This window comes from Pseudomonas sp. B21-051, assembly GCF_024748795.1.
Taxonomy (GTDB): Bacteria; Pseudomonadota; Gammaproteobacteria; order Pseudomonadales; family Pseudomonadaceae; genus Aquipseudomonas; species Aquipseudomonas putida_A.
On the sequence record NZ_CP087166.1, the window covers coordinates 3,147,359 to 3,262,701 of the forward strand.

At 61.2% G+C, this 115,343-nt stretch carries 93 protein-coding genes and 3 pseudogenes (2 of these 96 running past the window's edge); 57 read left to right on the forward strand and 39 right to left on the reverse strand.

Features of this window, described 5'->3' with window-relative positions; translation table 11 throughout:
• Both LOY52_RS14010 and LOY52_RS14015 read left to right on the forward strand, forming a co-directional pair.
• A protein-coding gene (locus LOY52_RS14010) for a nucleobase:cation symporter-2 family protein (protein ID WP_258674427.1) crosses the window boundary here: on the forward strand, positions 1 to 1,180 show its 3' portion. The gene continues 287 nt to the left of window position 1, outside the view; 1,180 of the gene's 1,467 nt are visible here — the last part of the coding sequence; its start codon lies off the left edge, out of view; it ends in the stop codon at positions 1,178 to 1,180.
• 65 nt (positions 1,181 to 1,245) lie between these two features.
• Entirely contained in the window at positions 1,246 to 1,719 is a 474-nt protein-coding gene (locus LOY52_RS14015) for an LEA type 2 family protein (RefSeq protein WP_086791096.1), read from the forward strand.
• 133 nt (positions 1,720 to 1,852) lie between these two features.
• Here LOY52_RS14015 and LOY52_RS14020 read toward each other — a convergent pair whose 3' ends face one another.
• On the reverse strand, positions 1,853 to 2,776 hold the full coding sequence (locus LOY52_RS14020) for a carbon-nitrogen hydrolase family protein (RefSeq protein WP_258674429.1): 924 nt from the start codon (positions 2,774 to 2,776) through the stop codon (positions 1,853 to 1,855).
• Between the two features lie 84 nt (positions 2,777 to 2,860).
• Between LOY52_RS14020 and LOY52_RS14025 the strand changes: the two genes are divergently transcribed.
• On the forward strand, positions 2,861 to 3,775 hold the full coding sequence (locus tag LOY52_RS14025) for a LysR family transcriptional regulator (protein WP_258674431.1): 915 nt from the start codon (positions 2,861 to 2,863) through the stop codon (positions 3,773 to 3,775).
• A 7-nt stretch (positions 3,776 to 3,782) separates the two neighbouring features.
• On the opposite strand, the gene LOY52_RS14030 is transcribed toward LOY52_RS14025, so the two are convergent.
• Positions 3,783 to 4,037 (reverse strand): hypothetical protein, encoded by a 255-nt coding sequence (locus LOY52_RS14030; RefSeq protein ID WP_003224595.1) that lies wholly within the window; start codon positions 4,035 to 4,037, stop codon positions 3,783 to 3,785.
• 153 nt (positions 4,038 to 4,190) lie between these two features.
• On the opposite strand from LOY52_RS14030, the gene LOY52_RS14035 reads away from it, so the two are divergent.
• Positions 4,191 to 4,508 carry a YqjD family protein gene (locus LOY52_RS14035; protein ID WP_007961870.1) on the forward strand — a complete coding sequence of 106 codons (318 nt, stop codon included), beginning with the start codon at positions 4,191 to 4,193 and terminating at the stop codon, positions 4,506 to 4,508.
• Between the two features lie 166 nt (positions 4,509 to 4,674).
• Here the strand turns inward: LOY52_RS14035 and LOY52_RS14040 are convergent, their stop codons facing one another.
• Entirely contained in the window at positions 4,675 to 5,715 is a 1,041-nt protein-coding gene (locus LOY52_RS14040) for an Ldh family oxidoreductase (RefSeq protein WP_258674432.1), read from the reverse strand.
• Positions 5,716 to 5,948: 233 nt separating this feature from the next.
• Here LOY52_RS14040 and LOY52_RS14045 point away from each other — a divergent pair, with 233 nt between their 5' ends.
• Positions 5,949 to 10,775: a hypothetical protein gene (locus LOY52_RS14045; protein WP_408980399.1), complete on the forward strand. Its 4,827-nt coding sequence runs from the start codon at positions 5,949 to 5,951 to the stop codon at positions 10,773 to 10,775.
• Between the two features lie 54 nt (positions 10,776 to 10,829).
• Here the strand turns inward: LOY52_RS14045 and LOY52_RS14050 are convergent, their stop codons facing one another.
• A complete protein-coding gene (locus LOY52_RS14050) occupies positions 10,830 to 11,099 on the reverse strand; it encodes a PepSY domain-containing protein (protein WP_007961867.1) in 270 nt (89 codons plus the stop codon).
• Positions 11,100 to 11,251: 152 nt separating this feature from the next.
• Here LOY52_RS14050 and LOY52_RS14055 point away from each other — a divergent pair, with 152 nt between their 5' ends.
• Positions 11,252 to 12,253, forward strand: a complete 1,002-nt coding sequence (locus tag LOY52_RS14055) for a FecR family protein (protein ID WP_258674436.1) — start codon at positions 11,252 to 11,254, stop codon at positions 12,251 to 12,253.
• Positions 12,254 to 12,318: 65 nt separating this feature from the next.
• Here the strand turns inward: LOY52_RS14055 and LOY52_RS14060 are convergent, their stop codons facing one another.
• Entirely contained in the window at positions 12,319 to 14,664 is a 2,346-nt protein-coding gene (locus LOY52_RS14060) for an acylase (RefSeq protein WP_258674437.1), read from the reverse strand.
• Positions 14,665 to 14,941: 277 nt separating this feature from the next.
• Between LOY52_RS14060 and LOY52_RS14065 the strand changes: the two genes are divergently transcribed.
• Positions 14,942 to 15,319, forward strand: coding sequence for a fe2+ zn2+ uptake regulation protein (locus LOY52_RS14065; protein WP_027612026.1), 378 nt, complete (start codon positions 14,942 to 14,944; stop codon positions 15,317 to 15,319).
• An 18-nt stretch (positions 15,320 to 15,337) separates the two neighbouring features.
• Here the strand turns inward: LOY52_RS14065 and LOY52_RS14070 are convergent, their stop codons facing one another.
• The gene (locus LOY52_RS14070; RefSeq protein ID WP_007961862.1) at positions 15,338 to 15,526 is read right to left on the reverse strand and encodes a hypothetical protein; all 189 of its coding nucleotides are present in this window, start codon (positions 15,524 to 15,526) and stop codon (positions 15,338 to 15,340) included.
• Between the two features lie 158 nt (positions 15,527 to 15,684).
• On the opposite strand from LOY52_RS14070, the gene LOY52_RS14075 reads away from it, so the two are divergent.
• The 6 genes from LOY52_RS14075 (at position 15,685) to LOY52_RS14100 (ending at position 23,134) form a co-directional block, all read left to right on the forward strand.
• Positions 15,685 to 15,822: a hypothetical protein gene (locus LOY52_RS14075; protein WP_258674439.1), complete on the forward strand. Its 138-nt coding sequence runs from the start codon at positions 15,685 to 15,687 to the stop codon at positions 15,820 to 15,822.
• Between the two features lie 250 nt (positions 15,823 to 16,072).
• Positions 16,073 to 17,338, forward strand: a complete 1,266-nt coding sequence (locus LOY52_RS14080; protein ID WP_258674441.1) for an MFS transporter — start codon at positions 16,073 to 16,075, stop codon at positions 17,336 to 17,338.
• A complete protein-coding gene (locus LOY52_RS14085; protein WP_258674443.1) occupies positions 17,338 to 18,468 on the forward strand; it encodes an acyl-protein synthase in 1,131 nt (376 codons plus the stop codon). Before LOY52_RS14080 ends, LOY52_RS14085 begins: the two co-directional genes overlap by 1 nt.
• Position 18,469: 1 nt before the next feature.
• Positions 18,470 to 20,872: an acyl-CoA reductase gene (locus LOY52_RS14090; protein ID WP_258674445.1), complete on the forward strand. Its 2,403-nt coding sequence runs from the start codon at positions 18,470 to 18,472 to the stop codon at positions 20,870 to 20,872.
• A gap of 49 nt (positions 20,873 to 20,921) precedes the next feature.
• Positions 20,922 to 22,211, forward strand: a complete 1,290-nt coding sequence (locus tag LOY52_RS14095; protein ID WP_258674447.1) for a phenylacetate--CoA ligase family protein — start codon at positions 20,922 to 20,924, stop codon at positions 22,209 to 22,211.
• The gene (locus LOY52_RS14100; RefSeq protein WP_258674448.1) at positions 22,208 to 23,134 is read left to right on the forward strand and encodes a GNAT family N-acetyltransferase; all 927 of its coding nucleotides are present in this window, start codon (positions 22,208 to 22,210) and stop codon (positions 23,132 to 23,134) included. The genes LOY52_RS14095 and LOY52_RS14100 overlap by 4 nt, the downstream gene beginning before the upstream one ends.
• Before the next feature lie 44 nt (positions 23,135 to 23,178).
• On the opposite strand, the gene LOY52_RS14105 is transcribed toward LOY52_RS14100, so the two are convergent.
• Positions 23,179 to 23,706 carry a hypothetical protein gene (locus LOY52_RS14105; RefSeq protein ID WP_258674450.1) on the reverse strand — a complete coding sequence of 176 codons (528 nt, stop codon included), beginning with the start codon at positions 23,704 to 23,706 and terminating at the stop codon, positions 23,179 to 23,181.
• A gap of 379 nt (positions 23,707 to 24,085) precedes the next feature.
• On the opposite strand from LOY52_RS14105, the pseudogene LOY52_RS27430 reads away from it, so the two are divergent.
• The 17 genes and pseudogenes from LOY52_RS27430 to LOY52_RS14185 form a co-directional block, all read left to right on the forward strand.
• Positions 24,086 to 25,168, forward strand: a pseudogene (locus tag LOY52_RS27430) (cache domain-containing protein); the annotation flags it as partial.
• A 381-nt stretch (positions 25,169 to 25,549) separates the two neighbouring features.
• A pseudogene (locus LOY52_RS27435) lies at positions 25,550 to 26,077 on the forward strand (methyl-accepting chemotaxis protein); the annotation flags it as partial.
• 276 nt (positions 26,078 to 26,353) lie between these two features.
• On the forward strand, positions 26,354 to 26,800 hold the full coding sequence (locus LOY52_RS14115) for a DUF411 domain-containing protein (protein ID WP_258674453.1): 447 nt from the start codon (positions 26,354 to 26,356) through the stop codon (positions 26,798 to 26,800).
• Positions 26,800 to 27,234, forward strand: a complete 435-nt coding sequence (locus LOY52_RS14120; RefSeq protein ID WP_258674455.1) for a YqaA family protein — start codon at positions 26,800 to 26,802, stop codon at positions 27,232 to 27,234. Before LOY52_RS14115 ends, LOY52_RS14120 begins: the two co-directional genes overlap by 1 nt.
• 86 nt (positions 27,235 to 27,320) lie before the next feature.
• Positions 27,321 to 28,373, forward strand: coding sequence for an alpha/beta fold hydrolase (locus LOY52_RS14125; RefSeq protein WP_258674457.1), 1,053 nt, complete (start codon positions 27,321 to 27,323; stop codon positions 28,371 to 28,373).
• Positions 28,374 to 28,386: 13 nt separating this feature from the next.
• Positions 28,387 to 29,340 carry a D-2-hydroxyacid dehydrogenase family protein gene (locus LOY52_RS14130; RefSeq protein ID WP_258674458.1) on the forward strand — a complete coding sequence of 318 codons (954 nt, stop codon included), beginning with the start codon at positions 28,387 to 28,389 and terminating at the stop codon, positions 29,338 to 29,340.
• A gap of 579 nt (positions 29,341 to 29,919) precedes the next feature.
• Positions 29,920 to 31,506 carry a glycogen synthase GlgA gene (gene glgA, locus LOY52_RS14135; protein ID WP_258674460.1) on the forward strand — a complete coding sequence of 529 codons (1,587 nt, stop codon included), beginning with the start codon at positions 29,920 to 29,922 and terminating at the stop codon, positions 31,504 to 31,506.
• Positions 31,507 to 31,524: 18 nt separating this feature from the next.
• Positions 31,525 to 33,327 (forward strand): malto-oligosyltrehalose trehalohydrolase, encoded by a 1,803-nt coding sequence (treZ, locus tag LOY52_RS14140; protein ID WP_258674462.1) that lies wholly within the window; start codon positions 31,525 to 31,527, stop codon positions 33,325 to 33,327.
• Complete coding sequence (malQ, locus tag LOY52_RS14145; protein WP_258674464.1) at positions 33,324 to 35,402, forward strand: 4-alpha-glucanotransferase; 2,079 nt, start codon at positions 33,324 to 33,326, stop codon at positions 35,400 to 35,402. The genes treZ and malQ overlap by 4 nt, the downstream gene beginning before the upstream one ends.
• On the forward strand, positions 35,399 to 38,167 hold the full coding sequence (locus LOY52_RS14150) for a malto-oligosyltrehalose synthase (RefSeq protein ID WP_258674466.1): 2,769 nt from the start codon (positions 35,399 to 35,401) through the stop codon (positions 38,165 to 38,167). The genes malQ and LOY52_RS14150 overlap by 4 nt, the downstream gene beginning before the upstream one ends.
• 27 nt (positions 38,168 to 38,194) lie before the next feature.
• Complete coding sequence (locus tag LOY52_RS14155) at positions 38,195 to 38,530, forward strand: DUF2934 domain-containing protein (protein ID WP_258674467.1); 336 nt, start codon at positions 38,195 to 38,197, stop codon at positions 38,528 to 38,530.
• A gap of 254 nt (positions 38,531 to 38,784) precedes the next feature.
• Positions 38,785 to 40,944, forward strand: coding sequence for a glycogen debranching protein GlgX (glgX, locus tag LOY52_RS14160; RefSeq protein ID WP_258674469.1), 2,160 nt, complete (start codon positions 38,785 to 38,787; stop codon positions 40,942 to 40,944).
• A gap of 1 nt (position 40,945) precedes the next feature.
• Positions 40,946 to 41,944, forward strand: a complete 999-nt coding sequence (locus LOY52_RS14165) for an acyl-CoA dehydrogenase family protein (RefSeq protein WP_258674470.1) — start codon at positions 40,946 to 40,948, stop codon at positions 41,942 to 41,944.
• A complete protein-coding gene (locus LOY52_RS14170) occupies positions 41,941 to 42,714 on the forward strand; it encodes a PIG-L deacetylase family protein (protein WP_258674471.1) in 774 nt (257 codons plus the stop codon). Before LOY52_RS14165 ends, LOY52_RS14170 begins: the two co-directional genes overlap by 4 nt.
• Positions 42,711 to 43,310 (forward strand): nodulation S family protein, encoded by a 600-nt coding sequence (locus LOY52_RS14175; protein ID WP_258674472.1) that lies wholly within the window; start codon positions 42,711 to 42,713, stop codon positions 43,308 to 43,310. Before LOY52_RS14170 ends, LOY52_RS14175 begins: the two co-directional genes overlap by 4 nt.
• Complete coding sequence (locus LOY52_RS14180; protein WP_258674474.1) at positions 43,307 to 43,966, forward strand: glycosyltransferase family 2 protein; 660 nt, start codon at positions 43,307 to 43,309, stop codon at positions 43,964 to 43,966. Before LOY52_RS14175 ends, LOY52_RS14180 begins: the two co-directional genes overlap by 4 nt.
• A 184-nt stretch (positions 43,967 to 44,150) precedes the next feature.
• Positions 44,151 to 44,909, forward strand: a complete 759-nt coding sequence (locus tag LOY52_RS14185; protein ID WP_258674475.1) for a PIG-L deacetylase family protein — start codon at positions 44,151 to 44,153, stop codon at positions 44,907 to 44,909.
• Positions 44,910 to 45,086: 177 nt separating this feature from the next.
• Here the strand turns inward: LOY52_RS14185 and LOY52_RS14190 are convergent, their stop codons facing one another.
• Both LOY52_RS14190 and LOY52_RS14195 read right to left on the reverse strand, forming a co-directional pair.
• Positions 45,087 to 45,446, reverse strand: a complete 360-nt coding sequence (locus LOY52_RS14190; RefSeq protein ID WP_258674476.1) for a DUF6124 family protein — start codon at positions 45,444 to 45,446, stop codon at positions 45,087 to 45,089.
• Between the two features lie 140 nt (positions 45,447 to 45,586).
• Positions 45,587 to 45,958 (reverse strand): DUF6124 family protein, encoded by a 372-nt coding sequence (locus LOY52_RS14195; RefSeq protein WP_258674478.1) that lies wholly within the window; start codon positions 45,956 to 45,958, stop codon positions 45,587 to 45,589.
• A 541-nt stretch (positions 45,959 to 46,499) separates the two neighbouring features.
• On the opposite strand from LOY52_RS14195, the gene LOY52_RS14200 reads away from it, so the two are divergent.
• Together LOY52_RS14200 and LOY52_RS14205 are read left to right on the forward strand one after the other, a co-directional pair.
• Entirely contained in the window at positions 46,500 to 47,282 is a 783-nt protein-coding gene (locus tag LOY52_RS14200; RefSeq protein WP_258674479.1) for an endonuclease/exonuclease/phosphatase family protein, read from the forward strand.
• Positions 47,283 to 47,550: 268 nt separating this feature from the next.
• Positions 47,551 to 48,621, forward strand: a complete 1,071-nt coding sequence (locus LOY52_RS14205; RefSeq protein ID WP_258674480.1) for an autotransporter outer membrane beta-barrel domain-containing protein — start codon at positions 47,551 to 47,553, stop codon at positions 48,619 to 48,621.
• A gap of 60 nt (positions 48,622 to 48,681) precedes the next feature.
• Here LOY52_RS14205 and LOY52_RS14210 read toward each other — a convergent pair whose 3' ends face one another.
• The 4 genes from LOY52_RS14210 to LOY52_RS14225 all read right to left on the reverse strand — a co-directional run bounded on the left by LOY52_RS14210 (position 48,682) and on the right by LOY52_RS14225 (position 57,063).
• The gene (locus tag LOY52_RS14210; RefSeq protein ID WP_258674482.1) at positions 48,682 to 49,071 is read right to left on the reverse strand and encodes a hypothetical protein; all 390 of its coding nucleotides are present in this window, start codon (positions 49,069 to 49,071) and stop codon (positions 48,682 to 48,684) included.
• A 235-nt stretch (positions 49,072 to 49,306) separates the two neighbouring features.
• Positions 49,307 to 51,538 carry a 1,4-alpha-glucan branching protein GlgB gene (gene glgB / locus LOY52_RS14215; protein ID WP_258674484.1) on the reverse strand — a complete coding sequence of 744 codons (2,232 nt, stop codon included), beginning with the start codon at positions 51,536 to 51,538 and terminating at the stop codon, positions 49,307 to 49,309.
• A gap of 2 nt (positions 51,539 to 51,540) precedes the next feature.
• On the reverse strand, positions 51,541 to 54,882 hold the full coding sequence (treS, locus tag LOY52_RS14220) for a maltose alpha-D-glucosyltransferase (RefSeq protein ID WP_258674485.1): 3,342 nt from the start codon (positions 54,880 to 54,882) through the stop codon (positions 51,541 to 51,543).
• Positions 54,883 to 55,065: 183 nt separating this feature from the next.
• Positions 55,066 to 57,063, reverse strand: a complete 1,998-nt coding sequence (locus LOY52_RS14225; protein WP_258674486.1) for an alpha-1,4-glucan--maltose-1-phosphate maltosyltransferase — start codon at positions 57,061 to 57,063, stop codon at positions 55,066 to 55,068.
• Between the two features lie 217 nt (positions 57,064 to 57,280).
• On the opposite strand from LOY52_RS14225, the gene LOY52_RS14230 reads away from it, so the two are divergent.
• Positions 57,281 to 57,439 carry a hypothetical protein gene (locus tag LOY52_RS14230; protein WP_003224520.1) on the forward strand — a complete coding sequence of 53 codons (159 nt, stop codon included), beginning with the start codon at positions 57,281 to 57,283 and terminating at the stop codon, positions 57,437 to 57,439.
• Between the two features lie 114 nt (positions 57,440 to 57,553).
• Here the strand turns inward: LOY52_RS14230 and LOY52_RS14235 are convergent, their stop codons facing one another.
• Complete coding sequence (locus LOY52_RS14235) at positions 57,554 to 58,066, reverse strand: MgtC/SapB family protein (RefSeq protein ID WP_027613723.1); 513 nt, start codon at positions 58,064 to 58,066, stop codon at positions 57,554 to 57,556.
• Between the two features lie 122 nt (positions 58,067 to 58,188).
• Here LOY52_RS14235 and LOY52_RS14240 point away from each other — a divergent pair, with 122 nt between their 5' ends.
• The 3 genes from LOY52_RS14240 to mapR all read left to right on the forward strand — a co-directional run bounded on the left by LOY52_RS14240 (position 58,189) and on the right by mapR (position 61,641).
• Positions 58,189 to 58,437, forward strand: coding sequence for a DUF3203 family protein (locus LOY52_RS14240; RefSeq protein WP_258674489.1), 249 nt, complete (start codon positions 58,189 to 58,191; stop codon positions 58,435 to 58,437).
• Positions 58,438 to 58,632: 195 nt separating this feature from the next.
• Complete coding sequence (gene ccoG, locus LOY52_RS14245; RefSeq protein ID WP_258674490.1) at positions 58,633 to 60,063, forward strand: cytochrome c oxidase accessory protein CcoG; 1,431 nt, start codon at positions 58,633 to 58,635, stop codon at positions 60,061 to 60,063.
• 168 nt (positions 60,064 to 60,231) lie between these two features.
• Complete coding sequence (gene mapR / locus LOY52_RS14250) at positions 60,232 to 61,641, forward strand: GntR family transcriptional regulator MpaR (RefSeq protein WP_258674492.1); 1,410 nt, start codon at positions 60,232 to 60,234, stop codon at positions 61,639 to 61,641.
• Between the two features lie 152 nt (positions 61,642 to 61,793).
• On the opposite strand, the gene LOY52_RS14255 is transcribed toward mapR, so the two are convergent.
• From LOY52_RS14255 to tpx, 8 genes are all read right to left on the reverse strand, one after another.
• Positions 61,794 to 62,933, reverse strand: coding sequence for a kelch repeat-containing protein (locus tag LOY52_RS14255; protein WP_258674493.1), 1,140 nt, complete (start codon positions 62,931 to 62,933; stop codon positions 61,794 to 61,796).
• Positions 62,934 to 63,090: 157 nt separating this feature from the next.
• Complete coding sequence (locus tag LOY52_RS14260) at positions 63,091 to 63,837, reverse strand: SDR family oxidoreductase (RefSeq protein WP_258674495.1); 747 nt, start codon at positions 63,835 to 63,837, stop codon at positions 63,091 to 63,093.
• A 237-nt stretch (positions 63,838 to 64,074) separates the two neighbouring features.
• Positions 64,075 to 66,156: a bifunctional diguanylate cyclase/phosphodiesterase gene (locus tag LOY52_RS14265; RefSeq protein WP_258674496.1), complete on the reverse strand. Its 2,082-nt coding sequence runs from the start codon at positions 66,154 to 66,156 to the stop codon at positions 64,075 to 64,077.
• Positions 66,157 to 66,409: 253 nt separating this feature from the next.
• Positions 66,410 to 67,870 (reverse strand): efflux transporter outer membrane subunit, encoded by a 1,461-nt coding sequence (locus LOY52_RS14270; protein ID WP_258674498.1) that lies wholly within the window; start codon positions 67,868 to 67,870, stop codon positions 66,410 to 66,412.
• Positions 67,867 to 70,974, reverse strand: coding sequence for an efflux RND transporter permease subunit (locus tag LOY52_RS14275; RefSeq protein ID WP_258674499.1), 3,108 nt, complete (start codon positions 70,972 to 70,974; stop codon positions 67,867 to 67,869). Before LOY52_RS14275 ends, LOY52_RS14270 begins: the two co-directional genes overlap by 4 nt.
• 142 nt (positions 70,975 to 71,116) lie before the next feature.
• Complete coding sequence (locus tag LOY52_RS14280) at positions 71,117 to 74,218, reverse strand: MdtB/MuxB family multidrug efflux RND transporter permease subunit (protein ID WP_258674500.1); 3,102 nt, start codon at positions 74,216 to 74,218, stop codon at positions 71,117 to 71,119.
• Positions 74,215 to 75,522: an MdtA/MuxA family multidrug efflux RND transporter periplasmic adaptor subunit gene (locus LOY52_RS14285; RefSeq protein WP_115989888.1), complete on the reverse strand. Its 1,308-nt coding sequence runs from the start codon at positions 75,520 to 75,522 to the stop codon at positions 74,215 to 74,217. Before LOY52_RS14285 ends, LOY52_RS14280 begins: the two co-directional genes overlap by 4 nt.
• A gap of 175 nt (positions 75,523 to 75,697) precedes the next feature.
• Positions 75,698 to 76,198, reverse strand: a complete 501-nt coding sequence (tpx, locus tag LOY52_RS14290) for a thiol peroxidase (RefSeq protein ID WP_007968505.1) — start codon at positions 76,196 to 76,198, stop codon at positions 75,698 to 75,700.
• Between the two features lie 350 nt (positions 76,199 to 76,548).
• On the opposite strand from tpx, the gene LOY52_RS14295 reads away from it, so the two are divergent.
• On the forward strand, positions 76,549 to 76,974 hold the full coding sequence (locus tag LOY52_RS14295) for a YciI family protein (RefSeq protein WP_225138847.1): 426 nt from the start codon (positions 76,549 to 76,551) through the stop codon (positions 76,972 to 76,974).
• Positions 76,975 to 77,032: 58 nt separating this feature from the next.
• Here the strand turns inward: LOY52_RS14295 and LOY52_RS14300 are convergent, their stop codons facing one another.
• The gene (locus tag LOY52_RS14300; protein ID WP_258679871.1) at positions 77,033 to 77,239 is read right to left on the reverse strand and encodes a cold-shock protein; all 207 of its coding nucleotides are present in this window, start codon (positions 77,237 to 77,239) and stop codon (positions 77,033 to 77,035) included.
• A gap of 324 nt (positions 77,240 to 77,563) precedes the next feature.
• On the opposite strand from LOY52_RS14300, the gene LOY52_RS14305 reads away from it, so the two are divergent.
• From LOY52_RS14305 to LOY52_RS14365, 13 genes are all read left to right on the forward strand, one after another.
• The gene (locus tag LOY52_RS14305; protein ID WP_258674507.1) at positions 77,564 to 78,355 is read left to right on the forward strand and encodes a hypothetical protein; all 792 of its coding nucleotides are present in this window, start codon (positions 77,564 to 77,566) and stop codon (positions 78,353 to 78,355) included.
• Positions 78,356 to 78,365: 10 nt separating this feature from the next.
• Complete coding sequence (locus LOY52_RS14310; protein ID WP_258674509.1) at positions 78,366 to 79,817, forward strand: DUF1254 domain-containing protein; 1,452 nt, start codon at positions 78,366 to 78,368, stop codon at positions 79,815 to 79,817.
• Positions 79,818 to 79,830: 13 nt separating this feature from the next.
• On the forward strand, positions 79,831 to 81,234 hold the full coding sequence (locus LOY52_RS14315; protein WP_258674511.1) for a DUF1254 domain-containing protein: 1,404 nt from the start codon (positions 79,831 to 79,833) through the stop codon (positions 81,232 to 81,234).
• A gap of 12 nt (positions 81,235 to 81,246) precedes the next feature.
• Entirely contained in the window at positions 81,247 to 82,197 is a 951-nt protein-coding gene (locus LOY52_RS14320) for a transporter (protein ID WP_258674513.1), read from the forward strand.
• Positions 82,198 to 82,219: 22 nt separating this feature from the next.
• Positions 82,220 to 83,200 (forward strand): MoxR family ATPase, encoded by a 981-nt coding sequence (locus LOY52_RS14325; protein WP_258674515.1) that lies wholly within the window; start codon positions 82,220 to 82,222, stop codon positions 83,198 to 83,200.
• Positions 83,197 to 84,132 carry a DUF58 domain-containing protein gene (locus LOY52_RS14330; RefSeq protein WP_258674517.1) on the forward strand — a complete coding sequence of 312 codons (936 nt, stop codon included), beginning with the start codon at positions 83,197 to 83,199 and terminating at the stop codon, positions 84,130 to 84,132. Before LOY52_RS14325 ends, LOY52_RS14330 begins: the two co-directional genes overlap by 4 nt.
• Positions 84,129 to 84,707, forward strand: coding sequence for a DUF4381 domain-containing protein (locus tag LOY52_RS14335; protein WP_258674519.1), 579 nt, complete (start codon positions 84,129 to 84,131; stop codon positions 84,705 to 84,707). The genes LOY52_RS14330 and LOY52_RS14335 overlap by 4 nt, the downstream gene beginning before the upstream one ends.
• Complete coding sequence (locus LOY52_RS14340) at positions 84,694 to 85,686, forward strand: VWA domain-containing protein (protein ID WP_258674520.1); 993 nt, start codon at positions 84,694 to 84,696, stop codon at positions 85,684 to 85,686. The genes LOY52_RS14335 and LOY52_RS14340 overlap by 14 nt, the downstream gene beginning before the upstream one ends.
• A 1-nt stretch (position 85,687) precedes the next feature.
• A complete protein-coding gene (locus tag LOY52_RS14345; RefSeq protein WP_258674521.1) occupies positions 85,688 to 87,268 on the forward strand; it encodes a VWA domain-containing protein in 1,581 nt (526 codons plus the stop codon).
• A complete protein-coding gene (locus LOY52_RS14350) occupies positions 87,265 to 88,698 on the forward strand; it encodes a BatD family protein (RefSeq protein ID WP_258674523.1) in 1,434 nt (477 codons plus the stop codon). The genes LOY52_RS14345 and LOY52_RS14350 overlap by 4 nt, the downstream gene beginning before the upstream one ends.
• The gene (locus LOY52_RS14355; protein ID WP_258674524.1) at positions 88,695 to 89,717 is read left to right on the forward strand and encodes an HAD family phosphatase; all 1,023 of its coding nucleotides are present in this window, start codon (positions 88,695 to 88,697) and stop codon (positions 89,715 to 89,717) included. Before LOY52_RS14350 ends, LOY52_RS14355 begins: the two co-directional genes overlap by 4 nt.
• A gap of 71 nt (positions 89,718 to 89,788) precedes the next feature.
• Positions 89,789 to 91,378, forward strand: coding sequence for an arylsulfatase (locus tag LOY52_RS14360; RefSeq protein ID WP_123587961.1), 1,590 nt, complete (start codon positions 89,789 to 89,791; stop codon positions 91,376 to 91,378).
• A 209-nt stretch (positions 91,379 to 91,587) separates the two neighbouring features.
• Positions 91,588 to 94,092: a fused MFS/spermidine synthase gene (locus tag LOY52_RS14365; protein ID WP_258674528.1), complete on the forward strand. Its 2,505-nt coding sequence runs from the start codon at positions 91,588 to 91,590 to the stop codon at positions 94,090 to 94,092.
• Between the two features lie 106 nt (positions 94,093 to 94,198).
• On the opposite strand, the gene LOY52_RS14370 is transcribed toward LOY52_RS14365, so the two are convergent.
• A complete protein-coding gene (locus LOY52_RS14370) occupies positions 94,199 to 94,873 on the reverse strand; it encodes a DUF3313 domain-containing protein (RefSeq protein ID WP_258674530.1) in 675 nt (224 codons plus the stop codon).
• 215 nt (positions 94,874 to 95,088) lie between these two features.
• Here LOY52_RS14370 and LOY52_RS14375 point away from each other — a divergent pair, with 215 nt between their 5' ends.
• Positions 95,089 to 97,449, forward strand: a complete 2,361-nt coding sequence (locus LOY52_RS14375) for a tetratricopeptide repeat protein (RefSeq protein ID WP_258674531.1) — start codon at positions 95,089 to 95,091, stop codon at positions 97,447 to 97,449.
• Positions 97,450 to 97,562: 113 nt separating this feature from the next.
• Here the strand turns inward: LOY52_RS14375 and LOY52_RS14380 are convergent, their stop codons facing one another.
• The 3 genes from LOY52_RS14380 to LOY52_RS14390 all read right to left on the reverse strand — a co-directional run bounded on the left by LOY52_RS14380 (position 97,563) and on the right by LOY52_RS14390 (position 100,971).
• The gene (locus LOY52_RS14380) at positions 97,563 to 98,537 is read right to left on the reverse strand and encodes a hypothetical protein (RefSeq protein WP_258674533.1); all 975 of its coding nucleotides are present in this window, start codon (positions 98,535 to 98,537) and stop codon (positions 97,563 to 97,565) included.
• Positions 98,538 to 98,821: 284 nt separating this feature from the next.
• Positions 98,822 to 99,301: a DUF934 domain-containing protein gene (locus tag LOY52_RS14385; protein WP_258674536.1), complete on the reverse strand. Its 480-nt coding sequence runs from the start codon at positions 99,299 to 99,301 to the stop codon at positions 98,822 to 98,824.
• On the reverse strand, positions 99,298 to 100,971 hold the full coding sequence (locus tag LOY52_RS14390; RefSeq protein WP_258674538.1) for a nitrite/sulfite reductase: 1,674 nt from the start codon (positions 100,969 to 100,971) through the stop codon (positions 99,298 to 99,300). Before LOY52_RS14390 ends, LOY52_RS14385 begins: the two co-directional genes overlap by 4 nt.
• A gap of 343 nt (positions 100,972 to 101,314) precedes the next feature.
• Here LOY52_RS14390 and ccoN point away from each other — a divergent pair, with 343 nt between their 5' ends.
• Positions 101,315 to 102,742, forward strand: a complete 1,428-nt coding sequence (gene ccoN, locus LOY52_RS14395) for a cytochrome-c oxidase, cbb3-type subunit I (RefSeq protein WP_003224481.1) — start codon at positions 101,315 to 101,317, stop codon at positions 102,740 to 102,742.
• An 18-nt stretch (positions 102,743 to 102,760) separates the two neighbouring features.
• Entirely contained in the window at positions 102,761 to 102,979 is a 219-nt protein-coding gene (locus LOY52_RS14400; RefSeq protein WP_258674539.1) for a cbb3-type cytochrome c oxidase subunit 3, read from the forward strand.
• A 118-nt stretch (positions 102,980 to 103,097) separates the two neighbouring features.
• Here the strand turns inward: LOY52_RS14400 and LOY52_RS14405 are convergent, their stop codons facing one another.
• Positions 103,098 to 103,589 (reverse strand): hypothetical protein, encoded by a 492-nt coding sequence (locus LOY52_RS14405; RefSeq protein ID WP_258674541.1) that lies wholly within the window; start codon positions 103,587 to 103,589, stop codon positions 103,098 to 103,100.
• Positions 103,590 to 103,705: 116 nt separating this feature from the next.
• Positions 103,706 to 103,864: a hypothetical protein gene (locus tag LOY52_RS14410; protein ID WP_408980400.1), complete on the reverse strand. Its 159-nt coding sequence runs from the start codon at positions 103,862 to 103,864 to the stop codon at positions 103,706 to 103,708.
• A gap of 154 nt (positions 103,865 to 104,018) precedes the next feature.
• On the opposite strand from LOY52_RS14410, the gene LOY52_RS14415 reads away from it, so the two are divergent.
• The 3 genes from LOY52_RS14415 (at position 104,019) to LOY52_RS14420 (ending at position 106,631) form a co-directional block, all read left to right on the forward strand.
• Positions 104,019 to 105,395, forward strand: coding sequence for a hypothetical protein (locus tag LOY52_RS14415; RefSeq protein WP_258674543.1), 1,377 nt, complete (start codon positions 104,019 to 104,021; stop codon positions 105,393 to 105,395).
• 136 nt (positions 105,396 to 105,531) lie between these two features.
• Positions 105,532 to 105,651 (forward strand): DUF2599 domain-containing protein, encoded by a 120-nt coding sequence (locus LOY52_RS27440; RefSeq protein WP_408980439.1) that lies wholly within the window; start codon positions 105,532 to 105,534, stop codon positions 105,649 to 105,651.
• 20 nt (positions 105,652 to 105,671) lie between these two features.
• Complete coding sequence (locus tag LOY52_RS14420) at positions 105,672 to 106,631, forward strand: halovibrin HvnC (protein ID WP_258674544.1); 960 nt, start codon at positions 105,672 to 105,674, stop codon at positions 106,629 to 106,631.
• Here the strand turns inward: LOY52_RS14420 and LOY52_RS14425 are convergent.
• Positions 106,621 to 106,887: pseudogene (locus LOY52_RS14425) on the reverse strand (GNAT family N-acetyltransferase); the annotation flags it as partial. The gene LOY52_RS14420 and the pseudogene LOY52_RS14425 overlap by 11 nt on opposite strands.
• A 146-nt stretch (positions 106,888 to 107,033) precedes the next feature.
• Here LOY52_RS14425 and LOY52_RS14430 point away from each other — a divergent pair.
• Positions 107,034 to 107,726 (forward strand): aspartate/glutamate racemase family protein, encoded by a 693-nt coding sequence (locus tag LOY52_RS14430; protein WP_258674546.1) that lies wholly within the window; start codon positions 107,034 to 107,036, stop codon positions 107,724 to 107,726.
• A gap of 21 nt (positions 107,727 to 107,747) precedes the next feature.
• Here LOY52_RS14430 and LOY52_RS14435 read toward each other — a convergent pair whose 3' ends face one another.
• From LOY52_RS14435 to LOY52_RS14475, 9 genes are all read right to left on the reverse strand, one after another.
• Complete coding sequence (locus tag LOY52_RS14435; protein WP_258674547.1) at positions 107,748 to 108,257, reverse strand: GNAT family N-acetyltransferase; 510 nt, start codon at positions 108,255 to 108,257, stop codon at positions 107,748 to 107,750.
• A gap of 176 nt (positions 108,258 to 108,433) precedes the next feature.
• The gene (locus tag LOY52_RS14440; protein ID WP_258674549.1) at positions 108,434 to 109,414 is read right to left on the reverse strand and encodes a LysR family transcriptional regulator; all 981 of its coding nucleotides are present in this window, start codon (positions 109,412 to 109,414) and stop codon (positions 108,434 to 108,436) included.
• Between the two features lie 146 nt (positions 109,415 to 109,560).
• Positions 109,561 to 110,508 carry a peptidylprolyl isomerase gene (locus tag LOY52_RS14445; protein ID WP_258674551.1) on the reverse strand — a complete coding sequence of 316 codons (948 nt, stop codon included), beginning with the start codon at positions 110,506 to 110,508 and terminating at the stop codon, positions 109,561 to 109,563.
• On the reverse strand, positions 110,505 to 110,975 hold the full coding sequence (locus LOY52_RS14450; protein WP_027613758.1) for a YbjN domain-containing protein: 471 nt from the start codon (positions 110,973 to 110,975) through the stop codon (positions 110,505 to 110,507). The genes LOY52_RS14445 and LOY52_RS14450 overlap by 4 nt, the downstream gene beginning before the upstream one ends.
• A 17-nt stretch (positions 110,976 to 110,992) precedes the next feature.
• Positions 110,993 to 111,622, reverse strand: coding sequence for a DNA repair protein (locus LOY52_RS14455; RefSeq protein ID WP_258674553.1), 630 nt, complete (start codon positions 111,620 to 111,622; stop codon positions 110,993 to 110,995).
• An 18-nt stretch (positions 111,623 to 111,640) separates the two neighbouring features.
• Entirely contained in the window at positions 111,641 to 113,338 is a 1,698-nt protein-coding gene (locus LOY52_RS14460; RefSeq protein ID WP_258674555.1) for a putative porin, read from the reverse strand.
• 39 nt (positions 113,339 to 113,377) lie between these two features.
• On the reverse strand, positions 113,378 to 114,082 hold the full coding sequence (locus LOY52_RS14465; RefSeq protein WP_258674556.1) for an energy transducer TonB: 705 nt from the start codon (positions 114,080 to 114,082) through the stop codon (positions 113,378 to 113,380).
• 3 nt (positions 114,083 to 114,085) lie between these two features.
• Positions 114,086 to 114,511, reverse strand: a complete 426-nt coding sequence (locus LOY52_RS14470; RefSeq protein WP_003224462.1) for a biopolymer transporter ExbD — start codon at positions 114,509 to 114,511, stop codon at positions 114,086 to 114,088.
• Between the two features lie 11 nt (positions 114,512 to 114,522).
• Positions 114,523 to 115,343, reverse strand: the 3' portion of a protein-coding gene (locus tag LOY52_RS14475) for a DUF2341 domain-containing protein (protein ID WP_258674559.1). Its footprint extends 979 nt past the window's final position; the window shows 821 of its 1,800 coding nt (coding positions 980–1,800); the start codon falls outside the window, past its right edge — the gene reads right to left on this strand; it ends in the stop codon at positions 114,523 to 114,525.

Here is a 115,343-nt window from a genome sequence, read left to right on the forward strand (position 1 = left end):
CTTTATCAGCGTGATTCTCAGCGCCGGGTTCATGGTCAAGGCCCGGGGCGGCGGTACCGATGAAATTCTCTCGACGATTTTCGGCGTGTGTTTTTTCGCCGCCTTCATCGAAGTGGTGCTGAGCCAGTTCATCGGCAAACTGCGAATGCTGATCACCCCGGTGGTCACCGGCACCATCATCACCCTGATGGGCCTGTCGTTGATCAAAGTGGCGATGACCGACATTGCCGGCGGCTTCGGCGCGCCCGATCTGGGCGCCGCCAGCCATGTGTTTCTGGCCGCGTTGGTGATCGGCACTATCGTTGTGCTGAACCGCGTCGACGTACCGTTTCTGCGCCTGGGCGCGATCGTCATCGGCCTGACCCTCGGCTACGTGGTCGCCTGGCTGATGGGCACGGTGGATTTCGCCTCGATGCCCGAAGTGCCGCTGGTCAGCGTGCCGGTGCCGTTCAAGTACGGCTTCAATTTCGACTGGGTGGCGTTCGTACCGGTGGCGGTGATCTTCCTGGTTTCGCCGCTGGAAGCGGCCGGTGACCTGACGGCCAATTCGATGATCTCGCGGCAACCGGTCAAAGGCCCGCTGTATATCCGCCGGATCAAGTCCGGTCTGCTCGCCGATGGCCTCAATTCAGCGATGGCGGCAGTGTTCAACAGCATGCCGATGGTCACGTTCGCGCAGAACAACGGCGTGATCCAGTTGACTGGCGTGGCCAGCCGCTACGTGGCGTTCTTCATCGCCGGCCTGCTGGTGCTGCTGGGGCTGTTCCCGATGATCGGCGCGGTGCTGCAACTGATGCCCAAACCGGTGCTCGGCGGCGCGGAACTGGTGATGTTCGGCACCGTGGCCGTGGCCGGGATCAAGATCCTCGCCGAGGCTGGCCTGCATCGGCGCAACATGTTGATCGTGGCGATCTCCGTGGGCATGGGCCTGGGCATTGCCGCCGTGCCGGAAGTGCTGCGCGAGTTGCCGCAAGCGCTGCGTAACATCTTCGAATCGCCGATCACCGTCGGTGCGTTGTGCGCTATCTTGCTGAATATCTTCCTGCCGGAAGAATTCATTGAGCTGGAAGAAGACGATTTCGATCCGGAAGCGTCGATTCTGCAGGTCATGGAAAACCCCGATCTGCCGGCCAAAGCTGAACCTGCATCTGCAGCGGCGGTCGCACAGTTGAACCGCTGACGCGACGCCATGAAAAAAGGGCTGAGCCGGCAACGGTTCAGCCCTTTTTCGTTGAGAGACTGTTTATGCGCCGCGTCCACGCCGTCATCCTGTCCCTGCTGCTGTTGTCCCTGAGCGCCTGCGCGCTGTTTCCCAACCGCGATCCAGTGAACATCAACGTGGTCGGCCTCGAACCGTTGCCGAGCCAGGATCTGGAAGTGCGCTTCGCGATCAAGTTGCGAGTGCAGAATCCCAATGAAACGGCCATCGATTACAACGGTATCGCCCTGGATCTGGAGGTCAATGGCCGTCCACTGGCCTCGGGCGTCAGTGATCAGACCGGCTCGATCCCGCGCTTCTCGGAAACCGTGGTCAGCGTGCCGGTCAGCGTTTCCGCGTTCTCGGTACTGCGCCAGACTCTGGGTTTGAGCCAGACACAAACCCTCGACAACCTGCCCTACGTACTGCGCGGCAAACTCGCGGGCGGGGTGTTCGGCACCATGCGTTTTGTCGACAGTGGCAAGCTGAGTTTGCCAAAGGCCACTGCTGCGACCTGGTAATCAACTGCACATACTTCTCCCCTGTGGGAGCGAGCTTGCTCGCGAATGCGGAGTGACATTCAACGATGATGTTGGCTGATCCGACGCTTTCGCGAGCAAGCTCGCTCCCACAGGGTATGTGTCAGTCCTGAGGTTATGCGGTGAAGCGCACCCCCGGTTTGGCGCGCTCATCGACACTCAGCTCAAACACATCCGGCCGCGCATAGTGGCCGACCACGTCGTAGTCATAGCGCGCCCGAATCAGTTCATCGGTGTCAATCTCAGCCGTGAGCAACCCCGCCTCGCCACGCAACGGCCCGGCCAGCACATCGCCCATCGGCCCGACGATCACGCTGCCGCCGGCAATCAACGGCCGATCCGCCGGCCAGTTGGCAATGTCCACGCCCAGTTCGTTCGGCGAAGCCTGTACCTGACAGGCACTGACCACAAAGCAGCGACCCTCGTGGGCGATGTGACGCATGCTGACCTGCCACATCTCGCGCTCGTCCACGGTCGGCGCGCACCAGACTTCAATGCCCTTGGCGTACATCGCCGTGCGCAGCAGCGGCATCATGTTTTCCCAGCACACCACCGCACCGAGTTTACCCACCTGAGTGTCTAGCACCGGCAGCGTCGAGCCGTCGCCCTTGCCCCAAATCAATCGTTCGGTGCCGGTCGGCATCAGTTTGCGATGCTTGGCCACCAGCCCTGCCTGCGGATCGAAATACAGCGCCGTGCAATACAACGTGCTGCCGGCACGCTCGATCACGCCGATCACCAGATTGGCCCCGGTGCGCGCCGACAAACCGGCCAGTGCCTCGGTTTCTGCCCCTGGCACGTCAATGGCGTTGGCGAAGTAGCGGGCGTAGGCCTCGCGGCCCTCGGGCAAGCGATAGCCCAACTGCGTGCCGAAGCCCTCACCTTTCGGATAGCCCCCGAGCAACGCTTCAGGCATCACCACCAGTGCCGCGCCGGACTCGCTGATCGCGGCTTCCCAGCTGAGGATCTGTTCCAGGGTTTCACCCTTGCCACCGGGCAAGGCGCCGATCTGCAGGGCGGCGACGATTGATTTGGGCATTACATTCACTCCATCGGGTTCCAGTGTTGCCGATTCTGCGGCGGCGCGGGATCATGAATAAAGACCGACTCACTGCTGAATGATATGAGCCAAATGAATATCGCAACCGTCGACCTCAACCTGCTGAAAGTCTTCGAAGCCCTGCATGAGGAGTCCAGCGCCAGCCGTGCGGCGCTGCGCCTGGGCGTGACGCAATCGGCGGTCAGCGCGGCGTTGCGCCGGTTACGCGAGGTGTATGGCGATCAATTGTTCGTGCGCACCGGTCGCGGATTGGCGCCGACGCTCAAGGCCAATCAACTGAAACCGGTGGTCAGCGAGGCGCTGAACAAATGTCGGCAGAGCCTGGCGATGGTCGATCCGGCGGCCCACCACTATGACGGCCGATCAGTCACCGTCGGCCTGTCGGATGATTTCGAAATCGCTTATGGCCGGCGCCTGATCGAAGCCATCGCTCGCAGCGCGCCCAAGCTGCGGCTGATCTTCCGCCAGACCCACAGCCAGATCGTTGCCCGCGCCCTGATGGAGCGCAGCATCGACCTGGCGATCACCGCCGGTGGGTTCGCCGAGCGTCTGCTCAGTCGTCAGGTGTTGGGTGAAGGGGATTATGCGTGTCTGGTCGATCCGGGCAGTCTGGCGCCCGGCCAACAGAACATCGATTTGCCGGAGTTCGTCGCCCGCGAGCACATTCTGGTGTCCTCGGGCGGCTTTATCGGCATCACCGACGAAGGCCTGGCGGCGCTGGGCCTGAGCCGGCGGGTCTGCGCCTCGACCACGCACTTTGCGGCGCTGCCGCATCTGCTCAAGGGCAGCGGCGCGGTGGCAACCATCCCCCGCCATGCCGCCCAGGCCATTGCCGAGCTCAGCGGGCTGGTGCTGCTGCCCTGCCCGCTGGCGCTGCCGCGTTACCCGATCGAACTGGGCTGGCGCACCAGCACGCAGATCGATCCGGTGGTGATCAAGGTGCGTGAGGCGATTGTCGGATGTTTCAACACCGACTGAGGCGCTATTACTTGTTGGCTGCCATCAGTCGATTGACCTCACTGCGCACCATGTTGGCGAATTCCGGCGGGGACATGCCATCCAGCTCGGCGCGCACCCACTCGGCCCATTTGCCCTTGCGCTTGGAGCGTTCGCCGAACAACCGCGCGGCTTCGCCTTTGGCTTTGCCCAGATTGTTCTGCCAGAGTTCGAACAGACGGGATTTCTCGTCTTCCAGCGCAGCGCGCTCGGCGAGGGATTTGTCGGCCAGATTGAAACTCATGGGGAAATACCTGCTGCGTAAAATGGCGACATCTTACACGCTCGGCGGAAATCTCCCGCGCAGGTTTTTCTTTCGCACCTAAAATCAGTGCAACTTTTCAGTCAGCGCCACACTCCATTGATCACTGTTCATCCATCTGCAAGGAGTCACCCAATGGCCCGCAAATCCCGCGTGCAAGCCGTCGAAGACCAAATCAAGGATCAAGCCTTCAGCGAACTCCAGGCTTTGATCGAAGAGTCCGACAAACTGCTCAAAAGCAGCGCCTCACTGGTAGGCGAAGAAGCCGAGACCCTGCGCGGACAAATCGCCCTGAAGCTTCAACAGGCACTGGATTCTGTGTCGAGCGTGCGTGAGCGCACCAAACCGGCAGTCGAGGCCACCGAGAGCTACATTGGCGGCCATCCATGGCAGACCGTGGCGATTTCCGCCGGTTTCGGTCTGGTGGTGGGCTTGTTGCTCGGTCGTCGTTAAGTGACATTTGCCTGATCCCATTCTGTGGGATCAGGCAGTAAACCTGTGGCGAGGGAGCTTGCTCCCGCTGGACTGCGCAGCAGTCCCCTATTCTCAAGCAGATAAAAGGGGATCGCTTCGCCACCCGGCGGGAGCAAGCTCCCTCGCCACATTTACGTTCTAACAGTTATTCCCCGGCCAATTCGCGCAACTGCGCCAGCGTCTGCTCCTCCAGCACAATCCCCTCGGCCAGCGATCTGGCCCGCTGCAAATGCCGACGATCACCCGGCAAGCGCTTCAATCCCACGCCATGCATCTGCCGCACCAGTTCTTCGCTGCGCTGGGCAAAACTTTGCCCGGCGGATTTGCTTGGGTCGATGACGATCAGCAACTGCCCGGTCCACGGGGTCTTGGCCCCGGGATGGTTCGACCAGTCGAACTCGAAGGAAAAATTCCCCCCGGTCAACGCCGCCGCCAGCAGCTCGACCATCATCGATAGCGCCGAGCCTTTATGCCCGCCAAACGGCAACAGTGCGCCGCCTTCAAGAATGGCTTTCGGATCCTGCGTCGCCTGCCCAAGACCGTCCACACCCATTCCGGCAGGCAGACGTTCACCCTTGCGCGCCGCAATCTGCACATCACCGTGAGCAATGGCGCTGGTCGCCAGATCGAAGACAATCGGCGCACCGTGGGCCCGCGGCGCGGCAAAGGCAATCGGGTTGGTGCCGAACAGCGGCCGATCAGCGCCATGCGGCACTACGCAGGTCATGCTGTTGACCACACTGAGCGCTACCAAACCTTCCTCGGCGAACGGTTCGACGTCCGGCCACAGCGCCGCAAAGTGATGCGAATTGCGAATTGCCAACACCGCGATCCCGGCGTTGCGCGCCTTTTCCACCAGCAACGACCGAGCAGCGGCCAGCGCGGGCTGGGCGAAACCGTTGCCGGCATCGACTCGCACGAAACCCGAGGCTACGTCCTCGACTTGCGGCACAGCCTGTCCATTGACCCAACCGCTATTGAGTGTCGAGACATAACCGGGGATACGGAACACGCCATGACTGTGCGCACCGTCGCGTTCGGCACCGGCGCAGTTGGCAGCCAGGGTTTGGGCGACGGACGCCGACGTACCGTGGCGCAGGAAAACCTTTTCAAGCAATTGCGTCAGCGCTTCGAGCGAGAGTGTGGACGCAACGGGGGAAGACACGGAATCGTGTGGCGCAGACATCTGAAGCTCCAGACTAATTATTGGAGGGAACAACAGCGTACGAACAGCTTGCCCAGCGATTAACCACGCCCGGTACGGGTGCTGTCAACCGTTGTGGTGCCGGCTTGTCGCTGCTAGCACATTGCGTTGCCGCTTGTGCGGTAACTATGTACCACCCGTGCTATCTGCCCGGTCTTTAGTCTCGTGTCTCAATTTACCGGTGCACCGGCCGGTGCCCTGAACGAGACCCGATGATGCCTGCTCCCATTCCTCCCCTGCTGTTCCAGCCCATCCTCAACTCCCCCGGATCGTGGCGCGAACTCGGCAATCTCCATCACTTGTCCGTCGCTGACTTCCAATGGCTGAGTCACGTGCAACTGGCGACCCATGCCCTGCGCAGTCAGCAGACCCCGCCCATGCTTGCCCAGCGCATCCTGCTCAATACCGCAGGTGCGCCAGCGGTGCCTCTAGCCGGCAGTTTCATCCTCAGTGCCACCCCCGATGATCGCGGCATCCTGTTGTACACACCGTTCGCCGGGCTGAAAAAACACGCCAGCCTCGCCAGCCTGACTGCGCATCTGGAACAGCATCTGAACAGCGCCAGCGAGGACGACCGGCTGCTGGCCCTGCTCGCCCTTTCCCAACGCAAACGGCTGGCAGAACGGCACGGCATCAGCGTGACCTATCAGCTTGTCGAAGGCGATATCTTCGAGGATCAACGCGCCGCCATCGAGCATTGCCAGCAGCTCAACGCGCAGGCGATGCTTGATGAATTGATGCAACTGCCCGAACTTGGCAGCCTGCTTCAGACCATTACCGACGAACTTCTGACGCCAACGATGCGCGGCGTCGACCAGACACGCACGCGCGTGAACCTGTACGCAACCGCAACTGCAACCAGCGCGGCATCGACTGACCTTCCTTCACGACGCGAGCTTGAAGCGCTGTCACTTGGCGATGCGTTGCTGTTGCACTATCGCCACAACGGATGGCCGGTTGGCCAGACCCATGAATTTTCGCACCCCGACCGGACTTTCCAGGCCAGTGACCAGCAACATTGGGAGACAGCCATCACCACGGCCTCAGGCAAACTGATGGTGTTGCTGTACCAGCAAATGGAGCGCTATTGGAATGGCCCAAGCGCTGACGGGGCCTCGCGGCGCGACGTATTTGCGCAGATCATTCGGCAGCAGGCGCTGGCGGACTTTTTGCTCAAACGTGAGGCTGGCATCATTGATCAGCGTCAATTCGACAGCCTGCTGACGTCGCTGGGTTTCAGTGAAAATCTGGCACCTCGCGCGGCCGTGGAAACCGTGCGTTTATGGGAACACCAGGCAAACTTCGTGGAACTGGCCGGTGCGCTGATGATCGGCCATTCCGAAAGCTGCCTGTATACCCCGACACACGGCTTGCAGGTGCTCAGGGACTACGCAGATCTAAAATCCATGCTTCTCGGCAAATTCGCCAGCCCCGGGCACGAAGACGAACTCTATGGTCTGTTGAGTCTCGACGAGCGCCAGCGCTTCCTCGGTTTCGACCGGCCGCAGGTTTCCGGCAAATCGATTGCCGGAGACGTGTTCAGCGTTCTGCTCGAATTGATCATCACCAAGCAACGACAGAACATCGGCTATGGCTTGCAGTTGTACCGGCACAGCGACGGCGTGGTGGATATCCGCGCACTGTTCGACAAGGCCCTGGACATCCGTTCGATGCTCCACGAGCGCCTTGTGACCCTGGATGCCCGCGGGCGCTGGAGCACCCGGCCGATGTTCACCGGTAACCCATTGCCCTCAAGTGTGCTGGCGGACACCGCCGCGGCCGAAGTGCGCAAGTTTGCCAGCATCACGCCGACCATCGCCGCAGACTTTGCCGCCCAGCCCCTGACCGTTACGGCACTGCAGCGCACCTACCTGCTGGGTATTGCCGCGAAGCTGGCACACGCCCTGTCTGTCGGCATCAATGGCGAAGCACGGTTGAGAGTCCTGAATGGAACCATGAGCCGTCATCAGCAAGCCCTGGTCGACACCGTGTTCGATCCGGATCACCCGGATCGCAGCCGACGCAAGGCACTCAACGGGTTTCGGCCGGACGCCTGGTCATTGACGTTACAGATCGCCGGACAGAGCGAAATGCTGCCGCTGGCCAACTGCGTCCTGCTCACGGAACGCGGTGGCCTCGATACGCAGCACTCCGGACGCGCGATCTTGTGGACCCCGGCTCTGGGCCTGGAAGTCCTCCGCTCGATCGAGCACGCCAGACAGGTTTTGAACCAGCGGCTGCTGGATCCGCAAAAACGCCTGGTGCTGCTGGAAAATCTTCCACCCCTGCACCAGAGGTTCCATCAACACTACACGCTGGGACGGTTACGGCTGATCAGCGGCAATGTCCTGCAGGATCGCATCGAATCAGCGATCGAACACTTTCTCCAGCGCTGTGAACAGGTACGGGGCCGCCAATGGCCAAAGCCGCGCGAAACCCAGATTCTCAAAACGTTGAGTGAGCAAGTCGTTGAGACCAATCTGCAACGTCCCACCGCTCTGGCACAGGCACTGGGCAAGCAGCATTCACTGCCTGCCTGGCTGGGGATGGCCACGCTTGAAGAGCAGCAGTTGCATCTGGAACTGCTGGAACAGTGGCGCCTCAGCGTCATTGACGACCAGGATTATCTCCACGCGCTGCCAACCTTGCGTGACTACATCAGGCGGACCCTGGAAACGCTACTCAACAGCCGCTTGCAGAGGCAGGATCTCGACCCCGAGCAGATCACCGTTACCCCGGCACAGACCCTGATCGGGCCGGCGATGAGTCTGACCGATTTCGCCTTGAACCATGCGCCTATTGCACAGGACACTGCATTCACCCTCAGCTCGAGCACCGGCCGGGCGCTGCCGACAGGACTCGACCAGCAAACGGTCAGAGGCCTGCTGTTGTCCTTGAACGTTGCGACAACATTTGCCAATACAATCACCACGGCGTTGTCCGCAAGTGACGTCGACGCCGAACAACGCAAACAGCGCTTCCTCCGCCAATTACCCTGGCAACTGCTGCAGCATGCCCATCAGCTACAACTGCAACAACGCTTGTCGCCGAAGGCCTTCGGCTTGATTTCACAGTTGCTCGACATGCCCGATGCCGTCGCTCGTGCGACCGTGCAAGGGGCCGATGCGATTGTCCGGCCGTTGGCGCTGATCAAGACTGCCGGAGCCTCAGCGATCAAGGCGCTGGGGCTGTACTTGATCGGCCCTGCGGGACAACCCGGCCCTCAAGTACTTTATGCGCCGTACCATGGAGAGCACGCATTCAGTGAGTTCGAGAACGAGGCGGCAGTGATCGCCGCGCTGAACACGCCGGGTTCACTGCAGGACTTGCTGCTGCGCCGCTTGCCGGAAAGTCAACGTTCGATCTTCAGCGCGTTGTTCAAGGCGAGCAGCGGCCGGACGAGCGAGATGACCCTGGCCGCCACCCCGGTCGACGGCAACTTGCTGCTGCAGCTGTTCGACGACAATCTGGCCTTGTTGCCACACTTGCTGAGCAGCCATTCGCTGCCATCGGCGCAGGCGGATTGGGACGCCGCGAAGGATCTGTTCAGTTCAGGCATCCAGCAGATCCGGGGCCTGCTGCCGGGCAAACTCGCCTATGTGCAGTTTCTCTGGCAAAGCTACCGGGATTTTCTGGACTCGGCCGAAGCGCTGCAGGATCACCACTGGAAACGTGCGCTGCAAACCTTTGTCGCCGGCGCAGCGGAGATGATCACCCTCGGGCGACTGGCACTGGAATCACGTCTGGAATCTCAAGCCGTGGCATCGCCGCAAGCATCGCAGCCAACCACGCTGAGCGCCCCCGTCCTTGCGCAGACAAAGCCGACCGATCCGCTGCGCACCTCGCTGCAGACCTTTGAAGCTTCGACGGTCGCGCTGAAGGATCTGAATCACAATGCAGCCGAGGGCACGTATCAGGACCTGAAAACCAAAGCGACCTACGCCCCCATTGCCGGCAAAGTCTATCCCGTGGAGCGGCCGGGAGCTGTCTGGCAAATCAAGGGCGCCGAGCAGCCAGGTCCGGTGTTGCAACACACCGCTTCGCGGCAACTGGTGCTGGACCCGGATCGCCATACCGTGCATTTCGGCAAGGCCATGTCGACGATGTTCAACCATTACGCCACCCATCGCCAGGCTCGCTACATGCTGAATATCGAAGCGCAAGGCATGGAAGAAATCCGCGCCCGCCATCCGGAAAAAGCCCGCATGTTGATCGAGGCAATTGATCTGGCCCGGCATTACGCGTTCAACAGCCTGCACAATCTTGCGCAGCTGAGAAACTATGTGCCGGGCACCCGCCTCGATACTTTTCTCAAGTCTTTTTTTGACGTGCAACGGATTGATGCCGACATTCTCGACAAGCTGAAGCAGGCCATCGTGCCGATCTGTGATGCCTTGGTCGATCCATCAGAAGACCTGTTGAACAGCAGCCGCTTTGTGGTCGGCTCGAACAGACACAGCAGCTCGGGTGTAATAGCCTTTGTACTGGGTGGCGATTTACGCAAGAAAGTCCACTTCACCGAAAAGTTTTTCAATCAAGGGCTGGAATGGTATGAAACGGGCCTGACCGAACCTTTCAATGTTGACGGGCATGCGCGGGCAGCGACGCTGATCCACGAGTTTTCCCATCAATTCAGCAAGACCGTCGACATTGCCTCCCTGGAAGCGCGCCGCCCGTTTGCTGATCTGATTGCTACCGTGACCGGTTACGGAGCTGCGCGCAAACAGGTACAGACAAGATTTCAGCGCGAAGCACTGTCACTGTCCACGCCCCACGTTGAGCTGTTTTCCCGCTGGAGCAATGACGCTCAGGAGTGGCTGGATATCGACGAGATCGAGGGCATGGAACATGTGCGCAGGGAAGTTCTCAAGACCACGGGGACGAGGAATCTTGAGGACGCGCGAACGGCGTTTCTCAGCCCGACCAACCCGCATCCGCGCATCGACACGATATTGCGCAATGCCGATTCGATCGCCTTTCTGATTTGCGAAATGGGCCGTCAGCTCGATCCGGTAACCCAACCTCACGGAGGTCTCAACTGAGGCAAAAAAAATGCGCAGGCGGTTGGCCTGCGCATGGTTTATCGGTGGGTGAACTCAGTCTTTCTGGTCACGCAATACATTGCCCGAGGCGCCGTCAATGCGGAATTCATACACCGAACCGTCGGCCTTGCGGCCCTCGCCTTTCCAGTAGCCGTCATTGTCGGCCTCGATTTCATAGACTTCGACGTAACCGGCCTTGGTTTTCACGATCTCGATAGCCTTTTCGATGGTGACCCAGCCCGCACCGGGACGATCAGCCATGGCGGCACCGGCGCTGAACAAGGCGGCGGTAGCGATTGCAGCGGCTAAGGTTTTTTTGATCATTTTTTCACTCCATTTGTGGATGATGTTCCTCGGATGTCCTGTTTTTGGGCGTCTGACGGAAAAATAAGTTCCACTTTGATGGGCAATTGCCATGACGGATGTTCTCGGCGCAACGCCCGCAAGGTTAGAATGCAGCAAATCAGGACGAGTCAATGACCCAAGAATCCCTCTCGGAAGCCGAATACGATGCGATCACCGATGCCGCCGCGCACTGGTGCATGCGTCTGCACGCCGTAGACTGCTCCGCCGAGGAGCGACTGTCTTTCGAGCAATGGCGCGATGCGCATCCGCTGCATGCGTTCGAATATGAAGCGATGCTGGAAATCTGGGACGTTGCCGAACATTTGCCACGTGCGCAGACGCCGCCGAGTGTGCCGCTGAATAAACCGCTGCCCGCCTGGCGGCGCTACGCAATTGCCGCGAGCGTCTGCGCGCTGGCCTTGCCACTGGCGGCGTACAGTGGCTGGAATCTGGGCTGGTTGCCCAACAGCTATCAGCACTTCGAAGCCACCGACAATGTCCGTCAGGTCACCTTGAAGGACGGCAGTCAGGTCGAGCTCAACCTCAATACCGAGTTGACCTTCAGCAATTACAAGGACGAGCGGCGGGTCACCCTGAAAAAAGGCGAGGCGTTTTTCGAAGTCAGCCATGACCTCTCCCACCCGTTCGTGGTCAGGGCCGGCGAAGGCAAGATCCGCGTGACCGGCACCCGCTTCAATGTCTGGCTCTACGAAAATCAGGTGCGGGTCAATCTGATCGAAGGCTCAGTGCTGGTGACCAGCAACGCCGCCCTGCCCGGCGACGGTCTGCGCCTGGGCCCGGCCATGCAGGCGCAGTACCGGCATGGCGACTACACACCACAGATCAGCCAGACCTACGCCAACGACAACGCCCTGGCCTGGCGCAGCGGCAAACTGGTGCTCGACAACCTGGCGCTGAACGACGCCTTGCCGCTGATCAATCGCTACCTGAGCAAACCGCTGAAACTGGCTGACGCCAACACCGGTGCGATCCGCGTTGGCGGCGTCTACAACATCAAAGAACTCGGCGGCCTCGTCAACACCCTGCCCAAGGTGCTGCCGGTCTACCTGACGCGTAACACCGAAGGTGATCCGGTGATCAATTCGATGCCGCGGCAGCCGCCGAAGAGTTGAGACACACGAACAAAAAAAGCCGCTGTCCCCGTTCAGGGAGCAGCGGCTTTTTCGTTCAGGCTGACTTACTGCGCAACCACCTCGGCGCTCTTGCCCGCCACCTCGCGAACGGTTTGCAGCTGATACTGCGGATCTGCGGCGATCTGCTGCTCAGTGAACGGCAGCACACTCCACTGTTTTTTTGAAAACGCCTCGGTCTGATCCCGGGAATATTTCGACTCAGGGTCGCTCGACAGCGAGAACGCCAGCAGCCCTTGAGCGTGCGGGCCCTTGTCGTCGAAGGTCACCACTTGCAGGTAGCTGGTGCCGCTGACCACTTCGAGTTTGCCGTCTTCACGCGGCACGCTCTGGATCGCGTTGTAGATCCCCAGCGTTCCCGGCCCGCCGTGAATCGCGGTTTGTTGAGCACCACTGCTCACCACCTGAATATCACCCCAGCGGGTTTCAGCCTTGAGACCCATTTTCTGTGCAGTGGCGGCCGACGCCAGCAGCGCTTCACGCAGTGCCTTGTTCACGGTCGGTTGCTCGATCGTCAGACCGCGTGGCGTGTGTTGCGGGTCTTTTGGATCGAACGGCACACGCCAGACATCCGGCGACGCTTGCAGCGCCTGCATGATGTTCTGGAAGTGCACCAGACCAATACCCGAATCCAGATTCGCCCGGCCGTCCCAACCCTTGAGACTCGCGCAAACCGGCTTCAACGCGGCCGCGTCCGCACCCAGATCCGCAGCGCAAAACTTCAACAGATCGGGCAGCACCTGAGTCGCCAGATAGACGTTGTCGTCCATCACCATCTGCTGTAGATCCTTGACCGCCAGCGGACCTTTTTTTCCGAGAGAGCTCAGGCGTTCCAGCGCAAAGCGCGCACGCAGGCCCAGTGGCTGGCCGTCCTGACTGATCAGCGGCGAGAATCCGGTCAGCGGTTGTGCCGGGTTCGCCAGCCACGCCGAATCGTTGGAGTGCTGGACGAAGTCCTTGCGCAACAGTTGCGGCAGCTGACTGGCGGCATAAATGCCCTTTTGCGCAGCATGCGGATCGATATCCCAGGCGCAAGCACTGTTGGAACCGTCCAGCACGATCATCTGCAAACCGATGCGCGGGTCGCTGCACTTGGCCAGTTTGTCGGCGCTGACGTTCGGCACCACCGACAGGTTCATGTACAGCGTCTGTCCCTTGTCATCCACAGCCAAGGTGTTGACCCAGGGGATGCCCTGAATCTTGTGCACCGAATCCTGCAGATCCTTGAGGCTTGACGCCTGGTTCATCGCGTACCACTGCGTCAACACGCGATCATTGTCCAGGTTGGCGTCGCGCAGGCTGTAGGCGTACTGGTGATCCCAGTCGAGTTTGCCCGGCCATTGCACGATCGGGCCGAACTGCGAGCTGTAGACATCGCGCGAGACCGGCACCACCTGACCGTCCGCCTGTTTGACCTGCACCGTGACGGTCTGCTTGTTCAGCGGCAGCGATTTGCCGTCGAGCAGGTAGCGGGTCGGGTCTTTCGGATCGAGTTGCAGGCGATACAGGGTGAAGTGTTTGGATGAATCCACGGTGTGGGTCCAGGCCAGATGCTGGTTGAAACCGATGTTGATCATCGGCAACCCCGGCAAGGCTGCGCCCATGACGTCGAGTTTGCCCGGAATGGTCAGGTGCATCTGGTAAAAGCGCATGCCGCCAACCCATGGAAAATGCGGGTTGGCCAGCAGCATGCCGCGCCCGTTGAACGAGCGTTCGCTGCCCACCGCCACGGCGTTGCTGCCGCGATCCAGAGCGAAGCGCTGCAGGCGCGCGTCCGCCAACTGATAGGCCCGGGCATCGCTGCCGAGCTGCGCCGTGGCCTGCGGAGGCGTCGCGCCAGCCAGAGCTTCGGCGAACTGCCCGACCCCGCCCTCGACCAGCAGGCGCCGAGTGAGTTTGACCAGATCTTCGGCGCTGATATCACGCACCCACTCACCCTGGCACTGTTGCGGCAGACCCTGCTGGCGGCGCTCGGCGAGATAACGGTTGTAGCCCGCGGCATAACCTTCCACCAGGTCGTGCACCTGCGCCGGTTGCGCGTCCCAGAAGGCTTTCACCGCTGCGGGAGTGTTGAGCCAGGTGAAGAACAGGTCGCTGACGCGATTCTCGCGTTGTTCGACGGTGAACTGCTCCGGTCCGAAATAGCGCGAGCGCTGGCCATTGACCGTGACGATCTCGTTGGCCAGCAGGCACAGGTTGTCCTGCGCGTAGGCGTAACCGATGCCGAAACCCAGTCCGCGCTCATTTTCCGCGCGGATGTGCGGCACACCAAAGGAAGTGCGGCGGATATCGGCACTGGCTTGTGCAGCGGGACTGAACGCATGGGCGGACAGACTGAGTCCGAGAAACGCACCGGCGAGGGCCAGTCCGGTTAACTGTCGGGAAATAATCACACTCGCTCCTGAACGACAAGACAAGGATCGGCGCTTGCGCCGGATCCGCTCTGAAATTGATTCATGCGCCTGGGCGCAAGACGGCTGTTCAGGAAACGAATGCGGGAAAAAAAATTTAGCCCGATTGACGAGGGTGAAATTCACTGATTACGGGAAAACAACGAATAACCGACAAAATTTCTACATATTTCCTTTCATGATTTGTCGTGCTGAAACGTCTTGTTTACTGAGAGCAGTCAAAACGTTTCCTGATCGGGCTCTGAAAAGGAGTAACCCCATGTACAACTCGCAACTACCAATGGACGGTAGCCAGGCGTCACAAGGAGCTTCCATGAGTTCCCGCGCGAGCAGCTTCGCCCCCAGCCCCGAGCGTCAGGGCAATGAGCGTATTCGTCTGTTGCTGAAAAGCTTCGGCCTGCGCACCAGCCTGATTCGTCTGAAAGTCATCGACGCCCTGCTGGTCGCCGCACAAAGCGATCGACGCCTGGGCGTGCGCGGCGTGCACAGTCAACTGCTGGACCTGGATATTCCGTTATCCTTTCTCAGCGTGCGCGAAGTGTTGAAGCGTCTATGCGCCGAAGGGGTGGTCACCTTCAACCCGGACAAGAGTTACAGCCTGCATCCACAGGCTGCTGCAGTGCTCAATCACGATTGAAGCGTCCCGCGATCGCCGTCAGGGTTTGACCTTGCGGCGCATCACCCCGTTGATCACCACCACGACCACCGCCACACCCATGGCGATGTACTGGAACATCTTCTGACTGATCATTCCGGCATTTTGCAGCCAGGACAGGCCGAGCATGATCGCCAGCACCGACAGGGCGATCAGGATCGAGTATTTCAAACGTTGCTTCTGGGTCATTAACAGGTTCCTGAAACTTTCAAATGTATCCGGTTTGTATCCGATTGCATGCCATGCACATACCGTGTTGCGGGGATGGGCCTGGCCGGACGCGGTCTCATGTTACAGCCGATGAAGAGTTTTGGCTTCATGCCGGCGTAACCATGAGGATTTCTGAAATGTTCCGTCGAATCACCTGGCTGATTCCTTTCCTTGCCGTACTGAACTTGAGCGGCTGCATCATTTTCCCCCACGGCGGCTGGCATGACGGCCACCATCGTTATCAGGATGGCCCCGGTTATTACCAACATCGATAGGTGATGGCTCTCCAGGAAAACGTTACAAATCGTGTTCCCCCATAATGACTGCGCCTACTGAAAAGTAGGCGCTTTCTGTAGGTCATCTGGTCTGTGCGTGTAGGACATTAATCACGCGTTTGTAGGCCCCTCTCCCACGCAACATTTTGCGTATTTTTGATATCTCTCGTCATACCTGTCTGGTGTGAATCTCCCTCTCCACCCCCCTACCCTCTGCGCTTCTGATGCCGAACCACGAGCTCATCCGCGCATGCAAAGAACACTTATCGATATCAACCCCGGACAGGCCCTTGGCTTCTGTCTGGCCATAACCCTGTTTGAACTGCTGACCTACATGGCCAGCGACCTGATCATGCCAGCAATGCTGAGCGTTACCTCCGAGTTCGAAGCAGACGCCCGGCATGTTCCTTATGCATTCAATCTGTACCTGATCGGTGGAGTCTGCCTGCAATGGTTGATTGGTCCACTCTCCGACCGCTTTGGCCGGCGGCGCCTGCTGTTGAGCGGATGCCTGCTGTTCGCCGCAGCCTGTGGCGCAACCTTTATCACCAGCAGCATCGAGGCGTTCAACCTGCTGCGGCTGATACAGGGGATGGGCCTGGGCTTCGTCGTGGCCGTCAGTTATCCGGCCCTGCAGGAAGTGTTCCGTGAAGCGGATGCCGTGCGCCTGATGGCACTGTTGGGCAATGTGGCATTGCTCTCGCCGTTGCTCGGACCATTGCTCGGCAGCCTGCTGCTCGAATGGCTGAGCTGGCGAACACTGTTTCTCGGCTTGGGCCTGGCGGCGGCTGTTGCCTGGCTGGGCCTGTATGTCTGCATGCCCGAGACCATCGGCGTCATGCGCAACGACGGTCAGCAACAGCAGCCGGTTGCGTTCAACGGACGGCAGATTGGACAGCGCTATCTGACTTTGCTCGGCAACCGCAACTTTCTCCACGCCAGCCTTGCACTGGGTTTGATGAGCCTGCCACTGATCGCCTGGATCGGACTGTCGCCGCTGCTGCTGATGCAGTTGCTAGGCCTGTCCTCGCGCGAATACGGGCTGTGGCAGATCCCGGTCTTCTGCGCCGTGATTGCCGGCAATCTGATCCTTGATCGCCTGCTCGTCAGCCACTCGCTGCCCCGGGTCATTCGCGTTGCGCTGTGGCCATTGTGCCTGGGCCTGATCGCATTGATCGGCACCGCCTTGTCGAGCGCTGCGCTGGCGCTGCTGATTGCCAGCCTGTCGCTGTATGCCATCGGACTGGGCATGAGCAACGCGGCGCTGTACCGGCTGGCACTGTTCGCCAGCGATGACAGCAAGGGCCTGGTTTCCGCGACCATCGGCATGCTCTCGATTGTCGTGATGGGCGCAGGCGGTTCGCTGATAGCCGCCGTCGGCGGTGCCGAAAGCCTCGAGAGTTTCGCCCTGTGGGCGGCGCTCGGTGGCTTGCTGTGCCTGCCTCTCATCCAGCGTTTTCTGCACCTGTCCGTGCAATCCCCCCTTCCACCGGTTACATCAAAGGATGACCACTAATGCACTCTTTCCCTCACAGCGATGCACTCTGTGCGTCAACGGCTGCCTACTGTCCGGACTCGGTGGCGCCCGGTCTGTTTGATCGGGCCATGCTCGAAATCACTCGTTTTCACATCGAACAGACCCCGGGTTATGAGCATTGGCTGAACGCCAATGGCGTGGAAGCCAAAGACCTCGAAACCTTTGATGACTGGTCGCATCTGCCTCCGATTTTTGCCAACTTCTTCAAACAGCATTTGCTGCTCAGTCCCACTGGCGAGGACGCGCTGGAGCTGACTTCCTCAGGCACCAGCGGGCAGAAGAGCCGCATGCGTTATGACGCGCGCAGCCTCGGCGCAGCCCAGTACATGGTCAAACGGATATTCGCGCAGTACGGCTGGATCACACCGCATACGCCCTGCAATTACCTGTTGCTGAGTTACGAACCCCAGACGCAGATCACCCTGGGCACATCGTTCACCGATCAGTTCCTGTGTGGCTTTGCCCCGGTCAATCGGGTGGTGTATGCGCTGCGGGCTGACGGCGACAGTCACCGGTTCGATCTGTTCGGCGTGATAGCAGCTCTGCAAGCCTTTGCCGAAGAAGGTCTGCCGGTGCGCATCTTCGGTTTCCCCGCCTTTCTCTGGGAGACCCTGCAACGCATGCGCGCCACCGGCGTGACGGATCTGCAACTGCCGGCCGGATCGTTGGCGTTTTTTGGCGGTGGCTGGAAAACCCGTGCCGCCGAAGAAGTCCCGAAACAACAGCTGTACGCACGGATCCAGCAGCAGTTGGGCATCGATACCAAAGACTGTCGCGATGGCTACGGCGCCGTCGAGCACGCGGTGCCTTACATCGAGTGTGCCCACCACCATTTTCACGTGCCGGTCTATTCCAAAGTGTACGTGCGCAGCCCCGTGGACTTTTCGGTCCTGCCCTATGGACAGTGCGGCCTGCTCAGCCTGGTCTCGCCTTACATTTCATCAAGTCCCGCCCATGCGGTGGTGATGAGTGACCTGGCCACGCTGTATCCCGCTGCGAGTTGCGGCTGTGGGCTGAAGAGCGACTGGTTCCAACTGCATGGCCGCGCCGGCACCGCCGCCGCGAGGAGCTGTGCCATGGCGGCTTCCGAATTGCTGGGGAGACACTGATATGTATTTGATCAATGGAAAACTGCACGCCGACTGCGATCTCGACAGTGCGTTGCAACAACTTTATCTGCAACTGCCCCATCAGCTGCAGACGCCCCTTGAGACCTCCACATTACTAAGCGCTGCGCAGGCGTTTGCCGAACGCCTGCAGCATCAGCCTCTGGAGCTGGCACTCGACACCGACCAGCGCCAGGCCCTGATCGACTTCTGCCAGCCGGCCACGCTGCAGGCAAAGCTTGATCGTGAGCTGGGGCTGCAACCCGATTCACTGCGGCGCATCGACTATCGGCAGTCGCGTTTCGAGCGCTGGAGCCCCCTGGGCCTGGTGGTTCATATCACCCCGGCCAATGCGCCGCTGCTGGCATTCTGTGCGGTACTGGAGGGTTTGTTGAGCGGCAACGTCAACTGGCTGCGCCCCAGCAGCAGCGACGACGGATTCACTGCGCGCCTGCTGCAGGTGTTGCTGGAATGTGACTCGAGCGGGCAACTCGGTGGTTACGTCGCGGTACTGCCGACAACGACCGGACAAATCGGTCAGTTGTGCAGACACGCCAACGGTGTTTCCGCCTGGGGTGGCGAAACGGCCTTGCAAGCCATTCGGTTGCAGATTCCGCCGGGATGTCGCTGGATCGACTGGGGGCACCGCATCAGCTTCGCTTATCTGACCCCGGACGCAGCGTCACCGGCAGTCCTGGATGCGCTGGTGGATGAAGTCTGCCGCCTCGATCAGCAAGCCTGCTCCAGCCCGCAATGGCTCCTGGTAGACAGTGACGACGAGGCCGTTCTGAACGACATTGGTACAGAACTGGCCGCCGCGTTCGAGCGTCGCACCGGGCAATGGCCGGCCCTCACCCCGACGCTTGAAGAGGCCTCGCAAATCACCACCAGTACGGCAATGGTGCGGCTGGCCCAGAGTTTTGCCGGACAGACCGGCCGGGTCTGGAGTACGCCGCACTGGCGAGTGATCTGGAGTCATGACCGTCAACTCGAACCTTCTGCGCTGTTTCGCAGCCTGCTGCTCAAACCCCTGCCCCGCGAGCTGCTCGGCGCTACGCTGTTGCCGTGGCGCAACGTGCTGCAGAGCTGTGCCTTGCTGTGTCATGAGGCGCAAATCGCCGAACTGGCGCAGTCGCTGATAGCCGCCGGGGTGACCCGCATCGCCCCGATCGGAGCCATCCATGACGGTTACGACGGCGAGCCTCATGACGGTGTCTATGCCCTTCAGCGCCTGAGCCGCCGCGTGTCGGTCACCTTGACGCCGGACTCGCTGGCGGGTCACGCCACGCTTGACCGCCAGTCTCCTCCACCCGCGCTGGCGGGGGTTGCAATCATGGATAAGACGAGGTTTATCAGTCAGTCACCGAACGACAGGGCGCAACTGTACTTTCGTTCTGGCGGCAGCAGTGGCACGCCCACCCTTTCCGGTTTCAGTTACCACGATTTCCAGCGCCAGATGCGTGCGACCGCCGACGGCCTGCTGGCGGCCGGCCTGGATCCGGCGCGAGACAAAATCATGAACCTGTTCTTCAGCGGTGGGCTGTACGGCGGGTTTTCCAGTTTTACCAAGGTGCTGGAACAACTGGAGGCCCGACACTGGCCGATGGGCGCTCCGGCGGATGACGATTACCGCGAGATCGCGCAGCTGATTGTGCAACAACGGATCACCGTGCTGATCGGCATGCCCAGCACCGTGCACCGGTTGTTTCTCAACGAACGGCAAACGCTGCAGCGCTACGGCGCCATCGACAAGGTTTTTCTCGGTGGCGAGCATGTGAGTGAGCCCACCCGCGAGTTGTTGCAAAGCTGTGGTGTCAGACTGATCCGTTCGGCGATTTACGGCAGTGTCGATGCCGGCCCCCTGGGCCATGCCTGCCAGGCCACGGCAGACGGTGTGTTCCATCTGATGAGCGACATCCAGCACCTGGAAATCGTCAATTTCGATCAGGACATGCCGGTCAATCACGGTGAGTCGGGCCGTCTGCTGGTGACCTCCCGGGCGCGTCAGGGCCAGTCCGTGCTGCGCTATGACATCGGTGACAGCGGACGCTGGCTACCCGACCCCTGCCCCTGCGGTCTGACCTCACCGCGCTTCGAACTGTTGCAACGGCACGGCAAGTTGTTGCGCATCGGCACCGACTTCATTTCGCTGGCAACGCTGGAGCAACGCCTGCAAGTGCCGTTTCAACTGGCCCTCGACCATGGCCCTGACGGCCGGGAGCGCATGCGACTGCGCAGCCCTCTGGCACCGGAACAGGCCCAACGTCAACTGCAGGGCTATCAGACGCTGAGCACGCTGGTACAGACCGGACTGCTCATTGTGGAGATCGAGCAATGTGCTGTTGAGCAATTCGTTCGCAACAGACACAGCGGCAAGACACCGCCAGTGATTGATTCACGCCACTGAAGACGGGCGCCAGCTGGCGCCCCACCGCTCCTTTTAATAAGAAAACGCCATGAACACCACCGTAGATTTGAATGCCCTGCTCGGCTTTGCTCGCCGACATTCGACTTATTATCGCGAACACTTCAAGGACGTCGCAGAACCCATCAACGGCTTGAACGGGTTGCCTTTGATCGACCCCAGACTGTACTGGCACGGCAGCCAGAAGCCGCAACAGTGGCCGCTATTGACCGGCCCGACGGCGGACGCGCTGGTCTTCAAGACCGGGGGCACCACCGGTTCAGGCAAACTGTCGCTGTTCACCCGCGCAGAATGGCAAACCCTGGTGCGCGATTTCGGCAGCCACCTCACCGCGCAACTGAACGCCGGCGATCGAGTCGCCAATCTGTTCTTTGTCGGCGACCTGTATGCCAGCTTCATTTTCGTCCACGATGCCTTGGCCCATGTCGAAACGCCGGTCAGCGAGTTTCCTTTCACCGGGACCGTCGATAGCGCCGTACTGGCCGAATCGATCGTTGCGTACCAGATCAATGTGCTGGCCGGATTGCCGGCGCAGCTGCTGAAATTCGCCGCCTGGCTTGAACGCCACTCTCGGATTCTGGAAGGTGTCGAAACCCTGCTCTACGGCGGCGAGAGTCTGTTCAGCGCACAGCTGCAAGCGCTGCGCCGGGTATTCCCGAACGCGCGTGTTGCCTCCATCGGTTACGCCAGCGTTGATGCCGGACTGATCGGCGTCAGCGCCCGCGATTGCGCGCTGGGCGAACACCGGATGCTGGAGCGCCACAGCATGCTGGAGATCATTGATGAAGTGAGTGGCGCGGTCATCGAAGAATGCGACCGCAATGGCAGGCTGGTCATGACCAATCTGACCCGTCGCCTGATGCCCGTCATCCGCTATCCCGTCGGCGATCTGGCGTGTTGGCGCGAACCGGCCGGCACGCCCATGCGCAAATTCGCGCTGATGGGACGCAGCATGAGCAGCCAGCGAGTACGGGTGGGCGTGTTGAGTCTGGACATCAGTGACATTGGCGACCTGGTCCATCGCTGCGCCAGCAGCACCGACTGGCAACTGGTCATCGAGCAGCAGGGAAAAAAAGACCTGCTGAGCCTCAGATGGGTACCCGATACGCAAATGCCTGATATTGCCAAGGCAAACGCAAGCCTGCGCAGCGCGCTGATCGAACAATATCCGTTGATCGAGAAGCTGCAGGGTGATCAGTTGCTCGATCTGCATGTGATCGCCTGCGCCAGCGATGAGCTGACGTGCCATCCGCGTTCCGGCAAGCATCAGCCGGTCGTGGACCGCCGCGACTATCAGACCCTGTGCGAGCCGCAAGCATGAAGGACAAGACAACCCTGCGACGTTATCGCATCACCGACGCACCGGCCGTCAGTGGCCTGTTCGGGGCAATTTACGGCACTCATTATCCGCAACCGCATGTATATCTGCCGTGCATGATCAGCCAGAACCACAACGACGGTCGCTGGCACTCGCTGGTGGCGGTGCTGAACGAACAGATTCGCGGGCATGCCACCCTGTTTCGCCAGTCTGGCAGATCCTCACTGGCAGAACTGGCATTGACGGTGGTGCACCCTGATACCCGCGGGCAAAACATCGCCACACAGTTGGGCCGACAGTTGCTGATTCACGCCCAGGCCCTGGATTGCCGGGGCGTCACCATCAAACAGGTCACGCACCATCTGTACACTCAGCGTATGGCCGCCAGTCTCGGCTTTTACAGCTGCGGTCTGTTGCCGGATTACGCACCCTCGCCCTTCGACGGACAGGGCCGAGAGACGATCGTTGTCGGCCTTTACAACATCGATGGCTTTCGACGTCCGCTGCCCGCACTGGCCTGGCCGACGGATTGCGGCGAATTGGTGTCGCATCTGGAGAGGGCTTTTGGTACCACCGACAAAGCCGTGCCCTGGAGAGGCCCGAAGGTCCATGTCGAACACGACTCGGGGCGCTATGACATCGTGCTCAAGGAGCTCGATGACAACCTGCTCAGGCAACTTGAGCGACTGCCGGTGCATTGGCTGGTTTCGATCAGGCTCAGACTCGCCAAAGGTTTTCCCGCCGCAATAGGCAAACTTGCCGAGGTGGGTTTCGCTTTCACCGGGATCGTTCCCGATGAGCGTAGCGATGGCTGGCTGGGGCTGTTTCATCGCGGCTACCAGCCATCAACGCTGACATTGCACTGCCCGCACATGCAACGCTTGCAGGATCAGGCCAGACAGGCCGGGGAACTTTATCGAGGCTAAAAAAAACGGCCCACCCACAGAATGGGCGGGCCGTTTTTCAAGACTCAGGCCTTGGCTTTGACGCCCTGATCCACCGGTTTCGGCGCGTTGCCTTCACCGTAGGTTTTCAGGTTCTGCAGCACGTAGATCGCCTTTTTGAATTCGGGGATCAGGTTCTTGCCGTAAGCGTTGCCATTGAGGCCATTGTTCTGGATCGCGTCGAGCTGGGTCGCAAAATACTCCAGCGCATTGAATTTGGCATCAACGTCTTTGGTTACGCCGAACCGGTCGAACTTGTCGCCGGCATTGAGCAAGGTAAACGAAGTGATCTCGGAGATCAGCCCGCGGCTGCGCAGGAAAACGCTCAGATTGCCCAGTTGTTTTACCGAAGTGTTCGACGGGTCGAAGCCCTTGATGTTCTTGCGCAGGCCCTGCTTGTCCATTTCCGCAGTGTTCAGCGCGTTAGGATCGTTGCCGACCATGGTCAGCATCTGCTGCACCTTGACGCTCTGCGCCACCTGCTTTTTCGCGCCTGTATTGCGAACCAGCACCCCTGCCTTACTCTCCCAGCCGCCGACAATGCCGATCGTCATGAGAAGACTCCCTGTGAAATAACCATGAAATGTCCTTGCTGGACTACTCGAATGCCGGGAAGTATCTACCGGCGAATTGGTGGCACCAACCCTTTTAGTGAAGTCGCTTACAATTTCTGTACATTCTCGATACAAACCCTCAGAAGCTTACTGTCTCGCGGTTTCATGGCAGTTTGACGTTGGCTGGCGATGCTTTTTTTGCGCGGCTGACGAGGTGGTCCATTCATTTGTATCGGGGTCGATACACCCTTCTGTCAGGCCGACGCTTTCTTGCACGAAAGTACCTAAAGCTTCGCCGTTCGCCGACGATACGCTGGGGTGACCCCGCCGTTTTTCCCTAGACCCCACAATAAGAATCGCAGCTCAAGGACCGGTATCCATGCCCGCATTCCGCACCATTCAGGCTCGCTACACCCTGTTTCTGGTTCTGTTCATCCTGTTGCTGTCGGTACTGACCGTGGTCGGTATCAGCCAATTGGTCGCGCCCAAGCTGCGGCATACCGAAGAACAGGTGGTGCTCAACCGGATTGCCGAAGTCGCCGAACAGATTCAGGGCGAACTGAACAAAGTCCAGGCGCAGCAGCGCAGCATCACCCAGACCATTCCCCTGCTCGACAGCGCGGCCATCGACACGGTATTGCCGGGGTTGGTGGATCAGTACGGCGAGCTGAAAGTCTTCGGTGGGGGGATCTGGCCACTGCCGGGTCAGCGTGAGGCCGGGCGCAACAAGTTCAGCACCTTCTGGCACCGCGATGCCTCGGGCAAACTGGCGGTGAACACCTTCTGGAACAGCGACGCGGCGCCCAACTACTACGATCAGAGCTGGTACAAGGGCGGTATGCAGACCCCGCGCGGCCAGTGCGCCTGGGCCGCCGCCTATAAAGACGACGCGAGTGCCGAGCCGCGCACCAACTGCGCGATGGCGATCCAGAAAAACGGTGCGGCCTGGGGCGTGTCGACCATCGACGTGACCCTAGGCTTCTTCAACGATCTGGTGGCGCGCAAGGAAAAAGACCTCAACGCCGAAATGCTGATCGTCGAAGCCGACGGCAAGATCATCAGCAACAGCTCGCGCATCAGCGGCCCGATCGTGCTGAAGAACATCAGCGAACTGGCCGCCGGCTCGACCTTCGCCAGTCAGGTCAAGGCCGGCCTGCAGAATCGTGATCAGGCGCAACGCATCGAGTTCGACAACAACGGCGAAGCCAGCACTTTCTTCATGCGCCCGATCGAAGGCACACCGTGGTTTCTCGCCACCGCCCTGCCAACGAAAATGCTCACCGCTCAGCGTGACGACGTCCTCAGCAGCCTGAGCCTGCTGCAAATTCCGCTGGTGATCCTGCTGGTGTTGTTGCAGGTGTATGCGATCCGCCAACTGGTGTCGCGCATGAAAGCGCTGAAAGCCAACATCGACTTGCTGTCCAGCGGCGATGCCGACCTGACCCGGCGCATCACCATCCGTGCCGAAGACGAACTGGGCGCCATCGGCCACTCGGTCAACACCTTTATTGCCTACCTGCAAAACATGATCGGTGAGGTCACCCAGGCCACCGGCGCCATGGCTTCGAGCCTTGATGACCTGCAGCGCACGTCGGCCAACACCAGCCAGATTCTACTGCGCCATGCTTCGGAAACCGATCAGACCGTTACCGCCATCACCGAAATGAGCTCGACAGCCGAAAGCGTTGCGCAGAACGCCGCTGAAACCGCAGCGTTCACCCAGCGCGCCAACGAAAATGCCGACCGCTCGCGGGTCGTGGTCGGTGAAGCGACCAACAGCGTCGTGGCCTTGATCGATGAAGTGGCCAGCGCCACCCAGAAAGTCGAGAACATGCAGCAGGACGCACAGCGCATCACCGAGATTCTCGGGGTGATCGGCGCAATTGCCGGGCAGACCAACCTGCTGGCGCTCAACGCCGCCATCGAAGCCGCCCGGGCCGGTGAACAGGGTCGCGGCTTTGCCGTGGTTGCCGATGAAGTCCGCGCCCTCGCCGCTCGCACCCAGGCCAGCACTTCGGAAATCAACGAAATGTTGACTCGCCTGACGCAAGGCGTGAGCTCGTCGGTCAGCGCCATGGAAAACACCCAGGCCAGTTGCCAGTCCGCCGCCGACGCCACGGCGCGGGTCAACTCGGGTCTGGACGAAATGGCCGGTTCGGTCAGCCACATCAACAGCCTCAGCACGCAAATCGCCACCGCTGCCGAACAGCAAAGTGCGGTGACCGAAGAGATCAACCGCAGCATGGTGCAGATCCGCCACATGGTCGAAGAACTGGTGCACAGCGGCCAGGCCAGCGAGCGCAACACCCACCAGTTGCTGGAGGCCAACAACCGGGTGAGCGCGATCATGGGGCGGTTCAAGGTTCGGTGATTCCCCGTTCCCCTGTAGGAGCTGCGGCACGCTGCGATCTTTTGATCCTGGTTTATAAAATCAAAGTCAAAAGATCGCAGCGTGCCGTAGCTCCTACAGGGGGGCGTGTTTTATCTGACGGATTTGTAATCTCCCGCTCAGCAGGCTGTCAGGCTTGATCCATGATCATCCTGCCAGCCTGCCTTGTATCAACTTGAAACACTCCGTTGATGCCCGGCAGGATAATCCGGTCAAAATACTTTCCTTTTTGACCGTCATCCTTGTCGAGAGCCCACCATGCGAACCACCCTGCGACTGGCCGCCCTCAGCGCCCTGCTCCTTTCCTCCCTGGCCCAGGCCGCCGAGCTGATCCCGATCGAAGTGCATCGCGACGCAAATTGCGGCTGCTGCAAGAAATGGATCAGCCATCTCGAAGCCAATGGCTTCAAAGTCGAAGATCATGTCGAAAGCGACATGAGCAGTTTCAAGCAGCAACACGGCGTGCCAGCGCGCCTGGGCTCGTGCCATACCGCGCTGATCAACGGCAAGTTCGTCGAAGGCCATGTGCCGGCTGAACAAGTGCTGGCCCTGAGCAAACGCGACGATCTGCTGGGTATCGCCGCACCGGGTATGCCCATGGGATCGCCGGGCATGGAAATGGACGGCATGAGCGATGCCTATCAAGTGATCGGCCTGAAGAAGGACGGCACAGATGTGGTGGTGGCGGACTACCCGGCGCACTGATGGCTGCCGGTTACATCGGGCTGTTCGCGGCGGCGTTCGGCGCTGCGACGCTGTTGCCGCTGCAATCCGAAGCGCTGCTGGTCGGGCTGATCGCCGGCGACCGTTACTGGCTCTGGGGCCTGCTGGGCGTGGCGACGCTGGGCAATGTTCTCGGTTCGCTGGTCAACTGGTGGCTGGGGCGCGGCCTCGAACGCTTTCAGGATCGACGCTGGTTTCCCGTCAGCGCGAAACACATGGTCATCGCGCGCAGACACTACGAGCGCTATGGTCACTGGTCGCTGCTACTGAGTTGGCTGCCGGTGATCGGTGATCCGCTGACCCTGATCGCCGGCGTCATGCGCGAGCCGCTCGGGCGCTTTCTGCTGATCGTCACGCTGGCCAAAGCTGCGCGTTACGTCGCGGTGGCAATGCTGACCCTGGGCTGGCTCGGTTGAACATTCGGGCCATGGCGTTGCCTGTGGTTAACGTCGCCCTAATCCGGGCGTTCCAGCATCGGCCGATTTCCATGGAGTTTGCCCTTATGTCCGTCACATTATCCCGCTGGCTGCCCGGCCTGGTCCTGACTGCTGCGCTGCCGCTATTCGCCGACGCTGCAGCGCCCACTGAAACTGCACCCGCCGATGGCCAGACCTATGGCCCGGAGCTGCAAGGTTTCCAATATCCCTACACGCTCAAGCACTTTGCCTTTCAGTCCCAGGGTAAATCCCTGCAGATGGGCTACATGGACGTCGCCGCCCACGGCAAGGCCAACGGGCGCACCGTGGTGCTGATGCACGGCAAGAACTTTTGCGCCGCCACCTGGGACAGTTCGATCAAGGCCTTGAGCGAGGCCGGTTACCGTGTCGTCGCGCCGGATCAGATCGGCTTCTGCACCTCCAGCAAACCCGATCATTACCAATACAGTTTCCAGCAACTGGCGACCAACACCCAACAGTTGCTCAAGGCCCTGGGCATCCAGAAAGCCACCCTGCTCGGCCATTCCACCGGCGGCATGCTCGCCACTCGCTACGCGCTGCTGTTCCCGGATCAGGTCGAACAGCTGGCGCTGGTCAATCCGATCGGCCTGGAAGACTGGAAAGCCCTCGGCGTGCCGTATCGCACCGTGGATCAGTGGTATCAGCGTGAACTGAAAGTCACCGCCCAAGGCATTCGCGACTACGAGCGCAACACCTATTACGACGGGCGCTGGAAACCCGAATTCGACCGCTGGGTCGACATGCTCGCCGGCCTGAGCAACGGTCCGGGCAAAACCCAGGTGGCGTGGAACTCGGCACTGATCTACGACATGATCTTCACCCAGCCGGTGTACTACGAGTTCAAGGACCTGAAGATGCCGACCCTGCTGTTGATCGGCACGTCCGACACCACGGCCATCGGCAAGGATCTCGCGTCCCCCGAGGTCAAGGCGAAAATCGGCCATTATGAAGTGCTCGGCAAGCAGGTCGCCAAGCTGATTCCACAGTCGACGCTGGTGGAATTCCCCGGCATGGGCCACGCGCCGCAGATGGAAGAACCGGCGAAATTTCACCAGGCCTTGCTCGGCTGGCTGAACAACACCAATCCCGTTCGTTGATGAGGTAAGGCTGATGGCGGTGCAGATTGCAGTGATCGATGACTGGCAGGACGTGGCACGGGACGTGGTCGACTGGTCGGTGCTCGACAGCATCGGCGAAGTGACGTTTGTGCATGACTACCCGGCAGACAACGCCACGCTGGCCGAACGACTGGGCCGGTACCAGGTGATCTGCGTGATGCGCGAGCGCACGCGTTTCGACCAGGACCTGCTGCAGCGCCTGCCCAACCTCAAGCTGCTGGTCACCGGCGGCATGCGTAACGCCGCGCTGGACATGCAGGCCGCCGCCAGCCTCGGGATCAAGGTCTGCGGCACCGACAGCTACAAACACGCGGCGCCGGAACTGACCTGGGCGCTGATCATGGCCGCCACGCGCAATCTGGTGAATGAAGCCAATTCCCTGCGCGCCGGCGGCTGGCAGCAAGGGCTGGGCGGTGATTTGCACGGCAAGACCCTGGGCATTCTCGGTCTGGGCAGCATCGGCCAGAAGGTCGCGCAATTCGCTCAGGTGTTCGGCATGCGCGTGATTGCCTGGAGCGAAAACCTCACCGCCGAACGCGCACAGCAGGCCGGCGTGACCTGGGTCGGCAAGCAGCAACTGTTCGAACAGGCTGACGTGCTATCGGTGCATCTGGTGCTCAGCGAACGTAGCCGCGGGCTGGTCGACGCACAAGCGCTGGACTGGATGAAGCCCACCGCGCTGCTGGTCAACACCGCCCGCGGGCCGATCGTCGACGAAGCGGCGCTGATCAAGGCGTTGCAGAAACAGAAGATCGCCGGCGCGGCGCTGGATGTGTTCGATCAGGAGCCACTGCCTGAATTGCATCCGTTCCGCACCCTGGACAATGTGCTGGCCACGCCGCACGTGGGGTATGTGAGTCGGCAGAACTATGCGCAGTTCTTTGCGCAGATGATCGAGGATATCCAGCGTTGGGCGGCAGATAACCCAATCCGAATCCTCAACTGATCCCATGTAGGAGCTGCCGGAGGCTGCGATCTTTTGATCTTGTTTTTAAGATCAAGATCAAAAGATCGCAGCCTCCGGCAGCTCCTACAGGTACACCAGCGTTCAGCAAAGCAACAAACTGCCCGCACCACAACAGTGCGCCCACCCTCCCCGCTAGCACAAAATCGTGACCACCCAGTCACCGTTTTGGCCCCTCCACAGAAAAAAACCTGCACTTCGTCGGTGCGTTCAGCCCTGCACACCACGTCTTTCGCCGCCTGCAAACCGATTGTCGAACAATTTACCTATTTGCCCCGGCCCGCTCTAGGATCTGGCCTAGACTGATTTTCTCGGGGTCAGACCAGTCGGTCACCGCACGCAAAAAAAGTCGAAACTTTTGCGTGAAGCGACGGGTCATCAGAAAGGCAGGGGCAACGCGACTGGTGTAATCCTTGCAACGGCCACTTCACCCATTCTGCTTGCGCGTGTTGGGTAGCGTTTGCTCACCGATGCGTGGCGCGTTTGCGCCCGGCCACAGGATTTGGCCATGGATATGGCTTGTTCCAGACAAGAAACAGATCAACGACACGGGAGATTCACATGATCAGTGCGGCATTGGATATTCAGGGAGAGCGTGCTCAGCAGTCAGTAGGCGAAGCGAGCACATTGAGTCTTCCCGGCAGCCGGTCGATCAACGTCCCGGGCACCAAAACGCTGACGCCGGTCGCCAGCCAGAATCCCAACAAGAAGAAAGTGTTGTTCGTGACCTCGGAAATCGCCGACCTGGTGAAGACCGGCGGCCTGGGCGACGTTTCCGCCGCCCTGCCCCGCGCCATGGCGCACCTGCACGATGTGCGGGTGTTGATCCCCGGTTACCCGCAGGTGATGCACAGCGAGAACCCGATCCATATCATCGGCGAACTCGGCGGCCATGCCGCGCTGCCTCCATGCAAGATCGGCCGTATGGACATGCCGGACGGGCTGGTGATCTACGTGCTGATCTGCCCCGAGCTGTATGAGCGTGAAGGCTCGCCGTACGGTGCCAACAACGGCCGCGACTGGCCGGACAACCATATTCGTTTCGCCCGCCTGGGCCTGGCCGCTGCCGACATCGCCGCCAACCTCGCACAAATTCACTGGTGCCCGGATCTGGTGCACGCCCACGACTGGCCCGCCGGTCTCGCCCCGGCCTATATGCACTGGCGCGGGCAGCGCACGCCGACCCTGTTCACCATTCACAACCTCGCCTACCAAGGCGTGACCAGCCTCGGCTCGTGCCCGGAACTCGGCATCCCGACCCATGCCCTGCAACAGGAAGGCATGGAGTTCTACGGCAAAATGTCGTTCCTCAAGGCCGGCATGGCCTATTCGAGCCATATCACCACGGTCAGCGCGACGTACGCGCAGGAAATCACCACCCCGGATTTCGGCTGCGGTCTCGACGGTTTTCTCGCCGCCAAGACCCAGCAAGGCTTGCTCAGCGGCATTCCCAACGGCATCGACGAGAGCTGGGACGCCGCCACCGATCCACACCTGTTCGCACCATTCGCCATCGGCGACTGGGAAGGCAAAGCGGTCAACGCCGACCATGTGCGTGAACTGTTTGGCTTGAAAGATTCCAGCGGCCCGCTGTTCGCCGTGGTCTCGCGCCTGGTTTATCAGAAAGGTCTGGATCTGACTGAAGCCGTCTCCGAATACATCGTGCAGAACGGTGGCCAGATCGCAATCATCGGTCGTGGCGAGCCGGAAGAAGAACAGGCCATGCGTGAACTGGCGCTGCGCTTCCCCGGGCAGATTGGCGTACGCATCGGCTTCAATGAAACCGACGCCCGGCGCATGTTCGCCGGCAGCGATTTCCTGCTGATGCCGTCGCGCTATGAACCTTGCGGCCTGAGCCAGATGTACGCGCAGCGCTTCGGCTCGTTGCCAGTGGCGCGCAATACCGGCGGCCTGGCCGACACCATCGAAAACGGTGTCACCGGTTTCCTCTTCGACGAGTCCACTGTCGAGAGCTACCGCGAAGCCCTGAGCCGCGCGTTCAAGGTATTCGCCTTCCCCGACCTGCTCAACGCCATGCGCTGCAGAGCGATGGCCGCGCCGTTCAACTGGTGCAAAGCGGTCGAACCGTATGCCGAACTCTACGAACAACTGGTCGCCAAGGCGCTGGGTAAAGCCGGCCACAAATAACTCAGGGAGCTTTGCACAATGCCGTTACGGACCCAAGAAAACTGGCCCCACGGCGCGATCATGCAGGACGCCGAACACACTCAGTTTGCGCTGTGGGCACCGGATGCGTTTTACGTCAGTGTCGAACTTGAAGACGGTCAGTCCTTGCCGATGTTACCGCAGGCCGATGGCTGGTTCGTGATCAAGACCCGGTGCCCGGCGGGCACCCGCTACCGCTTCAACATCGATGGCGAACTGGAAGTGCCCGACCCGGCCTCCCGTGCCCAGGACGGCGACCTCGATCGCCACAGCGTGGTGGTCGATCCGCTGGCCTATCAGTGGCGACATACCACCTGGCACGGCCGGCCGTGGAGCGAAGCGGTGATCTACGAGCTGCATGTCGGCGCATTCGGCGGCTTTGCCGAAGTCGAGCAGCACTTGGCGCGCCTCGCCGAACTGGGCATCACCGCCATCGAACTGATGCCGATCGCGCAATTCCCCGGCACGCGCAACTGGGGCTACGACGGCGTACTGCCCTACGCCCCGCAAGCCTCCTATGGCCCCCCGGAACAACTCAAGCATCTGATCGACAGCGCCCACGGCCATGGTCTGGCGGTGATTCTCGACGTGGTCTACAACCACTTCGGCCCTGACGGCAATTACCTCGGGCGCTATGCCAAAGGCTTCTTTCGCGAAGACAAGCACACGCCCTGGGGCGCCGCGATCGACTTCCGTCGTCGTGAAGTGCGGGACTTCTTCATCGACAACGCGCTGATGTGGCTGCTCGAATACCGCTTCGACGGGCTGCGCCTGGACGCGGTTCACGCGATTGAGAGTCCGGACTTCCTGCCCGAACTGGCACAACGCATTCGTCAGCAGATCGATCCGACGCGCCATGTCTGGCTAACCGTGGAGAACGAGCTCAACCAGTCGAGCCTGCTTGAAGAGGATTACGACGCGCAGTGGAACGATGACGGCCACAACGCCCTGCACGTGCTGCTGACCGGCGAAACCGACGCCTACTACGCTGACTATGCGCTGCAACCCACCGAGCAACTGGTGCGGTGTTTGAGTCAGGGCTTCGTGTTTCAAGGCCACATCACCCGCCACGGCGAACCGCGCGGCGAGCCCAGCGAACACCTGCCCTCGACCGCTTTCATCCTGTTCCTGCAGAACCACGACCAGATCGGCAACCGGGCCTTCGGCGAACGTTTGCATCACCTGGCCGATCCACGCGCCGTGCAGGCCGCCACCGTGCTGTTGTTGCTGTCGCCGATGATTCCGCTGATGTTCATGGGCGATGAGTACGCGGCCGAGCAGCCGTTTCTGTTTTTCACCAGCCACCACGGTGAACTCGCGGATCTGGTGCGCGAAGGTCGGCGCAATGAATTCGCCGGGTTCAGCGCCTTCGCCGATCCGCACAAACGCGAAAAAATTCCCGATCCGAATGCCGAGCAGACCTTCCACGCCTCGCAGCCTCGCCTGGTCGGCAGCGGCAGCGCAAAGCAGCAGGAAACCCTCGCGCTGTACCGGCAACTGCTGCAATTGCGCCACCGCTACATCATTCCCAATCTGTCCGGCACCCAGGCGCTCGGCGCGCATATGCTCGGTTTCGGTGCGGTCAGTGCGCGCTGGCGCCTGGGCGATGGCAGCGAGCTGCGAATTGACCTGAACCTCAGCGATACGCCAGTGGTCAACCCTGCACAGACCGACGCCGTGTGGCTGTTTCAGCAGCCGCCCGCCGTTGCCCTGTCGGAACCGGGCGTACTGCCCGCGTATTGCGCGCTTGTCAGCCTCACGGCCGCAACCCCCTTGCAACCTCTGGATGGAGAGCGCCTATGAGCGATGCGCAACTGGAAATACTCGCAAGCCGCGCCGGCCTCGCCGTCGACTGGATCGACGCCAATGGCCGCCCGCAGAAAGTCGCCCCGGCGGTGCTGCGCAATGTTCTCACCGGCCTGGGTCATCCGGCCAATACCGCGCAGGAAATCGACGCCAGCCTGCTGCAACTGCAACAGGTGCAACAGGATCGCCACCTGCCGCCGCTGTTGACCGCCGATGTCGGGGTCAGCGTTGATCTGGCCCGCTATTTCGAACCGGAAACGCCTTGCGAAATCCAGCTTGAAGACGGTTCACGGCTCAACCTCAAGCTCGATGCCGAAGCGAAACTGCCGGGGTTGATCCCGGTCGGCTATCAACAAGTACACATCGCCGATCAGTCTTTCACCCTCGCCGTGGCGCCGGAGCGCTGCTACAGCGTCGGCGATGCGGTAGATAACCCGATCCCCCGCGTCTGGGGCCTGAGCGCGCAACTGTACAGTCTGCGCCGCCCCGGCGATGGCGGTTTTGGTGACACCCAGGCACTGGAAGAGCTGGCCCGAGTGGCCGGCGAACGCGGCGCCGAGGCGCTGGCGATCAGTCCTTTGCATGCGATGTTCAGCGCCGACACCGGACGCTACAGCCCGTATTCACCGTCCAGCCGGCTGTTCCTCAATTCGCTGTATGCCGCTCCAGGCGCAATCCTTGGCGAACGGGCCTTGCGCGATGCGATCGACGCCAGCGGTCTGGCCGAGCAATTCAAGCAACTGGAAGACCTCAAACTGATCGATTGGCCCAGCGCCGCCGAGGCCAAGCACAAACTGCTGCAAGCCCTGTACGACGGCTTCGTCGCCGGCGAACATCCGTTGCACGCCGACTTCGCCAGTTTCCGCCATGCCGGTGGCGAAGCCTTGGAAAATCACTGCCGCTTCGAAGCCATTCAGGAAATGCGCGCCGCCCGGGGCGAAAGCCTCGACTGGCGGCACTGGCCGGAACACTGGCACGAGCCGCGTGGCGCCGCCCTCGAAGCGTTTGCCGAGGAATACGCCGAGCGCATCGGCTACTTCGCCTTTTGCCAGTGGCTGATCCACCGTTGCCTGGAGCGTGCGCAAGCGGCTGCACGCGGTGCTGGCATGGGCATCGGCCTGATCGCTGACCTTGCGGTCGGTGCCGACGGCGCCGGCAGCCAGGCCTGGAGCTTTCAGGACGAACTGCTCGCCTCGCTCACCGTGGGTGCGCCGCCAGACATTCTCAACCGCACCGGGCAGGGCTGGGGGATTTCCGCGTTTTCCCCCGAAGGCCTGATCCGCAACGGCTTTCGCGCTTTCATCGACATGCTGCGCGCCAACTTTGCCCATGCGGGCGGCTTGCGCATCGACCATGTAATGGGCCTGCAACGCCTGTGGGTGATCCCCAACGGCGCGGCGCCGGCCGACGGTGCGTACCTGTATTACCCGGTGGACGATCTGCTGCGGCTGCTGACCCTCGAATCCCATCGGCACCAGACCATCGTCCTCGGCGAAGACCTTGGCACCGTGCCTGACGGCCTGCGCGAAAAACTCAGCGCGCGGGCGATCCTTGGCATGCGCGTGCTGCTGTTCGAACAGGACAACACCCGTTTCAAACCGATTCTCGACTGGCCGGACAACGCGCTGGCGACCACCACCACCCACGACCTGCCGACGCTCAATGGCTGGTGGCATGGCCGCGACATCGACTGGAATGCGCGCCTGGACTTTGTCGATGCCAACGGTGAAATCGAATGGCGCCGACATCGCCAGCGTGAACGCCAAGGCCTGCGCGATGCGCTGAGTCAGGACCCGCAAAACTTCCGCGAAGAGTCCCACGAAGCCGATCAAGTGGTCGATGCCAGTGTGCGTTTCCTCGGTCACACCCGCGCGCCGCTGGTGCTGTTGCCACTGGAAGACGCGCTGGGCATCGACGAGCAAGCCAACCTGCCGGGTACCATCGACAGCCATCCGAATTGGTCGCGGCGCCTGCCCGGCAACAGCGAAGCCTTGCTCGATGGCGCCGATGCCGCGCGCCGCCTGGAACTACTGGCCTGTGCCCGCCTGCAAGCTGCCGAGCGTGACCAATGAATTCATCGTTCAACCAACCGTTGCGCGCCACCCTGCGCCTGCAATTTCACAAGGGTTTCACTCTGGAACAGGCGGTGCCGCTGGTGCCGTACTTTGCCCGTCTCGGCATCAGCCACATTTATGCCTCACCGCTGCTCGCGGCCCGCGCCGGTTCGATGCACGGCTACGACGTGGTCGACCCGACGCAAGTCAATCCGGAACTCGGCGGCGAACCGGCGCTGCGGCGTCTGGTAAGCGCTCTGCGCGAACACGGCATGGGCCTGATCCTCGACATCGTCTCCAACCACATGGCCGTCGGTGGCGGTGACAATCCGTGGTGGCTCGATCTGCTGGAATGGGGCCGCCTGAGCCCTTACGGCGAGTTCTTCGACATTCAGTGGCACTCGCCGGACCCGTTGATGGAAGGCCAATTGCTGCTACCGTTTCTCGGCAGCGATTACGGTGTCGCGCTGCAGGAAGGCACGCTGAAACTGCGCTTCGATGCGCAGCAAGGTCGCTTCCACGTCGAGCATTACGAGCACCACTTCCCGATCTGCCCGAATGACTACGGCGAGTTGCTCAAACCGCTCGAAGCGCTGAAATCCCTGGCCGATCGTTTCAGCACCCTCAGCTACCAGACTGACGCCCATGCGCTGGCGATGCCGCTCAAGGAAGAACTGAAAGAGCTGGCGAGCGATCCGCAGGTCCTCGCCGCGATCACGGAAAGTCTCGCGCATTACGACTCCACGACTGCAGAAGGCTTCGACAAGCTGCACCAGTTACTCGAACGCCAGAGCTACCGTCTGGCCAGTTGGCGCACCGCAGCAGACGACATCAACTGGCGGCGCTTTTTCGACATCAACGAACTCGGCGGTCTGCGCGTTGAGCGTCCGGCCGTGTTCGAAGCGACTCACGGCAAGATCTTTCAGTTGATCGCCGAAGGCCTGGTCGACGGTTTGCGCATCGACCACATCGACGGTCTCGCCGACCCGCGTGGCTATTGCCGCAAACTGCGGCGGCGCCTCGACTTGCTTGCGCCGGATCGGCACTTGCCGATCTACGTCGAAAAGATTCTCGGTGCCGGCGAAACCCTGCGCACCGACTGGGCGGTGGATGGCAGCACCGGTTACGAGTTCATGAATCAACTGTCGCTGCTGCAACACGACCCGGATGGCGAACACGTTCTCGGCGACCTGTGGCAACGCCGCACCGAGCGTCCGGCGGCGTTCATCGAAGAAGCGCAACTGGCACGCCAGCAGATCCTCAACGGCTCGCTGGCCAGTGACTTCGAAAGCGTCGCCCAGGCACTACTGCAAGTGGCGCGCGACGACCTGATGACCCGTGACCTGACCCTCGGCGCGATCCGCCGGGTGTTGCAGGCGCTGATCGTGCATTTCCCGGTGTATCGCACTTACATCAATGCGCTGGGTCGCGCGGCGCAGGATGAACAGTTCTTCCAGCAGGCCATGGACGGCGCGCGGCAGACGCTGGGCGAAGGCGACTGGCCGGTGCTTGACTGTGTGGCTGCCTGGCTCGGTGGCACGCCATGGCGGCACAAACCACGCGGGCGCTCGCGCAAGATCCTCAAGCACGCCTGCGTACGTTTCCAGCAACTGACGTCGCCGGCAGCGGCCAAAGCCGTGGAAGACACCGCGTTGTATCGCTCGGCAGTCCTGCTGTCGCGCAATGACGTCGGCTACAACACCGAGCTGTTCAGCGCACCGGTCAGCGACTTCCATGCGGTCAATCAGCAACGCCTGGACGCGTTCCCCGACAACTTGCTGGCCACCGCCACCCACGACCACAAACGCGGCGAAGACACCCGCGCGCGACTGGCGGTGCTCAGCGAACGCAGCCACTGGTACGCCGAGCAGGTCGAGTTGTGGCGCGCCCTCGCCCGGCCATTGCGCGACGATGATCAAGTGCCGTCGTCCGGTGATGAACTGATCCTTTATCAGGCGCTGCTCGGCAGTTGGCCGCTGCAATTGCGTGATAACGATCAGGCAGGTTTCAGCGACTACGCCGAACGCATCTGGCAGTGGCAACAGAAAGCCCTGCGCGAAGCCAAGCTGCAAAGCAGCTGGAGCGCGCCGAATGAAACCTACGAAAACGCTGCGCAGACGTTCACCCAACGCCTGCTCACCGGTGATGAAGGTGAGCTGCTGCGCGCCGCGCTGAGCAAGACCGTCAACAGCATCGCGCCGGCCGGCGCCCTCAACAGTCTGGCGCAAACCTTGCTGCGCATGACCGTGCCGGGGGTGCCGGATCTGTATCAAGGCAACGAGTTCTGGGACTTCAGCCTGGTCGATCCGGACAACCGCCGGCCGGTGGATTACGCCGCTCGCGCGCAGGCCCTGGACGGACACGCGCCGCTGCCGGAGCTGCTGGCGAACTGGCGTGACGGGCGCATCAAGCAAGCGTTGATCGCCCAGGTGTTGAACCTGCGCGCCGAACACGCCGAGCTGTTTCGCCGGGGCACGTATCAGGCTCTGGAGGTGCTGGGTGAGCAGGCGCACAACGTGCTCGCGTTCGCTCGTGAGCACGAGGGCCGCTACGCCATCGTGATCGTGCCGATCCGCTGCGCGACGTTGCTGGAAAACAGTGCCGAGCCACAGGTGGATGCGCTGCGCTGGGGCGATACGCGAGTGGTTTTACCGTTCGCCGCCTCTGACTCAAACCTGAAGGGACTTTTTCACAGCAGCGCAGTCACAAAAAACAGGGAGCTGAACGTCAGCGCCGCGCTGGGGGATTTCCCGGTCAATCTGTTTATCCAACTCTTTACGTAACGACGAGTTCAGTTCAGGAGCATTGCGATGAGTACCGACGATAAACGCATCCGCGAGTTTGCCTATCAGATCTGGGAATCGGAGGGCAAACCTGAAGGTCATGAAGCGCGTCATTGGGAAATGGCGCGCAAACTGGCCGAAGCCGAGGCCCTGGCGCCGAAGAAGTCGCCCAAGGCTGCGGGCAGCAAAACCGCCGGCAAGACTGCGAACGGCAAAGCCAGCGAAAGCAAGACCCCGGCGGCCAAGCCCAAGGCGCCTGCGGACGCCAAAGCCAAGCCCTCCAGCGCCGCCAAAGTGATTCCACCGGGCGAAAAAGCCGCCGAGAAAAAGCCGCGCGCCCCGCGCAAACCCCCGGCCAACTGACCCACCCGGGATTATTGAACTGAATGACCGTGTGGCGGGTTTGCTCGCCACCGAGGACTCACTCGTCCTAAAAAAAACACCTTACTCCCCTGTCTGGAGAGCATTTGTGGTGAGGGGATTTATCCCCGATGGGTCGCGCAGCGGCCCCGAGTTTGCGACTGCTTCGCAGCCGATCGGGGATAAATCCCCTCACCACAGATTCGGTTCCCACAGCTGATCCGTTATTCGAACCAACCCGTTTTGCAGGAGCAATCATGTCCAGTCCAAAAAAAGCCGAGCCCGCAGCGCACGCTGAGCCGGCCAGAATCCGTGAAGGTCTGCCCCTCCCGCTCGGCGCCACCTGGGATGGTCTGGGGGTGAACTTTGCGCTGTTTTCCGCCAATGCCACCAAGGTTGAGCTGTGCATCTTCGACGATGCCGGCGAAGTCGAACTCGAACGCATCGAACTGCCGGAATACACCGACGAGATCTACCACGGCTATCTGCCCGACGCCCACCCGGGGCTGATCTACGGCTACCGCGTCTATGGTCCGTATGACCCGGCGAACGGCCATCGCTTCAACCACAACAAACTGTTGATCGACCCCTACGCCAAACAGCTGGTCGGCGAGTTGAAATGGTCCGAGGCGCTGTTCGGCTACACCATCGGCCACCCCGATGCCGACCTCAGTTTCGATGAACGCGACAGCGCGCCGTTCGTGCCCAAGTGCAAGGTCATCGACCCGGCGCACACCTGGGGCAACGACCACCGCGTCAGCGTGCCGTGGGACAAAACCATCATTTATGAAACCCACGTTCGCGGCATCAGCATGCGTCACCCTTCGGTGCCGGAGAACGTGCGCGGTACGTTTGCCGGTCTGATGGTCGACGACGTGCTCGAACACATCCGCAAACTCGGCGTGTCTAGCGTGGAGTTGCTGCCGATTCACGCCTTCGTCAACGACCAGCACCTGTTGCACAAGGGCATGACCAACTACTGGGGCTACAACAGCATCGCCTTCTTCGCCCCGGACCCGCGTTATCTGGCCAGCGGCAAGATCGCCGAGTTCAAGGAGATGGTCGCGCACCTGCACGAGGCCAATCTGGAAGTGATCCTCGACGTGGTCTACAACCACACCGCCGAGGGCAACGAACAAGGCCCGACCCTGTCGATGCGCGGCATCGACAACGCGTCCTACTACCGCCTGATGCCGGACGACAAGCGCTATTACATCAACGATTCCGGCACCGGCAACACCCTCGACCTCAGTCACCCGTGCGTGCTGCAGATGGTCACCGATTCGCTGCGCTACTGGGCCAGCGAGATGCACGTCGACGGTTTCCGCTTCGACCTGGCTACCATTCTCGGGCGCTATCACGACGGTTTCGACGAGCGTCACAGCTTCCTCGTCGCCTGCCGTCAGGACCCGGTGCTGCGTCAGGTAAAAATGATCGCCGAGCCTTGGGACTGTGGCCCCGGTGGCTATCAGGTCGGCCACTTCCCGCCGGGCTGGGTCGAGTGGAACGACAAATTCCGCGACACCGTGCGCGCGTTCTGGAAAGGTGACGACGGTCAGGTTGCTGACTTCGCCAGCCGTATGACCGCGTCCGGCGAGATGTTCAACCAGCGCGGGCGGCGGCCGTATTCGTCGGTGAACTTCATCACCGCCCACGACGGTTTCACCCTCAACGATCTGGTGTCGTACAACGACAAGCACAACGAAGCCAACGACGAGAACAACCAGGACGGCAGCAACAACAACCTGTCGTGGAACCACGGCGTCGAAGGCCCGACCGACGATCCCGAGATCAATGCGCTGCGCCATCGGCAGATGCGCAACTTCTTCGCCACGCTGCTGCTGTCGCAGGGCACGCCGATGATTGTTGCCGGTGACGAATTCGCCCGCACGCAGGACGGCAACAACAACGCCTATTGCCAGGACAGCGAGATCGGCTGGGTCAACTGGGACCTGAGCGAGGACGGCAAGGCGCTGCTCAAGTTCGTCAAACGCCTGATCAAGTTGCGTTTGGCTTATCCGATCCTGCGTCGCGGGCGCTTCCTGGTCGGCGAATACAACGAGGACATCGGCGTCAAGGACGTCACCTGGCTGGCGCCGGACGGCACCGAGATGACCACCGAACACTGGCATGACGCGCATAACCGCTGCCTGGGCATGCTCCTTGATGGTCGCGCGCAGGAAACCGGGATCCGCCGCAAGGGTGCCGACGCGACGCTGCTGCTGGTGGTCAACGCCCATCACGACATCGTCAACTTCAGCCTGCCGGAAGTGCCGGAAGGCAGTTTCTGGACCTGCATGATCGACACCAATCAGCCGTCGATTCGCGGTCAGGAACGCTTCGATTTCGGCCATGAATACTCGGTGACCGGCCGTTCGCTGCTGCTGTTCGAACTGCAACGCGAAGAAGAAGACTGATATGGACCTGCACAGTTATCTGGCGCGCCGCCCGCCCGACTATCGCGACACCGCAGCGCTCGGCCATTGCCTGCGGGCGCTGGTCGAGGCCGGTCTGGATCAGTTGCCGTTACCGGGCAGCGGCCGCACGCTGGAGCGTTTTCAGCGTCTGGCTGAAGTCGGCGGACATGATCTGGGATTGTGCAAACTCTATGAAGGCCACACCGACGCACTGGCGATCATCGAACAGCTCGGTGGCTCGCCCACCCCGGGCAGCACTTGGGGCATGTGGGCGGCTGAACCACCGCAGGCTCGGGTGCAGGTGCGACCGGCCGGGCACATGGTGCGCCTCGACGGGCGCAAGGCATGGTGCTCGGGGGCGGCGGTGCTCAGCCATGCGCTGCTCACCGCGTGGGATGCCGAGGATCGCCAGCAACTGGTCGCGGTGGCGCTGGATCAACCGGGCGTGACCATCACCGATCAGGGCTGGCAAGCGGTCGGCATGGGCGCCACCGGCAGCGTCGAAGTGTTGTTCGACGGCGCCGAAGCCCAGGCCATCGGCGAACCCGGTGACTACCTGAATCGTCCGGGTTTCTGGCAAGGTGGGATCGGCATCGCCGCGTGCTGGTACGGCGCGGCAAGGAAGATCGCCGAGGCGCTGCGTAAACACTGCGCGCAACGTCAGGAGCCGCATGCCCTCGCCCATCTCGGCGCGGTCGATACGGCGTTGTACGCGGCAGCCAATGTGCTGCGCTTCAGTGCGCTGCACATCGATGCACACCCCGAAGCCGGAGCCGAGCTGTTGGCCCGGCGCGCCCGTGCTGTGGTCGAACAGTCAGCCGAACAAGTGATGCGCGAGACCGGTCGGGCGCTGGGTGCCGGGCCGTTCTGCAAGGATCGGCACTTCGCCCGGTTGATTGCTGATCTGCCGGTGTTCCTGCGCCAGAGCCATGCCGAGCGTGATCTCGCCGCGCTTGGCCAATCGCTGGCCGAACATCCCGAGGAGGTGTGGACGCTATGAATGCCGCCAACAAACCTGACCCGATCATCGGCCACCAGGGCACTTCGCTGCTGCAATGGCAACATTCCCGGCACCTGGCGGCGCTGGACAGCGTCGATGTCCTCAGTCTGGTGCCACCGGGCGCGCGGGCGGTGGTCGTCGCCCCGCACCCGGACGACGAAGTGCTCGGCTGCGGCGGGATGCTGCAGTTGCTGGCCGCCGCCGGGCGTCAGTTGCAACTGATCTCGGTCACCGATGGCAGCGCCAGTCATCCTGGCTCCGAGCGCTGGCCGGTCGAACGTCTGAGCGTAGTGCGGCCGCAGGAATCGGCCGAAGCTCTGCGTCGCCTCGGCGTGCCGTTGCACCGGATGAAATGGCTGCGCGGGGGTTTCAGCGATAGCCAGGTCGCCGCGGATGAGCCGTCGCTGGTCGCCTTCATCGAGCGTCACCTGCGCCCCGGCGACGTGGTGTTCAGCACCTGGTGCGAGGACGGCCACTGCGATCACGAAGCCGCCGGCCGCGCCAGTATCGAAGCTGCGCGGCGGGTGGGCGCCACCTGCCACGAATTGCCGGTATGGACCTGGCATTGGGCCTCCCCCGAAGACGCCTCGGTGCCATGGCAGCGCGCGCGCAAGATTCTGTTGTCGCCGGAGCAAGTGGCGCGCAAACGCCATGCGGTGCATGCGTTCGCCAGCCAACTGGAAGGCGACCCGCAAGCCGGTCTGCAACCGGTATTGGCGCCGTACGTGCTGGATCGTCTGCTGCAACCGTTTGAAGTGGTGTTCCTATGAGTGTCGATGATCGCTACTTCGACGGATTGTTCAGCGCCAACGACGATCCCTGGGCGTTCCGCGAGCGCTGGTACGAACAGCGCAAACGCGCGATCACCCTCGCCGCCCTGCCCCGCGCACATTATCGGGCGATCTTCGAACCCGGTTGCGCCAATGGCGAACTCAGCGCCGAACTCGCCGAACGCTGCGACCGTCTGCTGTGTTGCGACACCGCCAGTGCCGCGGTGAACCTGGCGCGTACCCGATTGAGCCTTTTTGACCATGCCGAGGTGCGCCAAAGTCGGCTGCCCGACGACTGGCCGAAAGAAAAATTCGACCTGATTGTATTTAGCGAAATCGGCTACTACCTCGATGCCCAGGATCTGACAGAAGTGATCCGGGGCATCAGTGAATCCCTGACGGCTGACGGACAATTGCTGGCCTGCCACTGGCGCCCGCCCATCGATGGCTGCCCGCTCAACGCGCGGCAGGTGCACGACCTGATTCATGAGCAATTACCGCTGCCGCGTCTGGCGCTGCATCAGGAAGCCGACTTCATTCTTGAAGTCTGGAGCCGCGAGCCGCGCTCGGTAGCCGCACTGGAGGGCCTACGATGATCGGCATTCTGATTCCGGCGCATAACGAGGAAGACCTGCTCGAGCAATGCCTCAGCGCGGCATTGCGCGCCAGTAAACATGGGCTGTTGGCCGGCGAACCGGTCGAAGTGCTGGTGGTGCTCGACAGTTGCACCGACCGCTCGGCTCAGATCGTCAGCGGTTTTCCGGTGCTGAGCCTGCACATCGACGCACGCAACGTCGGCCAGGCCCGGGCCGCCGGCGCGCAGGTTCTGCTGGAGCGCGGCGCCCGCTGGATTTCCTGCTCGGACGCCGACAGCCGGGTGGCCGATGACTGGCTGGTGGCGCAGCTGGGGCTGGGCGCCGACGCGGTATGCGGCACGGTGACCGTCGAACACTGGGATCAGTCGTTCGACGAAGCCGCGCAGATTCGCTACCACAGTCACTACCAGGCCCGTGACGGGCATCGCCACATCCACGGCGCCAACCTCGGGGTCAGTGCCGACGTTTACCGCTGGGCCGGTGGTTTCCCGCCGCTGGCCTGCGACGAAGATGTGCAACTGGTGCGGCGACTGGAACAGTGCGGGGCCGATATCGCGTGGAGCCATCGCCCGCAGGTACGCACCAGTGCCCGACTGGACAGCCGGGCGCGGGGTGGATTCGGTGACTATCTGCGAAATCTGGCACAGCTTGGTTAAAAAAAAGCGGATCAGATTGATCTGTGACGCGACGAATCAACTTTCATGAGCAATACTCTGCTGCGCGGCAATCCAGGGTTCGGAGCGTCGCACGGCAATTCATCCGCCTTCACGGGTCGCGCGCACCTGATTTTTCACGGTGTCTGCACGATTGAGGGCCAGAGACAACAAGGACGTAATACCCATGAAACCGTTATCCCTCAGCGATAATCCGCTGCCGGCGCAAATATGGAACAGCGCCCGGCAACTGGACAACATCCCCGTCATCAATACCCACAGTCTGGTGCCACCCGGCGCCCGAGCCGTCGTTGTCGCCCCGCATCCGGGCGATGAAGTGGTGACCTGTGGCGGGCTCCTGCAACTGCTCTCCAGCCTCGGCCATCCGCTGCAACTGCTGTCAATCACTGACGGCAGCGCCAGCCATCCCGGTTCACGGCAATGGTCGGAAAAACGCCTGAGCGTGTTCCGGCCTCAAGAAAGTGTCGAAGCCCTGCGCCGTCTCGGCTTGCCGATGCACAGCCTGAAATGGGTGCGTGGCGGGTTCACCGACAACGCGCTGCTCGACCGCGAGGCCGACCTCACCGAATTCATCGCTCGCTACCTGCGCCCCGGCGACGTGGTGTTCAGCACTTGGCGCGACGATCGTACTGACGATCACGAAGCAGTCGGCCAAGCCAGTGCCAAAGCGGCAGCGCAAGTCGGCGCAACGTTCCATGACGTGCCGGTCTGGGCCTGGCACTGGCCGGAACGCGATCAGAACCTCATCCCCTGGGAACGTGCGCGCAAACTGCGACTCGACACCTGGACCGTGGCGCGCAAGAGCCACGCCACCCATGCCTACGCCAGCCAGCTCATGGGCGAACCGGCGATCGGCATTGCGCCGCTGTTGCCACGGGTGATCCTCGAGCGCATGCGCTTGCCGTACGAAATCGTCTTCATCTGAAACACATTCCCCCTGTGGGAGCGAGCTTGCTCGCGAATAGGCGTTGTCGGCACTTAAAGTGCTGGCTGACACACCGCATTCGCGAGCAGGCTCGCTCCCACATTGGTATGCGGCGAGCCAATGGCTATGGCAACACCCGATTAGACCTGCTCGCGAAGGGGCCATTACTGTTGGCGCCTATTCCTTGGGCACCACGTTATCCAGTGCCTGATTCACCGCCAACTCCCCGAGCATCACCACCTGGGCAATGCCTAACACCGTATTACGACTCGGCCCCTCCAGCGTCCCGGCGAAATCCCCGAGCATGACCGTGGCCGAGGCCAGGGATTCGCAGGCGTTTGCCAGCAGCGATTCAGTGTCGGTTTGTGGATTGACGAGGAACATGCTGCTGGGGGTGTAAGGCGTCGCCATGATGTGCGCGGGCGCAAGGTAGTGATCGAGGGCGCGTTCGGCGGCTTCGTGGAGTTTTCTGGAGTTGAGGGATTCGTAGGGTGATACCGGGTCTGTAATTGGCGGATTGGGTGGGGTTTCGGGCATCAGCTGGAACTCCGATCAAGGTACTTTGGAAGAATGACTCCCTGTAGGAGCTGCCGAAGGCTGCGATCTTTTGATCTTGTTTTTAGAAGCAAAATCAAAAGATCGCAGCCTTCGGCAGCTCCTACACGGGGACCGGGCAGTTAGTTCGGCACGCGGCGGCCGTCGAGTACCCGGTTGACCATCAGCTCACTGAGCATGATTACCTGATGCAGCATCAGCATGGCCCGGCGCTGCGAGTGGTCGACGGTGTCGCCGATATCTCGGGCCATGTCACTGGCCGCGGCTAAGGATTCGCAGGCTTCGACGAGCAAGGTTTCTTCGTCCACGGTGGGGTCGATGAGGAAGATTCTGTTCGCCTTGCATGACGTGGTTGAAGGGATCGAGATCTTCAGGGCGCCGGGGTTGAGGTAGAAGTTGATGGCGCGGTCGGTTGCCGCTTTTATCTTCTGCGGGTCGAGGGCTGGATCGTACGGGATCGAGGTGTCTGGGGGGTTGGGTGTGGCTTTGAACATGGATGAAACTCCGTATCGAGAAATAGGAGCCATCACCCTCGCTACCAAACGATGGGTGGCGGCCATGCGCGGGTTGGTAGACCGGTCGATACGGAACCCGGCGCTCACGAATGAGCCCCACGCATGTCCACCATAAAACTGAGCCCCCAAAAGAGGCTACATAAGGTGACGCCATACGACCGTACCGAAATGGGCTACCAAACCCGATCACTGTTTTCCAGTGACAGGGAAACGATAAAGCCCAACGCATAGCCGTGTAAGCCGGCGGATTCTGGCGTACGCGTAGGTAACGGCGCAAGGCGTTGTAGCCGTTATGGCGTAACGGTTCGTGTATTTTAAACGCGCTTGCCGATTCACGTTTATGTCCGAGGCTGCTCGGTTTTTTGATGTTGTCTGGTCGAGCGCTTTCGCGAGCAGGCTCGCTCCCACAGGTTTTCTGGCGGCTCAGGTGATTTGTATTACGGCATGGGGCATCTGGAAGGAACTGCCCGCTCACAGACCAGTCGCATGAACAGGAAGCCGTTTTTTCAGAGGAGTGAACGTGTCCAGCGATCCCAAGCGTCACGCCGTCGACGCACCCGTCATCCATCGCCTGCGCGTGCTGACGGTCAACACTCACAAGGGTTTTACCGCCCTCAACCGGCGCTTCATCCTGCCGGAACTGCGCGAAGCGGTGCGCAGCACCTCGGCCGATCTGGTGTTTCTGCAGGAGGTGGTGGGTGAACACGAGCGACATTCCAATCGCTACAACGAATGGCCGCAAACCTCGCAATACGAATTTCTCGCCGACAGCATGTGGAGCGACTTTGCCTACGGGCGCAACGCGGTGTACCCCGATGGCCACCATGGCAATGCCCTGCTGTCGAAATACCCGATCCGCGAATACCGCAACCTCGACGTGTCGATCACCGGCCCTGAGCGCAGAGGCCTGCTGCACTGCGTGCTGGACGTACCGGGCCACGCCGAAGTCCACGCGATCTGCGTTCACCTGAGTCTGCTGGAAAGCCACCGCCAATTGCAGTTGCAGCTGCTTTGCCAGTTGCTCGAATCATTGCCCGACGATGCACCGGTGATCATTGCCGGCGACTTCAATGACTGGCAGTTGCAGGGCAATGCCGCCCTCGCCCGCCGCGATTACCTGCACGAAGCCTTCGAACGCCACCACGGCCGCCCGGCCAAGACCTACCCGGCGCGTTTTCCGTTGCTGCGCCTGGACCGCATCTACCTGCGCAATGCCAGCAGCCACGACCCGCAGATACTTGGCAACAAGCCGTGGACGCACTTGTCAGATCATTTGCCGCTGGCGGTGGAAGTGCATTTGTGAGCACAGACAAACACTTGGATATGTGCAGAAAAACAAACGCTTGCAGCGCCTGATTTAGCCTTACCGCTCATCGTGCAGTTTCTTGACGCATGGGCATCACTCTTCTTATCTCTACCTTACTACCCCCGGAATCACTAACCGGGGCGACCCTTCCGGCACTCGCGAAATCGAGCGCTGCGGTTCGCCCCGCTCCATTCGGTCGCCCCTCGTTCGGGGTAGGAGAGACGCCAGAAAAGAGATCCCGCATGCGCTTGCAAGGTAGACCTCCATGAAAAGCTCATTCACCCCACAAGAGATCAAAGTGACGTTTTGCACAGTGTCGAGTTCGATTCTGCTGTGCTCATCCATGGAGGCGCAGGCCGGACCTGCGGCGGATGAAACCACTCCCTGGTATCGCCAGGACATGCCCGTTCTGACCCTGCCGGCGACCGTTGTCACCCCCGAGCCACAACGCCTGAGCCCGCGTCCCGATTTGCAAGGCGCCGACCTCGTCACCGAGGATCTGACGCCGGCGGCCTGGGACCGGCTGTACGGGCAAAGCGCTCGGCAAGCGCAAACCGACGTGCTGTCGTCAGTTTTTGCCCCGCCCGGCAACGGCGACTTCAAAGGCCCGCCAGTAATGACCATACAAAGCGCCGGCGGTCACACCCAGACAATCGGCCTGATTGGCGGACAAAATCAGATCATGGCCAACAGCGGCGGCCTGATCAGCAGTCGCGCCCTCGCCAATCCGACCACCGACACCTTGAATCTGCAAGGCCAAAGCCTCGGCGCCTATTACCGCCTGACTGGTGCGCAGGGTTGGCATGTCGACCTGTCCGCCAGTGGTGGTCGGGTCAGTGGTTTCAGTCGCAACGAACAAGGCGCGCGCCAGGCCACCGAAGGCAGTGCGATGACCTTCTCGGTCGAAGGTGGGTATCCGATCGGCCTGGGCGGCAACTGGGTGGTTGAACCCCAAGCGCAACTGATCAACCAGCGCATCACCCTCGACACGCCGTACGCGGGTTCCGGCAATGCTTCGTCAACGGATCTGTCGGCGTGGAGCGGCCGCGTCGGCGCCCGCCTAAAAGGCAGTTACGATGTGAACGGTCTGCCGGTGGAGCCCTACGTGCGTACCAACCTCTGGCACACGGTCTATACCGGCAACACGGTGACCCTCGATCAGGTCGACAAGATCAGCAGCAGCCGCAAGTCATCGACGGTCGAATTGGGATTGGGGTTGGTGGCGCGGGTGACGCCGGCGGTCAGCCTGTATGTCAGCGCCGATTACAGCAGTGACGTGGATGACAATGATCTGAACGGGTTGATTGGCAGTCTGGGGGTTCGGATGCGTTGGTAATACGACTCGAGCGGTTCGTTCCCGGTCATACCGGGAACGATTTCACAAGAGCATCGCTATTCATTCATGCACAATCTTGTATGTGCCAAGGTCCGACACACCGATCTCAACGCTGTTCTGGAAAACCTTGTACCAGATACGGATCTCTGTCGAATTACGGAACAAGCTCGCTGGCATTCGCCATTCAACATCTGCATTGACATCTACGACGAGATAATCGGATGAGCCATCGGGACCGTCAATATTGTCTAGTTGACGAGCAACAAGCTGCCCCACGGAAATCCCCTCATAAGGTTTGAAAACATAATACAAATTCTGCGTTGCCGCTGTCATCGTTACGACATTCCCGACGGCATCCTTTATAAAAGGCGCAGGATAAATACCTTTTGCCTCAAAAGGTGCAGTACCAATATCGGCATCGTCGCCCCATTTTCCTTCAGCTATCGTCATGTCCTTCACCCTCTATCGACCGGTTATAAAACAGGATGCGGTAGATGGGACTGCGCAGCTCCACCAGTACGCCAGTGCAGTAAGCCGCCCAGAGAGACCTGCGTCTACTGTCACCTATGACAGTGGACATGATCACTTTTCAGGAGTACGAGATCGCGAGCAGGCTCGCTCCCACAGAAGATGCATTTCAATGTGGGAGCGAGCCTGCTCGCGAAGGCAGCGACGCGGTCGCGGATCAACCTTCAGGTTTGAGGATCAACACCGCCAGCGGCGGCAGGTTCAGCTCCAGCGACAGCGACTGCCCATGGCTCGGCACCTCTTCGGTAAACGCCCCGCCGCCATTGCCATAATTGGATCCGGCGTAGGTGTCGGCATCACTGTTGAGCAACTCCGCCCAGCGCCCGGCAAACGGCACGCCGACCCGATACGACTGGCGCGGCACCGGGGTGAAGTTGGCGACCACCAGCACCGGTTTGCCGTCCTTGCTCCAGCGCAGCCACGCGTACACGCTGTTGATCGCGTCATCGCCAATCAACCACTGGAAACCCTGCGGGGCATCGTCCTGGTCGTGCAGCGCCGGTTCCTCGCGGTACAGCCGATTAAGATCGCCAACCAGTTTCTGCACGCCTTTGTGTTCCGAGTATTGCAGCAGGTACCAGTCCAGTTGCTGATCGTGATTCCACTCGCGCCACTGGCCGAATTCGCAGCCCATGAACAACAGCTTCTTGCCCGGATGGGTCCACATGAAGCTCAGATAAGCGCGCAGGTTGGCAAATTTCTGCCAGCGGTCGCCGGGCATCTTGTCGATCAGCGAGTGCTTGCCGTGCACCACTTCGTCGTGGGAGATCGGCAGGATGAAGCGCTCGGACCAGGCGTAAACCAGGCCGAAACTCAATTCGTTGTGGTGATGCGCGCGGTACACCGGATCCTGCTGGATGTAGTGCAGCGAGTCGTGCATCCAGCCCATGTTCCATTTGTAGGCGAAACCGAGACCACCCTGCTGGGTGCTCTGGCTGACGCCCGGCCATGCGGTGGACTCCTCGGCGATCACCAGCGCCCCCGGGGCTTCCAGTTCGACCACGTCATTCAAGTGCCGGAGGAAATCGATCGCTTCCAGATTCTCGCGCCCGCCGTGGCGGTTCGGCACCCATTCACCGGCCTTGCGCGAATAGTCGCGATACAGCATCGAGGCCACCGCATCCACACGCAGACCGTCGATGTGGAAATGCTTCAACCAGTGCAACGCCGACGCCAGCATGTAGCCGTGCACTTCGGTGCGCCCCAGGTTGTAGATCAGCGTGTCCCAGTCCTGGTGAAAGCCTTCCAGCGGGTTGCCATATTCGTACAACGCCGTGCCGTCGAACTGCGCCAGGCCATGGGTATCGGTAGGAAAATGCGCTGGCACCCAGTCGAGGATCACGCCGATGTCGGCACGGTGGCAGGCATCGACGAACTCGCCGAATTGCTCCGGCGTGCCGTATCGGGCGCTCGGGGCGAATTGCGAGAGCAACTGATAACCCCATGAGCCGCCAAACGGGTGCTCCATGATTGGCATCAGTTCGATGTGGGTGAAGCCCAGCTCCTTGACGTAAGGAATCAGCCGCTCGGCCAGCTCCGGCCAGGTGTACTGGCGGGCGACTTCGCCCAGATCGTCCAGTTCGCACTGCCACGATCCGGCATGCAATTCGTAGATCGACAGCGGCGCTGAATGCTTCTGCCGCTCGCGGCGGCCGTTCATCCAGTCCTGATCCTGCCAGTTGATCTGCAGCGGCGCGGCGACTTTCGAAGCGGTGTCCGGCGGCAGACTGGTGGCCAAGGCCATCGGGTCAGCCTTCAGCGGCAGGATGCCCTGGGCGCCAAGAATCTCGTATTTGTACAACTCCCCCGCTTGCAGGCGCGGAATGAACAACTCCCAGACCCCGGATGGATGGCGCAGGCGCATCGGATGGCGGCGACCGTCCCACACGTTGAAATCGCCGACCACCGACACTCGGCGAGCATTCGGCGCCCACACGGCGAAACGCACACCGTCGACGCCATCGACCGTGGTCAGTTGTGCGCCGAGGCAGCTGCTGAGGTCGCGATGATTGCCTTCGGCGAACAGATACAAATCCATTTCGCCGAGCAATTGACCAAAGCTGTAGGGATCTTCAGTGACCTGTTCGCCACCGGCCCAGCGCGTGCGCAGCAGGTACGGCCGCGCCTGATCGAAGTGCCCGACAAACAATCCCGGCGTTTCGGTGGCTTGCAGCTCGCCGCGTTCTTCACCGCTGTCCTTGTCCAGCACTTCGACTTTCAATGCACCCGGCAGATAAGCGCGGATGAATTGCCCGCCGGCACCATCGCCGTGCGGGCCGAGAATGGAAAAAGGGTCTCGATGTTCGGCGCGCACCAGCGCGTCGATGTCCTGCGCCGCCGGCAATAACGCTTCTTTAGCGTGACCCTGTTCCTTGTTCGAGAAACTCATGACTACTCTCCACCAAGATCGGAAAAGGGTTTAAGCCCTGTCAATAACCCATACAAACCGTGCAACGGCACGGGCAGCCACGTGGGGCGATTTTCGGCTTCATAGGCCACTTCATAGGCCGCCTTCTCCAGGCCGAACAGCGCAAGCGCAGCGTCGGCACCCGCAGGATCCTGCCAGGCATGATCAAGACTAGCTGCCGCTTGGCGATACGCCTGAACAAATGCCTCGCGCGCCTCACGCAGGTAGCGCTCGGCAACCCGATGCCGGGCCGCTTCGGACTCTGGACTGTGATCGACGTTGTGCACGTTGATCGTCATTGCCGCCGCGTAATCGAAGGAGCGCAGCACGCCGCTGACGTCCTTGTACGGACTGTGTTTGCCGCGCCGTTCGTGCAGCGGCCGCGCCGGTTCACCCTCGAAATCGATCAGATAAGCATCGCCCTTGATCACCAGCACCTGACCCAGATGCAAGTCGCCGTGGACGCGAATCCGCAAGCCGCCCACAGCTTTCTGCGCGAGTTCCTGCACATGGCCGAGGATGACTTTTTTGTTGTCCAGCAGCCGCGCGACCATTTTCTGATCCGCCGCGCTCAAGTGACTCTGATGCTGCTTGAGCAGCTTCAAGGCATGCTCGACCTGCGCCGCAACGTCCTTGCCAGTGGCTTGGGCGTCCTTGGCGCTGGTGGTTTGCGGGGCGAAGTCGGGGTTGTCGCTCGGCGCCGCCAGCACCTGGTGCATTTCACCCAGACGCTGGCCGAGCATGCCGGCAAAGTCCTTCAGTTCGCCGAGGGCGTTGTAATGCTGTTCCTGCTCGGACATCGCGTCGGCCAGCTCGTCACGCAACGCCCGTTCGAGGTTGTTCTGCGTCCATTCCCAGGCATCGCCCTGATTGCTCAGATAGCCTTGGGCGATCATCAGCAGATTGTCTTCGCCAGCGCCATCGCGGCGGATCACCGAGCCGAGCAGCGGCGAGATGTTGGCGAAACCGGCCTCGGTCAGGTACGCGCTCATTTCCAGTTCCGGGTGTACACCCGAAGCGACCTTGCGAATCAGCTTCAGCACCAGACTGTTGCCGATCACCACCGAACTGTTCGATTGCTCGGCCGACAGATAACGCACCTCGGATTCGGCACCGAGGCCGAGTTTTTCCAGTTGCGCGGTCGGCGCGAAACGAATTTCGCCCTGTTCGGAGTTGAGCACGGTGTTGCTCTGCATGCCTTGCAGCACCGCGTGGACAAACGTTTCAAGGCTGAAGGCATCCGTGATCAAACCCACCTGACGTCCGCGACGAACACGGGACAATGCCAGTTGCTGCGGCAACGCCGGCCCGACCTGATCTTCGGCGATGAAGCCGAACGGCAATTGATAGCGACTGGTCTGCCCGGCGCTGGTGACTTCGATCTCGCTGAGCAACACCGGATGTTGCGCGTCGCCGAAGCGCACGCCATAGGCCAGATTGACCTGCTCGATGGCTGCGTCCTTGCCGGCGAACCAGCGGCGGTTCTGCAGCCAGCTCGGCAGGATGCTCTGCTCCAGGGTGTTGCGGGTCGGCGTTTCGAGCAGTTCTTCCATGCGTTTTTTCAGCACTAGGGTGGTGAAGTCCGGCAGGCTCTGCGCCGGTTCCACGTGCCAGCTCGGCATCTGGTTTTCCGTGGCCAGGGCGAACCAGTAGAAACCGTACGGCGCCAGGGTCAGGAGGAAATTCAACTGGCCGATCGGCGGGAACGCGTTACCGCCGAGCATCTCCACCGGGACCATGCCGACGTAGGCCGACAGATCGAGTTCCGCCGCCTGCGCGCTGCGCGAGACGTTGGCCACGCAAAGAATGATTTCGTGCTTGCCATCGGCGTCGGTGAATTCCCGGGTATAGGCCAGAATCCGTCGGTTGCTCGGCGAAAGCATCTTCAGCGTGCCGCGACCGAACGCCTTGGACTGCTTGCGCACAGCGAGCATGCGCCGCGTCCAGTTGAGCAGCGAATGCGGGTCGCCGGCCTGGGTTTCGACGTTGACCGACAGATAACCGTACTGCGGATCCATGATCGGCGGCAGCACCAGACTGGCCGGATCGGCGCGGGAGAAACCGCCGTTGCGGTCGATCGACCATTGCATCGGCGTACGCACGCCATCACGGTCGCCGAGGTAGATGTTGTCGCCCATGCCGATTTCGTCGCCGTAATACAGGGTCGGCGTGCCGGGCATCGACAGCAGCAGGCTGTTGAGCAGCTCGACGCGGCGGCGGTCACGCTCCATCAACGGCGCCAGACGCCGACGAATGCCGAGGTTGATCCGCGCGCGGCGGTCAGCGGCGTAATAGTTCCACAGGTAGTCGCGCTCCTTGTCGGTGACCATCTCCAGCGTCAGCTCATCATGGTTGCGCAGGAAGATCGCCCACTGGCAGTTGGCCGGAATCTCGGGGGTTTGCCGCAGAATGTCGGTGATCGGGAAGCGATCTTCCTGGGCCAGTGCCATGTACATGCGCGGCATCAGCGGAAAGTGAAAGGCCATGTGGCATTCGTCGCCATTGACGCCCTCGGCATCGGTGTCGCCGAAATACAATTGGGTGTCTTCCGGCCATTGGTTGGCCTCGGCCAGCAGCATGCGGTCGGGGTAATTGGCGTCGATCTCGGCACGGATCTGCTTGAGGACGTCGTGGGTCTCGGGCAGGTTTTCGTTGTTGGTGCCGTCGCGTTCAATCAGGTACGGAATGGCGTCGAGGCGCAGGCCGTCGATGCCCATGTCCAGCCAGTAACGCATCACCGACAGCACCGCTTTCATCACTTGCGGATTGTCGAAGTTGAGGTCGGGCTGGTGCGAATAGAAACGGTGCCAGAAGTACTGGCCGGCGACCGGGTCCCAGGTCCAGTTGGACTTCTCGGTGTCGAGGAAGATGATCCGCGTGCCGTCGTATTTCTGGTCGTCATCCGACCACACATAGAAGTCGCGCGCCGCCGAGCCAGGCTTGGCCTTGCGCGCCCGCTGGAACCACGGGTGCTGATCGGAGGTGTGGTTGATGACCAACTCGGTGATCACCCGCAAACCACGCTTGTGCGCCTCGGCGATAAAGCGCTTGGCATCGGCCATGGTCCCGTAGTCGCTGTGCACCCCGCGGTATTCGGCGATGTCATAGCCGTCATCGCGGCGTGGCGAGGGATAGAACGGCAGCAGCCAGATGGTGTTGACGCCGAGTTCGGCGATGTAATCGAGTTTGGCAATCAGGCCGGGAAAGTCGCCGATCCCGTCATTGTTGGAGTCGAAAAACGATTTGACGTGTACTTGATAGATCACCGCGTCCTTGTACCAGAGCGGGTCTTTGATAAAGGTGGCTGCCTTGGGTTTCTTCGCCATGTGAAACTCCTGCTGAATTCTGGAAAGCCACGCGGCTAATACCTGTGGCGAGGGAGCTTGCTCCCGCTGGGTTGCGAAGCAGCCCCATTGCATTTGTTCTGATGCACCGCGTTCACTTGGGTTACGACTGCTGCGCAGCCGAGCGGGAGCAAGCTCCCTCGCCACAAGGTTCTGTGCACGACCTTAAGCGGCAGTAATCCGCCAAATCCCGAACGGCTGGTACGCTGGGTCAATCCGCATGAACTGGTATTTGCCATGCCAGTCCCAGCGATGCCCGTTCATCAAGTCCTCACCGTGGGTGGTTGCGTCGTCGGGCAGGCCCATCTCCCACAGCGGCAGTTCGAAATTGGCTTCCTGCACGTTGTGCGGATCGAGGCTCACCGCCACCAGAATGAAATTGCTGCCGTCGAAGCTGCGCTTGCCGAAGTACAGAATGTTGTCGTTCCAGGCGTTGTAGACCTTCAGCCCCAGGTGCGTGTGCAGCGCCGGGTTCTGCCGGCGGATGCGGTTGAGCTGGGCGATTTCGGCAATGATGTTGCCCGGCGCGTTGAAGTCGCGGACACGGATCTCGTACTTCTCCGAATCGAGGTATTCCTCCTTGCCCGGCACCGGCGCCGCTTCGCACAGCTCATAACCGGAATACATGCCCCACAGGCCCGAGCCCATGGTCGCCAGCGCCGCACGAATGAGAAAACCCGGACGCCCCGACTCATGCAGGAACGCCGGGTTGATGTCCGGCGTGTTGACGAAGAAGTTCGGCCGGTAGCATTCGCGCCACGGCGACTCGTTGAGTTCGGTGAAGTAGGTCGCCAGCTCCGACTTGGTGTTGCGCCAGGTGAAATAGGTATAGCTCTGTGAATAACCGACCTTGCCCAGCCGCGCCATCATCGCCGGGGTGGTGAACGCTTCGGCGAGGAAGATCACTTCCGGATGCAGCGCCCGAACATCGGCGATCAGCCATTGCCAGAACGGCAGCGGCTTGGTGTGCGGATTGTCGACGCGGAAGATCTTCACGCCTTCGTTGACCCAGCCGACGACGATATCGCGCAGCTCGACCCACAGGCTGGGGATCGCGTCCGGCGCATAGAAGTCGACGTTGACGATGTCCTGGTATTTCTTCGGCGGGTTTTCCGCATATTTGATCGTGCCGTCCGGGCGCCAGTTGAACCAGCCCGGATGCTGCTTGAGCCACGGGTGATCCTGCGAACACTGAATGGCGAAATCGAGGGCGATTTCCAGGCCATGCTCAGCGGCGGCGGCCACCAGCCGGCGGAAGTCTTCGCGAGTACCGAGCTGCGAGTGAATCGCCTCGTGCCCGCCCTCCTCGCTGCCAATTGCGTACGGACTGCCCGGATCATCGGGGCCGGCGGTCAGGGAATTGTTGCGGCCCTTGCGGTGGGCGCGGCCGATCGGGTGGATCGGCGTGAAGTACAGCACGTCGAAACCCATGTCCTGAATCATCGGCAGACGCGAGTGCACGTCGTTGAAAGTACCGTGCCGGTTGGGATCGTCGGTGATCGAGCGCGGAAACAATTCGTACCAACTGGCAAACTCGGCCAGTTCCCGTTCGACATCCACCGGGAATTCGGCGCTCAGGCTTAGGTAGGCACGGTGATCGGCCTGCGCCATCAATTGCGCACTGCGCGAGTGCAAAAACAGCGCCACCTGCTCGGTTTCGAGCAGGCCGGACAATTCATGGTGCAAGGCGGCGAGTTGCTCGCTGAGCTGACCTTCGCTGCGCTCGGCGGCCTGCTGTACCATGCTGCGGCCTTCCTGCAGTTCGAGCGACACCGGGACGGCGGCGTTGTGCTTCTTCTCCAACTCGTACTGGAAACTGGCGAAATGGTCGATCCACGCTTCGATGCAATACAGGTAGCGACCCTGGCGTTCAGGACGAAACTGCCCCTGCCAACTGTTATTGCCCAGCTCGTTCATCACCTCGCTATGCCAGGTCTCTTCGCCCTCCGCGCGCCAGCGGATGCGCACGGCCAGCTTGTCGTGGCCGTCGGCAAAGACCTTGCTGGTGACGATCACGTCACGCTCGACGATCGACTTCACGGCAAACTGGCCTCCATCGAGGGTCGGCATGGTGTTTTCGATCACGATGCGCGGCAGCAGCAACGCCTGCGACAGCGGCATGTGCGGGTTGTAGCTCTGCTCTGAAGGTTTTTCAGCAGACATCGAGCATCTCTCCTTAACGCCCCAAGGACGCTCTTGTGCCGGAACAGTGTTCACAATGAGGCACCGGCCCCGACTTGAACTGACTTAGGTTCCGAGCGACCGGCGCGGGGAAAAGTTCACAGGGATTTGTCTGGACAAAAAAGCGGATCGAATTCATCACACGGTGGTCAATCCACTTAAGCACTTCTCACGCCATGTGCCACACGGAGGTCTACAGATGAACATCCCGATCCCGGCCGAAACGCCTGATCCGAACATCGACAAACCCACCCTGCCGGAGACCGAGCCACAGCCGATTCCCGAGCAGGAACCACCGGGCACCACGCCACCGCCGAAGGAAGAACCACCGACGACGATGCCACCCGTCATCGTCTGAGCAGCGCGCCCCCCTGTAGGAGCTGCCGAAGGCTGCGATCTTTTGATCTTGTTTTTAAGAGCAAAATCAAAAGATCGCAGCCTTCGGCAGCTCCTACAAGTTGTGTGCGGTGTGTTACAGATGCTGGTTTTTCTCGCCGTCTTTCTCGAACATCCTGACCACCCGTGGCATCACGCTGAAAATCCCCAGCGCCAGCAAAGTGCTGAGCAGCGCCGTCGCTTCCCTGCCCAACCCGGCTGCTACGCCGATCGCCGCCGTCATCCACAACCCGGCTGCCGTGGTCAGCCCTTTCACGTGCCCTTCGTCACCTTCCTGATTCTTCAGAATTGTCCCGGCACCGAGAAAGCCGATCCCGGCGATCACCCCCTGCAACACCCGGCTCATCGCATCGGATTCAGCCCCTGAGGTCTGCGGCACCAGCACAAACAGCGCCGCCCCCAACGCCACCAGCATGTGCGTACGCACCCCGGCGGCCTTGCCCTTGTGCTCCCGTTCGAAACCGAGAATTCCGCCCAGCACCGCCGCCATCAACAGGCGCACGGTAATGCGCGTCAGTTGCGAGGCATCGCCGACATCGGCGAACTCCGCTTGCAGCGTCACCCACACTTCATGCCACCAGGCGTTCATCGCTCCATCCTTCTTATTTGTCGTTAGGGGATGGACAGCGGCGACCATTAATCAGTTGCGCAGAACGATCAGCAAAGCGCGCGCCCTAACCTTTCAGGTACCCATGAAAAAAGGACAGCCTCATGCCCGTTCGAATCGATGAATCCAATCCCGAATCCAAAGTGTGTTTTTTCACCGTGGAAAATGGCGAAGAAATTCGCATCTGCGACACCCTGGAAGTCAAAACCGACAGTGAAAAAGCCATGTCGTTTGTGGAGATTGAAGGTCGGCGCGTTTACATCACCGAAGCCGAGGCAGACGCATTGACCGTCGCCGGCGCCAGGGACGGTCGCAAGCACCTGAAGGCTGACGAGAGTGATTCGGTGATTTGACTGACCCTGATCAACACTCGGTGCAGACGCCTGCGATAGGCGTTTGCGCCTGCGTCTGCGGGCTGCTTCAAGTTGTCGCAGGATGTGTGCGAAACGCCATCTGATACGCTTTTTATTCAAATAGCTGAGTCTGTTATGCAAACAGATCGGCGCTCATAGTTCATCCGCCTGATGGAGGCTGATGAGCGAACGACCATGAGCGAACAAATCCCCGTCCGAACCGTAGAAGTAAGCCCCACCATAAAAAATGTGCCTGGTCGCCCAATGAAGGCGAAGGCCGGCTCCACCGACAATCACATCCACACTCGCAGTTTCACCGGCCTGTTCCGCACCTTGCGCATCAGCGGCGCGGGCTTTCTGTTCCTGCTGTTCTTCGGCACCGTGTGGCTGAACTGGGGCGGTCGTCAGGCGGTGCTGTGGGACTTGGCCGAAAGCAAATTCCACATCTTCGGCGCGACCTTCTGGCCACAGGATTTCATCCTGCTCTCGGCGCTGCTGATTATTGCCGCGTTCGGCCTGTTTGCCATCACCGTGTTCGCCGGCCGGGTCTGGTGTGGTTACACCTGCCCGCAGAGCTCGTGGACGTGGATCTTCATGTGGTGCGAGAAAGTCACCGAAGGCGAACGCAACCAGCGGATCAAACTGCAAGCGGCGCCCTGGGGCCTGAACAAACTGGCGCGGCGCGCGGCCAAGCACACTCTCTGGCTGGCAATCAGCGTGATGACCGGGCTGACTTTTGTCGGCTACTTCACGCCGATTCGCCCGCTGGCCGAAGAGCTGTTCACCCTGCAAATCGGCGGGGTCAGCCTGTTCTGGGTGCTGTTCTTCACCGCCGCCACTTACATCAACGCCGGTTGGCTGCGCGAAGCGGTGTGCATGCACATGTGCCCGTATGCGCGGTTCCAGAGCGTGATGTTCGACAAGGACACTCTGGCGATTTCCTACGACGTCGCCCGTGGCGAAAACCGTGGCCCGCGCAAGCGTGACGTGAAACCCGCCGAAGCCGGCCTCGGTGATTGCATCGATTGCCAGTTGTGCGTGCAAGTCTGCCCGACCGGCATCGACATCCGCGACGGCCTGCAAATGGAATGCATCGGCTGCGCGGCGTGCATCGACGCCTGCGATTCGATCATGGACAAGATGAACTACCCGCGCGGCCTGATCCGCTACAGTTCCGAGCGCGAGTTGCAGGGCGGCAAGACCCACCTGCTGCGCCCACGGCTGATCGGTTATGTCGCGGTGCTGCTGGTGATGATCGGCGCGCTGGCGCTGGCCTTGGTCGAACGGCCCATGGTCTCGCTGGACGTGACCAAGGATCGCGGGCTGTTCCGCGAGAACGGTCAGGGCCAGATCGAGAACATCTACACCCTCAAGGTCATCAACAAGACCCAGCAGCGCCAGGACTACCACCTGAGCCTGGTGGATGGCGACGGCTTCCAGTTGCAGGGCAAGACCGAACTGAGCCTGGCGCCGGGGGAGATTGTCGATGTGCCGGTGTCGGTGGCGATGACCACCGAGCGCCCGGCCAGCAGCTCGCAGACCTTGAGCTTCAAGATCGCCGACAGCAACCAGCCGCAGATTTACAGCGTGGCGAAAAGCAGGTTTGTGGCGCCGATGAATCGTTGATCCCTTAAGATGCAGCTCTCTTTTGACACTGCGATACCTGTGGCGAGGGAGCTTGCTCCCGCTTGAGTGCGTAGCACTCACAAGCTTTTGGGGCCGCTGCGCAGCCCAGCGGGAGCAAGCTCCCTCGCCACAAAAAGCAATCCGAATTCAGTCCATCGCGGGATACCGATGAAACGCTACGAAAAATTCGCCGACGACATCGCTGAACTGATCCGCTCCGGCGTGCTCGGCCCCGGGCAACGGGTGCCCTCGGTGCGCTACGCCAGCCAGACTTACGGGGTCAGCCCGTCCACGGTGTTCCAGGCCTATTACCTGCTCGAACGTCGCGGGCTGATCCGCGCGCGGCCGCGCTCCGGTTACTTCGTCAACACCCACGCACCGAGTCCGTTCTCGGAGCCGGTGATCAGCAGCCACGTCAACGACTCCACCGAAGTCGACGTCAGCGAACTGGTGTTCTCGGTGCTGGAATCGATCAAGGACCCGAGCACCGTACCCTTCGGCTCGGCGTTCCCCAGCCCGACCCTGTTCCCGTTGCAACGGCTGTCGCGCTCATTGGCCAGCGCCGCACGGGAAATGGATCCGCGCATGGTGGTCACCGACATGTCGCCGGGCAATCCGCAACTGCGCCGGCAGATCGCCCTGCGCTACATGGTCGGCGGGCTGATGCTGCCGATGGAAGAATTGCTGATCACCAATGGCGCCCTCGAAGCGCTGAACCTGTGCCTGCAAGCGGTCACCGAACCGGGCGATCTGGTGGCCATCGAAGCCCCGGCGTTCTATGCCAGCCTGCAAGTGCTGGAACGGCTGAAGCTCAAAGCCGTGGAAATCCCCGTGCACCCGCGCGACGGTATCGACCTCGGCGTGCTCGCCCAGACCCTGGAGCGCCATCCGATCAAGGCCTGCTGGTGCATGACCAGTTTCCAGAACCCGATGGGCGCGACCATGCCCGAGGCGAAGAAACAGGAACTGGTGGAACTGCTGCGCCGGCATCAGGTGCCGCTGATCGAGGACGACGTCTACGTCGAACTCTATTACGGACAGCAGGCACCGAAACCGGCCAAGGCCTTCGACACCGAAGGGCTGGTGATGCACTGCGGCTCGTTCGCCAAGAGTCTGGCCCCCGGTTACCGCATCGGCTGGGTCGCCGCCGGGCGCTACGCACAGAAAATCGAACGACTGAAACTGATGACCTCGCTTTGTGCCTCGATGCCGGCGCAAGCAGCCATCGCCGACTACCTGCAACACGGCGGCTACGACCGCCACTTGCGCAAACTGCGCTATGCCCTGGAAGAACAGCAAAGCGCGATGCTCGCAGCGATTGCCCGCTATTTCCCGGCGCAGACACGCGTCAGCCAACCGGCAGGCGGCTATTTCCTGTGGCTGGAACTGCCACCGCAGATGGATTCCTTGAAATTGTTTCAGATGGCGTTGGCGCAGGGCATCAGCATCGCGCCGGGGCCGATCTTCTCGCCGACCCAGCGCTTCAGAAATTGTATCCGCTTGAATTACGGCAGCCCTTGGACCGAGGATTCGGAGAGGGCGATGGAGACGTTGGGGCGGATTGTGCGGTCGTTCTGACAGTCGATGTTGCCTGTGCTGTCCCCATCGCTGGCTTGCCAGCGATGGGGCCAGATCAGCCAACACAAATCCCAAAGATCAGCGCCCCCCCCCCAATCAACACACGTTCCAGAGCATCGGACGCACATTATGCGGTCGCTTAAAAAAGCCGTTCAAAGCGTACGGGTGAACAATTCAGCGTTGTTTGTGTAACCCGGATCAGGTGTTGGAAGCTGTCCTGCGGCGATCAAAACTGCACCTGAGCCGAGTAATGTTGCGCTGTGGGAATGACGACCGTCGCTCAAGTCACCGACACGGATCCACTCATCTGTCGCAGATTGGTAGATTTCGGCAGACCACGAATCTTTTATATCGAATCCCCCGCTCCCCCCCGTCACAAGTACCTCGCCACTCGCCAGCCTGGTCGCCGTGTGCCGATTGCGAGCAACTATCAATTCAGCCGTCGCTTGCCAAGTACCATCATTCGGATCGTAGAGGACGCCACTGCGCAACGCAGCCCCGAACGGTTCGCCAGCCCCCCCGGCCAGCAGAACGCGTCCATCTTTGAGCAGTGTCGCTGTTTGCTGCATTCGGGGCGCAGGCAATGCTTCGACTTCTATCCAGTTTCGACGCTGCGGATCAAAAACAAAAGCGCTGCAAAGTGCAGCGTTTTCAATTGCCGAATAGCCGCCAGCCACCAACACAGCCCCTGAGTCGAGCAATGTCGCGGTGTGATTCATTCTTGCGACAGGCAGACTGGGTACATCCACCCATTGGCCCGTTGACGGGTCAAACAGCTCGACACTATCCAGGACTTCACCGCCACTGGGCTGCAGATTGTTGCCACCTGTCACTAACACCTCTCCGGAACGCAATAACGTGGCGGTGTGAGCGAATCGCGGCGTCTTCAGGTCAGCGGCGGCGCTCCATCGATTGCTGTTGGCGTCATATAACTCGACACTGCGCAGCGTAGTTCCATTGCTCCCGCCTGCGATCATGACCAAGCCGGAACGAAGAACCAGCGCAGCGTGAGACCAACGAGATATGCGAAGGGGGGCGGCCGATGACCACATTTGCCGGGTCGGGTCATAGCGCTCAACGCTTGATGTCACCGAGTGCAGGTCAAATTGCATGCCGCCAGGAAACAGCGCATCAAAACGCACCGACATGAGGGGGGAGAGAGTTGCCCCCGCCGTATTGAGCCCCCCGGCTACCAACACTTCACCACTCGTCAGCAATGTCGCACTGTGCAACGCCCGCGGCACTGACATGGGCGCTGTTGGTTTGAAGGTCCCACCTGAGATCGTGTGCATTGCGCTGCTCCCGTCTTAGCCACGGCGCACAGCGCAATTCGGGAGTCGATTTGCCAATGTCCGCTCACGACTACTCTAGGCGCAGCAGCAAACAGATCAACTGTCAAAACTGACAGTTGACAAACACAAAAAACACAAGTCCTTCATGATATTGGCTCTAACGTCCGCCACCCAGATCAACAAACGTACCGGTCGCATAAGAAGCCTTGTCCGACAACAACCAGACAATCGCCTCCGCCACTTCATCCGGCCGCCCGCCACGGGCCATCGGAATCGCCGACTCAAGTTTGCTGACCCGATCCGGATCGCCACTCAGTGCATGGAAATCGGTGTAGATATAGCCCGGACGCACCGCGTTGACCCGAATCCCCTCACCCGCCACTTCCTTGGACAGGCCGATGGTGAAGGTGTCGAGCGCGCCTTTGGACGCGGCGTAGTCGACGTACTCGTTGGGCGAGCCCAGGCGCGCGGCGACCGAGGAGACGTTGACGATGCTGCCGCCCTGCCCGCCGTGCTTGGGTGACATGCGCAGGATCGCGTGCTTGGCGCAGAGGAACGGCGCCAGGACGTTGGTTTTCATGATTTTGAGAATGCGGAATTCGGACATTTCATCGACCCGCGACTTGTGCCCCACGGTGCCGGCGTTGTTCACCAGCGCGGTGACCCGTCCCAGTTCGGTATCGACCCGCTGAAACAGCGCGATCACCTCGTCTTCGATGCTGACATCGGCACGTACTGCAATAGCTTGCGCCCCCAGCGCCCGCACTTGCTCCAGCACGCTTTGCGCGGCCTGTTCATCCGACTGATAGTTGATGCAGATCCGATAGCCCTGCCCGGCAGCCAACAACGCCGTAGCGGCGCCAATTCCGCGCCCGCCACCGGTGATTACCATGACTTTATCCATGCTGGCCCTTCCCCCAAATGCACACGTAACAGTCGGGTTGAAGAATAACCGCCATTGGGCGGTTTTGCATGGGCTCTGTCAAAGACAAAACCCTGCATGAGACTGAGATGTTTTTTGTGGCGAGGGAGCTTGCTCCCGCTCGGCTGCGAAGCAGTCGTGAATCCGGCCGACACGGTACAACCGAGTAGAAAAAGGGGCTGCTTCGCGCCCCGGCGGGAGCAAGCTCCCTCGCCACATTCAGACAGCCGCCTGAGTCTCTCCACGGGTAATGTTCTGCATAAACGTATCTGCCGGCATCGGATGCCCCAACAGATAGCCCTGCAACGAATCACAGCCCAATTTCGTGAGGAAGTCCTGTTGCACGCCGGTCTCCACCCCCTCGGCAACAATCCGCAAACCCAGTGCCTGGCCCAACGCCACAATCGCCGAGACGATGGCCGCGTCGTCGCTGTCATGCTCCAGATCGCGGACGAAACCACGGTCGATCTTCAGCTCGTTGGCCGGCAAGCGCTTGAGGTACATCAGGCTCGAATAGCCGGTGCCGAAGTCGTCGATCGACAGGTCGACGCCCATGTCCGACAACTCCTGCAATACTGTCATGCTCGCATCGGCGTCGCTCATGGCCGTGGTTTCGGTGATTTCCAGGGTCAGGCTATTGGCCGGCAGATGGTGGGTCGCCAGCGCCTTGGCCACGCTCTGCACCAGCCCCGCGTGGCAGAACTGCAAGGCCGAGAGGTTCACCGCAATGCGCCAGTCGGTGTAACCGAGCACGTACCATTCGCGCATCTGCCGGCAAGCTTCATTGAGCACCCACTCACCAATGGCGATGATCAGGCCGGTCTTCTCCGCCAGGTCGATGAACTTGTCCGGGAGCAGCATGCCCTGGGTCGGATGCTGCCAGCGCAGCAGTGCTTCGGCACCGACCGGACGACCACTGGCGGCGTCGAATTTGGGTTGGAAATACAGACTGAACTGACTGTGTTCCAGCGCGGCGCGCAGGTCCTGCAACAGTTGCAACTGCTTGCGCGCGTTGCTGTTCATCGAGGCGTCGAAGAAGCTGTAACCGTTTTTGCCGCTGCCCTTGGCGTGATACATCGCCGCGTCGGCGTTCATCAGCAGTTCCTGAGCGCTCATGCCGTTACCCGGGTACAGGGCAATGCCGACGCTGGCAGAAATCTGCAAGTCATGCTCGGCCACGCGGAACGCCTGACCGAGCAACCCGACCTGACGCGCGGCCAGCCCCAGAGCATCGTCGGGTTCGCTCAGACGCACCAGCAGCACGAACTCGTCGCCGCCGATCCGCGCCAACGTATCCTGGCTGCGCAAGTCTTCACGCAGGCGCACCCCGACTTCGCGCAACAACTGGTCACCCATGTGGTGGCCGAACGCATCGTTGACCGGTTTGAAACCGTCCAGATCAATGAACATCAACGCAAAACAGCCGCCCTGTTCCTCGACTTTTTTTATCGCCTGATTGATCCGGTCGTCCAGCAGCATGCGGTTCGGCAGGCCTGTGAGGGTGTCGTGCAACGCCAGTTGCGTCAGTTCACGGTTGGCCAGAGTCAGCGAATGCGCCAGATCGGCGGTGCGCGCTTCAAGGCGGGCATCGAGAATCGACGTGAGCAAGGCGATCGACAGCACCGCCAGCGTGGTGATCAGCACCAGATTGTCGAGGCCATTGCCCTTGAGGCCGTCGAGCGTTGCGCCGCAGAAACTGCCATCAGGAAACCGTGCGGCGGCCATGCCGGTGTAGTGCATGCCGACAATCGCGATGCCCATGATCACCGCCGCACCACCACGAATCAGACGCACATAAGGCGAGTGCTGGCGCAGGCGGAAGGCGATCCATAACGCCGCAGCCGAAGCTGCGACAGCAATCAGCAACGAAGCGCCGAACAGGCTCGGGTCGTAATCAATGCCAGGTGTCATGCGCAGCGCGGCCATGCCGGTGTAATGCATCGCGCTGATGCCGGCGCCCATGATCAAGGCGCCGAAACCCAACTGCAGGATCGGCAATTTCGGCTGGCTGACCAGCCACAGGGCAAACCCACAGGACAGCACAGCAATCAGCAGCGACAGCGCGGTAATCGCAATGTCGTAACCCAGTTCGATCGGCAGCTTGAAGGCGAGCATGCCGATGAAGTGCATCGACCAGACGCCGACACCCATCGCCAGCGCGCCGCCCGCCGTCCAGAAATGCACCGCCCGTCCACGGGCGCTGGCAATGCGCCCGGTCAGGTCGAGCGCGGTGTAGGACGCGAGGATCGCTACACACAGAGAAATGAAAACCAGGGTGAAGGAATAATTACCGATGAGCATGAAGATTCTCGCGACCACCCGCGCCGTACTGCGTCCATTCTCGGCCGGGCAAATGCGGCGATTGTACTGATTGCGCGGAAGAACGCACTGACAAAGTAATCATTTTGCCATCAACCCGATGAAACGCTTGTTTGATGGTTTTGCGAGGCTCTGGAACAACCATCACAACCTGTAGGAGCTGCGGCACGCTGCGATCTTTTGACCTTGTTTTTAAAGATCAAAAGATCGCAGCGTGCCGCAGCTCCTACACAGGCTATTCGGTGGCCAGTTCTCCGTCCCAGCCGCCACCCAGCGCCGCAATCAATTGCACGCTGGCAATCAAGCGACTCTGCAGAATATTCAGCACAGTGCGCTCGTTGCTCAGCGCCGTGGCCTGGACCACGACCACGTCAATGTAGGCAATCAACCCGGCTTTGTACTGGTTCTGGGTCAGGCGCAGCGAGTCGCGCGCGGCATCCAGTGCTTCCTGACGCACCGCCGCTTCGTCTTCATACACCTTCAATTGCACCAGATAGTTTTCCACTTCACGGAAGCCGTCGAGCACGGTCTGGCGGTACTTGGCGACGGTCTGGTCATAGACCGCCTCGGTACGGTCAACCTCGGCCGAACGGATCCCGCCGTCAAAGATCGGCAAATCCAGTTTCGGCCCGACCGACCAGAAACGGTTCGGTAGCGTTAGAAGATTTTTCGAGGTACTGCTGCTGTAGCCGCCGCTCATGCTCAACGTCAGATCCGGGTAATACGCGGCTTTTGCCACGCCAATGTTGGCGTTGGCGGCGATCACCGAGCGCTCCGCCGAGGCAATATCCGGGCGCCGTTCCAGCAACTGCGAAGGCAGGCTCAGGGGAATCTGTGGCAGGTTCGGAATGTTCTGCGTTTCGGCGATGCTGAATTCGGCCGGCGCCTGCCCGGTGAGCACGGCGATGGCATTTTCAAACTGTGCGCGTTGCCAGATCAGATCCACCAGATCGGCCTGGGTGGTTTTCAACTGAGTCTGCGCCTGCGCCACCGCATCGCGCCCGGAAATCCCTGCGCGGTACTGGTTCTGGGTCATTTGCAGGGATTTTTCGTAGGCCGCGACGGTGGCCTCGAGCAAGCGTTTCTGCTGATCGATCACCCGCAGTTGCAGGTAGTTCTGCACCAGCTCCGACTGCTGGCTCAGGCGCATCGCCGCCAGATCGGCAAAACTCGCCTGGGCGCTGGCCTGATCCGCTTCCAGGCTACGGCGCAACTTGCCCCAGATATCCGCTTCCCAACTCACGCCCAACTGCGCGTTGTAGGTGTCGCGAATGCCGCTGGCGGAACTGCTCAGACTCGAACTGCTGCTGCCGGTGCCCTGGCTGGAGCGGGTCTTGCCCACGCTCAGGTCGACACTGGGATAAAACGCTCCACGGGCACTCCGCACCAAGGCCTGGGCCTGACGAAACTGGGCTTCGGATTGCGCCACGGTCTGGTTGGAACTGTTGAGTTTTTCGATCAGACCATTGAGTTGCTGATCGCCATACAACTCCCACCAGGCACCGCGCGCCAGCGAATCGCTCGGATTGGCCTGACGCCAGCCTTTGGCCTCTTTGTATTGCGCGACCTCGGCGGTCTGCGGACGCTGATAGTCCGGGCCCACAGCGCAGGCACTGAGCATCGCCACGCACAGCGACAGGCTCAACAGGCGCGAGCCGCGCGCAGTGGCCAGATTGAGAAGCGAACGGTCAGTCATAGCGGAGTTTCCAGAGCGGCGTCAGTACGCACGCCACGCCACTTGTTGAAGCGGTGGCGCAGCTTGTCGAGATAGAGGTAAACCACAGGCGTGGTGTAAAGGGTCAGGACCTGGCTGAAGATCAGGCCGCCGATGATGGTCAGACCCAGCGGCTGGCGCATCTCTGCGCCTTCCGCGCGGCCGAGCAACAACGGCAAGGCGCCGAGGATCGCCGCCAGGGTGGTCATCAGAATCGGCCGCAGTCGTTGCAGGCAGGCGCTGCGGATCGACTCCAGCGGTGACAGGCCCTGATGGCGTTCCAGTTGCAGCGCCAGGTCGATCATGAGGATCGCGTTTTTCTTCACCACCCCGATCAACAGGAACAATCCGAGCAGGGAGATCAGGCTGAACTCGCCGCCCAGCGCATAGATCGACAGCAACGCACCGACCCCGGCCGAGGGCAAGGTCGAAAGAATCGTCAGCGGGTGAATGTAGCTTTCATACAGCACACCGAGCACCAGATACACCGCCAGCAGCGCACCGAGGATCATGAATGGCTGACTCTTCTGCGTCGCGGCAAAGGCGTCGGCGGTGCCGGCCATTTTCGCGATCAAGTCTTCCGGCAGACCGACCTTGGCAATCGCCCGCTCGATCGCGGCACTGCCCTGCTCCACGGTCACGCCTTCAGCCATGTCGAACGCGATGCTTTCCGAGGCGAACTGGCCTTCGTGGCTGACGCGGTCGTCTTCCAGACTGTTTTCGTAATGGGCGATGGTCGACAACGGAATCCGCGCACCGTCAGCGGTAATCACCTGCACCTGATTGAGCGTCACCGGATCCTGCGCGTATTTCGGATTGACCTCCATCACCACCTGATACTGGTTGAGGCTGTCGTAGATCGTCGAAATCTGCCGCTGGCTGTAGGCGTTGTTAAGCACTGCGGTGACCATGTTCATGTCGACCCCGAGGCGCTTGGCCTGATCGCGGTCGACAATCAACGTCACCTGCTGCGCGCCGCGCCCCTCGCGGGCATCAATGGCGGTCAGCTCCGGCAGTGCGCGCAGCGCGGTCACCACTTTCGGATACCACTCGCGCAACGCCCCCAGATCGCCGCTTTGCAGGATGTAGCTGTATTGCGAGGTGGTCTGCTCACGGCCGCCGCCGAACTGCAGGTCCTGATCCGCCATCAGCATCAACTGGGCGCCGGGCACTTTGGGCATTTCCTTGCGCAGGCGCTCGATGACTTTCTGCGCCGACAGATTGCGTTCCTTGATCGGCTTCAGGCGTACCAGCATGAACGCGTTATTGGTGCCGTTGGTGCCGCCGATGAACCCGGCCACACTCTCCACCGCCTCGTCCTTGAGCACGGCGCGGCGGAAGGTTTCCATTTTCGGCTGCATCACGCTGAACGACAGACCGTCGTCACCCCGGACGAAACCGATCAACTGGCCGGTGTCCTGCTGCGGCATGAAGGTCTTCGGCACCACCACGTACAACGCGACGTTGACCCCGACCGTGATGATCAGGCTGAGCAAGGTCAGGCGCCGATGGCGCAGCACCCAGTCGAGGCTGGTCGCATATTTGCCGACCATCCAGTCGTTGGCGCGGCGACTCCAGCGTTGCAGGCGGTTTTCCTGGCCCGGCGTGTGTGTTTTGAGCCAGCGCGCGCAGAGCATCGGCGTCAGGGTCAGTGAGACCACCAGCGAGACCACGATGGCTGCTGCCAGGGTGATGGAAAACTCGCGGAACAGGCTCTCGACAATCCCGCCCATGAACAGGATCGACAGGAACACCGCCACCAGCGACACGTTCATCGACAGCAGGGTGAAACCGACTTCCTTGGCCCCGAGATAGGCGGCCTGCATCGGTTTGACGCCTTCGTCGATGTGCCGGGAAATGTTCTCCAGCACCACGATGGCATCGTCCACCACCAGTCCGGTGGCCAGAATCAACGCCATCAGCGACAGGTTGTTCAGCGAAAAACCATAGAGGTACATCACCGCGAAGGTGCCGACCAGCGACACCGGCACCGCCAGCGTCGGAATCAGCGAGGCGCGGAAGTTACCGAGAAACAGGAACACCACCAGAATCACCAGCGCCACGGCGATCAGCAGGGTCATTTCCGCTTCGTGCAGGGTGGCCTTGATCACCGGCGAGCGATCCATCGCCAGGTTCAGTTTGACGCTGGCCGGCAGCACCGCTTGCAACGCCGGCAACTGCGCCTTGATCTCGTTGACCGTCTCGATGATGTTGGCGCCAGCCTGGCGGTTGATTACCAGCAGCACCGCCGCGTCATCATTGAAGAAACCGCTGTTGTAACGGTCTTCGACGCCGTCGCTGACCTTGGCCACGTCCTTAAGACGCAGGGCTGCGCCGTCCTTGTAATGGATGATCAGCGACTCGTAATCCTTGGCTTTCTCCAACTGGTCGTTGGCCTGGATCTGCCACAGGCGCTCGCTGTCTTCGACCGAGCCCTTGGGCCGGCGCACGTTGGCCCCGGCGATGGTCTTGCGCACGTCGTCGAGCGCCACGCCATACTGGTTCAGCGCCTGTGGTTCGAGTTCGATGCGCACCGCCGGCAGCGAACTGCCGCCGATCTGCACTTCACCCACACCCTGCACCTGGGACAGGCTCTGCGAAAGGATGGTCGAGGCCAGGTCATAGAGCTGGCCTTTTTCCAGCACATCCGAAGTCAGCGACAGCACCATGATCGGCGCTTGCGACGGGTTGACCTTCTTGTAGGTCGGCATGCTGCGCATCCCGCTCGGCAACAGGTTGCGCGAAGCGTTGATCGCCGCCTGCACTTCCCGCGCCGCGCCGTTGATATCACGGTCGAGGTCAAATTGCAGAATGACCCGGGTCGAACCCTGACTGGAACGGCTGCTCATGGTGTTGACACCGGCAATCGCGCCGAACGAGCGCTCCAGCGGCGTCGCCACCGTGGACGCCATCACCTCGGGACTGGCGCCGGGCAGGCTGGCCTGGACCACGATCACCGGGAAGTCCATTTGCGGCAGCGGTGATACCGGCAGCAGGCCGAAACTGACGCCGCCCAGGAGCATGATCGCCAGACTCAGGAGCATGGTCGCGACCGGGCGCTTGATGAAAGGACCGGACAAGTTCATTGACCGCAATCCCCACCATCACACCGACCCACTGTGGGAGCGAGCTTGCTCGCGAATACGGTCTGACATTCAACGTTGATGGTGACTGATCCAGCGCTTTCGCGAGCAGGCTCGCTCCCACAGTGGATGAGGTGCTGCAAATTCATACCACCACCTCATCACTGTCAGCATTGGTCTTGCCAAAGCGCCGACCGAGGCGGTCGAAATACAGATAGATCACCGGTGTGGTGAACAGGGTCAACACCTGGCTCACCAGCAAGCCGCCGACCATCACCAGACCAAGAGGCTGACGCAGTTCAGCCCCGGAACCGGTGGCGAGCATCAACGGCACGGCGCCGAACAGCGCGGCCAGGGTGGTCATCAGAATCGGCCGGAAGCGCAGCAGCGCTGCCTGATAGATCGCCTGCTCTGGCGCCATGCCTTGGGTGCGTTCGGCGTCGAGGGCGAAGTCGATCATCATGATCGCGTTTTTCTTGACGATACCGATCAGCAGGATGATGCCGATGATCGCGATCATCCCCAGATCATTGCCACTGAGCAGCAACGCGAGCAAGGCACCCACCGCCGCCGACGGCAGGGTCGACAGGATGGTGATCGGGTGAATGTAACTTTCGTAAAGCACGCCGAGCACGATGTACATGGTCACCACCGCCGCCAGAATCAGCAGCAAGGTGCTCGACAGCGACGCCTGGAACGCTTCGGCCGCGCCCTGGAACTGGGTCTGCACACCAATCGGCATGCCGATGTCCTTCTGCACCTGATCGATGATGTCCACCGCATGCCCCAGCGCCACGCCGGGCGCCAGGTTGAAGGACATCATCACCGCCGGAAACTGGCCGATGTGGGTGATCGCCAATTGCGCCTGACGTTCCTCGACATGAGCCAGGCTCGACAGGCGCACTTGCGCGCCGTCAGTGGTCTTGACGTGAATCTGGTCCAGCGCCGCCGGCCCGATCTTCTCCCCGGCCTGCGCCTGCAGCACCACGCGGTACTGGCTGGCCTGGGTATAAATGGTCGAGATCTGCCGCTGACCGAAGGCGTCATACAGCGCATCGGTGATGTTCTGCACCGAAACACCGAGGCGTGAAGCCGCATCGCGGTCGATCACCAGATAGACCTGTAGACCCTTGTCCTGCAAGTCGCTGGCAACGTCAGTCAGTTCCGGGCGCTGGGCCAGCGCCTCGACCAGACGTCCGCTCCACTGGCTGAGCAGTTCGGCATCCGGTGAGGACATGCTGAACTGGTACTGGGTGCGGCTGACCCGATCCTCGATGGTCAGATCCTGCACCGGCTGCATGAACAGACGGATGCCGACCAGTTTGTCCAGTTGCGGTTGCAGACGCGCGATCACCTCGGTGGCGCTCAGGTCACGCTGGCCGTGGGGCTTGAGGTTGATCAGCAGGCGACCGCTGTTGAGCGTGGCGTTGTCGCCGTCGACGCCAATGTAGGACGACAGGCTCTCCACCGCCGGATCTTCAAGAATCACCTTGGCCAGCGCCTGCTGACGCTCACCCATGGCCGCGAAGGAAATCGACTGCGGCGCTTCGGAGATGCCCTGGATCACCCCGGTGTCCTGCACCGGGAAGAAGCCCTTGGGCACCAGCATATAAAGGAACACGGTCAGCGCCAGCGTACCGATGGCCACCAACAGCGTCAGCGGCTGGTGTTTGAGCACCCACTGCAACTTGCGCCCGTAAGCGGCGATCATCCAGTCGATGACCGCGCCGCTGGCCCGGTAGAAGCGGCCCTGCTCGTGGGCTTCTGGCTCACGCTTGAGCAGGCGTGCGCACATCATCGGCGTCAGGGTCAGCGAGACCACCAGCGAAATCAGGATCGCCACCGCCAGGGTGATGGCGAACTCGCGGAAAAGCCGCCCGACCACATCGGCCATGAACAGCAGCGGAATCAGTACCGCGATCAGCGACAAAGTCAGGGATATCAGGGTGAAGCCGATCTGCTTGGCGCCTTTCAGCGCCGCCTGCATCGGGCTATCGCCCTCCTCGATGAAGCGTGCAATGTTTTCCAGCATCACGATCGCATCGTCGACCACAAAACCGGTGGCGATGGTCAGCGCCATCAAGGTCAGGTTGTTGACCGAGAACCCGGCGAGATACATCACGCCAAACGTACCGATCAGCGACAGCGGCACCGCCACCGAAGGAATGATCGTCGCGCTGGCACGCCGCAGAAACAGGAACGTCACCATCACCACCAACGCAATGGCGATCAGCAGTTCGTGTTGTACGTCGGTGACCGAGGCGCGGATGGTCTGGGTGCGGTCGGTGAGCACGGTAACGTCGAGGCCGGCCGGCAGGTTGTCGGTGATGCTCGGCAGTAACGCCTTGATCCGGTCGACCACCTCGATCACGTTGGCGCCCGGTTGACGCTGGATATTGAGCAGCACTGCCTGATTCTGGTTGGCCCACGCGGCGAGACGTTCGTTCTCCGCACCGTCGACGATTTCCGCCACATCCTTCAGACGCAGCGGCGCGCCGTTCTTGTAGGCGAGAATCAGGTTGGCGTAATCCTTGGGCGACGTCAGTTGGTCGTTGGCGTCGAGCATGGAGACCCGGGTCGGGCCGTCGAAGTTACCTTTCGGCTGGTTGACGTTGGACGCGCCGATCAGCGTGCGCACGTCTTCCAGGTTCAGGCTGTTCGCCGCGAGGGCTTCCGGATTGACCTTGATCCGCACCGCTTGCCGCTGACCGCCGGCAATGCTGACCATGCCGACGCCGCTGATCTGGGCGATCTTCTGCGCCATGCGCGTATCGACCAGGTCATTGAGCTTGGGCAGGAGCATGGTTTTCGAGGTGATCGCCAGAGTCAGCACCGGGGTATCCGCCGGGTTGACCTTGTTGTACACCGGCGGCGCCGGCAAGTCGGTCGGCAGCAGATTGGTCGCAGCGTTGATCGCGGCTTGCACCTGCTGCTCGGCGACGTCCATGTTGATGTCGAGGCTGAAACGCAGGGTCAGCACCGAAGCGCCGCCGGAGCTGGTCGAGGCCATTTGCGTCAGGCCCGGCATCTGCCCGAACTGACGTTCGAGCGGTGCGGTGACGGCACTGGTCATCACGTCCGGACTGGCGCCGGGGTACAGGGTCATGACGCGAATGGTCGGATAATCGACCTGCGGCAAGGCCGAGACCGGCAGCAGGCGATAGGCAATCAGGCCGGCCAGAACAATGGCCAGCATGCTCAGGGTGGTGGCTACCGGACGGAGGATGAACAGCCGCGAAATGTTCATGCGCCCTTCTTGGCCTTGTCAGCCGCGGCGGCGTCCGGCGCACTGGCGGCGGGTTTGCCCTGCAGGTGCCCGGTCGGGGTGGTCGGCACGTCATTGCTGTCGTTGACCACTTCCACTTCGCTGCCTTCTTTCAGGCGATCTGTACCTTCCAGCACCACGCGATCGCCCGCGGCGAGGCCTTCGGTGATCACGGTGTTGGTGCCGTCACTGGCGCCGATCTTCAGTTGGCGGATGGTGACTTTCTTGTCGCCATCCAATGCGTAAACGAAGGTACCGTTGGTGCCGAACTGAATCGCCGCCGACGGTGCCAGCACCACGCCTTTCAGGGTATCGGCCAGCAGATGGACGTTGACGAACTGATTGGGGAACAGCGACTGGTCGCGGTTATCGTAACGGGCTTTGAATTTCAGGGTGCCGGTGGCGACGTCGATCTGGTTGTCGAGGCTTTGCAGCACACCGCTGGCCTGGATTTTGGTATCGCCGCGATCCCATGCCTCGGCCGGCAGTTTGGCGCCGCTGTGGTAGCGGGCCAATACGGTTTCGAGGCTGTTTTCCGGCAGGGTGAAGACCACGCTGATCGGTTGGGTCTGAGTGATCACCGCAAGGAACGTGGTGTCGTTGGCGGCGACCAGGTTGCCGACGTCGACCTGACGCAGACCGACGCGACCGGCAATCGGTGCGCGGATCTTGGTGAATTCGAGATTGAGCTTGGCGTCGTTGACCGCCGCCTGATTGGTCTTGACCGTGCCAAGGTACTGGCCGACCAGCGCTTCGGCGGTGTCCAGGGTCTGCTTGGCGATGCTGTCTTCCTTATACAGACCGCGATAACGCTCGACATCGACCTGAGCGTTTTTCAACTGCGCCTGATTCTGCAGCAAGGTGCCTTCAGCCTGGAGCAAGGCGTTCTGGTACGGACGCGGATCGATCTCTGCCAGCAGGTCGCCAGCCTTGACCATCTGCCCTTCCTCGAAGTTGATCTTCACCAGTTCGCCGCCGACCCGGCTGCGCACATTGATGGTGTTGAGCGCGGTCACCGTACCCAGCGCCTTGTAATACAGCGGGAAGTCGCCCGTGACCGCCGGCGCCACCCGCACCGGAATCGGCCCGGCCGCGCCGCCGAAGCCCGGCCGCATCATCCCCGAACGTCCGGCATGGCCGCTCGCCGCCTTGTCGGCGCCCTCCTTGTGGGCCGAACCGGCGGGCCAGAATTTCCAGCACAGGACGGCGATGACCAACAGGACGAGCAGGCTGATCAGCCAGCGACGGGAGTTGCGAGGGGACGATTGCATGGATTGATTAACCATTGGGCGCGTGGGCTTCTTTTACGGGAGGCTGAACGATAAGCACTGATCGGATTTAAGCAAAGCAGCTTTACCGGCAATTTACCTTCAACTTACGTTTCAAGGTGTGAGGCAAAACACTGATACACAAATGAAAACGGCCTGGACAGGGCCAGGCCGTTAACAATTGTAAAAGCGCTTATTTCAGAACGGCGAGTGCTGCGTCGTAGTTCGGCTCTTCAGCGATTTCCTTGACCAGCTCGCTGTGCAGCACGTTGTCGTTCTCGTCCAGCACCACCACGGCGCGGGCGGTCAGGCCTTTGAGCGGACCGTCAGCGATGGCTACACCGTAGTTTTCGATGAACTCGGCACCGCGCAGGGTCGACAGGTTCTGCACGTTTTCCAGACCTTCGGCGCCGCAGAAGCGTGCCTGAGCGAATGGCAGGTCAGCCGAGATGCACAGCACCACGGTGTTGGCCAGTTCGTTGGCCTGAGCGTTGAACTTGCGGACCGAAGTGGCGCAGGTCGGGGTATCAACGCTTGGGAAGATGTTCAGCACTTTGCGCTTGCCGGCAAAGTCTTTCAGGGTAACGTCGGACAGATTGCCGGCAACCAGGGAAAAGGCTGGCGCCTTGGAACCGGCTTGTGGCAACTGGCCGTTGACTTGAACCGGGTTGCCTTTGAGGGTGACTTGAGCCATGACTTTAGTCCTTCTTAACGTGGTTATTGAGCATGCAAGAGGCCGAAGTTAACCACGAAATTGTCCGACGACCTATGCCCTGACTGAAAATTGTCAGGGGCCTGCGCAAAAAATTGTATACAACCCTGCCTTCCCCTGTAGGAGCTGCCGAAGGCTGCGATCTTTTGATGTTGGTTTTTAACGACAAGATCAAAAGATCGCAGCCTGCGGCAGCTCCTACCTTGGCAGTGCAGCGTGTCGGATTGCGTTTGTTAAAGCGCAGCTTTGCGTCTTTTATTCAGACACCTGTCGATTCATGCGCGGCCCATTCGACTAAACCATGAATCCCCCCATTCCCTGGAGAAACCACCATGCGATTCATGATCCTTGTCAAAGCCAGCGCCGATTCCGAAGCCGGCATCATGCCCAGTGAAGAGCTGATCACCGCCATGGGCAACTTCAACGAAGAACTGGTCAAGGCCGGCATCCTCATCGACGCCGATGGCCTGCACCCGAGCAGCAAAGGCGCCCGCGTGCATTTCTCCGGCGACAAACGCACCGTCATCGACGGCCCGTTCATCGAGACCAAGGAGCTGGTGGCCGGCTACTGGATCTGGGAAGTGAAGTCGAAAGAAGAAGCCATCGAATGGGTCAAGCGCTGCCCGAACCCGATGCCGGGCGACTCTGATATCGAGATACGGCAGATATTCTCTGCCGAGGATTTCGGCGCCGAGTTCACGCCTGAGGCGCGGGCGCAGGAAGAGCGTGTTCGCGAGCTGGCAAAGAAAAACCTGTAATCCCCGCCCCGTGTAGGAGCTGCCGCAGGCTCGGGCCGCTCCTACATAAACGGGATGCTCATATCGGTTTGACATTTACAGCAATCAATCCTTTTGGCCCGTTCTGCACCTCGTAAGACATTGCCTGACCTTCCCGAAGCACTACTCTAGGACCGTCATAGAAAATTCCAGAGTGGTGCACGAATAGATCCGCGCCCCCATCATCCTGAGTGATAAACCCAAAACCCTTATCTGCATTAAAAAAAAGAACCGTCCCGGTAGCCATTTCCATCACCTCTAAACCGTCCATTCATCGACCGCTTACCCTCGGCCTTCCATCTCCATAAAACGCGCACTCCCCACGCCTCACAACTGTCAACTCTGACAGGTATCCCACTTTGTCCGACCAACGGGGTCATCGGGCCAGCACTCGTCCTTATCGTGAAGCGGTACACAAAACCAAAGAATTAATCCCTTCGACTGGCTAACTCCCGATTAGCTGCTAGCGTCATTCAGACGTGTCCTACAGGCTTGATTAAGAAAGGAATTACGGCCAACGGCCAAGAAGTGCCGGGTCGTCCATGCAGTAGCCACCAGGGAAACGGGGATCATGTCGAAAAAATTGGGGATTCACGCCTTGCTGCTGGCGAGCTCGCTGGCGCCTGTGTTCTGTGCTCTGGCGAATAACGCCGAAGAGGCCAACAAAAGCAACAACCCGCTGAACCTGGCGCCCGGCGCCAACCTGCAGGATTACTACACGCCAAAGCTGTTCGACAGCAACCTGCACACCAACGATGCGTTGCTGCGCGGCACGTTGCCGATTGCGCCCAACGATTTCATCGGTGTGCCGCAATTGCTGCGGGCAACGATGCCGATCAGCACCCGCCCCGATCCGCACGGCGGCTACAGCACCGGCATCGGCGATCTCAATCTGTTCGACATCTTCCTGCTCAAGACCGACGGCGTGCAGTTGGGCATCGGCCCGCAGATCACCGCGCCGACGGCTACCGAGGATGAACTGGGCACCGGCAAGTGGCAGGCCGGCCTCGCGGCGGTAGCGATCGATTCGTCACCGCGCGGCCTGCTCGGTGCGCTGGTGCAGTACCAGAGCTCGTTCGCCGGCGACCACGACCGCGCGCATGTCGAAACGGCAACCCTGCAGCCCTTCATCATTCATAACCTCGACAAGGGCTGGTACCTGCGCTCCACCGGCACCTGGACGTTCGACCTGAAGAACAACACCCACTACATCCCGATCGGCCTGGGTGCGGGCAAGGTCTGGAAGTCCGGCAGCAACATTCTCAACGCCTTCCTCGAACCGCAGTGGACCGTTGAACGCAAAGGCGATGGTGTGCCGCAGTTCACCCTGTTCGCCGGGATCAACGTGACATTCGGAAAATAAGGACATCGCCATGCACATCGCTTTACGCGCTGCCGGTTTCAGCCTGATGACCCTGTTCGCCAGTTGCGGTGTCGGCGCTCAGGACCTCGACACGCGTATCGGCAAGATCGCCATGGAGGGCGAACTGCCGGCACATGAGTCGATTGCCAAACTCTACGCCGAGCTGGATTTCCAGCAGGCGACCCAGAGTTACCTGTGGGCCTTGCCGCTGGTGTCCTACGCGCAGTGGCAGGAAGAATTTCGCGACAAGCTCGGCGCGCGCAACGGCGATCTGATGGTGCTCGACAGCTACGAAGACAAGCTCGGCGTGATCACCGCCAACGCCACCACGCCGTACATTCTCGGCTTCGTCGACCTCAGCGAAACCGGGCCACTGGTGATTGAACTGCCACCGGGACCGACCGCCGGCGGCATTGGCGATTTCTGGCAGCGGGCGATCATCGACATGGGCCAGACCGGCCCGGACAAAGGCCAGGGTGGCAAATACCTGGTGCTGCCACCGGGCGCGGAGCCGCCGGCCGATGCCGACAAGTATTACCTGGCCCAATCGGAAACCATGAACGTGCTGGTGGGCTTCCGGGTGCTGGATCCGGATCCGGCCAAAGGCAAGACGCTGGTCGAGCAATTCAAGATGTACCCGTACGCCAAGCGTGCCGAGCCGAGCAAGACCCGCCTGCTGTCGCCTGACGGTAAAAAGTGGTCGGGCACCCAGCCGCGCGGCATCGCTTACTGGCAGCGGCTGCACCAGATCATCCAGAAAGAACCGGTGAATGAACGTGACCGCTTCTACATGGCCATGCTCGCCAGTCTCGGCATCGAGAAGGACAAACCCTTCAACCCCAATACCCGGCAGCGTCAGGCCCTGGAGTCCGGCGCGCAGGTCGGTGAGCTGATCGCCAAGGCCAATACCTTTGCCAAGCGCTTTCCTGACGCGCAGTACTGGCCCGACCGGCATTGGGACACGGTGCTGAACATCGCCGAACCGTCGCAACGCGTGGCCTATTACGACCAGTTGTGGGAGCGCAGCGCCTGGTTCTATGAAGCGGTGACCAACACCAAAGGCATGGTTTCCAGGACCCCTGGCCTCGGCCAGACCTACCTCGGTGCCTACACCGACGCCAAGGGCGACTGGCTCGACGGCGGCAAGACCTATCGCCTGCACGTCGGCGCCAACCCGCCGGCCAAACAATTCTGGTCGATGACCGTGTACGACATCGACAGCCGTTGCCTGATCGACAATCCGCAGCGCAAGGCCGACCTGTCCTCGCGCCAGGATCTGAAGAAAAACGCCGACGGCTCGGTGGACCTGTACTTCGGCCCGAGCGCGCCCAAAGGCTTCGAAAACAACTGGGTGCAAACCGTGCCCGGCAAGCACTGGTTCAGCTATTTCCGCCTGTACGCGCCGACCGAAGCCTATTTCGACAAGAGCTGGAAACTCGACGACATCACGGTCGTGCAATGAATAAGGACGCCGCATGAACGCACGCAATCTATGGCTGACCGGCCTGACCTTCGCCTTGAGCAGCAGCGCCTGGGCGGATTTCAGCGCCAGCCCCGAAGAAGCCCGAGGCATCGCCAAGGACGCCTATCTTTATGGCTTCCCGGTAGTGGAAATGTACAAGACTCTGTACACCCAGGCCGTGGACAGCAAGAGCCCGAACTTCAAGGCACCGTTCAACCAGATCGGCAACACCGCCAAGGCCTTCACCGCCAAGGACACCGCGTTCGTCACGCCGAACGCCGACACACCCTACTCGTTCGTCTGGATGGACCTGCGCAGCGAACCGCTGATCCTGACCTTGCCGCCGATCGAAGAGCACCGTTATTACTCGGTGCAACTGATCGACGCCTACACGCAGAACTTCGCTTACCTGGGCACCCGCAGCACCGGGAATAACGGTGGTCATTTCATGATCGCCGGGCCTGACTGGCAGGGTCAGCAACCGATCAACATCGACCGGCTGGTGCGCAGCGAAAGCAACATCGCCTACGCGCTGTACCGCACGCAGCTGTTCGACGAAAAAGATCTGGGCAAGGTCAGGCAGATCCAGAAAGGCTACAAGGTCGAGCCGCTGAGCAAATACGTGAAACAGAAAGCTCCGGCACCGGCACCGAAAGTCAGTTGGCCGAAACCGACGCCGACCATGAGCGAAACTCCGGAGCTGTTCCGCTACCTGAATTTCATGCTCGCCTTCACTCCGCCGCAGGACGTCGAAAAAGACCTGCTCGCGCGCTTCGCCAAAATCGGCATCGGCGCCGGTCAGCCATTCGACCTGAAAACGCTCAGTGCCGAGCAACGCAAGGCCCTCGAAGACGGCATCAGTGACGCCAAGGCGGAATTCGCCGCGTTCAAGAAAGACCAGGTCGACACGCACGAAATCAGCAGCGGTGACCTGTTTGGCACCCGCGATCACCTCAAGGGCAATTACCTGTATCGCTACGCCGGCGCCAACATGGGCATTTTCGGCAACTCTGCCGAAGAGGCGAACTACATCGGTTATTTCGTCGACAAGGACGGCCAACCGGTCGACGCGGCGAAACACGACTACACCCTGCATTTCGACAAGGGCGCCCTGCCCCCGGCCGACGCCTTCTGGTCGCTGACCATGTACGACGGCAAGAGCAAATTGCTGGTGGCCAACCCGCTCAATCGCTACCTGATCAACTCGCGAATGCTGCCCGACTTGAAGCTCGATGCCGACGGCGGGCTGACCCTCTACGTGCAGCACGACAATCCCGGCAAGGACAAGCAGGCCAACTGGCTGCCGGCACCGAACGGGCCGTTCTACGGCGTGTTGCGCCTGTACCTGCCGAAACCGGAAGTGGCCAGCGGCGAGTGGAAGATGCCCTTGCTCAACCCGGTCAACTCAAAACAATAAACGGAGCCAGTGATGGTCAAGCCTTACGTTGTGCGTCCGCTGCTGGCGCTGTGCATGATCGGCAGTACTCAACTCTATGCAGCCGAGGGTGGCGTCGGCCGGCCGATCACCGGTCAACAGGTGTATTCCAACGCCGGGATCATCCCGCCCGAACCGGGCTGGGTAGTCTCGGTCACCAGCATCTGGTACGACGGATCGCTCAAGGGCAGTCGCGGCGCGCCGATTTCCGGTGAGGTCAGTGCCGGGATCGACATGAAAGTCTCCTACACCATGACCAACCTGACGCACATCTGGGACACCGGCAAAGGCCCATGGAACTTTGCCTCGGCAATCGGCGTTCCAGTGCAGTACACCGACATTGACGCGGCGATCACCGGCCCGCGTGGACGCACCCTCGGCACCAGCGATTCCGGGACCCAGTTCGCCGACGCGTTGGTCACCCCAATTGCCGCCGGCTACCACTTCGACGAGTTGAACCACATCGCGTTCTCCCTGCCGATCTACGTGCCGACCGGCGCCTACAACGACAATCGCCTGGCCAACCCGGGGCAGAACAATTACACGTTCATGCCCACCGTGGCCTTCACTCATCTGGACGGCAAGGGGGGCGAATTCACCCTGTCCAGTGGCCTGGAGTTCTACACCGAAAACACCGCCACCGATTACCGCAACGGCAACATCTTCACCCTCGATGCCTTGTGGACTCACGGCTTCGGCAGTGGCTGGAGCGCCGGTCTGGCGGCCGGCTATATCCAGCAGGTCACCGACGACAAGGGGCAGACCGCCGACAGCCTGAATGGCTTCCGTGGCCGCTCGGTCGGCGCCGGGCCGGTGGTCGCCTGGGCCGGCAAATTCGCCGACGCCCAGGCCAACATCAGTGCGCGCTGGGTGCCGGAGTTCGACACCAAGAACCGCCCTGAAGGCAACGGCGTTGCCGTCAACATGACCCTGGCGTTTTTCTAGACCGGCCACAAAGGACTGTCCCATGACCGCACTCACCGACCTCAACGCCCTGCAAGCGAGTATTGCCGAAGCCGTACTCGGCCAGGATCAGGTCATTCGGCAGATCCTCCTCGGCCTGCTGGCCAACGGGCACTTGCTGCTGGAAAGCCTGCCGGGGCTGGCCAAGACGCGCACGGTCAAGGCGCTGGCCACGCATCTGGACGCGAAGATGAGCCGCATCCAGTTCACCCCCGACTTGCTGCCCTCGGACATCACCGGCGCCGAAGTGCTGCATCAGGTCGCCGGGCAAAACGAGATCCGCTTCCAGCCAGGCCCCCTGTTCGGCAATCTGATCCTCGCTGACGAGATCAACCGCGCCCCGGCCAAGGTGCAGGCGGCGCTGCTGGAAGCCATGGAGGAACGGCAGATTACCGTGGCCGGCACCCGTCATGTGCTGCCGGAGCTGTTCATCGTGGTCGCCACACAAAACCCGATCGAGCAGGAAGGCACTTATCCGTTGCCGGAAGCGCAAATGGACCGGTTCCTGATGAAGGTGCTGCTGGACTACCCCAGCGCCGACAACGAAAGCCAGGTGCTGCGCCTGTTGCGCGCCGAAGAGTTTGCCCAGGGCGCGAACACCGCGCCGGGCAAAGGTTTCACTCTTTCCCAGGACGTGATTTTCGCCGCGCGCAAAGAGGTCAGCGCAATTCATGTATCGCCGGCCATCGACCGCTACCTGATCGACCTGATCAACGCCACCCGCCACCCGGCCGACTACGACGAAGACCTCGGACGCTGGATCAGCCTCGGCGCCAGCCCTCGGGGCGGCATCGGCCTGGATCGTTGCGCGCGGGCCGATGCGTGGTTGCAGGGCCAGGATTTTGTCTCGCCGGACAACGTGCGCGCCGTGGTGCATCCGGTGTTGCGTCACCGCCTGCAATTGAGCTACGACGCGGTCGCGGATGGCGTGACGGCCGATCAGGTGCTCGACCGTTTGCTGGACAACGTGGCGATTCCGGCATGAACGCGGACGGTCTGGTCTACGTGTCTCTGGCGCAATTGATGGCGCTGGAGTTCAAGGCCCGTGACCTGAGCTTTCTGGCGCGCCAGCCCCAGGGCAGCATCCTTGCCGGCAACCATGCCTCGCGCCTGCGTGGCCGTGGCTTGAACTTCGATGAGTTGCGCCGTTATCAGCCCGGTGATGATTTACGTCACCTCGACTGGCGCGCTTCGCTACGTACCGGCAAACCGGTAGTACGCACTTTTACTGAGGAGCGTGATCGCCCGGCGTTGATCGTGGTCGATCAGCGCATGTCGATGTTTTTCGGCTCGCAGCGCAGCTTCAAATCCGCCCTCGCCGCCGAACTCGCGGCGCTGGCGGCGTGGACGGTGTTCAACGCCGGTGATCGGGTCGGCGGTCTGGTATTCAATGATCAACGCATCGACAGCATCGCACCGTTGCGCAGCCGCAAACGGGTCGAAGCCCTGCTCAGCCGCGTGGCGCAACAGAATCAGGCGCTGAACGCGGCCAATCCCGACGCAGAAGACGAGGACCAACTGGACAAGGCCTTGCAGCGTTGCCTGGCGCTGGCCGGTCACGACCATTTGATCTGCATCGTCAGCGACTTCGCTGGAGCCGGTGAACGTACCTTGCAGTTGATGCGGCAACTGCGCGCGCACAACGACGTGATCGCCCTGCAAGTCTACGACCCACTGGCCTTGAAGCTGCCGAGCGATGGCCGGCTGCTGGTCACCCAAGGCCAATTGCAGGTGGAACTGGCTGTCGAGAAACGCAGCGTGCATCAGCCATTGGGCGATTATCTCGGTGGCCGGCTCAAGGATGTCGCCACCCTGCTGCGTCGCAGTCAGGTGCCGCTGATGATGTTCAGCACCGCCGAAGAGGCCCACGCGCAATTGAGTGCCGAGCTTGGCAAGTCTGCCGGCCCACGGCGATGAATCCGAATATTCCCGACATCAGTCAGCTCAAGGAGCTGAGCCTGCCGGCGCCAGTGAGTTATGCGCCGCAGACCTGGGGCTGGTGGCTGTTGCTGGGGCTGTTGGTTTTGCTGGCGCTGATGGTTGGCGTGCGGCGTTATGTGCAGTGGCGACGGAATCAGTATCGGCGCGAAGCGCTGGTACGGCTTGCGCAGTTGCGTGGGCGCAGTGAAGACCTCAATGCCCTGCGCGAGTTGCCCGAGTTGCTCAAGCGCGTGGCCCTTTCGATGCCCTTGAAACACCGCCCTGTAGGAGCTGCCGAAGGCTGCGATCTTTTGACCTTGCCTTTAAACAACAAGATCAAAAGATCGCAGCCTTCGGCAGCTCCTACAGGGGTGGCGGCGTTGGGGGGATCGGATTGGCAGGCGTTTCTGCAGCAGCACTGCAAAACCAGGCTACCCGACGACTTCAGCGATCAACTGGCCCTACTCGCTTACGCCCCCGACGCCACCTTGCGCGCCCTCCCCGCCGAACAGCGCCAGGCGCTGTTCGACACCTGCCAACACTGGGTGGAGCAACACCATGTGGCAGCTTGATTACCCGTGGTTGTTGCTCCTGCTGCCGCTGCCGTGGCTGACCTTGCGTTATCTGCCCGCGTATCAGGAAGCGCGCAGCGCCGTGCGGGTGCCGTTTTTCGGCGCCATGAGCCGCGCCGTCGGGGAAGCGCCGAGCCGGGTCGGCAATCGTCAGAACCCCTGGCAACTGCTGCTCAATCTTCTGGTGTGGACGTTGATCCTGCTCGCCGCCGCGCGCCCGGTGTTCGTTGAAAAACCCATCGAACGCCAGCAACCGGTGCGCGACCTGATGCTCGCCATCGACATCTCGCAATCGATGGAAACCGAAGATTTCAGCAATGCCGATGGCCAGAAAATCAATCGCCTCGCCGCCGTCAAAGAGGTGGTGCAAGGCTTCATTGACAAGCGCAAGGACGACCGCATCGGCCTGATCGTGTTCGGCAGCGGCGCCTATCCGCAGGCGCCGCTGACCCTCGATCACGCCAGCCTTGCGCTGCTGCTGGCCGATACCGGCATCGGCATGGCCGGGCCGAACACCGCCATCGGTGATGCCATCGGTTTGAGCCTGAAGCTGCTCGACCAGGCGCACGAACAACAAAAAGTGCTGATCCTGCTCACCGACGGCAACGACACCAGCAGCGCGATCACCCCCGACCACGCCGCGGAAATGGCCGCCAACAAGGGCGTGGTCATTCACACCATCGGCATCGGCGACCCGACAGCGTCCGGCGAGGCGCAGGTCAATCTGCGCGGGCTGCAACAGATCGCCCAGACCACTGGCGGGCAGTTCTTCCGCGCCGAAGATCGCACGGCACTGGATCAGGTCTACAGCACTCTCGACCGCCTCACCCCGCATCAGGTGAAAACCCTCAGCCATCAGCCTCAGCGCGAGTTGTTCTATTGGCCGCTGGGCACGGCGCTGACGCTGTTGGCGCTGTATCACCTCGGTGCCCTGCTGCGCCCGCGCCTGGCGCTGGCCCGCCAGCGGCAGGAGGCCTGAGATGGAGATCAATCTCGGCGACTTGCACTTCCTGCGCCCGCTGTGGCTGCTGCTCGCGCTGTTCGCCGCGCTGCTGCCGCTGCTCTGGCGCCGCAGCCGCGACTTGCAACGGCGGCTGCGCAGCAACATCGCCGAACACTTGCTGCCGCACCTGCTGGTCACGCCAACGGATCAGCAGCACCTGCGCCCGGTGCACTGGCTGTGCGCGGTGCTGGTAATGGGCGCCATTGCCGCCGCCGGGCCGACCTGGGAGCAGGATCGCCCGGATTTTCTGCAGAATCGCGCGCCGCTGATCGTCGCCGTGGACCTGTCGCCATCGATGGACGCCAGCGACGCACCACCGACGCGCCTGCAAGCGGCGAAACAAAAGCTGCACGACCTGATCCAGCGTCGCGCCGGCGCTCGCACCGCGCTGATCGCTTATGCCGGCAGCGCGCATCTGGTGTTGCCGCCGACCGATGATCCGGCGCTGCTCGACACCTTCATTCAAGCGCTGGGCACTGGCCTCATCGACAAACCGGGCAAGGACGTCAGCGCCGTCATCGAGCAGGCCAAACACCTGCTCAGCGCCGAGCAAACCCCGGGCAGCCTGCTGTTGATCACGGACGGCGCTGACGTTGCACAGCTCGAGGGTCTCGGCAAACAACTCGACGACAGCCAATTGCAGGTACTGGTACTGGCGGTCGGCAACGCGGATGGCGGCGCGATTCAGGGCGCCGACGGCCAGCCAGTAGTCGACAGCAACGGGCGCCCGCTGCTCGGCCATTTCGATCCGGCGGCACTCAAGCAATTGGCCGCCGCCCTCGACGCGCCTCTGGGCAGCCTCACCCTCGACGACGATGATCTGGACTGGATCGAGTTGCACGCCCAACAACACTTCCAGAGTGCCAGCGCCGAACAGCAGCAATTGCACTGGAAGGATGCCGGTTACTGGCTGTGCTGGCCTCTTCTATTGTTGGCGCTGCTCGGTGTGCGCAAGGGCTGGAGCGTCAACTGGGTACCGGCGCTGCTGTTGGCCACAAGCCTGGGCTGGCCTGCCGCACCCGCCCATGCCAGTGCACTGACCGACGCATTTTTCACCCGCGATCAGCAAGGGCGCTGGGCCGCCGAGCATGAGCATTGGCCGCAAGCGGCGGCGCTGTTTGTCGATCCGTACTGGAAAGGCGTGGCGGCCTATCACGCGGCGGACTACGACCTCGCGCTGGCGACCTTTGCCCGCCTGGACACAGCGCAAGCATGGTTTTATCTGGGCAACATTTACGTGCGGCGCTTCAAGTTCGATCAGGCAATTGCCGCCTACACCCAGGCCTTGCAGCGGCAACCACAGTTTCCCGAAGCCACGGCCAATCTGGCGCTGGCGCAGGCGTTGCTCAAGGACACCGACAGCGCCGAAAAGAACGCCCCCGAGACCAAACCGGACGAAGTGAAATTCGACAAGGCACCGGGCAAGGGCCAGAGCAAAAAGGTCGAGACCGAACAGGCGGCGTCCGATGCGTTGTGGTTGCAGAACCTGAGCACCTCGCCGGCGAAGTTTCTCAGGCAGAAATTCAGTTTGCAGGATCAGTCGGGGGCCAGACCATGAACCGGGTTGGCTTCATCGCTGGCAAGCCAGCTCCCACAGGAACCATCGGTGTTTTCGCCAATCGAGTTAACCCCTCAAATCCTTGTGGGAGCTGGCTTGCCAGCGATGGGGTCCGGTCAATCAGCAAAAAGCTCAGCTTCTTGCTAGTCAGTTGCTTGTTCACAATCCACGCCTCTGCCGCCGAACCCCAACTGAAAATCCAGGCCCACCTGCAACCCGCCGAAGGCGCGATGGTCGGCGGACTGCTCGAGCTGCAAGTCGACGTGCTCACCGACACCTGGTTCACCAGCGCCGCCACCCTGCCCGAGCTGAAACTCGACGGCGCCCTGGTAACACCACCCGACGGTCAAGCCCAACACCTGAATCAGACCATCGACGGGCAACCCTTCAGCGGCTTGCGCTACAGCTACCTGATCACCCCGAATGTCGCCCGCCGCTTCGACATTCCGCCGTTGACGATGAGTGCGACACCGGGTCAAGCCACCACCCCGCTCAGCGCGCAAAGCCAACCGTTGCACTTCAGCGCCGCCCAGCCACCCGGCTTCAAACCCGGAGAAACGCCGCTGGTGGCCAGCGATGTGCGCCTGAGCCAAAGCCTGATCAACTCGGCAACTCCGTTGAAAACCGGCGACAGCATCACCCGCCAACTGACCCTGCAGGCCGATGGCGCACTGGCGATGGCCCTGCCGGTTCCGCCATTGGCTGACGTGACCGGCCTGAGTCGTTATCTGCAGACTCCGCAAGTCAACCGCCTGGACGACGGTCGCGGCAACGTGCTCGGTGGTCAGCGGATCGACACCGTCACCTACCGCATCGACAAGGCTGGCGCCTACACCCTGCCGGCCATCACGGTGAAATGGTGGGACGTGAAAACGCAGCAGAGCCGAACTGCGCAAGTGCCGGCGGTAACCTTCGAAGCCGCAGCCAACAGCGCTTACAAACCGGTGTTTTCGATTACCGATGATCTCCGGCAGCTCGACCGCAACAACTCGCACTTTTCCACTCGCGGGTTGCTGTGGCTGGCTCTGCTCGCCGTGTGCATTGGCGTCGGTTATTGGCTGCGTCCGGCGCTGTTGCGCGCCCGGCACCAATGGCAGGCGCGCAAGCACGCGCGGCAACTGGTCTGGGAGCAATCGGCGGACTTCGCCTGGCGGCAGATCAACCCGCAACTGCAGGCTCAACCGGCGCAATTGAGCGCGTTGTACCTGTGGCTGCGGCGCAGTCGCCTCGGGCTGCAACTGGTGAATGCCGGCCCGCGCCTGCAAGGCATGTTGCGCGGACTTTATGGACGTGATCCGCAGACTGCACAAACACTCGCTCAACTGCGTGAATCGTTGACTACGCTTCACAGTCAGGCCGAACAACAGGCGCACAAACCGGCGTCGGCCCTGCGCCCGCTCAACCCCGTTCAGGAAAGGGAATTCCCATGACCAATCCACCGCAGCAGCGTCCACGTTTCAGCCTTGCGCTGTGGTTTGCGCTGGCATTGCCAGTGCTGGCCCAGGCCAGCGAGCCACTGCCGTCATGGAACGACGGCCCGGCCAAAAAACACATCACCGAGTTTGTGCAAGCCGTCACCGATCAGTCCGGCAAAGACTTCGTCAAACCCGCCGATCGCATTGCCGTGTTCGACAACGACGGCACCCTTTGGAGCGAACAACCGATGTATTTCGAGCTGCTGTTCGCCCTCGACGAGGTCAAGCGCAATGCGCCGCAGCACCCGGAATGGAAAACCACCCAGCCATTCAAAGCCGTGTTGGAAAACGACCACAAGGCACTGGCCGCCGCCGGCATGGACGGCATTATCAAGATCTTCGGCGCCACCCACACCGGCATGACCACCGAGGCTTTCGACGACTACGCCAAGACCTGGCTGAGTCAGGCCCGACATCCGAAGACCGGCAAGCCCTACACCGAAATGATCTTCCAGCCGATGCTGGAAATGCTCGACTACCTGCGCAGCCAGGACTTCAAGACCTACATCGTTTCCGGCGGCGACACCGCGTTCATGCGCGCCTTTGCCGAGAAGGTCTACGGCATCCCGCCGGAACAGGTGATCGGCACCACGTTCGTCACCGCGTTCCAGTTCAAGGACGGCAAGGCTTCGATCCTGCGCACCCGAAAACTGGCACACAACGACGACGGCCCGGGCAAACCGGAGAGCATTGATGCAGTGATCGGCAAACGGCCGATCCTAGCGTTCGGCAATTCCGACGGCGACCTGCAGATGCTGCAGTGGACCGCCGCCGGCCCCGGCAAACGCTTCATGGGGCTGGTGCACCACACCGATGCGAAGCGCGAGTGGGCCTATGACCGGAAATCCGATATCGGGCGACTCGACAAAGCCCTCGACGAAGCGAATTCCCGTGGCTGGACCGTGGTGGACATGGCGACCGAATGGCGCCGGATCTACCCGTTCGATCCACCGGCAACCGGGCAGGTGCAATAAGAAAAAGCGTGATGCAGGACTGCAAGAAACGTAAGTCGCAACAACGACCCCCGCGATAAGGAGCAAGTCAGATGACTCGCATACGCAAGTGGCTACCGAAACTCGCCCTGGTGGCAACCTCGGTGATGGCGCTGTCGGCAACCGCCACAGCGGCTGAGAAACCCAACATTCTGGTGATCTTCGGCGACGATATCGGCCAGACCAACATCAGCGCCTACTCCATGGGCGTGGTGGGCTACAAGACCCCGAACATCGACCGGATTGCCAAAGAAGGCATGATGTTCACCGACTACTACGCGGAGAACAGCTGCACCGCCGGACGCTCCTCGTTCATCACCGGCCAGACGCCACTGCGTACCGGCCTGTCGAAAGTCGGTGCGCCGGGAGCGACTGTCGGCCTGCAAAAGCGCGATATCACCATCGCTCAGGCGCTCAAGTCTCAGGGTTACGCTACCGGCCAGTTCGGTAAGAACCACCTTGGGGACAAGGATGAATACCTGCCGACCAACCATGGTTTCGACGAGTTCTTCGGCAACCTTTATCACCTTAATGCCGAAGAGGAACCCGAACGCCCCTACTGGCCCAAGGATGACCCGGACTTTGTCAAAGCCAACTCGCCACGGGGCGTAATCCACAGTTTCGCCGACGGCAAGATCGAGGACACCGGCGCGCTGACCACCAAGCGCATGGAAACCATCGACGACGAAACCACCGCTGCCGCGCAAGCGTTCATCGAGAAACAGGCCAAGGCCGACAAGCCGTTCTTTGTCTGGATGAATACCACGCGCATGCACCTGTTCACCCACGTACGTGATTCGATGAAGGGCCAGAGCGGCATGCCCGGCAACGAATACGCCGACGGCATGCTGGAACACGACGGTGATGTCGGCAAATTGCTCAAGACCCTCGACGACTTGAAAATCGCCGACAACACGATCGTGGTCTACACCACCGACAACGGTCCGAATCAGTTCTCCTGGCCGGACGCGGCGACCACGCCGTTCCGTAACGAGAAGAACTCCAACTGGGAAGGTGCCTACCGTGTACCGGCGATGGTTCGCTGGCCGGGCAAGATCAAGCCGGGTGAAGTCTCCAACGAGATGTTCTCGGGCCTGGACTGGTTCCCGACCTTGCTCGCTGCAGCGGGTGACACCGAGGTGAAAGACAAGCTGCTCAAGGGCTGGGCGCCGACTTCCGGAGGCAGCAACTTCAAAGTGCATCTGGACGGTTACAACCAGTTGCCCTACCTGACCGGCCAGCAACCCAACGGTGAACGCAAGGAGTTCTACTACTTCAACGACGACGGCATGCTGGTTTCAATGCGCTTTGGCAACTGGAAGGCCGTCTTCGCCGAGCAGCGAGCGCCAGGTGGTTTTGCGGTCTGGAGTAACCCGTTCACCCCCTTGCGCGTACCCAAGATCTTCAACCTGAGAATGGACCCGTACGAGCGGGCCGACGTGGTTTCCGATCAATACTACGATTGGTCGACCAAAAACGTTTACCTGGTTGCCGTTGCGACAACCAAGGCAGCGCGCTTCCTGCAGACCTTCATCGAGTACCCGCCGAGCCAGAAACCGGCGAGCTTCAGCATCGACCAGATCCGTGCGGCGGTGGACGCGAAGATTGAAGAGAAAATGAAAGCGGCACCCGCTGCACAGTAAGACCGTTGAACTGCCGCCCGCCCTCAGCGGCGGGCGGCCCTGTTTCCACCTGAGACCGCGCCGGCCCCAATCGCTGGCAAGCCAGCTCCCACAGGTATTTCTGTCGACCACAACATGAGTGTTCACTGAAAATCCCTGTGGGAGCTGGCTTGCCAGCGATGAGGCCAGCACCGTCACAGATATTGTGTGATTTGAACAAGGCAATCCGCATGTCCTCACGTATCGCCAGCAAGCCGTCGGCCATACCCACCACTCATGCCGCCACCCCGGCGCTGCTGATCCCCGCCCTGCTGCTGTGCATCTCCGGCGCCGCCGCGCTGGTGTATCAGGTGCTGTGGATCAAGCAGTTGTCGCTGGTGGTCGGCGTCGAGGTCTATGCCATCACCACCGGCATCAGCGCGTTTTTCGCCGGCCTGGCCATCGGTGGCTGGCTGTTCGGGCGTTGGGCTGATCGCTTGCAGCAACCGGTGCTGCTCTATGCCGGGCTGGAAGTGCTGGTGGCGATTCTTGGTGTTGGCGCCACGGTTGCGATGAGCCTGGCGGCGAGCCCGTTTGCCTGGCTGCAAGCGCATGTCGGCATTCTCGCCTGGTGCTTGCCGTTCACGCTGGTGGGGATTCCGGCGGTGTTGATGGGCGGCACGCTGCCGGTATTGGTGCGCTCGCTGGCGGCGGATCCGGGCAGGGCCGGCGGTCAGCTGTATGCGGCCAACACCCTCGGCGCGATTGTTGGCACCCTGCTCGCCGCGTTCGTGCTGATTGCCACCCTCGGTGTGCGTGGCAGTGCGTTGTTTGCGGCGATGCTCAATCTGCTGGCCGCCGCCGCTGCGCTGTGGTTGCAGCGCCAACAGCCGACGTCGGTGGCGGCTGCGGTCAAACATCACACCGAGAAAGCCGCGGACCGCACCGCACTGTGGCTGTACGCCATCGCCGGCGGCGTGGCGCTGGGGTATGAAGTGGTCTGGTCGCAATCGATCGTGCAGTTCATGAGCACCCGCACCTACGCGTTCGCCGTGGTACTCGCCACGTACCTGACCGGGCTGTTCATCGGCAGCGCCCTGCTCGCCCGCAGGGTCGAGCGCATTCGCGATCCGTGGGGCGTGTTCGGTCTGTTGATTGCCGGTGCCGGGCTGATCGCCTTGCTGGAAGTCGCCCTGCTCGGGCGCTGGCTGGTGTTGGCGCAAAGTCAGGCCGAGAGCTGGCTGCTGGCGATGGGCGCCAGCGAGCTGGCCGGCATGAGCGCACGTTTCGCCGTGGCGGCACTGAGCATCGTGTTCGTGCCGACGCTGTTGCTTGGCGCGGCGTTTCCGCTGGCGCTGCGCTTGAGTGTGGGGCGTGAACGCGTCGGTCGCGACGTCGGTGCCGTGGTCGCGTTCAATACGCTGGGCGGGATTGTCGGGGTGATGCTCTGCGGTTTTCTGCTGATCCCGCTGCTGGGGCTGGTGCGCACGCTGGGCTTGCTGGCGATCATAGCTGCCGGCATCGGCTACGTGGCCGTGCGCAAGGGCCACCACGTCAGAAAAGGTCGGCGTCAGGCCGTGGTCGCGTTGGGGCTGGTATCGGTGGCGCTTGCGCTGCTGACGCCAGTGGACAAACTTGCCAGTCTGCTGCCCGGTGCGCGTAACGGCACGCTGGCGTTCTATGAAGAAGGCCGTGGCGGCACCGTGGCGGTGGTCGCTCAGGGCCGTGGTGAGAACAGCTTCCACCGCCTGTACATTCAAGGCGTGTCCAACACCGGCGACGCCATGCCGTCGCTGCGCTACATGCGCATCCAGGCACTGCTGCCGCTGCTGATCCACAACGGCGAACCACGTTCGACGCTGGTGATCGGCTTCGGCACCGGGATCACCGCCGGCGCCCTGCTGCGCTATCCGGGGCTGGAACATAGGGTGGTCGCCGAACTGCTGCCATCGGTGGTCAAGGCCGCACCCCTGTTCAAAGGCAACTTCAACGCCGCCAGCGATCCCGGCGTCGATGTGCGCCTGCGCGATGGCCGTCAGGAACTGTTGCGCAGCCCGCAGACCTACGACCTGATCACCCTCGAACCGCCACCGCCGTCGGCGGCCGGGGTGGTCAATCTGTACTCGCGGGATTTCTATCAACTAGCGGCCAGTCGCCTGGAGCAACAAGGCATCGTCGCGCAATGGCTGCCGCTGCCGACCCAGAACATCGACGATTCGCGCTCATTGGTGCGCAGCTTCCTCGACGTGTTTCCGTACGCTTCGCTGTGGACCAGCGAGTTCCACGAAATGCTGCTGGTGGGCTCGCTGCAGCCGATGGCACTGGACGCGGCGAAAATCACCGAGCGCTTCCAACAAGCCAGTGTGCGCAGCACTTTGCAGGATGTCGGGATTGGCTCGGCCCCAGCGTTACTCGCAACCTGGGTCACCGACCGCGCAGGCCTTGAACGCTTCGCGGCAAATGCCCCGGCGGTGACTGACGATCAGCCCCGAATCGAGTACGCGCCGTGGGTGCGCAGCAAGGAAATCTCTCGGGTATTGCCAGCGTTGCTGGACCTGTATGTGCCGCCGCCACTGGTGAATGCCGATATCGGTTTTACTGAACGGATGGACACGCACCGCCAGCGCCTGATGCAGTTCTACCGCGCCAGCCTGCATGCGTATGACGGTGATCGGGATGCCTGGGGGCGGGATATGCGTGAAGTGATGCGTTGGGAAGGCGGGAATCCGTACTTCCGCTGGTTTACCGGGCAGTAATGCTGCCCCTGTAGGAGCTGCCGCAGGCTGCGATCTTTTGATCTTGTTTTTACAAAATCAAAGTCAAAAGATCGCAGCCTGCGGCAGCTCCTACAGGGGCCTCGGGTTATTTGCTGGCTTTAAGCTTCAGATACATCTGATGCATGTCATTGGCCCAGCCATCAATCACCGGTTTGACGTCGCTGGCCTTCATCGCCTGGGTTTCATTTTCCAGTGGTTTGCCGGTGCCTTTGCGCACCACTTGCGCCACCACTTTGTTGTTGCCGCCATCGAGGAACACCGCTTCGGTCGCCAGGGTGGTTTCCTGATCGCGGATACCGCTGGCGGTGCTGACCGCTGCAGCGACCAGAGCGACCGGGATCACTTCATACGCGTGCAGGCCTTCGGTCTTGCTGCTCACGGCAGTGATCGCCGCCCGCACCACAATCACCCCTGGGCCGGGGCCGTTGGCCAACGGCAGGTCTTTACTGATTTCACGTTTGAGGGCCTGATCGTAATAGGAAGTGATGCCGTTGAGGGTCTGTTGGGAAATCTTTGCGGTCGGTTGCGGCTTGGGATAGAGCTGGGTCGGTTCGATGTAGGCGCTGGTGAACTTGCTGATGTCGACCTTCGGATCGATCCAGCGCATCACCTCGGCACCGGACGGCGATTTGGCCTCCTTGAGTTGGCTGTAGTCCTTGAGAAAGCCGGAATACTCATCGGGAGCAACGGTTTTGCTGGAGCAGCCCACCACGCCGAGCGTGGCAATGCAGAGGGTGCCCATCATTACTGCTAGCTTCATGCTGTAACTCCTGTCAGAAGGCCTGAATGTATTGCTTAGGGGGGAGTTACAGGTATAGCTAAAACCCCGCCGATTGCGCTGCAAAACCGGAAAATTCACACAACTTCGGGGGGCTGCTTCACAACCGACGTTTGACAGACGCCGGGCATCCGGCAAAGCTGCATCGAGCTTGAACGCATGCCAGCAGGCCAATGCATCTGACCACGGAAGTCGTAATGCCCAAGCATAAAAATAAAGTCGTACAGCCTGATCCCGATTCGTCCCGACCGTCCCCTTCTCGTTACCTGTTCCCCCTCACCATCGGCGTGCTGCTGGCCGCTGTGGCGGGGATTGGCTGGTTTCTGTTCAGCCCCGCGCCCGCGCGGTACACGGCCCCGCCGATCAGCGCGGCGGCGCCCGTCGTCGCCAAACCGCAACCGGTGGCACAGAAGCCCGCCAGCATGGTCGATGAACAACAATGTCAGGGTTGCCACACCGAACAGGTCAAGGACTGGCAAGGCTCGCATCACCAATTGGCGATGCAGGCAGCGAATGCCGACACCCTGCTCGGCGACTTCAACAACGTCACCTTCAAGGCCGAAAACGAGACCACCCGCTTCTCACGCAAGGGCGACGAGTTCTGGGTCAATACGCCGGGCACCGATGGCAAGAACGCTGACTTCAAAGTCGCCTACACCTTCGGCATTGCGCCGCTGCAGCAATACCTGATCGAGGTCGGCGAAGGCCGTTTGCAAGCGCTCGGTGTGGCGTGGGATACCGAGAAACACCGCTGGTTTCACCTTTACCCCGGCCAGGGCGTGAACTTCAAGAATCCGTTGCACTGGAGCAAGCCGAGTCAGAACGCCAACTTCATGTGCGTCGAGTGCCACACCACCGGCTTCAAGCGCAATTTCGATGCGGCCAGCAACACATTCAACAGTCAGTGGAACAGCCTCGGCGTCGGCTGTCAGGCCTGCCACGGTCCGGCCTCCAATCACCTGGAGTGGGCACAGAAAAAAGGCGACCTGATCCACAAAGGTTTCGTCGTCGACCTGAAGGACAAGAACGCCAGCGTCGAGATCGAAACCTGTGCCCGCTGCCATGCGCGCCGGGCGCCGCTGGGCGATGGCTACACCGTCGGCAAGCGCTTGATGGACGACTACCTGCCGAGCACCCTCACCCGCGAACTGTATGCGCTGGACGGCAAGATCAAGGATGAAGTGTTCGAACACGGCTCGTTCCTGCAGAGCAAAATGTTCGACAAGGGTGTGCGCTGCAGTAATTGCCACAATCCGCACAGCACCGAACTCAAGGCTCCGGGCAACGCGGTGTGCCTGCAATGCCACAACACGGCGGGCAAGACTTCGGTCGAAGGCGTCGATGGCAAGGGCCTGCAGGCGAAGAACTACGACTCCAGCGAACATACCCGCCACACCATGGGCCAGCCCGGCTCGCAGTGCGTGGATTGCCACATGCCGGGCAAGTTCTACATGGGCAACGACTGGCGACATGACCACAGTTTCAGCATGCCCAACCCGGAACGTGCGCAAAAACTCGGTACCCCGGATGCCTGTCTGAGCTGCCATCAGGGCAACGCCGGCGACAAGGTCACCGCACAGTTCAAGTTGTGGAATGCCTCCGCCACCGCCCCGCAGGCGCCGCGTTATGACGAAAGCCTGTGGCTGATCCGCAACGGTCAAGCGGGCGCGGCGGACGCCTTGCATGAGCAGTTGCAGCGCAGCGATCTGCCGGCGATTCAGCGTGCGACGTTGCTGGCAGAACTGCCGCTGTACCCCAGCGATCAGGCCTTGAAACTGGCGACGCTCGACCTGAAAAACCGGGAACCGCAGGTGCGCGAAAGCGCAGTGCGGGCGATCAGTGCCTTCCTGCCGCCCGCAGAGCGCGCGTCATTGCTGACGCCGATGCTCAGCGATCCGGTGAAAGCCGTACGCATCGTCGCGGCGCGTGATCTGCTCAGCGTCGCGCGCAACAACGGCCTCGGCGCCGCCCAGGCCAATTGGGACGCGGCGATTGCCGAGTATGAGACGGTGCAGAACAGTCTCGCGGAACGGGCCGAGGCCAACCTGAATCTGGCGATGTTGTATCAGGCCAGTGGCCGCGCATCCGAAGTCGAAGGGTTTCTGCGCACGGCACTCAAACGCGATCCGGATTTCTACCCGGCACTGGTGACGCTGGTGCAATGGCTGGAGGCCAATGGCCGAGGTCAGGAAGCGCAGAGCCTGCTGGACGACAGCCTCAAGGCGCACCCGGAGGCTGCGTTGTTGCAGCACACCCGAGGCCTGTCACTGATTCGCGCCGGCAAGACGGCAGAAGCCATGAACGCCCTGCACAAAGCCGCGCAACTGGAGCCGCAGAACCCGCAGTACGGTTACGTGCTGGCGGTGGCGTTGCACGATAGTGGCAAGGTAAGCGAGGCGTGTGACGAGCTGGAGCGCTTGCTCAAGGTGCAACCGGCAAACCGCAATGCGCGGCTGTCGTTGATCCAGTATTACCTGGAGAACGGCCAGGAGCCGAAAGCGCAGGTGCTGTTGCAGGGCTGGAAGAAGATGAACATGGGGGATCCGGCGCTGAAATAAAGCGACCCTGTAGGAGCTGCCGCAGGCTGCGATCTTTTGATGTTGCTTTTAAAAAACAAGATCAAAAGATCGCAGCCTGCGGCAGCTCCTACAGGGTCATGTTCAGGCTCGCATTACCAGGACGACGTTGCCCCGCTCTTCAACGCCATCTCCCGCCGGCTGTTGGCGCGCATCGCCTTGATCAGCGATACCGAGCCCACCAGCAGAATCGCCGCGCCGAACAGGAAGTCGATGTTGTACAGCTGGAAGTCCTGCACCGGCCCCACCAGCAGCACCCGTACCACGGCGATCGTCACCAGCGTGGCGAGGAAGTCGATCCCCGGCTCGTCGCGATAGAACACGTGCAGCAGCGGCAGGCACAGCACCAGCAGGAACAACAGCACCACGACCTTGAACGAGCCTTTGCGCTCGACGCTGAACGCGCATTCGTGCGGGGCGTAGGCCTTGTAGTCCTCGTCGCGGATCATTGAGTTTTTCTCGTTGATGTACTCGACGCGGTTGTACTTCTGGATCGGCGTGAAGGTGTTGGACATCTCCATCAGCGTGGTGATGTTCTTGAAGCGCAGGTCGATGCGCTCGCTGCCCTTGAGGTAATACAGCACCGGTTTGTAGCCGTAGCGATAGGTGTCGAAGGGGAATTCGGTGACCTGGCCCTGCACGCCGATCGGCCGTGGCTCAAGCTCGGCGTAGGCGCTTTTGGTCGGCGACGCGAGGTTGCGGCTCAGCGGCTGGATCTTGACCTGTTCGAGAAAGATCGGCGTCACACCATACGACCACTGCAACGGTTCCAGGCGCAGACGCAGTTCGTTGCGGCCCAGATCGTAGCGGTTGAAGGTGCGTTCGGAGACCACCAGCGAGCCACTGAGCATGAACTCGCCGCGCAGGTTGTTGGTGACGCGCAAGGTCAATTGATCCTTGCCCAACAGCGCCGCTTCGGTGGACGGTGGCGCGCCGCACCACGCGGTGCTTTCACCGGCGCCGCCCAACTGGCCGTCACGGTTTTCCTTGAACACATAGAAGTAACTGGCCCACAGCGTCAGCATCAACAGCAACGCCGTGAGGCCCAAAATCTTTTTGCCCGCACTCACTACCCAGACTCCCTTCTTCGTTCCGTCGTCCAGCCGAAAACCCGCTGGCGACCGGGACTCTACCAAAAGGCCAGCATCGACCCAAGGAAAAATCCGGGAATGGTGCGGGATGTAAGGGTTTCCCTTGCATGTCACCGCAAAACACCTGTGGCGAGGGAGCTTGCTCCCGCTGGGTGGCGAAGCCGCCCCAAACCAGACAACGCGATTTATCTGGCGGATCGCATCATGCCTGTTTGGGAGTGCTGCGCACTCCAGCGGGAGCAAGCTCCCTCGCCACAGAGTCTTCAGCGTCTGCGGAATAGCGGCCGTGGCTCGATCACCGAGCGGCCGTACAGCACGCTCATGCCGGCCAGTCCCTTCAGGGCATCCTCGGCCGACTTGTCCTCGCGCACCGCGAAGCTGTCGAATCCGCACTGACGCATGTGGCTGAGCTGATCACGCAGCACATCGCCAATCGCCCGCAGTTCACCGGCCCAGCCAAACCGGCTGCGCAGCAGATACGCCTGACTGTAGGCGCGGCCGTCGCGAAAGCTCGGGAAATCCAGGGCAATCAGCGGCAGCGAGGTCAGCCACGGCACCACGCTTTCGACTTCGTCGTCCGGCCCCAGCCACACTGCGTGGGTTGAGGGTGACTGCAGCCAGTGCGCCAACGGCAGGATCAGCCATCCGCGCGGCCGGCACTGCTCCGGCTCGCGGACCAGCGTCCACGGATCGTCTTCGATCAGCCGCGCAACACCCTGCTCCAGGCGCAGCAGATTGTTCATGCCGACACCTCCAGCGCTTTCGGGTAGACCCGCTCCTTGAACGGCTCCAGGCCAATGCGTGCCACGGTGTCGACAAACAACTCCTCGCTTTCGCGGTATCGCACGAAGGTGCCGATGATCCGCTCGATCACCTGCGGTACTTCGGCCGCGCTGAACGACGGGCCGATGACCTTGCCCAGTGCGCTGTGCTTGCCCTGCGCGCCGCCGAGGGTGATCTGGTACCACTCGCTGCCGTTCTTATCGACGCCGAGGATGCCGATATTGCCGATGTGGTGGTGGCCGCAGGCGTTCATGCAGCCGGAGATGTTCAGGCTGATGTCGCCCAGGTCGTGCAGGTAGTCGAGGTTGTCGAAACGCGCCTGAATCGCCTGGGCAATCGGGATCGACTTGGCGTTGGCCAGCGCGCAGAAATCGCCGCCCGGGCAGGCGATGATGTCGTTCAGCAGGCCGACGTTGGCGCTGCCCAGATTGCGCCCGCAGGCCAACTGCCAGAGTTCATACAGGTCAGACTTTCGAACATCGGGCAGGACGATGTTCTGCTCATGGGCAATGCGAATTTCGCCAAAACCGAAGCGCTCCGACCAGTCGGCCACCGCCAGCATCTGCAACCCGGTGACATCCCCTGGCGGCGCGCTCAGACCCGGTTTGGTCGACAGCACCACGCTGGTGTAACCCGGTTTCTTGTGCGGCTGCACGTTGCGCGCGACCCAGCGGGCGAACGCCGGGCTTTCAGCCAGATGCGTGCCGAAATCCAGATCGGTATCGGCCAGGGTGTGATAGATCGGCGGCACGAACGCTCGGGCGACCCGCTCGTATTCAGCCTCGGTAAGCTGCGCCGGGCCGTCCTTGAGGTGTTGCCATTCTTCCTCGACCTCTTTGGCGAATGCCTCGATGCCCAGCGCCTTGACCAGAATCTTGATCCGCGCCTTGTACTTGTTATCGCGCCGGCCATGGCGGTTGTAGACCCGCAGGATCGCTTCGACGTAGGACAGCAGATGCTGCCACGGCAAGCCTTCGCGGATCTGCAGACCAAGGATCGGCGTGCGCCCCAACCCGCCACCGACGATCACCCGCAACAACATCTGCCCGTCGCGCCCCGGATAAAGATACAGGCCGATGTCGTGCATCATGATCGCCGCGCGATCCTGCTTCGCCGAGCAGATGGCGATCTTGAACTTGCGTGGCAGGAAGAGGAATTCCGGGTTGATCGTCGACCATTGCCGCAGGATCTCGGCCAACGGGCGCGGGTCGATCATTTCGTCCGCCGCGACCCCGGCGAAGGCTTCGGTGGTGATGTTGCGCACGCAGTTGCCGGAGGTCTGGATCGCGTGCATGTTGACCTGCGCCAGGCGTTCAAGGATATCCGGCACCTGGGCCAGTTCGATCCAGTTGAATTGCAGGTTCTGCCGCGTGGTGAAGTGGCCGTAGCCGCGATCGTAATCGGCGGCGATGCTCGCCAGCGTGCGCATCTGCTCGGCACTCAGGGTGCCGTAGGGAATCGCCACCCGCAGCATGTAGGCGTGCTTCTGCATGTACAGGCCGTTTTGCAGGCGCAGCGGCAGGAACTCCTCCTCGCTCAACTCGCCAGCCATGAAGCGCTCGACTTGATCGCGAAACTGCGCAACGCGCTCGAACACCAGTGCGCGGTCGTAATCGTCGTATTGATACATGTGCCTGCCCCACCTCATCAATTAATTCTGTGGGAGCGAGCCTGCTCGCGAATGCGGTGTGTCAGCCAACAATGCAGTTGCCTGACACACCGCATTCGCGAGCAGGCTCGCTCCCACAGTTTTTGTCAGGGCACTATGGACGAGCAGCGCAGCACGCAACAGATTCACCTGAAGTCATAAAAACCGTATCAGGGCGCGGCAGAACGCCGCAGGCAGCACTTCAATCTGATCCGTACAAATGAAAGATTCCTGAGCCTGTTTTGTTTCCGGCGCTGTTCCTACAGTGCAGCTCGTGCCAGACCGGGTGGCCTGGCAAGACTTTGCAACCGTGGATGAACTGACCATGAGCACAGCAACAATCGGACAGGCTTATAACTACAAGGTCGTCCGCCAATTCGTTATCGCGACGGTTTTCTGGGGTGTCGTCGGCATGGCGATGGGGGTATGGATCGCCTCGCAACTGGTGTGGCCGGACATGAACCTCGACCTGCCCTGGACCACCTTCGGCCGCTTGCGGCCACTGCACACCAGCCTGGTGATTTTCGGTTTCGCCGGCAGCGCGCAATTCGCCGCCAGTTACTACGCGGTACAGCGCACCTGCCAGGTGCGGCTGTATTCGGACAAGCTCGCGGCCTTCACGTTCTGGGGCTGGCAATCGGTGATCGTGATCATGCTGATCACCCTGCCAATGGGCTACACCACCACCAAGGAATACGCCGAGATCGAATTCTCCGGAGCGGTGTGGATGGCGGTGGTCTGGGTCGCGTATGCCATCGTGTTTTTCACCACCGTGGTACAGCGCAAGACCAAGCATATCTACGTCGGCAACTGGTTCTTCGGCGCGTTCATTCTGGTGATCGCCATGCTGCACGTGGTCAATCACCTGTCGATCCCGGTGGACTGGTTCAAGTCCTATCCGGTGTATTCCGGTGCCACCGACGCTATGGTGCAGTGGTGGTACGGGCATAACGCGGTGGGTTTCTTCCTGACCACCGGCTTCCTCGGAATGATGTATTACTTCGTGCCGAAACAGGTGAATCGCCCGGTGTATTCGTACCGGTTGTCGATCGTGCATTTCTGGGCGCTGATCACCCTGTACATCTGGGCCGGCCCGCACCACTTGCACTACACCGCGCTGCCGGACTGGGCGCAGTCGCTGGGGATGGCGATGTCGCTGATCCTGCTGGCGCCGAGCTGGGGCGGGATGATCAACGGCATGATGACCTTGTCCGGCGCCTGGCATAAGTTGCGCACCGACCCGATTCTGCGCTTTCTGGTGCTGTCGCTGGCGTTCTACGGCATGTCGACGTTCGAAGGGCCGATGATGGCGATCAAAACGGTCAACGCCCTCTCCCACTACACCGACTGGACCATCGGCCACGTGCACGCCGGGGCGTTGGGCTGGGTGGCAATGATCACCTTCGGCGCGACTTATCATATGGTTCCGAAAGTCTTTGGCCGCGAGCAGATGTACAGCACGCCGCTGATCAACCTGCACTTCTGGCTGGCGACCATCGGCACCGTGTTGTACATCGCCTCGATGTGGGTCAACGGCATCACTCAGGGCCTGATGTGGCGGGCGATCAACGAGGACGGCACGCTGACCTATTCGTTTGTCGAGGCGCTGCAGGCCAGTCATCCGGGGTTCATCGTGCGCTTTGCCGGCGGGGTGTTCTTCCTCAGCGGCATGCTGCTGATGGCCTACAACGTCTGGCGCACGGTGCGGGTCGCCGACGTGTCGCTGGCACGCAGCCAGGCGCAGATTGCCTGAGGCAAGGAGCCGAAGAGGATGGATATTTTCTTGAATGTGCTGGGCGTGGTGTTTCTGTGGCTGGCGGTGGAGTACTGCCTGCGCCACCAAACGACTGAAAGCCTCGATGACGCGAGCATGGTGCCGTTTGCCGATGACCCGGAAGTGGCACGGCGGGTGGAACTGGCGACCGGCAAGACCGTGAAAGCCGTGGCGCCGGAAGAGGCGAAACCGGGCTGGATCAACCTCGAGATGTAGCCCCACCATCGCCCCCCTGTAGGAGCTGCCGCAGGCTGCGATCTTTTGATCTTGTTTTTAGAAAATCAAAGTCAAAAGATCGCAGCCTGCGGCAGCTCCTACAGGGGAATGTTGCAGGTCAGGCGCGATCGCGGGGGATCAGGCTCTGCAGCTGCTGCGCGAGAAAGTCCGCATCAAACACAAAGGTGTCCGGATCCTTCAGGCCATTGGTCTTGCGCCATTGCCACTCGCCACTGGGCAAGCCCACCAGCGAAATGCTGCCGTAGCGCGCCGCCGTCAGGCCCATCACCGCCAGAGAAATCTGCCCGGCGCTGCCCATCACGTCCGGTACGAATTCCACCGCTTTGCCGGCGATCACGATGCTGAGTTTTTCAGTCTTGAAGGTTGAGCTTTCCACGGGAATGCTCGGCCCGAACGCCACATAAGCCTCCCCACTCACCTCCAGCAAACCCGGCGCCTGCACCGGCTCCAGCCATTGCTGAATCTGCCCGAACAACGCGGTGATCCGTGTGGCCCAGGTCGCTGACTGCGTCTCGAACAATTGCTTCTTGTGCGCTTCGCTGTCGGCATAGTGGCGAAGCATTTCGCCCAGTTGCTGTACGTCGTCCATTGCGGTGTTCCTTTGAGGAAGCAGTGCTGCGGACTTTGAGCATGGCAGATGCCGAAGATGACCGTGCGAGTCATTTGCCTGCACGGTTGCCTCATCGACCATTGACGGACAAAAGGTCAGCGCTTACGCAGACGCGCCGCCATGCCCAGGATGTCGATCCATTGCCCGTCGCGCAAGGCGCAATCGCGAAACAGATCGTCAGTCTCGAAGCCGGAGAGACCGATGGCCGCCTCTGAGCGATGAAAACGCCCTCTTTGAAAGGTGAAGGCCTCCACTGAATATCCAGCAGCCTGCGTATAACCGACAAACGGCGGGTAAAAGCTCGGTTTACCTGTCAGATCTGACAGTAGGCAGCGTCCGCTCTATAGGTTTTGATGAGTACAGCCCTTTTGTTTTCGATTTCCCAACCATAGAAGCTGGAGTCCAGGAATGAATAGCCCACTCGTTATTTATGATGCGGACATCACCGGGTTGATTTCCCCGGTTGTCTATCCTGTTTCCCCTCCCCTCCGTGGAGGCGTACCGCTGTCCCTGATCATCAATCAGTTGCTGGAGTTATGGATCGACCCTTGGGTAAACATGAGCCCTGGAGACTACATCGGTGTTCTGGTCAATGGATCGACTACCCCGGCAGTAGGCAAAACCATACGATCAGGTGAGGAAAACGAACAGTTCACGCTGAACCTGAACGAAGCATTTCTCGTCAACGGCCCCAATGAAGTCAAACTGCAGGTCACCCGGAGGAGCTCCTCTGCGCCCGAGACTTCGGCAGGACTCAGGTTTCTCTTCAACAAACCGCGCCCCGGTGGTGAGTTCCCAGGCGCTGGCCCCAACACGAACCTCAGGATGACGTTACCGCCCGATGTCATTGCCAACGGCGTGGATGCCATTCGCGCGGCACAAGGCGTGGATGTCACTCTGAGCTACCTGTTCATGCGTGCGCAGGATGTGATTTCGCTCGATCTGGACAGCAGAATCAAACTGCATACGGTGACGAATGCCGAAGCGACTGCGGGCTCGGTGGTAATCCGCCTCTTTACGGCGGACTTCTGGCAGGACAATGCGCAATTCGCTCTTAAATTCCGCGTGGTCGATCAACTCGGAAACGCTTCCGGGCCGCTGGCGATCTGGTCACCTGTCACGACCATTGACGTGCATGTGAAAAAGCCGGCTCTGGATCTGATCAAACCAAAAGTGCTGGAGGCAAAGGACTCGGGTGGCACGGTATTAAATTTCGAACGGGATTTTTACTCGGCGCAACACGCAACGACAGAGGTGAAATACACGGGGTCAGCCCCGGGTCAGACAGTCAAAGTCTATTGGAAGGGACGCGCCACCACCTACGGCAGTGAAATCAAAACCGTAACCGTCGCTGGAGAAACGCTGAGGTTTCTGATACCTCGGCATGAGGTGATCGACTGCAATGGCAGCAAGGCGGAGGTTACCTATACCGTCGAGATTCCCGGTGACCAGGCGACCTACCCGTCCAGGGATCTTGATCTGACCGTCACCGGCCAGAAGCACCACCTCCCGGAACCCACGCTCAACGCCAACAGAACCAACCTCAGGATCTATTACCCCACCCTCGAAGCACAATATACGGGGCGTATCTCGTTACTGGTCGGCACCACCCGTTACGACAGCAACGAGTTCCCCATCACCCGTTCCTCCTACACCGATGTCGTGGTACCGCCTAACTGGTTCAGCGGCAATCAGGGAAAAACAGGGCTGTTCAACTACACCCTTCGGCGCACGGGCAGCAATGACCCGATCATCTTTTCCTGGTTACTGAGGCTGACCCTTTAAGAACATCACCGTTGGCAATGACGACACCACAATCTGACTGCAAAAGGTGTCCACACGTGATGAACTGAATAATCGGCGCCATGCTGGTGGCGTTGCCCGTTGGCTGCGCGCAAGTGGCAACTCCGCCGGCCATCTGATGGTTGCGCGGGACAAACCGGAGTGGAACCTGGAGTCCTGGCGCCCAGATGTAGGGTTTACAAAAACCGTGGCAGTCGGCTGTAACCATGAAGAGCCATTGCCTGAAGTGGCCCCTTGAAAAGTATAAGGACATTCAAGATGAGCAGCCTGAAAGCAGTTAGCATAAAACACATCGTTCAAGCGGTACTGATTGCAATGCTTCTCGGTTGTACCCAGGTCGACACCCAGTCAACGCTCCCACAGATTGCCAGCAACAACCCGCACGCAGCGATGACCGGCCCCCAAGTGGTTGAATTGTTGAACACGCTCTACAACCGCCAGTTTCCGAACTGCGACACGAACGACAATCGACCTGCGTTTCTATGCTCCGGTATCATCTTTCGAGTCACGGACAAGAATCCCGGCGACACCCATCATGTCTGGAACCCCAGTCCGACTTCAGTCAAAAACGGAGGGGTTTCGTTTTCCTATCTCAGGGCCGACTCGAAATTCGGACGACTGGCCTGGGGTAAAGGCAACGGTTTCATGCTGTACCCGATCTTCGGCGCCCCCTCGGACAAGGTCGATCTCGATGTGCTTTGCTCGTTTCCGATAGATGGCTGGACCTGGAACCGAACAACGCCCTGCGGCCCTTATGCCTCGTTTCCTGCTACGAGTCAGCGCTGCCAGAGTGCCGGGGTTGCCACCGCCGAACAATGGAAGATGGTGTGGGACACCTCACCCAACAGTCATCATTTGCGCCAATGCGGGTTTGACGTTTCCGAGGTCACCGGCAAACCTGCTGGCGTGCCCTTCTATCAATCGGTACGCGCAAGGGGAATGTTGAGCCAGATGCCTGCACATTTCTCCGAACAGAATGAAATCGTGATCAAGACCTGGCCACAGAACCTGCAAAACACACTCCCGCTCATGGCGTTCTTCTTCATAGCTGGTGGCACCAATGCCGGACTTGCGGAAGCACAGGGCAATCAAAAGGACTTCTACGATTCCACGACAGCCAGAATCTGGGTGCCGGTGATTCGCCTGTTTCCGCCGTCGACGCCCGCAACTCAGGCAACGTTTCAATACGTCGAATCGGATCAATTGGTCAAACCGTAGCTCTGCGGCGCAACCGCGCCATGCTCAGGGTGTCGACCCATTGCCCGTCACGCACGGCGTAATCACGGAACAGACCCTCGGTTTCGAAGCCGAACTTGCGGTAGAGCCCGATGGCCGCCTCGTTGTCGGCGTACACCGAAAGCTCGACGCGGTGCAGGTTCATCCAGTTGTCGGCGATGTCCAGTGCCGCAGACAACAACTTCGAACCGACACCCTTGCCCTGCCACGCCACCGCAACGGCCATGCCGACACTGCCGCAAGCCTTTGCCTGAAGCGGCACCATGACACTTGGCAACAGGATCGTCGGTACAGTTGATTTCTCACTGGCGTCCGTCCGGGAACGAACAGAAACTCACCTCTGGCCTGGCCTTTCGACCCAGGCCATAAGCCAGAGGAATTTCAATGCGCACCATCGGCCTGATCGGCGGCATGAGCTGGGAATCCAGCGCTGAATATTATCGTCTCATCAATCAACAGGTTCGCGACCGCCTCGGCCCGCTGCGCTCGGCGCAAATCCTGATGTACAGCGTCGACTTCGGCCCGGTCGAACAGGCCCAGCACGCCGGGCGCTGGGACGACGCGGCGGCGATTCTGGTGGATGCCGCACGCAGGCTTGAGGCCGGCGGCGCCGAATGCGTAGTGCTGTGTACCAACACCATGCACAAGGTCGCGCAGCAGATTCAGGCAGCGATCAGCATTCCGTTTCTGCACATTGCCGAACCGGCGGCGCAGGCAGCATTGGCCATCGATGCGCACACAGTGGGCCTGCTCGGCACGGCGTTCACCATGGAGCAGGATTTTCTCAAGCAGCGCCTGATTGCGCAGGGTTTGACGGTACTGGTACCGGACGACGCCGAACGCAAGGACGTGCACCGGATCATCTATGACGAACTGTGCGTCGGGGTGATCAGTGACGAATCACGCAAAATCTATCAACGGGTGATCGAAGCGCTGACCGCGCGCGGCGCCCAGGCGATCATCCTCGGCTGCACGGAAATCGGCCTGCTGGTCAAACCCGAACACAGCGCCCTGCCCCTGCTCGACACCACCGAGCTGCATGCGCAGTCGGCGGTGGCGTTCGCGCTGGGTGATTGACCCCCACAGGATTTTTTTGGCTTATCGACGACGCAGACGGGCCATGCTCAGGGTGTCGACCCATCGCCCGTCGCGCACGGCATAGTCACGGAACAAGCCTTCGTTCTCGAAGCCGAACTTGCGGTAGAGACCGATGGCCGCCTCGTTGTCGGCGTACACCGAGAGTTCGACCCGGTGCAGGTTCATCCAGTTGTCGGCGACGTCCAGCGCCGCCGCCAGCAGTTTCGAACCGACACCCTTGCCCTGCCACGCCACAGCGACGGCCATGCCGACACTGCCGGCGTGGGCGCGACGGATCCGTGAATAGTTTTCCAGCCCCAGATTGCCAATGACCACACCTTCATGCAGCGCCACCAGTTGCACCACCCGTTCGTTGTCTGGCGCAAGGCGTTTGCGCCAAACCTCAGTGGGCTGAAACGGCATCTGCAACACCTGCCGGGTCACGGCCGGATCGTTGTACAGCGCGGTGATGCCCTCAAGGTGCGACTCATTGAAGCGTTCGATTTTGATGGCGGGAGCGTGGTCGGGCATGGCGGATCCTTCCTGGATCGATGTGTGGCCAATCACTCTAAACCGCAAAGTCCGCCGCATACAAACTGTAGGAGCTGCCGAAGGCTGCGATCTTTTGACTTTGCTTTTAAAAGACAAGATCAAAAGATCGCAGCCTGCGGCAGCTCCTACAGGGGATGGTGTACGCGGGGATTGGGTCAGGTCTGGAACCATTCCTGGCGTTCGTTGAAGGTGTGGTGGATGAGTTCGACCAGTGTGCGGACTTCTTCTATCGCCTGAGATTCAACGTTGACTGCCAACCAGGCCCGCAACTGCATCGGCTCATCGAACAACCCCGGCAACGCCACCAGCCCGCGATCGAAACGACTCATGTACGCCGGCAACAAACCGATGCAGGCGCTGCAGCGGATCATTTCCAGCATCAGTTCATAAGATTGCATCTGCACCACGCCGGCCAGGCGTTGTTCGACCAGCTCATTCCACGGCCGGAAACTGTCGATCTGGCGGTCGTGCTGCCATTGCAACAGCATGAAATCGCTGAGGTCGTCGGCACTCGCCGGGCGCGCGGTGACCCGGGAATAGCGTTTGGCAATATGCGGCAGGTAATCCAGACGCGCCAGGGCCTGCGGATGGCTGGTGGCGAAGGTCGGGCCGGGACTCGGGGATTCGCCGTGGGCCAGCCACAGCACCACGTCGGCACTGACCGCACGCAGCGCCAGTTCGCTGTCCAGCGCAATGATCTCCAGGCGCACGCTGGCATTGCGCCGCAGCAATGCGATCAGGTCGCGACCGAGGATGTCATGCAGGATCGATTCGGCAACCGCCAGGCGGATCAGAGGCTGCTCGACCACCGGCAGTTTGCGTTCGTGGGCCAGCGCGACCAGTTGCGCCTGCAACTGCTGACCTTCACGGGTCAGGCTCAGGGCGCTGCCCTGAAAGCTGAACAGCGAGTGCTGCAGCTCCTGCTCAAGCTGCGCCAACTGCTTGCGCAGCAAGGTCGAGCGCACGTTGAGGCTGCGCGCGGCCTGCATGAAACAGCCACAGCGGGCACTGACCAGAAAATATTGCGCGACCTCGGCATCGATGGTCGCGGCTTGCGCCAGCCAAGGCTCGCGCTCGCCCTGTGCCCAGCGATAGTCGGGGCTACCCTGTCGGCCTGCGGGTTCGGTGAATGACATCGATGACTCCCTGTCGATCTTTGTTGGTCTTGAGTGCACCACAATCCACTGTGGGAGCGAGCCTGCTCGCGAAGGCGCCAGCACATTCAACAATTACGCTGCCTGAGACACCGTATTCGCGAGCAGGCTCGCTCCCACAATGTGGGTTATTGGTTGGTTTCGAGGACCTTGTTCAGCTCGGCCCCATCAATACTCAGCGTCGCGGTATTGAGCATCCCGTCCAGATACGCCTGGGCAATCTGCTCCTGCCGTTGCGCACGCAAGGCTTGAGTCAACTGGTCGCGCAGTTCGTCGAGGGTCGCAGTGCGTGCCGGTTGCTGTTCGGTGAGTTTGATCACATGGAAGCCGGCTGCGCTCTGCAGCGGATCGGACACCGCACCGACCTTCAATTTCGCCACCGCACCACGCACCTCCGGCACCAATTGCTGTAACGGTTGCAGCCCGCTATCACCGCCGCGTTCGGCGGTCAGGCGATCCTGCGAATACTGGCTTGCCAGCGCAGCAAAATCGCTCGGTGTAGCCTGAGCCTTTTTGCTCAGTTCCGTTGCCTGCTTGCGCACCGCTTCGAGGCTCTGCGGGTCATTCACAGCGAGGAAAATCTGGCTCACCCGATACAACGCCGGAGTCTGCCAGTTGCCCTTGCCAGCGTCATACGCCTGCTGCAACTCGCTCGCACTCGGGTAGTCCGCCGGCACCGTGCTGACCGAGCGCAGGTAATCGCGAAAGACGATCTGCTCGCTGGCCGCGCGGGTTTGCCGCACCACGTCCGGACGCTGCGCCCAGCCCTGAGCGTCGGCCTGTTCCAGCACGGCTTTCTCCGCCAGCCGCGCACGAATCCAGCGTTCCAGCGCTTCACGGTTGCCGCGCAGTTGTTCGCGAGTCGCCGGCGGGACGGTCGCCAGCAGCGCCTGCAACTCCTGCGGCGTCACCTGCTGATTGCCCAACCGCGCTACCGCAGGCCCTGTTGCAACCGCCGCCAACGGCGACGATTGCTGCGCTGCGACCGGGTCAGCACCTGGTCGCAGCACCAGCGCCACGGCTACCACCAACAGCGCCACTGCCCCGGCGCCGATCACCATGGCAGGCTTTTTCACAGCGCGACTTCCTCTTGCTCAGCGGTGGCGACTTTTGCCGTCGAAGCTTGTGCGGCCTGGCTGAAATCACGCAGGTAGACGATGAATTCCTGCAGCAGGCGATCCCACAATTCCAGGTTGCCGCGCAGGTGATCGCTGCTCACACCAGCCGCCAGCACCACGTCCATTTCCATCACCAGAAACTCGCCCTGCAACGACAACCGCGCAAAGCGCCGGGTGGCGTTCCACTGTTCGGCCACGCCCTGTGGCAACTCACCCTGCACCCGCAGCGCGCAGCTGAAAGTGAAATCGACGTAGCTGCCCTGCTCCACCGCCGGGTTGCCGAAACGCACGGCATAACCGATGCCCTGACTGGCGCTGAGCAACTGCACGATGCCGTTCTGTTCGGTCTGGTTGACGCGATAACCGGCCGCTTGCAGGACGTCGGTCAGGGATTGCGGAGACACATGGCTGATCAATTGAGTCATTACTTCTTCCTTGTTTATCAGTGCGAGAGCGCAGCTTGCGGCGCGTCAAATTGAGTCTTGTACAGTTCATCGCCAAAGCCCTGCGCCAGTTCATCGAACTTGACCCGGGCGCTGCCCGCAAAGGGCTGGCGGATCTTCATCACCTCGGCCACATCGATGTTTTCGTAGGCGCTGAGGATCTGCTTGGCGACGCCGTACATCTGCTGATTCTTGACTGAACATTGCTGCACTTGTGTGTCACGTTCAGCCAATTGCGCTTGAAGCTTAGACCGTTCTGCCTCTTTGGCACGGGCCATGACCAGCAACTCGTCGTAGGCCTTCTTGAACTTGCCGACCTGCTCGCTGCTGGCGGCGACTTGCGCCTGGGCCTGGTTGTGCAGGTTCTGCTGCTGGCCGGCCAACTGTTCGGCGACGCCTTTGGCCTTGGCCAGTTCAGCGGTCAATTGCTTGATCTGCGCCTGCGCGGCCTTGGCTTCGTTCTGCGCCGCCAGTTGCGCGGCGCTGGCCTGAGCCTGCTGACTTTGCAGGGCCTGCAACTGCTGAGTGGTGCTGCGCAACTGGGTGCGCAGACGCTCCTCCATGCCTTCGGCGTGCGCGCCTTGTGCGATGAAAAAACTCAGCCCCAACAGAAAAACTCGTGCGTGCATGACCGTACTCCCGGCGCCTTAGAAGCGCGTGTTGATCTCAAGCTGCAAGACATCAATGTCGAACGGCGCGCCGTACACCGCCTCGGTGCTCAGCCAGCGGCCGGTGGCGTAGACGTTCTTCGCCAGACCGTAATTGCCACCGAGGAAATAGCCCTTGGCGTTGGTGCCGCCGAGGTGGAACGACGAGTCGTTGAAGCCGTCAGGCAAGGCATCCGGCTGGATGTACTTGTAGCCGGCGAACATATTCCAGTCGCCCTGCTTCTTCAGGTCCAGCGCGTTGCCGAGGGTGAACTGCACCATCCACGCATTGGCGCCGCTTTCGATCTCGCCGCTGCTGTTGAGGTTGTTGACGATCTGCCCCTCGGAGCGCTTGCGCATGTCGCCTTCGTCGTAACCGAGGTTGTGGATGTAGTTGCCCTGGCTGCGCAGCTTGAAGTCCTCTGGCAGGTCGGCGTCCCACACCAGGTTCAGGTCGAGCAGGTTGAATTCCGACGCCAGACCGACGAATTGCGGCTGCGGCGTGGTGGTCGGGTTGGCCGGGTTCGGCGTGATGTCGCGCAGCAGGAACACGCTGTTGCCCTTCTGCATGAACGCCGCACGAGTGCCGTCGGTGTCGCAGCCCGGCGCGCCGGCCCACGGTTCGCAAGGGCTGGAGCGTTGCCCCTGAATGTCGTCGAAACGGTAATAGGCCAACGCACCCTTGAGGCGGTTGTTGCTGTTGATCGCCCACTTGGCGCCGATCTGCGCACCGTAAAGCCACTTGTTGTCGCTTTCTTCCTTGTCGAAACCGTTGCTGGTGGTGGTGTCGTTGGTGTAATCCACCGGGAACGCGCCGACGGTGCCGAACACACCCCAGTCGCGGTTGAGCTTGTGGTCGAAAATCGCCGCCACGCCATCGAAATTCAGGTCGTTGGAATACAGCATGTCGGTGGACATGAACGGGTTGGCGAAACGCCCGCCGGTCAGGGTCAGCTCGTCGGTGGGCTTCCAGTTCAGGTAGCCCTGATCGAGCCAGATGTCTTTCTTGGCGAAGCCGCCGCCGAGGTTCTGGGTGGTCGATACCGGGTTGTTGTCCGAGCCGGTACCGATGCGGATGCCGGCGGTCCATTCCGGCGAGATCACCGCTTTCATGCCCAGACGTGCGCGCAGACGGAATTGGTTGGTGCGATCTTCACGGGTATTGAGCAACGGCGGCAGATTGGTGCTGCTGTTGGGGTTCACGTCGTACGGGCCGTTGTTGTTGAGTTTGGCGAAGTCGACGATTTCGTTGCTGTTGCTGCCCGAGTAGTAACGCGATTCATCGCGCAGGCGGATGTCGCCATCGAAGCTGATGCGCGAAGCCCAGTCCGGGAAGGTGTTGGGCGCCGCCCAGTTTTCCTGCTTGGCGGTGGCCATGACCTCGGCCTTGACCTGATCGCGGATCTGGTCGCGCACCGCGGCGGGCACGTACTGCACGCGCACATCGCCCGGTGCGGCCACCGGACCGGCTGCGACCGCTGTCGAAGCCGCTGCCTGCTTGGCCTGGGCGGCTTCGTTCTGCGCCTGGGCGATCAGCGCGTCAGCCTTGTCCTGTTTCAGAATGCCCTGCTCGACCAGCAAGCGGATCAGATTGATCGTGGCGTTCTCCGAGGGCGCAGGCGCTGCCGCGGCCTGACCGACCAGGGTCGCGATGACCATGCCGACCGCCAGGGACAATCGATTCACGTTGGAAATCATCTGCACACAACTCCTTTTCATACAGCTTTATGAATTCGGTTAACCCGGACGCCGCCCTTGCAGGGACAGGCGCACAGGCAAAGTGATGGAGGCCGGTGGCCGTTCGCTCAGATGGGGCGCGTTACGCAATGCGGCCAGCACCTGAGTGTCGATCTCGGGCTTGCCGCTGGACTTGACCAGCTCGACCCGGGTGATTTCGCCGACGCTGCTCAGCCACACATCGGCCTGCAGCGAAAACGCCAGGTTGCGCAGGTCGGGGTTCTCGCGCAGCAGCTTCTGAAAGGTGAACGCGAGGAACTGGCTGTAGGTGCCGGTGCCCAGGCGTCCGCCACCCGCCCCGGCCATGCCGCCGCCCTTGCCCGCGCCGATGTTGAAAGCGTCGTTGCCGCTCTGGGCGTCGCCGTCCATTTGCATCGGGTTGGCCAGATCGTCCGCCGGCGATGGCGGCGCCTCTTCCTCGGGCTTGACCTCTTGCGGCTCGGGCGTCGGTTCGGGCTCGACGACTTTTTCTTCAACCGGGGTTTCCGGCTCCGGCGGTTTTTCCGGGGGTGGTGGCGGCGGTGGCGGCAACGGGATGATCGTCGGCACCTTCGGCGCTTCACGGCGCACGCCGCTCATGTCATTGGCCCACTGCCACAGGAACCACGCGGCGAGCGCACCGAGCAGCAGCCCGGCGCCCCACTTCACGTAGCGCAGTGGCGACTTCTTCACCGGCAAAGGCTCGATTGGCAGTTGTGCGGTCATCACTCAGCCCTGCGTCGGTTTGCCGGTCACCAGACCGACCTGGGACAGTTCGAGCCGGCGCAACAGATCCAGCACTTCGATGACCTTCTGGTACTGCACCGTGGCGTCGCCGCGCACGATCACCGGGAAGTCCGGGCTCTGCGCTTTCTCGATGCGCAGGCGTTCCTCCAGCTCGGCCAGGGTCACCGGGTAGGCGTCGAGGAACACCTGACCACCGTCGTTGACCGAAATCGCCTTGGTCTTGGCCTCCGACAGCGACACCGAGGCGCTGGCCTTGGGCAGGTTGATCTGGATCCCCGAGACCTGCGCGGTGGCGGTGAGGATGAACATCACCAGCACCACCATCAGCACGTCGACCAGTGGGGTGATGTTGATGCTGTCCACCGCTGCATCTTCGTCATCGTCGTGGGAGGCATTTACGGACGCCATGGCAGTGCTCCTCAGGCCGGTACGGAGTGGTTGGCGTGATGGCCGCGCTGATGCGCCGCTTCGCTGGACTGGCCCTCGCCGTGCATCTCCGCCAGACGGGTGATGAACTCGTCGACGAACACGCGCATGTCGGCGCTGACTTCCTTGTTGCGGGTGATCAGGCGGTTGTAGCCAAACAGCGCCGGGATCGCGACGAACAGGCCCATGGCGGTAGCGAGCAACGCAGCGGCCATGCCCGGCGCAATGGCGTTGATGTTGACGTCGCCGGCCATCGCGGTGCCGAGGAACACCACCATGATCCCCAGCACGGTGCCGAGCAGGCCGATGTACGGGCCGCCGGCGATGGCGTTGGACAGGGTCGAGAGTTTCGAGCTGAGCGCCTGGTTTTCGCGAGTGCGTACGCCGTCCATCGAGCAGCGGATCGCTTCAATGGTTGCAGCGGACACCGAAGAGGTATCGGCGCCCTGCTCGCGGCGAGTACGGATTTCCTTGACCGCCACCGCGTACAGGCGCCACAGCGGCGAGTGCTGCAGACGCTGGGCGAGTTGCGCGTCGTCGGCGAACATTTCCAGACGGGTACCGACCTTGGCGAACTGCTCGCGGAAGTCCTCGTTGGCCTTGCTCACGCGGCTGAGGGTGCGGTTCTTGCGCAGCATGATGATCCACGACTGGAACATCATCAGCACCAGCACGGCGATGATCACCCAGGCGTCCACCGGTACCGCGTTGAGCAGGAAACCGAGGCTGCCGAAACCGAAACCGGACTGTTCTTCGTCAACGCCGTAGGCCACCAGTTTCGACTCGGCGCCTTGGGAGGTCGCATCAGCCAGCA

Excerpts from the sequence above, each read along its gene's own strand:
- LOY52_RS14015 (WP_086791096.1), top strand. The coding sequence starts at position 1,246 with ATGCGCCGCGTCCACGCCGTCATCCTGTCCCTGCTGCTGTTGTCCCTG.
- LOY52_RS14020 (WP_258674429.1), bottom strand. The coding sequence starts at position 2,776 with ATGCCCAAATCAATCGTCGCCGCCCTGCAGATCGGCGCCTTGCCCGGT.
- LOY52_RS14025 (WP_258674431.1), top strand. The coding sequence starts at position 2,861 with ATGAGCCAAATGAATATCGCAACCGTCGACCTCAACCTGCTGAAAGTC.
- LOY52_RS14030 (WP_003224595.1), bottom strand. The coding sequence starts at position 4,037 with ATGAGTTTCAATCTGGCCGACAAATCCCTCGCCGAGCGCGCTGCGCTG.
- LOY52_RS14035 (WP_007961870.1), top strand. The coding sequence starts at position 4,191 with ATGGCCCGCAAATCCCGCGTGCAAGCCGTCGAAGACCAAATCAAGGAT.
- LOY52_RS14040 (WP_258674432.1), bottom strand. The coding sequence starts at position 5,715 with ATGTCTGCGCCACACGATTCCGTGTCTTCCCCCGTTGCGTCCACACTC.
- LOY52_RS14045 (WP_408980399.1), top strand. The coding sequence starts at position 5,949 with ATGCCTGCTCCCATTCCTCCCCTGCTGTTCCAGCCCATCCTCAACTCC.
- LOY52_RS14050 (WP_007961867.1), bottom strand. The coding sequence starts at position 11,099 with ATGATCAAAAAAACCTTAGCCGCTGCAATCGCTACCGCCGCCTTGTTC.
- LOY52_RS14055 (WP_258674436.1), top strand. The coding sequence starts at position 11,252 with ATGACCCAAGAATCCCTCTCGGAAGCCGAATACGATGCGATCACCGAT.
- LOY52_RS14065 (WP_027612026.1), top strand. The coding sequence starts at position 14,942 with ATGTACAACTCGCAACTACCAATGGACGGTAGCCAGGCGTCACAAGGA.
- LOY52_RS14070 (WP_007961862.1), bottom strand. The coding sequence starts at position 15,526 with ATGACCCAGAAGCAACGTTTGAAATACTCGATCCTGATCGCCCTGTCG.
- LOY52_RS14075 (WP_258674439.1), top strand. The coding sequence starts at position 15,685 with ATGTTCCGTCGAATCACCTGGCTGATTCCTTTCCTTGCCGTACTGAAC.
- LOY52_RS14080 (WP_258674441.1), top strand. The coding sequence starts at position 16,073 with ATGCAAAGAACACTTATCGATATCAACCCCGGACAGGCCCTTGGCTTC.
- LOY52_RS14085 (WP_258674443.1), top strand. The coding sequence starts at position 17,338 with ATGCACTCTTTCCCTCACAGCGATGCACTCTGTGCGTCAACGGCTGCC.
- LOY52_RS14090 (WP_258674445.1), top strand. The coding sequence starts at position 18,470 with ATGTATTTGATCAATGGAAAACTGCACGCCGACTGCGATCTCGACAGT.
- LOY52_RS14095 (WP_258674447.1), top strand. The coding sequence starts at position 20,922 with ATGAACACCACCGTAGATTTGAATGCCCTGCTCGGCTTTGCTCGCCGA.
- LOY52_RS14100 (WP_258674448.1), top strand. The coding sequence starts at position 22,208 with ATGAAGGACAAGACAACCCTGCGACGTTATCGCATCACCGACGCACCG.
- LOY52_RS14105 (WP_258674450.1), bottom strand. The coding sequence starts at position 23,706 with ATGACGATCGGCATTGTCGGCGGCTGGGAGAGTAAGGCAGGGGTGCTG.
- LOY52_RS14115 (WP_258674453.1), top strand. The coding sequence starts at position 26,354 with ATGCGAACCACCCTGCGACTGGCCGCCCTCAGCGCCCTGCTCCTTTCC.
- LOY52_RS14120 (WP_258674455.1), top strand. The coding sequence starts at position 26,800 with ATGGCTGCCGGTTACATCGGGCTGTTCGCGGCGGCGTTCGGCGCTGCG.
- LOY52_RS14125 (WP_258674457.1), top strand. The coding sequence starts at position 27,321 with ATGTCCGTCACATTATCCCGCTGGCTGCCCGGCCTGGTCCTGACTGCT.
- LOY52_RS14130 (WP_258674458.1), top strand. The coding sequence starts at position 28,387 with ATGGCGGTGCAGATTGCAGTGATCGATGACTGGCAGGACGTGGCACGG.
- glgA (WP_258674460.1), top strand. The coding sequence starts at position 29,920 with ATGATCAGTGCGGCATTGGATATTCAGGGAGAGCGTGCTCAGCAGTCA.
- treZ (WP_258674462.1), top strand. The coding sequence starts at position 31,525 with ATGCCGTTACGGACCCAAGAAAACTGGCCCCACGGCGCGATCATGCAG.
- malQ (WP_258674464.1), top strand. The coding sequence starts at position 33,324 with ATGAGCGATGCGCAACTGGAAATACTCGCAAGCCGCGCCGGCCTCGCC.
- LOY52_RS14150 (WP_258674466.1), top strand. The coding sequence starts at position 35,399 with ATGAATTCATCGTTCAACCAACCGTTGCGCGCCACCCTGCGCCTGCAA.
- LOY52_RS14155 (WP_258674467.1), top strand. The coding sequence starts at position 38,195 with ATGAGTACCGACGATAAACGCATCCGCGAGTTTGCCTATCAGATCTGG.
- glgX (WP_258674469.1), top strand. The coding sequence starts at position 38,785 with ATGTCCAGTCCAAAAAAAGCCGAGCCCGCAGCGCACGCTGAGCCGGCC.
- LOY52_RS14165 (WP_258674470.1), top strand. The coding sequence starts at position 40,946 with ATGGACCTGCACAGTTATCTGGCGCGCCGCCCGCCCGACTATCGCGAC.
- LOY52_RS14170 (WP_258674471.1), top strand. The coding sequence starts at position 41,941 with ATGAATGCCGCCAACAAACCTGACCCGATCATCGGCCACCAGGGCACT.
- LOY52_RS14175 (WP_258674472.1), top strand. The coding sequence starts at position 42,711 with ATGAGTGTCGATGATCGCTACTTCGACGGATTGTTCAGCGCCAACGAC.
- LOY52_RS14180 (WP_258674474.1), top strand. The coding sequence starts at position 43,307 with ATGATCGGCATTCTGATTCCGGCGCATAACGAGGAAGACCTGCTCGAG.
- LOY52_RS14185 (WP_258674475.1), top strand. The coding sequence starts at position 44,151 with ATGAAACCGTTATCCCTCAGCGATAATCCGCTGCCGGCGCAAATATGG.
- LOY52_RS14190 (WP_258674476.1), bottom strand. The coding sequence starts at position 45,446 with ATGCCCGAAACCCCACCCAATCCGCCAATTACAGACCCGGTATCACCC.
- LOY52_RS14195 (WP_258674478.1), bottom strand. The coding sequence starts at position 45,958 with ATGTTCAAAGCCACACCCAACCCCCCAGACACCTCGATCCCGTACGAT.
- LOY52_RS14205 (WP_258674480.1), top strand. The coding sequence starts at position 47,551 with ATGAAAAGCTCATTCACCCCACAAGAGATCAAAGTGACGTTTTGCACA.
- LOY52_RS14210 (WP_258674482.1), bottom strand. The coding sequence starts at position 49,071 with ATGACGATAGCTGAAGGAAAATGGGGCGACGATGCCGATATTGGTACT.
- glgB (WP_258674484.1), bottom strand. The coding sequence starts at position 51,538 with ATGAGTTTCTCGAACAAGGAACAGGGTCACGCTAAAGAAGCGTTATTG.
- treS (WP_258674485.1), bottom strand. The coding sequence starts at position 54,882 with ATGGCGAAGAAACCCAAGGCAGCCACCTTTATCAAAGACCCGCTCTGG.
- LOY52_RS14225 (WP_258674486.1), bottom strand. The coding sequence starts at position 57,063 with ATGTCTGCTGAAAAACCTTCAGAGCAGAGCTACAACCCGCACATGCCG.
- LOY52_RS14230 (WP_003224520.1), top strand. The coding sequence starts at position 57,281 with ATGAACATCCCGATCCCGGCCGAAACGCCTGATCCGAACATCGACAAA.
- LOY52_RS14235 (WP_027613723.1), bottom strand. The coding sequence starts at position 58,066 with ATGAACGCCTGGTGGCATGAAGTGTGGGTGACGCTGCAAGCGGAGTTC.
- LOY52_RS14240 (WP_258674489.1), top strand. The coding sequence starts at position 58,189 with ATGCCCGTTCGAATCGATGAATCCAATCCCGAATCCAAAGTGTGTTTT.
- ccoG (WP_258674490.1), top strand. The coding sequence starts at position 58,633 with ATGAGCGAACAAATCCCCGTCCGAACCGTAGAAGTAAGCCCCACCATA.
- mapR (WP_258674492.1), top strand. The coding sequence starts at position 60,232 with ATGAAACGCTACGAAAAATTCGCCGACGACATCGCTGAACTGATCCGC.
- LOY52_RS14255 (WP_258674493.1), bottom strand. The coding sequence starts at position 62,933 with ATGCACACGATCTCAGGTGGGACCTTCAAACCAACAGCGCCCATGTCA.
- LOY52_RS14260 (WP_258674495.1), bottom strand. The coding sequence starts at position 63,837 with ATGGATAAAGTCATGGTAATCACCGGTGGCGGGCGCGGAATTGGCGCC.
- LOY52_RS14265 (WP_258674496.1), bottom strand. The coding sequence starts at position 66,156 with ATGCTCATCGGTAATTATTCCTTCACCCTGGTTTTCATTTCTCTGTGT.
- LOY52_RS14270 (WP_258674498.1), bottom strand. The coding sequence starts at position 67,870 with ATGACTGACCGTTCGCTTCTCAATCTGGCCACTGCGCGCGGCTCGCGC.
- LOY52_RS14275 (WP_258674499.1), bottom strand. The coding sequence starts at position 70,974 with ATGAACTTGTCCGGTCCTTTCATCAAGCGCCCGGTCGCGACCATGCTC.
- LOY52_RS14280 (WP_258674500.1), bottom strand. The coding sequence starts at position 74,218 with ATGAACATTTCGCGGCTGTTCATCCTCCGTCCGGTAGCCACCACCCTG.
- LOY52_RS14285 (WP_115989888.1), bottom strand. The coding sequence starts at position 75,522 with ATGGTTAATCAATCCATGCAATCGTCCCCTCGCAACTCCCGTCGCTGG.
- tpx (WP_007968505.1), bottom strand. The coding sequence starts at position 76,198 with ATGGCTCAAGTCACCCTCAAAGGCAACCCGGTTCAAGTCAACGGCCAG.
- LOY52_RS14295 (WP_225138847.1), top strand. The coding sequence starts at position 76,549 with ATGCGATTCATGATCCTTGTCAAAGCCAGCGCCGATTCCGAAGCCGGC.
- LOY52_RS14300 (WP_258679871.1), bottom strand. The coding sequence starts at position 77,239 with ATGGCTACCGGGACGGTTCTTTTTTTTAATGCAGATAAGGGTTTTGGG.
- LOY52_RS14305 (WP_258674507.1), top strand. The coding sequence starts at position 77,564 with ATGTCGAAAAAATTGGGGATTCACGCCTTGCTGCTGGCGAGCTCGCTG.
- LOY52_RS14310 (WP_258674509.1), top strand. The coding sequence starts at position 78,366 with ATGCACATCGCTTTACGCGCTGCCGGTTTCAGCCTGATGACCCTGTTC.
- LOY52_RS14315 (WP_258674511.1), top strand. The coding sequence starts at position 79,831 with ATGAACGCACGCAATCTATGGCTGACCGGCCTGACCTTCGCCTTGAGC.
- LOY52_RS14320 (WP_258674513.1), top strand. The coding sequence starts at position 81,247 with ATGGTCAAGCCTTACGTTGTGCGTCCGCTGCTGGCGCTGTGCATGATC.
- LOY52_RS14325 (WP_258674515.1), top strand. The coding sequence starts at position 82,220 with ATGACCGCACTCACCGACCTCAACGCCCTGCAAGCGAGTATTGCCGAA.
- LOY52_RS14330 (WP_258674517.1), top strand. The coding sequence starts at position 83,197 with ATGAACGCGGACGGTCTGGTCTACGTGTCTCTGGCGCAATTGATGGCG.
- LOY52_RS14335 (WP_258674519.1), top strand. The coding sequence starts at position 84,129 with ATGAATCCGAATATTCCCGACATCAGTCAGCTCAAGGAGCTGAGCCTG.
- LOY52_RS14340 (WP_258674520.1), top strand. The coding sequence starts at position 84,694 with ATGTGGCAGCTTGATTACCCGTGGTTGTTGCTCCTGCTGCCGCTGCCG.
- LOY52_RS14345 (WP_258674521.1), top strand. The coding sequence starts at position 85,688 with ATGGAGATCAATCTCGGCGACTTGCACTTCCTGCGCCCGCTGTGGCTG.
- LOY52_RS14350 (WP_258674523.1), top strand. The coding sequence starts at position 87,265 with ATGAACCGGGTTGGCTTCATCGCTGGCAAGCCAGCTCCCACAGGAACC.
- LOY52_RS14355 (WP_258674524.1), top strand. The coding sequence starts at position 88,695 with ATGACCAATCCACCGCAGCAGCGTCCACGTTTCAGCCTTGCGCTGTGG.
- LOY52_RS14360 (WP_123587961.1), top strand. The coding sequence starts at position 89,789 with ATGACTCGCATACGCAAGTGGCTACCGAAACTCGCCCTGGTGGCAACC.
- LOY52_RS14365 (WP_258674528.1), top strand. The coding sequence starts at position 91,588 with ATGTCCTCACGTATCGCCAGCAAGCCGTCGGCCATACCCACCACTCAT.
- LOY52_RS14370 (WP_258674530.1), bottom strand. The coding sequence starts at position 94,873 with ATGAAGCTAGCAGTAATGATGGGCACCCTCTGCATTGCCACGCTCGGC.
- LOY52_RS14375 (WP_258674531.1), top strand. The coding sequence starts at position 95,089 with ATGCCCAAGCATAAAAATAAAGTCGTACAGCCTGATCCCGATTCGTCC.
- LOY52_RS14385 (WP_258674536.1), bottom strand. The coding sequence starts at position 99,301 with ATGAACAATCTGCTGCGCCTGGAGCAGGGTGTTGCGCGGCTGATCGAA.
- LOY52_RS14390 (WP_258674538.1), bottom strand. The coding sequence starts at position 100,971 with ATGTATCAATACGACGATTACGACCGCGCACTGGTGTTCGAGCGCGTT.
- ccoN (WP_003224481.1), top strand. The coding sequence starts at position 101,315 with ATGAGCACAGCAACAATCGGACAGGCTTATAACTACAAGGTCGTCCGC.
- LOY52_RS14400 (WP_258674539.1), top strand. The coding sequence starts at position 102,761 with ATGGATATTTTCTTGAATGTGCTGGGCGTGGTGTTTCTGTGGCTGGCG.
- LOY52_RS14405 (WP_258674541.1), bottom strand. The coding sequence starts at position 103,589 with ATGGACGACGTACAGCAACTGGGCGAAATGCTTCGCCACTATGCCGAC.
- LOY52_RS14415 (WP_258674543.1), top strand. The coding sequence starts at position 104,019 with ATGAATAGCCCACTCGTTATTTATGATGCGGACATCACCGGGTTGATT.
- LOY52_RS27440 (WP_408980439.1), top strand. The coding sequence starts at position 105,532 with ATGGTTGCGCGGGACAAACCGGAGTGGAACCTGGAGTCCTGGCGCCCA.
- LOY52_RS14420 (WP_258674544.1), top strand. The coding sequence starts at position 105,672 with ATGAGCAGCCTGAAAGCAGTTAGCATAAAACACATCGTTCAAGCGGTA.
- LOY52_RS14430 (WP_258674546.1), top strand. The coding sequence starts at position 107,034 with ATGCGCACCATCGGCCTGATCGGCGGCATGAGCTGGGAATCCAGCGCT.
- LOY52_RS14435 (WP_258674547.1), bottom strand. The coding sequence starts at position 108,257 with ATGCCCGACCACGCTCCCGCCATCAAAATCGAACGCTTCAATGAGTCG.
- LOY52_RS14440 (WP_258674549.1), bottom strand. The coding sequence starts at position 109,414 with ATGTCATTCACCGAACCCGCAGGCCGACAGGGTAGCCCCGACTATCGC.
- LOY52_RS14450 (WP_027613758.1), bottom strand. The coding sequence starts at position 110,975 with ATGACTCAATTGATCAGCCATGTGTCTCCGCAATCCCTGACCGACGTC.
- LOY52_RS14455 (WP_258674553.1), bottom strand. The coding sequence starts at position 111,622 with ATGCACGCACGAGTTTTTCTGTTGGGGCTGAGTTTTTTCATCGCACAA.
- LOY52_RS14460 (WP_258674555.1), bottom strand. The coding sequence starts at position 113,338 with ATGATTTCCAACGTGAATCGATTGTCCCTGGCGGTCGGCATGGTCATC.
- LOY52_RS14465 (WP_258674556.1), bottom strand. The coding sequence starts at position 114,082 with ATGACCGCACAACTGCCAATCGAGCCTTTGCCGGTGAAGAAGTCGCCA.
- LOY52_RS14470 (WP_003224462.1), bottom strand. The coding sequence starts at position 114,511 with ATGGCGTCCGTAAATGCCTCCCACGACGATGACGAAGATGCAGCGGTG.